The organism is Amycolatopsis sp. NPDC059027, assembly GCF_042739735.1.
Lineage (GTDB): Bacteria > Actinomycetota > Actinomycetes > Mycobacteriales > Pseudonocardiaceae > Amycolatopsis.
Genome location: NZ_JBHYIK010000015.1, coordinates 1 through 87,953, shown reverse-complemented (window position 1 = coordinate 87,953; position 87,953 = coordinate 1). Strand labels below are relative to the sequence as shown.

At 70.8% G+C, this 87,953-nt stretch carries 65 protein-coding genes; 49 read left to right on the top strand and 16 right to left on the bottom strand.

Annotated elements, in window-relative coordinates:
• Window positions 1-39: 39 nt before the first annotated feature.
• From ACFWY9_RS13015 to ACFWY9_RS12945, 15 genes are all read left to right on the top strand, one after another.
• Complete coding sequence (locus tag ACFWY9_RS13015) at window positions 40-321, top strand: hypothetical protein (protein WP_378338943.1); 282 nt, start codon at window positions 40-42, stop codon at window positions 319-321.
• Between the two features lie 21 nt (window positions 322-342).
• Window positions 343-3,009, top strand: a complete 2,667-nt coding sequence (locus tag ACFWY9_RS13010) for a BTAD domain-containing putative transcriptional regulator (protein ID WP_378338942.1) — start codon at window positions 343-345, stop codon at window positions 3,007-3,009.
• A 5-nt stretch (window positions 3,010-3,014) separates the two neighbouring features.
• Entirely contained in the window at window positions 3,015-3,683 is a 669-nt protein-coding gene (locus tag ACFWY9_RS13005; protein ID WP_378326155.1) for a hemerythrin domain-containing protein, read from the top strand.
• A gap of 180 nt (window positions 3,684-3,863) precedes the next feature.
• Window positions 3,864-4,181 (top strand): WXG100 family type VII secretion target, encoded by a 318-nt coding sequence (locus tag ACFWY9_RS13000; RefSeq protein WP_378326154.1) that lies wholly within the window; start codon window positions 3,864-3,866, stop codon window positions 4,179-4,181.
• A gap of 36 nt (window positions 4,182-4,217) precedes the next feature.
• Window positions 4,218-4,526: a WXG100 family type VII secretion target gene (locus tag ACFWY9_RS12995; protein WP_378326153.1), complete on the top strand. Its 309-nt coding sequence runs from the start codon at window positions 4,218-4,220 to the stop codon at window positions 4,524-4,526.
• Between the two features lie 3 nt (window positions 4,527-4,529).
• Window positions 4,530-5,087 (top strand): hypothetical protein, encoded by a 558-nt coding sequence (locus tag ACFWY9_RS12990; protein ID WP_378326152.1) that lies wholly within the window; start codon window positions 4,530-4,532, stop codon window positions 5,085-5,087.
• Between the two features lie 21 nt (window positions 5,088-5,108).
• Window positions 5,109-6,560, top strand: a complete 1,452-nt coding sequence (locus tag ACFWY9_RS12985; protein WP_378338941.1) for a hypothetical protein — start codon at window positions 5,109-5,111, stop codon at window positions 6,558-6,560.
• Between the two features lie 134 nt (window positions 6,561-6,694).
• Window positions 6,695-7,156 carry a YbaB/EbfC family nucleoid-associated protein gene (locus tag ACFWY9_RS12980; protein ID WP_378338940.1) on the top strand — a complete coding sequence of 154 codons (462 nt, stop codon included), beginning with the start codon at window positions 6,695-6,697 and terminating at the stop codon, window positions 7,154-7,156.
• Window positions 7,156-7,488: a WXG100 family type VII secretion target gene (locus ACFWY9_RS12975; protein ID WP_378338939.1), complete on the top strand. Its 333-nt coding sequence runs from the start codon at window positions 7,156-7,158 to the stop codon at window positions 7,486-7,488. Before ACFWY9_RS12980 ends, ACFWY9_RS12975 begins: the two co-directional genes overlap by 1 nt.
• Window positions 7,488-18,785, top strand: a complete 11,298-nt coding sequence (locus ACFWY9_RS12970; protein ID WP_378338938.1) for a putative nucleotidyltransferase substrate binding domain-containing protein — start codon at window positions 7,488-7,490, stop codon at window positions 18,783-18,785. Before ACFWY9_RS12975 ends, ACFWY9_RS12970 begins: the two co-directional genes overlap by 1 nt.
• 1 nt (window position 18,786) lies before the next feature.
• A complete protein-coding gene (gene mycP, locus ACFWY9_RS12965; protein WP_378338937.1) occupies window positions 18,787-20,079 on the top strand; it encodes a type VII secretion-associated serine protease mycosin in 1,293 nt (430 codons plus the stop codon).
• Window positions 20,076-24,023 carry a type VII secretion protein EccCa gene (eccCa, locus tag ACFWY9_RS12960; protein ID WP_378338936.1) on the top strand — a complete coding sequence of 1,316 codons (3,948 nt, stop codon included), beginning with the start codon at window positions 20,076-20,078 and terminating at the stop codon, window positions 24,021-24,023. The genes mycP and eccCa overlap by 4 nt, the downstream gene beginning before the upstream one ends.
• Window positions 24,020-25,399, top strand: coding sequence for a type VII secretion integral membrane protein EccD (gene eccD / locus ACFWY9_RS12955; RefSeq protein WP_378326142.1), 1,380 nt, complete (start codon window positions 24,020-24,022; stop codon window positions 25,397-25,399). The genes eccCa and eccD overlap by 4 nt, the downstream gene beginning before the upstream one ends.
• Before the next feature lies 1 nt (window position 25,400).
• On the top strand, window positions 25,401-26,828 hold the full coding sequence (gene eccB, locus ACFWY9_RS12950) for a type VII secretion protein EccB (protein ID WP_378338935.1): 1,428 nt from the start codon (window positions 25,401-25,403) through the stop codon (window positions 26,826-26,828).
• Complete coding sequence (locus tag ACFWY9_RS12945) at window positions 26,825-28,762, top strand: hypothetical protein (RefSeq protein WP_378338934.1); 1,938 nt, start codon at window positions 26,825-26,827, stop codon at window positions 28,760-28,762. The genes eccB and ACFWY9_RS12945 overlap by 4 nt, the downstream gene beginning before the upstream one ends.
• A gap of 155 nt (window positions 28,763-28,917) precedes the next feature.
• On the opposite strand, the gene ACFWY9_RS12940 is transcribed toward ACFWY9_RS12945, so the two are convergent.
• A complete protein-coding gene (locus ACFWY9_RS12940) occupies window positions 28,918-29,406 on the bottom strand; it encodes a hypothetical protein (protein WP_378338933.1) in 489 nt (162 codons plus the stop codon).
• Window positions 29,407-29,522: 116 nt separating this feature from the next.
• Window positions 29,523-30,338, bottom strand: a complete 816-nt coding sequence (locus ACFWY9_RS12935) for a class I SAM-dependent methyltransferase (RefSeq protein WP_378338932.1) — start codon at window positions 30,336-30,338, stop codon at window positions 29,523-29,525.
• Between the two features lie 157 nt (window positions 30,339-30,495).
• On the opposite strand from ACFWY9_RS12935, the gene ACFWY9_RS12930 reads away from it, so the two are divergent.
• From ACFWY9_RS12930 to ACFWY9_RS12920, 3 genes are read left to right on the top strand one after another with little or no spacing between them, the layout of a single operon-like run.
• A complete protein-coding gene (locus ACFWY9_RS12930) occupies window positions 30,496-31,248 on the top strand; it encodes an SDR family oxidoreductase (protein ID WP_378326137.1) in 753 nt (250 codons plus the stop codon).
• Window positions 31,245-32,030, top strand: a complete 786-nt coding sequence (locus ACFWY9_RS12925; RefSeq protein WP_378338931.1) for an SDR family oxidoreductase — start codon at window positions 31,245-31,247, stop codon at window positions 32,028-32,030. The genes ACFWY9_RS12930 and ACFWY9_RS12925 overlap by 4 nt, the downstream gene beginning before the upstream one ends.
• A complete protein-coding gene (locus ACFWY9_RS12920; RefSeq protein WP_378338930.1) occupies window positions 32,027-33,583 on the top strand; it encodes an acyl-CoA carboxylase subunit beta in 1,557 nt (518 codons plus the stop codon). The genes ACFWY9_RS12925 and ACFWY9_RS12920 overlap by 4 nt, the downstream gene beginning before the upstream one ends.
• Before the next feature lie 34 nt (window positions 33,584-33,617).
• Here ACFWY9_RS12920 and ACFWY9_RS12915 read toward each other — a convergent pair whose 3' ends face one another.
• The 5 genes from ACFWY9_RS12915 to ACFWY9_RS12895 all read right to left on the bottom strand — a co-directional run bounded on the left by ACFWY9_RS12915 (window position 33,618) and on the right by ACFWY9_RS12895 (window position 39,868).
• On the bottom strand, window positions 33,618-34,451 hold the full coding sequence (locus ACFWY9_RS12915; protein ID WP_378338929.1) for a helix-turn-helix transcriptional regulator: 834 nt from the start codon (window positions 34,449-34,451) through the stop codon (window positions 33,618-33,620).
• 210 nt (window positions 34,452-34,661) lie between these two features.
• Window positions 34,662-35,552 carry a helix-turn-helix transcriptional regulator gene (locus tag ACFWY9_RS12910; protein ID WP_378338928.1) on the bottom strand — a complete coding sequence of 297 codons (891 nt, stop codon included), beginning with the start codon at window positions 35,550-35,552 and terminating at the stop codon, window positions 34,662-34,664.
• A gap of 121 nt (window positions 35,553-35,673) precedes the next feature.
• Window positions 35,674-36,477, bottom strand: a complete 804-nt coding sequence (locus ACFWY9_RS12905) for an SDR family oxidoreductase (protein ID WP_378326132.1) — start codon at window positions 36,475-36,477, stop codon at window positions 35,674-35,676.
• Between the two features lie 157 nt (window positions 36,478-36,634).
• Entirely contained in the window at window positions 36,635-37,855 is a 1,221-nt protein-coding gene (locus ACFWY9_RS12900; RefSeq protein ID WP_378338956.1) for a DUF222 domain-containing protein, read from the bottom strand.
• A 744-nt stretch (window positions 37,856-38,599) separates the two neighbouring features.
• Window positions 38,600-39,868 carry an XRE family transcriptional regulator gene (locus ACFWY9_RS12895; RefSeq protein ID WP_378338927.1) on the bottom strand — a complete coding sequence of 423 codons (1,269 nt, stop codon included), beginning with the start codon at window positions 39,866-39,868 and terminating at the stop codon, window positions 38,600-38,602.
• Between the two features lie 369 nt (window positions 39,869-40,237).
• Here ACFWY9_RS12895 and ACFWY9_RS12890 point away from each other — a divergent pair, with 369 nt between their 5' ends.
• Window positions 40,238-41,068 carry a hypothetical protein gene (locus ACFWY9_RS12890; protein ID WP_378338926.1) on the top strand — a complete coding sequence of 277 codons (831 nt, stop codon included), beginning with the start codon at window positions 40,238-40,240 and terminating at the stop codon, window positions 41,066-41,068.
• 14 nt (window positions 41,069-41,082) lie between these two features.
• Here ACFWY9_RS12890 and ACFWY9_RS12885 read toward each other — a convergent pair whose 3' ends face one another.
• Window positions 41,083-43,857: a BTAD domain-containing putative transcriptional regulator gene (locus ACFWY9_RS12885; protein ID WP_378338925.1), complete on the bottom strand. Its 2,775-nt coding sequence runs from the start codon at window positions 43,855-43,857 to the stop codon at window positions 41,083-41,085.
• Between the two features lie 151 nt (window positions 43,858-44,008).
• Between ACFWY9_RS12885 and ACFWY9_RS12880 the strand changes: the two genes are divergently transcribed.
• The 24 genes from ACFWY9_RS12880 to ACFWY9_RS12765 all read left to right on the top strand — a co-directional run bounded on the left by ACFWY9_RS12880 (window position 44,009) and on the right by ACFWY9_RS12765 (window position 72,943).
• Window positions 44,009-45,790, top strand: a complete 1,782-nt coding sequence (locus ACFWY9_RS12880; RefSeq protein WP_378338924.1) for a BTAD domain-containing putative transcriptional regulator — start codon at window positions 44,009-44,011, stop codon at window positions 45,788-45,790.
• A gap of 656 nt (window positions 45,791-46,446) precedes the next feature.
• Window positions 46,447-47,751: a hydrolytic protein gene (locus ACFWY9_RS12875; RefSeq protein ID WP_378326126.1), complete on the top strand. Its 1,305-nt coding sequence runs from the start codon at window positions 46,447-46,449 to the stop codon at window positions 47,749-47,751.
• Window positions 47,752-47,835: 84 nt separating this feature from the next.
• Window positions 47,836-48,453: a response regulator transcription factor gene (locus ACFWY9_RS12870; RefSeq protein ID WP_378326125.1), complete on the top strand. Its 618-nt coding sequence runs from the start codon at window positions 47,836-47,838 to the stop codon at window positions 48,451-48,453.
• 107 nt (window positions 48,454-48,560) lie between these two features.
• Window positions 48,561-51,665 carry a hypothetical protein gene (locus tag ACFWY9_RS12865; RefSeq protein ID WP_378338923.1) on the top strand — a complete coding sequence of 1,035 codons (3,105 nt, stop codon included), beginning with the start codon at window positions 48,561-48,563 and terminating at the stop codon, window positions 51,663-51,665.
• A complete protein-coding gene (locus ACFWY9_RS12860) occupies window positions 51,662-52,336 on the top strand; it encodes a DUF4255 domain-containing protein (protein ID WP_378326121.1) in 675 nt (224 codons plus the stop codon). Before ACFWY9_RS12865 ends, ACFWY9_RS12860 begins: the two co-directional genes overlap by 4 nt.
• Window positions 52,333-54,336: an ATP-binding protein gene (locus tag ACFWY9_RS12855; protein WP_378326119.1), complete on the top strand. Its 2,004-nt coding sequence runs from the start codon at window positions 52,333-52,335 to the stop codon at window positions 54,334-54,336. The genes ACFWY9_RS12860 and ACFWY9_RS12855 overlap by 4 nt, the downstream gene beginning before the upstream one ends.
• Before the next feature lie 6 nt (window positions 54,337-54,342).
• The gene (locus ACFWY9_RS12850) at window positions 54,343-56,211 is read left to right on the top strand and encodes a DUF4157 domain-containing protein (RefSeq protein ID WP_378338922.1); all 1,869 of its coding nucleotides are present in this window, start codon (window positions 54,343-54,345) and stop codon (window positions 56,209-56,211) included.
• Window positions 56,212-56,242: 31 nt separating this feature from the next.
• Entirely contained in the window at window positions 56,243-57,763 is a 1,521-nt protein-coding gene (locus tag ACFWY9_RS12845; RefSeq protein WP_378338921.1) for a phage tail sheath family protein, read from the top strand.
• 21 nt (window positions 57,764-57,784) lie between these two features.
• On the top strand, window positions 57,785-58,222 hold the full coding sequence (locus ACFWY9_RS12840; RefSeq protein WP_378326116.1) for a phage tail protein: 438 nt from the start codon (window positions 57,785-57,787) through the stop codon (window positions 58,220-58,222).
• Between the two features lie 34 nt (window positions 58,223-58,256).
• Entirely contained in the window at window positions 58,257-58,712 is a 456-nt protein-coding gene (locus ACFWY9_RS12835; RefSeq protein WP_378326115.1) for a hypothetical protein, read from the top strand.
• On the top strand, window positions 58,709-58,867 hold the full coding sequence (locus ACFWY9_RS12830) for a DUF6760 family protein (protein WP_179956874.1): 159 nt from the start codon (window positions 58,709-58,711) through the stop codon (window positions 58,865-58,867). The genes ACFWY9_RS12835 and ACFWY9_RS12830 overlap by 4 nt, the downstream gene beginning before the upstream one ends.
• Window positions 58,868-59,345: 478 nt before the next feature.
• Window positions 59,346-61,319, top strand: coding sequence for a hypothetical protein (locus tag ACFWY9_RS12825; protein ID WP_378338920.1), 1,974 nt, complete (start codon window positions 59,346-59,348; stop codon window positions 61,317-61,319).
• A gap of 26 nt (window positions 61,320-61,345) precedes the next feature.
• Entirely contained in the window at window positions 61,346-61,771 is a 426-nt protein-coding gene (locus ACFWY9_RS12820; protein ID WP_378326111.1) for a phage tail protein, read from the top strand.
• 47 nt (window positions 61,772-61,818) lie between these two features.
• Window positions 61,819-62,526: a LysM peptidoglycan-binding domain-containing protein gene (locus ACFWY9_RS12815; RefSeq protein WP_378326109.1), complete on the top strand. Its 708-nt coding sequence runs from the start codon at window positions 61,819-61,821 to the stop codon at window positions 62,524-62,526.
• A 3-nt stretch (window positions 62,527-62,529) separates the two neighbouring features.
• Window positions 62,530-64,281 (top strand): VgrG-related protein, encoded by a 1,752-nt coding sequence (locus ACFWY9_RS12810; protein ID WP_378338919.1) that lies wholly within the window; start codon window positions 62,530-62,532, stop codon window positions 64,279-64,281.
• Between the two features lie 41 nt (window positions 64,282-64,322).
• Window positions 64,323-64,670: a PAAR domain-containing protein gene (locus tag ACFWY9_RS12805; protein WP_378326106.1), complete on the top strand. Its 348-nt coding sequence runs from the start codon at window positions 64,323-64,325 to the stop codon at window positions 64,668-64,670.
• Window positions 64,670-65,086 (top strand): GPW/gp25 family protein, encoded by a 417-nt coding sequence (locus ACFWY9_RS12800; RefSeq protein ID WP_378326105.1) that lies wholly within the window; start codon window positions 64,670-64,672, stop codon window positions 65,084-65,086. Before ACFWY9_RS12805 ends, ACFWY9_RS12800 begins: the two co-directional genes overlap by 1 nt.
• Window positions 65,083-67,032 carry a putative baseplate assembly protein gene (locus ACFWY9_RS12795; RefSeq protein WP_378338918.1) on the top strand — a complete coding sequence of 650 codons (1,950 nt, stop codon included), beginning with the start codon at window positions 65,083-65,085 and terminating at the stop codon, window positions 67,030-67,032. The genes ACFWY9_RS12800 and ACFWY9_RS12795 overlap by 4 nt, the downstream gene beginning before the upstream one ends.
• A complete protein-coding gene (locus tag ACFWY9_RS12790; protein ID WP_378338917.1) occupies window positions 67,032-67,559 on the top strand; it encodes a phage tail protein in 528 nt (175 codons plus the stop codon). The genes ACFWY9_RS12795 and ACFWY9_RS12790 overlap by 1 nt, the downstream gene beginning before the upstream one ends.
• The gene (locus tag ACFWY9_RS12785) at window positions 67,556-68,590 is read left to right on the top strand and encodes an NADase-type glycan-binding domain-containing protein (RefSeq protein WP_378338916.1); all 1,035 of its coding nucleotides are present in this window, start codon (window positions 67,556-67,558) and stop codon (window positions 68,588-68,590) included. The genes ACFWY9_RS12790 and ACFWY9_RS12785 overlap by 4 nt, the downstream gene beginning before the upstream one ends.
• A gap of 87 nt (window positions 68,591-68,677) precedes the next feature.
• Complete coding sequence (locus tag ACFWY9_RS12780; protein ID WP_378338915.1) at window positions 68,678-70,333, top strand: AMP-binding protein; 1,656 nt, start codon at window positions 68,678-68,680, stop codon at window positions 70,331-70,333.
• A gap of 5 nt (window positions 70,334-70,338) precedes the next feature.
• Window positions 70,339-71,310: a phosphotriesterase gene (locus ACFWY9_RS12775; protein WP_378326100.1), complete on the top strand. Its 972-nt coding sequence runs from the start codon at window positions 70,339-70,341 to the stop codon at window positions 71,308-71,310.
• 62 nt (window positions 71,311-71,372) lie between these two features.
• The gene (locus ACFWY9_RS12770; RefSeq protein WP_378326099.1) at window positions 71,373-72,011 is read left to right on the top strand and encodes a TetR/AcrR family transcriptional regulator; all 639 of its coding nucleotides are present in this window, start codon (window positions 71,373-71,375) and stop codon (window positions 72,009-72,011) included.
• Between the two features lie 86 nt (window positions 72,012-72,097).
• Entirely contained in the window at window positions 72,098-72,943 is an 846-nt protein-coding gene (locus ACFWY9_RS12765) for a helix-turn-helix domain-containing protein (RefSeq protein WP_378326098.1), read from the top strand.
• A gap of 174 nt (window positions 72,944-73,117) precedes the next feature.
• On the opposite strand, the gene ACFWY9_RS12760 is transcribed toward ACFWY9_RS12765, so the two are convergent.
• The 7 genes from ACFWY9_RS12760 to ACFWY9_RS12730 form a co-directional block, all read right to left on the bottom strand.
• The gene (locus ACFWY9_RS12760) at window positions 73,118-74,323 is read right to left on the bottom strand and encodes an acyl-CoA dehydrogenase family protein (protein ID WP_378338914.1); all 1,206 of its coding nucleotides are present in this window, start codon (window positions 74,321-74,323) and stop codon (window positions 73,118-73,120) included.
• Window positions 74,320-75,507 carry an acyl-CoA dehydrogenase family protein gene (locus tag ACFWY9_RS12755; RefSeq protein WP_378326096.1) on the bottom strand — a complete coding sequence of 396 codons (1,188 nt, stop codon included), beginning with the start codon at window positions 75,505-75,507 and terminating at the stop codon, window positions 74,320-74,322. Before ACFWY9_RS12755 ends, ACFWY9_RS12760 begins: the two co-directional genes overlap by 4 nt.
• Entirely contained in the window at window positions 75,504-76,724 is a 1,221-nt protein-coding gene (locus ACFWY9_RS12750) for an acyl-CoA dehydrogenase family protein (RefSeq protein WP_378326094.1), read from the bottom strand. Before ACFWY9_RS12750 ends, ACFWY9_RS12755 begins: the two co-directional genes overlap by 4 nt.
• A 1-nt stretch (window position 76,725) precedes the next feature.
• Complete coding sequence (locus tag ACFWY9_RS12745; RefSeq protein ID WP_378326093.1) at window positions 76,726-77,751, bottom strand: phosphotransferase family protein; 1,026 nt, start codon at window positions 77,749-77,751, stop codon at window positions 76,726-76,728.
• Between the two features lie 114 nt (window positions 77,752-77,865).
• Window positions 77,866-78,318 carry a MaoC family dehydratase gene (locus tag ACFWY9_RS12740; protein WP_378326091.1) on the bottom strand — a complete coding sequence of 151 codons (453 nt, stop codon included), beginning with the start codon at window positions 78,316-78,318 and terminating at the stop codon, window positions 77,866-77,868.
• Between the two features lie 13 nt (window positions 78,319-78,331).
• Window positions 78,332-79,093 (bottom strand): 3-oxoacyl-ACP reductase FabG, encoded by a 762-nt coding sequence (gene fabG / locus ACFWY9_RS12735; protein ID WP_378326089.1) that lies wholly within the window; start codon window positions 79,091-79,093, stop codon window positions 78,332-78,334.
• Between the two features lie 66 nt (window positions 79,094-79,159).
• Entirely contained in the window at window positions 79,160-80,146 is a 987-nt protein-coding gene (locus ACFWY9_RS12730; protein WP_378326088.1) for a LysR family transcriptional regulator, read from the bottom strand.
• Window positions 80,147-80,433: 287 nt separating this feature from the next.
• Between ACFWY9_RS12730 and ACFWY9_RS12725 the strand changes: the two genes are divergently transcribed.
• The 5 genes from ACFWY9_RS12725 to ACFWY9_RS12705 all read left to right on the top strand — a co-directional run bounded on the left by ACFWY9_RS12725 (window position 80,434) and on the right by ACFWY9_RS12705 (window position 84,345).
• Window positions 80,434-80,883, top strand: coding sequence for a DUF6294 family protein (locus ACFWY9_RS12725; RefSeq protein WP_378326087.1), 450 nt, complete (start codon window positions 80,434-80,436; stop codon window positions 80,881-80,883).
• 86 nt (window positions 80,884-80,969) lie between these two features.
• Window positions 80,970-81,416 (top strand): nuclear transport factor 2 family protein, encoded by a 447-nt coding sequence (locus ACFWY9_RS12720; protein ID WP_378326086.1) that lies wholly within the window; start codon window positions 80,970-80,972, stop codon window positions 81,414-81,416.
• Between the two features lie 642 nt (window positions 81,417-82,058).
• The gene (locus ACFWY9_RS12715) at window positions 82,059-82,478 is read left to right on the top strand and encodes a hypothetical protein (protein ID WP_378338913.1); all 420 of its coding nucleotides are present in this window, start codon (window positions 82,059-82,061) and stop codon (window positions 82,476-82,478) included.
• 66 nt (window positions 82,479-82,544) lie between these two features.
• Window positions 82,545-82,721 (top strand): CsbD family protein, encoded by a 177-nt coding sequence (locus tag ACFWY9_RS12710; RefSeq protein WP_378326084.1) that lies wholly within the window; start codon window positions 82,545-82,547, stop codon window positions 82,719-82,721.
• A gap of 46 nt (window positions 82,722-82,767) precedes the next feature.
• Entirely contained in the window at window positions 82,768-84,345 is a 1,578-nt protein-coding gene (locus tag ACFWY9_RS12705; RefSeq protein ID WP_378338912.1) for an FMN-binding glutamate synthase family protein, read from the top strand.
• A 219-nt stretch (window positions 84,346-84,564) separates the two neighbouring features.
• Here ACFWY9_RS12705 and ACFWY9_RS12700 read toward each other — a convergent pair whose 3' ends face one another.
• A complete protein-coding gene (locus ACFWY9_RS12700; RefSeq protein WP_378338911.1) occupies window positions 84,565-85,257 on the bottom strand; it encodes a DUF998 domain-containing protein in 693 nt (230 codons plus the stop codon).
• A 180-nt stretch (window positions 85,258-85,437) separates the two neighbouring features.
• On the opposite strand from ACFWY9_RS12700, the gene ACFWY9_RS12695 reads away from it, so the two are divergent.
• Window positions 85,438-87,897 carry a M14 family zinc carboxypeptidase gene (locus ACFWY9_RS12695; RefSeq protein WP_378326080.1) on the top strand — a complete coding sequence of 820 codons (2,460 nt, stop codon included), beginning with the start codon at window positions 85,438-85,440 and terminating at the stop codon, window positions 87,895-87,897.
• Window positions 87,898-87,953: the final 56 nt, after the last annotated feature.

Here is an 87,953-nt window from a genome sequence, read left to right as displayed (position 1 = left end):
TGATCGGGCGGGCGGGGGCCGCCCCCCCCGCGCGCGCGTGTGTGGGGGGGGGGGCGGGCCCGCGCGGCCGCGCCCCCCCCCCCCCCGGCGGAGGAGGTCGCGCTGCGAGACCTCCTCTGCTGGGCACTGGCGCACCGCACGGGCCACGGCCGCGGGGCGCTGCCCACCCGCGAGCTGGCGCTCGAACTCACCGGCGCGATCGGCGATCGGCCGGAGGAAGCGTGGGCGAAGTGCCACCAGGTGGCGAACCTGCTCCGGCTCGGGGTGCCCGAAGCCTTACGCCCGGACCGCGAACCGGCTGTCGTGGTGTCGGCGCGCTGAGTTTCGGGGGAGGGACTTCAGGTGTTCGAACGAGAAGACAGGCTTCGTTTTCACCTGCTCGGGCCGGTGAGCGCCCGAGCAGGCGATGAGCCGCTCAACGTGGGTTCCCCGCAGCAGCACGCCGTTCTCGCGATGTTGTTGCTGCGCGAGGGCCGGGCCGTCTCGATGGCCGAGCTGGTCGACGGTCTGTGGGGCGACGAACCGCCGCGGACCGGCCACCGCACGGTCCTGACCTACATTTCCCGGCTCCGGACCGTACTCGAACCGGGCCGGTGCGCGGGGGAAAGCGGGGACGTGCTGCCCTCGGTGCCGGGCGGGTACGCGCTGCGGGCCGGGGACATCGAGGTCGACTCCGTCCTGTTCGAACGGGAGGCGGCCGACAGGAGCGGCGGTGTCCGCGCGGTGCACGACCGGCTGGCCGGTGCGCTGGCGCGGTGGCGCGGCGGCGCGCTCGCCGGGGTACCCGGCCCCTGGGCACAGCGCGAACGAGACCGCTTGGAGGAAATGCGCACCACCGTGCGCGAGGCCCTGCTCGGCTACGCGCTCGAACTGGGGAGGCACGCCCAGTCGGTGCCGGAACTGCGGGCCATGGTCGCGGAGTTCCCGCTGCGCGAGCGCCTGAGCGAACTGCTCATGCTCGCCCTCTACCGCTGCGGGCGCCAGGCCGAGGCGCTGGCGGTCCACCGTGCCGCGCGACAGGCTCTGCGTACCGAACTCGGGGTCGAGCCCTCGGCCGCGCTCGCCGAGCTGCAGCGGCGGATCCTCGCCGCCGACCCGGAACTCTTGACGTCCACAGTGGACACCGAGGTCGGCGGCGGGATGGCCACACCGTCGGCCGTGCCCCTTGTCCGGCCGCTTCTCCAGCAGCTTCCCGCCGACATCGCCGACTTCACCGGCCGTGCCGCGACGGTCGGCGCGATCCGCGGTGTCCTGGCCGAGGGCAGCGCGGGCGAGGGTCACGCGGTCACGATGTGCACCATCAGTGGCACCGCGGGCGTGGGCAAGACCACCGTCGCCATCCACGTCGCGCACGCGCTGGGCGGAGCGTTCCCCGACGGGCGGCTCCACGTGGATCTGCGGACGGGCAGCACACCCGCCGAACCGGCCAGCGTGCTCGTGGACCTCCTGACGGCACTGGGCACACCGGCCGACCGGATCCCGCTCGGCCTCGCGGGGCGGGCGGCGCTCTACCGCAGTCTTCTCGCGGATCGGCGGGTGCTGCTCGTCCTCGACAACGCGCGGGACGCCGAGCAGATCCGCCCGCTGCTGCCGGGCACCGCGGGCTGCGCCGTCCTGGTGACCAGCCGTGCCCGCGATCTGGCACTCCCGGGCGCGCGCTGCTTCGATCTCGGCCTGCCACCCGAGTCCGAGGCGCTGGCGCTGCTCGCCGCGATCGTCGGCGCCGAACGCGTGGACGCCGAACCGGTGGCCGCGCGTTCCCTGGTGGCGGCCTGCGGGCGGCTCCCGCTCGCGGTGCGGATCGCGGCGTCCCGGCTCGCCGGCCGCCCCGGCCGCAGCATCGCCTCGCTCGACCAGCGGCTGCGCGACGAACGCGCCCGGCTCGACGAACTCCGCGTCGGCGATCTGGCTGTCGAGCCGGCTTTCCGCCTCGCCTACGAGGCACTGAGTCCCGATGCCGCCCGCGCGTTCAGGTTGCTCGCCCTCTCCGACGCGCCGGACGTCCCGCTACCGGTCGCGGCCGCCTTGCTGGACACGGACGAACGCACCGCGGAGACCCTCGCCGAGACGCTGGTGGACGCCGCGATGCTCGAGTCGCACGCACCGGGGCGTTATCGTTTCCACGATTTGCTGCGCTTGTACGCGCGCCACCGCGCCGAGCAGACGGAGAGTCTCGTGGAGCGGGAGGCGGCACTCGTGCGCGTCGCGGAGATGCTGATCGCCACCGTGTTGCGCGCTTCGCGCACCGTCGTACCCGGAGAGCCGCCGCGTGCGTGGCTGCGCCCGGTGCGGCACGCGGGCGTGGCTTTCGCGGGCACCGCGGAGGTACGGGCGTGGTTCGGTGCCGAGCACGCACTGCTGACCGCCACGATGGAACAGCTGCTGCCGTGCGGGACGGAGGCGCTGCGCACGGCCGTCGAGTTGCTCGGCGTCGTCGGCGTCAGCGGGCACTTCATGGGCCTGACCCACTACCTGGAGATCAGCAGGATCGCGGGCGACGCCGCCGAACGAGCCCGGACGCTGCGGGATCCGGAGTACCGGGCCAGGGCGCTGCACATCCGCGCCTGGCTCGCCTTCCTCGCGGCGCGGCACGACCTGGCGGAGGCCGATCTGCGCCTGGCGCTCGCCTGCGCCGACGAGGCGGACGACACGCAGCGCCGCCATATGGCGGGCAATCTGCTGGCCCTGGTGCTGTGGGCGACGGACCGGCCCGAGGAGGCCGAGCGCGCCATGCACAAGGCCGCGCGGTTCGCGGGTGACGACGAGAATCCGGACAGCCCGGCCGCCGTCGCCCGGTACGTCGCGCGCCTGTACACGGCGCTCAGCTCCCGGGAGCCCGACGTGACGATCATGACGCCGGTCATGCGCGCCGCGGACGCCACCGGGGAGAATCTGACCACTGTGGACGGTCTGCAGCGCCTGGGCACGCTTCTGCACAGCCCGGACCCGGGCCGGGGCGCACTGTTGATCGGCCGTCAATCTCGCGTTGAGCACCGCCACGCACGGTGAGCGGCATGACCAACAGCTCCGCCCCGACGACGACGGACACGACGTCCGCGCTGCCCGACCTCACCGGCATCCGCCTGAGCCATCGCGCCATCCTCGGCGACATCGCGCGCTTGGCCGCCCTGCTGTCCGGCGCCGACGCGAGGGCGATGCCGCTCACCCGCGCCGGCGCCGTCACCACTTACATCCACCAGTACAACGCCGCCGTGCGCCACCATCACCGCAACGAGGACGACCGGCTCTGGCCCGTGATCGCCGCGGCGGCGGGCCGGGCCGTCGACCTCGTCCCGTACATCGGCGAACACGAGGTGCTCGACCGGCTCCAGGACGCCGCCGACGTCACCGCCGCGCATTTCGCGGAGAACCCGGTCCGCCACGCGCCACGGCTCGCAGCGCTGCTGGTCGAACAGCGCGACCTGCTCATCGAGCACATCGACGCCGAGGAACAGCACCTGTTCCCGGTCATCCTGCGCCACGTGAGTGCCGCGCGGTACGCCTCGGCCGAAGCCGAGATCCGCAAGTCCACCCCGCCCGGACTCGTCTCCTGGATGCAGCCATGGCTGTGGCGGTACGCCACCGCCGACGAGCGCCGTCTGCTGCCGCCCGCCCCGGTCGTCGAACCGCTCCTGGCGGCCTACACCGCCGGTGAGACGCAGGTCTTCGGCCACGCCCGCTGATCTCCGCCGCCCGGCCTTTGCGGAATTCGGTGGAGCGCTGGTACGAGGCCGTTGATCCGACGTTGACCGGCCGCTTACCGCGCTGCGCCATCCTGATCGGCAGATTCGGCGTCTCGCCCTACGTCGACAAGAACTTGTGCGATTCCCGGGAATCCGGGATCTCGCGGAGAGGGGAACACCATGACGTCACCCACTTCGGTTTCCACACCGGCGATGCAGAAGGCGGCCGGTGAGTTCGAGGCCGCGTTGAGCACGTCCAACACCACGCAGAACACCATGCAGAACAACATCCAGCAGCTGAACGTGGCGTGGACCGGCGACGCCTCCGTCCGGTTCAAGAGCTCGATGAACGCCTGGTGCCACGAGTACCAGAACATCGTCAAGCAGCTCGGCACGATGCTGGAAGCCTTGCACGGCAACACGAAGTCCTATGTCAAGACCGAGCAGAGCGCGGTCGACATGGCGGGCAGCGCGATGCCCGGCCTGCCCGGCCTGTAGTCAGACATCGAGCACCGAACAGGGAGAACCATCGACATGGCGCAGTACACCATCGACTTCGGCCGCGTGCAGGGTGTCCTCGAGCAGATGGAGGGCGTCGACAAGCAGATCAAGACCATGCTCGGCACGCTGGAGAGCAACACCGAGAAGAGCCTTGCCGAATGGCAGAGCGAGGCGAAGGCCTCTTACCAGCAGTGCAAGGCGAAGTGGGACGCCTCCGCGGCGCAGATGCCCGTCCTGCTCGCGCAGGCCCGCCAGGCACTCGCCGAGATCATGACGAGCTACGGCAAGGCCGAAAACCAGGGCTCGGACATGTGGAACAGCCTCGGCGTCGGGAGGAAATAGGCCGTGACCGTTGAAGGCATCGCCATGGCCGAAGCCAACCGCAACGCCGCGGCGAACAAGGCCAAGGACGAGTTCGCGAAGGCCGGTCAGTACAACGGTTTCGGCGACCGGCCCGCGGATCACCAGCCGGAGGACGGCGGACCGCTGCCCGTCCCGCCGGTGTACAAGTCCGAGGGCGGCAAGGGCCAGGTCTCGGTGGACGACATGGCGCTCAAGCATTTCGGCCGGGCCATCGAACAGCTCCTGCCCACGATCAAGGAAGCACTGAAGGACATCCAGTCGATCGACATCAAGGCGGGCAATTTCCAGCATGGCCACAAAATCAGGGCGGTGGCCGTGGGGTCCGATGGTGAAGGCGGGCTGAAGAAGGAATACGTCACCACGCTGACCAGAATGGGCACCGCCTTCGAGAAGCTCGTTTCCGGCATCAACGAGCTGGCCACCAAGTACAAGACGACCGAGGAGCTCAACTCGAAGGGCGCCGGGGACGTCGCCCAGCTGATGCAGGCGTTCGGGCGAGGGATGCCCGGCGGGGGCGGCGCTCCCGCCGGCGGGGCCTAGAAACGAGATTGGCGCGAGAAAATGGTGCAGTCGAAGGACGTTCCCACCGGGGACGATTACGGCTCCTGGACATGGAAACAGATCAAGGCGGCGGTCAACGGCGGTTCCGAGGAACACGGTGGCGAGGCGGCCAGGACGGCGAACGCCAATCCCCAGTCCTTCTTCGACGCGGGGAACAAGTTCGCCAAGCTGGCACGGGTGTTCGAGCTGTGCCGGGACACCGTGCAGGTGCATGCGAAGGCCATCGCGGGCCCGGACGGCCCGTGGAAGGGCCCTGCCGCGGAGGGCTTCCGCAATGCCATGGACTACTACGGCAAGGTCTTCGGCGCCCACGTCGAGCGGGTGAACAAGCCCCCGTTCGGTGGAACCGCTTCGCTGCCCCGGTCCATTGTGGATGCCGGTAACAAGCTGAACGCCGCGCAGTACCAGCTCGAAGCGATCGACAGCTGGTACGCCGATCAGGCGGTCAAGCTCGGTGCGCCGAAGATGGAAAACGGGCTGATCCAGGTTTCCGCGAAGCCCGAGGTCGTCAAGATGCTCGACCAGGACATGCGGAAGGTGATCAAGGACCTGGCTGGGGAGTACTCGGTCAAGGTCCGGGACTTCGACGCCCCGGTGCCGAAGTCCCCCGACGAGATCAAGCCCCCGCCGGGAGGCGGCCCCGACGGGATCACCCCGCCCCAGTTTCCGCCGCCGGGTGGTGGCGGGAGCCCACAGAACTTCCCCGGTTTCGGCGGTGCCGGGCCCGGTGGCGAGCCGAGCCCGTTCCCAGGTGGTGACGGCTCGGGCGGGCCGATCCCGTATCCGGGCGCCACCGGTTCCGGCGGTCCCGGTCCGTATCCCGGTGGCGTGCCCGCCCCGCTGAGTCCCGGTGACCTCGGGCTCAAACCGGATCCGTACGACCCGGGCACCGGCCTCGCCGGTGCGGCCCCGGCCACCTATCCCGGCGGCGGAGTGACCACACCTCCCGGTGCCGGTCTCACGCCATACGTCCCCGGTGGCGGCGGGCCCGTCCCCGGCGGCGCCGGCCTGGTGCCCTATTCCGGCGGGCTGCCGGGCGGTCTGACGCCTTACGCGGGCGGGAAACCGGGTGGCGGGCTCGGCCCGAACCCCGGGGGCAAGCCGCCGGGCGGTGGCCTGTCGCCCTATCCCGGTGGCGGTGCCATGCCGCGCGGTGGCGCCGGTGGCGTCAAACCGTACGGCGCCGGAGGCGCGTCGCTGAGCGGCGGTGGTGTCAAGCCTTACGGCGTCGGAGCTTCCGGTGCCGGTGCTGCCGGTCAGGGCGGGATGACGGGGGCCGGTACCGGTAAGGGTGGCTCCGGCGTCGGCGGGATGCCGATGGGTGCCGGTGCGCCGGGCGCGGCCGGTCAGGGCGAACGGGAACGGGAACGGACCACCTGGCTGGTGGAGGACGAGGACGTGTGGGGCGCCAACCCGGACGCCCCACCGGGCGTGATCGGACGGCCCGGCTAGCGCCGACCGTTGAGTAACCCGCCGTTCCCCCGGCCCCGCACCCGCCGCGGGGACCGGTCCGGCGGGCCCATGGCTCCGCGCCGGACCGCCCCCCAGTCCGACGCGGAGCCTTCCCGTGCTCGCAAGGAGATTTCATGACCTCGTCCTATGACGAACGGATCGGCGATCTGCTCGCCGACTACCGGCGGCAGTGCGACCAGCTGTCCGAGACGCAGCGCAAGCTCAAGGAGATCTCGGTGACCGCCACCGCACCCGGCCGCGCGGTCGCGGTGACCGTCGGCGCGCAGGGCGAGATCAGCGATCTCAGCTTCCCCACCCCGGCGTACCGGCGGATGGCGCCCGCCGAGCTGGCCGCCGTCCTGCTCGCGACCATCGCCGACGCGCGGCAGCAGGCGACGGCGGAAATGGAAGCGCTGCTGAAACCGCACCTGCCCGAGGAGTTCCGGGACCTGGCCGACGGCGTACTGCCGGAGCACCCGCCGATGACCGAGGACGTGCGCGGGCTGGTCGAGGACGATCCGCGGTTCGTCCGTCCGCAAGAGACGGACAAGCGGGACGGGCGCGAGCAGGCCGACGGCGAAAAGCGGTGGTGGTGATGAGCCAACCGTTCGGCGTCGACACCGAGCGGCTGGGCAAGACCGCCGGCGACGCGGAAAACCTCGCCGCCCGGTTGGACCGGATCTACAACGCGCTGCACAACGCCACGGTTTCGGCAGGGAACTGCTGGGGCGCCGACGACACCGGCAAGGCATTCGAGAAGAACTACGACAAGAACAGCAAGGACGTGCTGACCGCGATGCGGGAAATGGGGGCGGTCGTGCGCAGCATGGGGGACGGGGTGAACACCATGGCCAAGGGCTTCCTGCGCACCGAGCGGAACGCCGTGGCGTCGGTGGAGCAGGCGACGAAACGGGCCAAGGGGGCCTGATGAGTCTGCAGATCCCGTCCGAGCTGACCTGGCTGGTGCAGATCGTCGGCGGTGACGCGTGGCCGGAGGGCGACGAGGACAAGCTCCGCGTTCTGGCCACCGCCTGGGAGGAGGCGTCCAGGGAACTCACCGCGGTACAGGGCGAGGTCGACTCGGTCACCGCCGCGGTGCTCAGCGCGTTGCAGGGCACCGCGTCCGAGGAGTTCCGGAAATTCACCCAGGCCTTCAAGGCACAGGTGCCCGACGTCGCGGTCACCGCGAAGCAACTCGGTGACCTGGCCAAGGAAACCGCGCTCCAGGTCGAATACGCCAAGTACATGATCGTCGGGACGCTGATCATGCTGGCGGTGCAGATCGCCTGGGCGCTCGCGAACGCGTTCTGGACCTTCGGCGCGTCCACCGCCACCATTCCCGCGATGCAGGCCGCGGCCCGGATCTCCGTGCAGGTCGTGCTGAAGAACCTGGTCATGGCGGTGCTGTTCGGCATCGTCTTCCAGGTCGGGATGGACGCGGCGATCCAGGGCATCCAGATGCTCAAGGGCGATCGCACGAAATGGGACACCGACCTGACCAAGGGCGCCGCGATCGCCGGCGCCATCGGCGGGGTGATCGGTTTCGGCCTCGGCGCGGCGGGGAAGCGGTTCGCGCCGAAGTTCTCCCATTCGATCGCGGGCGAGATGACGAAGGGCGGCCTGCACGAATGGCTGACCGAGCAGGTCAGCGGGGTCGTGCAGGGGAACTGGAACGGGCTCAACCCGGCCGCGGCGTCCGCGGGCGCGATCGAGGGCGCGGTCGACGGAATCGGTGGCAGGAAGAAGAAGGGCGGCGGCACACAGGCCGGTAAGAACAAGATCGCCAACGCGCATGTCGAAGGCATCGACAAACTGGACCTGTCGAAGATGCCGCCCATGACCGACTCGCCGGTGACCGAAACCGGCGGGAAGCCGGCCAGGGACCCCGGCACGCGGACGACGAGCGCGCAGCCGGATTCGACGCCGGCATCCCGGCAGTCCACATCGGACAGTGGCGGGAAGGTGGACACCACCACGCCGCCACCGGCCCAGGCACACCCGGTCACGCCGCCATCGACGGCACCGAAGCAGACCGAGCATCCGGTCTCCCCGAAGACCGAGCACCCGCCGTCGCCGCGCAAGACCACGCCCGAGCCACCGAAGTCCACGGAACCGGTCAAGCCCTCGGTGCCCGCCGAGCCTGGCAGGCCCGCGCAGCCGAAGCCGACGATCACGCAGCCCGAGACGCATCAGCAGGCCACCAAGGCCGAGCAGCAGCCGGTGCGGTCGCAGCCGAGCCACCAGCCCGCGCAGTCCCCGGTGACCACGCACACGCAGACCGAACCCGCCCCGCAGCCGGTCCGCACCCAGCACCCGGCACCCTCGCAGCCCGCGGCGAGCACACCGCCGCCAGTTACCACGACGGCCGCTTCGACCGCGCAGACCCCGGCCACCTCGCACCCCGCGTCGCTGCCCCAGCCCGCGACGACCACCCAGCCCACGACCCAGCCCGCCTCGCCGGGCACCGCGCACCAGAACACCCCTGACCCGCAGGGCATCCCGGCGTTGGACGGCCCGGTCAAAGCCGGTCCGCAGACCCTGCCGCACAGCTCGCACCTCGCCGCTTCCACACCCCCGTCCACGGTCACCCCGCCGCCGGCGCCCGCCGAACCGAAGCCCAGCCACCCGGCGCCGCAGCCGACTCCGGTACCGGTGCCCGCCAGCGCCCCGTCGTCACTCACTCCGTCCACATCGGACACACCAGCCCCGAGGTCGGTACCGCCGATGAGCCGCCCGGCCCCGCCGTCACCGCAGGAGACCGGCCACCGGTACCAGCCGACCGTGGCGGCCCACCCCGTCCCGTCGAGCCACACCCCGCCACCGGTACCCGCGCCGCCACCTCCGCCGCCCGCGCCTCCGTTGTCCCCGCCCACGCCACGGGTGACGGACCGGGCCCCGCGACCGCGCCCCGCTGTGCCCGGTGTCGAGACCGAGTGGCCGCGAAACCGGCAGCCGGAGTGGTATCAGGGGCTGCGGGACGGTGTCGCCAAGCGGTTGCCGGACCCGGCCGTTCCCGACCCGCTCACCGTGCACGCGACCCACGAGGGCGCGCACCCGGTCGATGTCGACCTGGCACCGGTGCGTGCGGGATTCCACGCCCTGTTCCAGGACTTGCGGAACAAGGGCATCCGGGTACCCGAGGTCCGGGTCTCCGCGGAGCGGGTAGTCCAGGTCGACAAGACCACCTTCGCGAAGCATTTCACCCTGGACATGGTGTTCGACCCGGACGGGAGCCATCCCGACCCGGTGCTGCGCGCGGAAATCCTCGCGCCGGACTTCATCCGGGAACTCGCCAGGCCGGATTCCGCGGCCCGGCGGCGCCTCGACCAGCTCGCCGAGCAGTTCGAGATCGCGGACCTGCTGGAGATCAGCGAGTCCAATCCCGCTCGGGCCACCTCGGGGCAGGTGCTGCTGAACACCGGCATGCTCGGCACGCTCACCCCGGTTCCGGCCCACCAGTCCGCGGCACTGCGGCATCTGCTCGCACACGAGTTCATGCACCTCCACGCACACGACCCCGGGCGCGCGTTCGCGGGCCACCCCGACGAGGGCGTCTACCGGCACGAGATCAATACCGACGAGGCGGTCACCGAGTTGCTCGCCAGGATGGTCACCGATGCCCTCGCGGACCGGGCCGGGACCAAGCCGGAGTACCTGCGCTTTCCCGAGACCTTCGCGCCGGCGCCCGGTGGCCTGCGGTATCAGCCGAACGTCACCGCGTTCGACCGGGCACTCGGCCGTGCGCCCGTGATCGAGGTGCTCGGCGGCTACTTCGGCCCTGCCGAGTCCACGCCACCGGTTGCCCGGCCGGTACCACCCAGGCCCCCGGTTTCCTTGCGTACCATGGCGTTCGCGTCGCCGGACGGCCGGTACCTTTTCGAAAAGATCAAGAAGACACCGGCGAACGAACGCGGTGACGCGGACACGCTGTGGGTGCGCCGGGGCGAGGTCCCACCGGCCTTCGCGGTGCCGACCGGCCGGGTCGGTGATCGCGACGGAAAGCGCTATGTCGAATATCAGACGGAACTGTTCGTCAACGACTGCCTGCACACCGCCGAAGAAATCCTCAACAACCAGCAGTATCCCTACGATCTGGCGCCAGGGCAGAAACAGCAGACGGTGCCGTTGCGAAGCCAGGTCGCCGGCACGGAACATCTGTTCGGCAACTCCTTCGAAGACAACCGGACGGTGGCACAGGACTACCTCGCACAGCACGGCGCCAACGCGAACGAGAAGGCGGCTCCGCAGGTCGGCCAGGCCTTCGTCATGGTGCCGACCAAGGACGCGCCGCACGACGACCGGGACCACGCTCCCTATCACGCCGCGGCGGTCGTCGCGGTCGGCGAGGGTTATGTGATCACGGCGGAGAGATTCGCCGACAATGTGGACGCGAAGGATCACGATCGGGGCCGCGGAAAGTTCCGGGTGTATCCCGTCGGCGCCGGGGGGAACGTGCCGGGTTACTCGATCGGGCGCGTGAACGAACCGGCCAAGACGTTTCACGAGTTCACCAAGGTGAATTTCGAGGGCAGGGAACCGATCACCATCGTGGTCGAGGCGGCCCCCGAGCCCGGTCCCCCGGCCAAGCGGCAGGCCACTGGCCCCGACCGGCAGGTCGTCCCGTTGCGCAACGACCCGGCTCTCGTCGTCTCCGCGCCGGAACTGCGCAGTGTCACCACGGTCCGGCGGGACGGGGAGCACCTGGTGATCGAGTTCGGCGGCAAGCCACCGAAGACGGTGCCCGCCACCGTCGACATCGCCGGTGTCACGGGGATCGTGATCCACGGGCAGGGCGGCGGAGGTTCGCTGGCGCTGCCGGTGACCACGAAGCAGGGCGAGTCGCGCAGGTGGGTGCCCCCTGCCGTCGCGGCCGAGGTGATCGACGAGGTCCTGCACCGGAACCAGGTGACGGGGCTGCCCATCGAGCTGCGGGTGCCGTCGACGGAACAGGCCTCGCGGTATTCGCTCGCCCAGGTGCTCGCCGACCGGAGGCAGCAGAACATCGCCGCGGGCGAGGTGGTATTCGAGGCAGGCAAGGACGGCGTGCCGCCGAGCCTGGACGCACAGGTGAAAGGCCAACTCGATCACCAGCCGCGGTACGGGACCAGGGGCAGGGCGGCTCCGGTCGCCGTCGACCCCACCGGGCACGCCCCCGCCACCGAAACCGCGGACTGGGCCCAGCCGAAGAATCCGCTGCCGCCGTCGAAATGGGAGTCGTTGCGGGACAAGGCCCCGGTCCGCACGGTCGACTACGAGGCGCGGGACATCCTCCGGTCCAGCGACCCGAAGCACCTGGAGTTCATCCCCGGCCTGGTCCGCTACGACGTGCGGCGGATGGAGGTCGAGCCGGGGCACTGGGTTCAGGAGTACACGCTCAAGGTGCACCTGAAGCCGGAGGACGGGATCTCGCCCCAGGCAATGGCGGACACGCGGGCGAAGGCGCTCGCCGGGGTGGACTCGGTGCTGAACAAGGGATATCGCCTGCCCTCGGGCGACCAGTTCCACGTCCGGGTCGAATTCACCGAGACCGGCGCGCACACCACGGTGAAACTGACCGGCACCGAGAACGCCAATCAGGTGGAGTGGGGCACCGCGACCCCGCAGAACGTGCTGGCGCACGAGATCGCGCATTACTTCGGCCTGCCGGACGAGTACCGGGATTCCGGGCCGTGGCAACGGATCTTCAACAGCGACGGGAAACCGTTGCCGGGCGGACGGAAACCGCTGAACTCGGTGGTCGAGGACGACGGGCTGATGGGCCAGCAGGTGTACTACGCGCCGACGCTGCTGCCGCGGCACCTGCGGCGGATCGAGCAGACGATGACCAGCCAGGTGCACCTGCCGGACGGGAGCCACGCGGTACTGACCGACCCGAGGTCCCCGGCGCAGACCCCGCTGGACCTGCCGAAGCACGGGTTCCGGCCCCCGGAGGAACCGCCGGGGCCCGTGCCGCCCGCTCGCCCGAACCAGAAGCAGCAGGTCCTCCTGGACCGCATGGAGCGGGGCCACACGTTCTCCAGCGGGGAGCGCGACGTCCTGCGGCGCATCGTCGACGGGCTCCCGGAGGAGATCGTCACTGACCCCGTGCGCGCCGACCGGATCGTCGCCGAGATTCCCGCGGTGGCCGGCGAGCTCGCCGGGAACCTGGCGTCGCTGCGGGAGACGGCGGCCCGGTGGCAGGCGCAGCGGGTGGCCCCCGCCGAGCTCACCGGCCTGATCGTCGCCCACGCGGACGAGATCGTGCACAACGCGCTGGCCACCGCCGTCCGGATCGCCGGGGCACCCGCGCACTCGTGGGCCGTGGTCGCCCTCGGTGGCTACGGCCGGAAGGAACTGGCGCCCGCGAGCGATCTCGATTTCGCGATCGTCGGTGACGTCGAGGACGACTCCCCCGGCCACCGCCGGCTGCAGGTGCTGCAGAACCTGACCTGCGATGTCATCAACCTGGCCCGGGCGCGGCTGAACGCGTCCCTGCCGCCCGGCACCGGGCCGGTGCTGTTCCAGGCCGACCCGATGTGGCTGCCGACGCACAAGTCGGCCCGTCCGGAGTGGCTGGCGGAGCACACGCTGGTCACCGCCGAGCCCGGCCTGCCGAACTTCGGCGTCGGATTCGACGCGAGGATGATCCCGGTCGACCTGCCCGGCGCGGACGCCTCGGTGTTCGGCCGGTTCCGAGAGCCGCACGAAAGGCTTCCGCCCGGCAGGGCGAAGCAAGCCCTCGGCGACCTCGTCCCGGCCGCGAAGTCCACAATGGACATCCAGGGCAGGTTCGACGTCAAGGAAACCCTGCTGCGCCCGCTCACCCTCGGCACCCGCTGGCTCGGCGCGAGCGAGGGCCAGCTCGGCCGGTCGAACACCGCCGACCGGCTGCGGACCCTCGGCGATCTCGGCGTGCTGAAGCGTGATCAGGTCACCGAACTGCGCACCGCCTTCGACACCGTGCAGGGGCTCCGCCAGAAACTGCATGCCCACTACGGCAGGGAAAACGACGAAGCCCGGCTTCCCGCGCCGCTGTCCAGCCGATTCTCCGCGCTGTTCGCCGGTGGTCCCGCCAAACCGGACCACGGCTACGTGCTCACCGAGACGGAAGCGAAGTCGGTCCTCGCCGCCCGCGACACGATCGCGCGGTACCTGGACTTCCTGGACGGATACCGCCTGAACGGGCACCGGCAGCCCGCCGCCCGCCCCGCGCCGCAGCAGACGGGTTACGCACTCAGCGAACGGCAGCACACCGAACTCGGCCGCCTCGGCCACCGGGAACAGTCGGTTCCGGCGGACGGGTGGTGTCTCTTCCACGCGCTCGCGGCGACCGCGGGCGAGCGGCTCGGTGGCGCGGGCTGGGAACAGATCCGGCTTGAGGTGGCCGACCGCGTGGAACACGCGACCGGCGCCGAAGCCGACCGCTACCGGCTGCTGCTCACCCCCACCGAGGGGCAGACCGCGGTGACACTGGCCGAGGCGGCGACGGTCATCCGGACCGATTCCGATTACTACACCACGACGGCCGGTGACCTCGCCGTGCAGGCCGTGGCCGACCGGTACGGGGTGCGGCTGTCGGTGGTCAACGAGGACGGTTCCGTCACCTCGGTCGGCGACGGTCACGAGGTGGTTCTCGTCCGCACCTTGAACGAGCGGAAGGCCGCCCACTTCTGGGCTACCGAGGCCTTGCCAGAACCGGTCACCGAAACACCACGGGAGCCGGTCGTCGAAAAGCCGACAGAACCGGTTGCCGAGACGTCGCCGGTGCCGGTCGTCGAAAAGCCGACAGAACCGGTCACCGAACCGCCAACGGAGCCGGTCACCGAGGCGCCGCGAACGGCCACCCCCGGCACACCGCCGGTCTACCTGAGCCGGGGCCTGCTCGGGACAGGCCAGGTAGAACAGGTTCTCGGCCACCCGGTGCGCGAACCGGACGCCATCGCCGCCGCACTGGTCGACGCGGTGACCGACAACTTGCCACTGGCCGTGGAAAAGCAGGCCCGCCAAGCGATCGTGGACCTGATCGAGCGGCACGGACCGGCCGGGGCGACACGCAGGCTCCTGGCCGGGGAACAACTCGTCGACGGGGACACCCCGGTACGGGCGCGCCTGCGGGTCACCGGAACCCGGGCCGCCCCGGTCGGTGCCGAAGTGCCGACGGCCGCCGCGACCAGCACCGTCAGCACGACCGGCACCACGACGTCGACCAGTACCGTCAGCCCGCTCTCCGCCGCGGTGGCCGTGACCTCGGCGGTGGCGGACGGGCATTTCCTCACCGTCAAGCCCACGCTGAAACCGGTCGACGAACGGACCCGACAGCAGGCCGTCACCCACACCGCCGAGACCACGCACACGGTCACCGCCACCGGGAAGACGGGCTTCGAGGTGGACGCCGTGCTCGACATCTCGGTCGGGGGCCGGACCCACACCACGGACCTTCCATCGGCGCTGCGAGTGCGTTATCCGGGCGAGGTCTCATCGGTGACCGCGGACCGTCAGGCCGTCATCGCCCCGGACGCGGTGCACCGCGTCTTCGGCGTGGTGGAGGACGCCGGCGGTCTCACCGCGATCCGGGACGCGCTGCTGGAGCGGCCCGGGGTCGTTCCCGGATCACCGCTGCACCGGGCGATCACCGGCGGGTTCTCCGTGGACACCCCGGCCACACACGGCAGGCACCTGCTCGGCGGAGTGCTCACCGCCACCGACGGCACCGCGGGCGTCGCCGTGCGGTCCACGCCCACGCATTTCCAGCGCGTCGAGACCTCCGACCTCACTCTGGAACAGAGCGCGAGCAGCACTCGCAAGGACAAGACGGCACAGGCCGGCGCCTTCGGCACGGAGGTCGGCGTGGCGCTTTCCTACGGCGCGCCCGGGGTGAAGATCCCGTCGGGAGAGGTGAAGATCGCTGCCACCGCGTCCGCCACCGCGGGCCCGTCCAGGAGTCTCACCACCGCGGCCACGATCGAAGGCGCGGCGAAGACCACGCTGAAGTACGACGGCGAAACCGTGCTGTACCGGGTGGACACCGAATACGCCGTCGAAGGCACCGGGCTGGACTACCGTGGAACCCATCGGGGCCAGGTCTACGTCCGGGTGCCGTCGTGGCAGGCCGCGGAATTCGAAGCCGCACTGCGCGGCGAAACCGCCTCCGCCGCGCTGAAGGCAGCGCCGCTCGACCCGCCCGCCGCGCCGGACGCGGGCACCGCGACCGCACTGTCCGCAGTGGACAGTGCGACGGGCCTGGAGCACGTCACCGGTAAGGCGACCGAGTTGCTCGACAAGTTCTTCGCGGGCCGGAAGACACAGCTCGACACTGTCAAGGCGCAGCTCGCCGAAACGCTGTCCGCGGCGAACCTGCGGGACTCCTATGAGCAGGTGCGCGAAGGGCTGCGGGTGCCGATCTCCGTCGCCGGGCGGAACCTGACCCTGACCGTCAAGGCCTACCTCGGCAAGGCCTCGACGGCCCGCCGGGTCGGCACCGTCGAGATCGCGAGCAGCACCGGCAGTACGGGATCGGTGGAGAGCAAGGACACCAAGAGCAGCAACCGGGGCGTCGGTCTGGAAGTCGCGGCCAGGATCGGGGTCGACCGCGACAAACCCGGCCTGCTCGCCGGGATCACCCTCGGTGGCGCGGCAAAATGGCAGGATGCCGACAGCTCCGCGACCTCGGCCGCGACGGGCTCGACGCACAAGCTCACCTACTCCGGACCGGGCGTGGCGGTGGACTACCCGGCCACGTTCGAGGTCGCGCTTTCCGAAGGGAACCGGGCCGAGGGCCAGTACGTGTCCGGCTCGGTCCGCATGGTGCTGCCCGAATCGGACTGCCTGCCCTCGACCTTCACCGCGATCCCCGCCGCGAAGAGCACGCTGTCCCCGACCGGCGCGATCAGCCTGCCACCGGGCAGTGCGCTGCCCGGACGGCTGGACCACGTGGACAAGGTGAACGCCGCTATCGCGCAGGCGCTCGCGGTGACCAGGAAGGGCGTCGGCGCGTGGCGCGGGCTGACCCCGCTCACGGTGCCGACGTCGGTGGCACACGCCCGGTTCGACCGGATGCTGAACGGCGGCCTCGACCTCCAGGTGCTCGCGCCGGGAGCGGTGCACCGCCGGACCGACGCCGTGCGGGTGGAACTGGAGCTGCGCCACCCGAAACTGGTCGGCGACGGTGAGGGCGTCACCTCGGAAACACAGCACACCTCGTCGGTGAGCACCGAGTCCGGGCACAGCAAGTCCTGGGGCGTCGAGGGTTACGCGCAGGCCGGAGCGGGTGCGGCCGCGGGCGTGCGCAAGGGCGTCGGCGGCGAAGAGGGCACCACGGACAGCGTCGGCGGGAAGAACACCTCGACGATCAAGCGTTCCGGAGCCCACCTGAAGTACCGGGCGGACGCGGTGTACTGGGTGACCGCGTACTCCTGGCAGGACGGTCCCGGTGCGGGCGGCCACCCGGCGACCCACCGCATCCCGGTCGTCTTGCCGGACGGCGTCGAGTACTGGATGCCGAAGGATCGCGCGGAAAAGGCGAACCTCCCGGTCGCAGAGCCATCGATGTCCACTGTGGACGACAAGCGCTGGTACCTCCCCGAGCACATCGGGAAGTCGCTCGGGAACGTCGCGGTGGACGAGGTGAGCCCGGCCACCCGGATCCTGCCCGAAGCACGACGGCTGCTGAACCGGTACGCGCCGGAGTTCGCCCCGCACTCGCAGGACACCGGGGCGCCGACCGGCGTGATTCCCGCACTACGCGCGGCCTTTTCCCCCAGTGACGTCAAGGCCGCGCTGCGCCGGGCGGCGACGTCCGGCCAGTCGGTGGTCGTGCACCGCTCCACCTGGCGGGGCCTTCGGCAGCTGGAGATCCGGGTCGCGGCCAGGCTGGACACCGCGAACGCGAGGTCGGCGGGGTCGGAGCGGATCGCCGTCGACAGCACGGCCGAGGGTTCGTCCGCGCACGCCACCTCGAAGACCACGAACTCGACCATCGCCGCCACCCTCGACGGGATGGCTCCGCAGGTGCGAGCCGACCCGGCTTCGGCGGTCAGCGGGGTGCCCGCGGGCGGCCTGCTCGCCGGCCGTCAGACCGGCGGCACTGACAGCACCGGCCACACGGTGAAGAACGCGGACAAGATCAAGGGCGGCAAGCAATCCGTCCGGTTCGAGGTGCCGGTCGAATACGTCGTGGAGATCTTCCGGGACGGCAACCGGGTGGACGGCACGACCCTGCGCGACGGCACGGCCTCGCTGCTGGTGCCCGAGGAACTCTGCCCCACCACCGAACCGGCCGGCACCGTGGCGAGTCACTCCGGCGCCGTCGACCTGCGCGGCGCGAAGGTGCTCGCGCAGGCGATGCCCGGCGGCCCCGAACTGGCCGCCGAACTGCGGCGCCTGATCACCGAGTCAGCGAACGAGGTCGCCTTCTTCCGAGCCGGCGACACCACGAAACTGGTGGCCGAGGGCAGGCACGGCGGCCAGAAGACGGCCGTGTTCACCGACGAGGACCTGCGGATCGGCAACTTCGGCCGGTTGCTCGACGGGATCGAGCAGACCGTCGTCGACAACGACCTGGCCACCACGACCGGCTACCGGTTCGGGATGCGGCTCGAGGTGGTTTCGCCGGAGCTGCTGGGCACGGTGGAGCTGACCACCGAGCAGGCCACGAAGATCGCGAACGAGACCGGTACCGCGCACCAGACCACCACGACGGGCACCTTCTCACTCGGCGGGACCGCGCAGGGCACCACTGGCCCCGGTACCACCGGCGGCACCCCCGGCACCGCCGCGACGACGAAGAAGAGCACGGCCGCGCAGACCACCGGCACCGGAAACCGGGAAGAAACCGTGACCCACGGAGGAACCTACTACCGGTACCGGGCGACCGCCCGCTACGACCTCTCGGTGGTGCGCGAGCAGGGCAACGTGCTCGACCGGCGGTTTGGCACCGGGACCAGGCACCGCACGGTGACCATGCCGGACGGGGTGTATCTCCTGGTGCCCCGGGCCGAGGCGGAACGACTGAAGCTACCCCTGCCCGGACAGCCTCCGGCGGCGCGCCCAGCCCCACCGGAAGCACCGGTCGATCGTGAACCGCCCCGGGAAACCGAAGACCTGGCGCGGCCATGGCACGCCCTGTCCACTGTGGACGCCTTGAAGCTCGCGGTGCACGCCAGCAGCGCGACGCACGAAGAAGAGGACGAGGACGACGTGCGGATCACCCCGCCGCCGTCGATCACGCGGCCCAAAGGCGGGGCGTGAAGTGCCGAGTTCCTTCCTCGCGCGCGCCGGCGCGCTGGCGGCCGCCCTGCTCCTGGGCACCGGGCCCGCCGCGCTGGCCGATCCCACAGTGCCGCCGCTGGAACAGGTCGCCGGCGGCGGAAAATGCGCGGCGCCGTCGAACACCCTGTTCTCCGGCACCCCGTGGCCACAGAAACGCCTTGCCCCGCAAAGGGTGTGGCCGCTCACCAAGGGGGAAGGCCAGCTCGTCGCGGTGGTCGACTCCGGGGTGGACGCGGTGCCGCAGTTCGCCGGGCACGTCCGCCCGGTGGTGAACATCGTCTCCCCGTCCGGCAAGGAGGCCGACTGCCTCGGGCACGGCACGTTCGTCGCGAGCCTGATCGCCGCGCAGCCACGGGAGGGCACCGGGTTCGCCGGAGTGGCTCCCGGCGCGACGATCCTGCCGCTGCGGCAGACCGATTCCGCGGGCGGCTCGGCCTCGGCCATGGCCAAGGCGATCGTGGAGGCGGTGGACGCGGGCGCCAGGGTCGTCAACATTTCGGCGACCACGTTCCATTCCAGCGAGGATCTAGAGACCGCGGTGCGCTACGCGAGCCAGCACGACGCGGTGATCGTGGCCTCGGCCGCCAACGAGGCCGAGAACGGCAACCCCACCGCCTATCCGGCCGCGTATCCGGACGTGATCGCGGTGAGCGCGATCGCCGCGGACGGTTCGCGCGGCAGGTTCTCCGAGACCGGGGACTTCGTGGATCTGGCCGCGCCCGGGGTGGACGTGGTCGGGCTGAGCGCCGCCGGGACCGGGCATGTGGTGGCCCAGGGCACCAGCTTCGCCAGCCCGTTCGTGGCCGGTGCCGCCGCGCTGGTCCGGGCCTACCACCCGAAGCTGACCGCCCAGCAGGTCAAGCACCGCCTCGAGGTCACCGCGGACCGGCCGGGGACGAACGTGCCCGATCCGCGGGTCGGCTGGGGTGTGGTCAACCCGTACGCGGCGGTCACCGCCGTACTGCCGGAGGAGTTCGCCGGAAAGTCCATTGTGGATGATCGGCAGGTGGTGGTGCCGCCACCGGCCCTGGTCGCGCCGGACGATCCGACCCGGCTGGTGGCGATGCTCTCCGCGGCCGGGGCGGTGCTGGTGATCGGGGTGGCCTGGGTACTGCGTGGCGCGGTGCCGCGCGGACGGCGCCGGGGCTGGCGTTCAGGAGGAAGTACTGTGCCGTTCGTTACTAATCCGACCACAGCCACGGCGGAAACGGCTCTATACAAGCAAACCGGCCGCGAACCGTCTCCGCCTACTTTTGATCGGATTAGTAAGTGAGCACGATCGTCATCAGCCGTCCGCCGCGCCAGGCGGGTCCGCCGCCCCCACACGGTGAACTGGAGCTGCAGGAACCCCCGGCCCTGCCCGAGGTGCAGGGCGCCGACATGTCCTCGGTGATGACGTACCTGCCGATGGGCCTCGGTTCCGGGGCGACCGTGCTGATGTTCGCCAATCCGGGCACCGGCGGGGGAATGTACGTGGCGTCCGGGCTGATGGCGGTGTCCACGGTCGGCATGATGTTCGGGCAGCTCGGCCGGGCGTCCGGCGAGCGCAAGCGGAAGCTCAAGGGTGAGCGGCGGGACTACCTGCGCTACCTCGGCCAGGTCCGCAAGCAGGTCCGCGGGGCGCTGAACCAGCAGCGCGCCGCGGTGGACTGGGACAACCCCGCTCCGGCGCGGCTGTGGACCATCGCGTCCGGCCCCCGGCTGTGGGAACGCAGGCCGAACCACGAGGATTTCGCCGAGGTGCGGATCGGCACCGGCACCCAGCGCGCGCTGCTTCGGCTCGTCCCCGCGCAGACCAAACCGGTCGAAGACCTGGAACCGTTGTGCGCCGGTGCGTTGCGGCGGTTCATCGCGGCCTACTCCACGGTGTCCGATGTGGCCAGCGCACTGCACCTGCGCGGCTACTCCGGGCTCGAGCTGACCGGGGACCCGGACGCGACGTACGAGCTGGCCAGGGCAATGGTGGCGCAGCTGGTCACCTTCCACGCCCCGGAGGACCTCAGGGTCGCGGTACTCGCCTGCCGGGACCGGATCGGTACCTGGCAATGGACGAAATGGTTGCCGCACAATGAAAGCGGCCACGAAACCGACGCGGCGGGGCCGGCCAGGCTGTTCGCCACCGAGCACGACGAACTGCTCGCCAGGCTCGGGCCCGCGTTCGGCGGGCGGCCCGCGTTCGCACCGGACGCGCCCCTCGGCCGCGGCGAACCGTACACCGTGGTCGTCTGCGACGGCGTGACGCTGCCGGAGTACTCGCCACTGGCGGCGGGCGGGCTGCGCAACGTGCTGCTGCTCGACGTCGGTGGCGGCAGCGGCCACGAGAGCCCGCATCGGCTCGGCCTCACCGTGAGCGCCGACCGGATCGACCGCACCGGCGCGGATTCCGCGCCGCCGCTGGCCACCCCCGACCGGCTGGGACTGGCCCGCTGCGAATCGCTGGCCAGGATGGTGTCGCCGCTGCGGACCGCCGGCACGGCCGACGCGGACGAACCACTGGCCGCCGATTTCGACCTCGCCCGGCTGCTCGGCATCCGTGACGTACGGAGCTACCCGGTGCACGAGCTGTGGCGGCCGCGCGCGGAACTGCCCGCCCAGCTGCGGGTGCCGATCGGGCTCGGCGCGGACGGTTCGGTGATCGAGCTGGATATCAAGGAGTCCGCGCAGGGCGGGATGGGGCCGCACGGCGTGCTCATCGGCGCGACCGGTTCCGGGAAGAGCGAGCTGCTGCGCACCCTTGTGGTCGGGCTGGCCGCGACGCATTCCTCCGAGGTGCTCAACCTCGTCCTGGTCGACTTCAAGGGTGGTGCGACCTTCATGGGGATGGAGGAACTGCCGCACACCTCGGCGGTGATCACCAACCTCGCCGACGAGCTGCCGCTGGTCGACCGGATGCAGGACGCGTTGCACGGCGAGCTGATGCGGCGCCAGGAACTCCTTCGCCAGGCCGGCTACAGCTCGCGGTTGGACTACGAGAAGGCCCGCGCGCAGGGCGCGCCGCTGAGCCCGTTCCCGACCCTGTTCCTCGTCTGCGACGAGTTCAGCGAGCTGCTGGCGACCAAACCGGAGTTCATGGACCTGTTCGTGATGATCGGGCGGCTCGGCCGCAGCCTCGGGGTGCACCTGCTGCTCGCGTCCCAGCGGCTGGACGAGGGCCGCATTCACGCGCTGGAAGGCCATCTGTCCTACCGGATCGCGCTGCGGACCTTCTCCGCGATGGAAAGCCGCAGCGTGATCGGGGTGGCCGATGCCTACGAACTGCCGTCGGGCCCCGGCCACGGATATCTGAAGAAGGACACCACCACGCTGGTGCGGTTCAAGGCCGGTTACGTGTCCGGCCCGATCGCGGCGACCGGGGAACAGGATGCGCCGGTGCGGGCGGCACCCGCCGGGCGGGAGGTGGTCGGTTTCGGCCCGCTGTTCCAGCCGTCGCGCGAGCCGGCACGGTCCGAGCCGGAGCGGTCCGCCGCGCCCGGCGAAGACACCGAGTCGGGGACCGTGATGGAGGCGATGCTGGAACGGCTGCTCGGCCAGGGGCCACCGGCCCGGCAGGTCTGGCTGCCGCCGCTGGCCGAGGCGCCCGGCCTGGACGTCCTGCTGCCCGGGGTGGTGCCCGATCCGGGCCGCGGTTTGTCCACTGTGGACAAACCGGGTGGCGGGGCGCTGCGGGTGCCGGTCGGCGTGGTGGACCGTCCGTTCGAACAGCGCCGCGATCTGCTGCTGGCCGATCTCGGCGGGGCCGCCGGGCATGTCGGCGTGGTGGGCGCGCCGCAGACCGGTAAGAGCACGATGCTGCGTACTCTGCTGCTCGCCCTCGCGCTCACCTACACCCCGGCGGAAGTGCAGTTCTACTGCCTCGACTTCGGTGGTGGCACGATGGGCGCGGTGTCCGGGCTGCCGCACACCGGTTCGGTGGCCGCGCGGCTGGACTCCGACCGGGTCAACCGGACCGTCGCCGAGCTGACCGGGCTGCTGGAATGGCGTGAGGCGACGTTCGCCGAACTGGGCGTGGAATCGATGGCCGCCTACCGCGGGCTCCGCCGGGACGGGGAGGTGGACGATCCCTACGGCGACGTGTTCCTGGTGGTCGACGGGTGGGCCACGGTCCGGCAGGACTTCGAGGACCTGGAGCCGGTGATCTCCGAACTCGCCTCGCGGGGGCTCGGCTTCGGCATCCACGTCGTGGTCGCGGCCACGCGCTGGTCGGAGATCCGGCCGTGGCTGCGCGACCTGCTCGGCACCCGGTACGAACTGCGGCTGGGAGATCCGCTGGAATCCGAGATCGGCAGCCGCGCGGCGGCCGGGGTCCCGGCACAGCCCGGTCGCGGGCTGACGTCCGACGGCAGGCACTTCCTCGGTGCGCTGCCGCGGCTCGACGGCGGTGGAGCGGCGGAGGACCTCGGTACCGCGACCAAGAACCTGGTCGAGGAGATCGCCGGGTTCTGGCCGGGCGAGGACGCGCCACCGGTGCGGTTGCTGCCGTCGCGGCTTCCCGTCGAGCGGCTTCCCGCCGCCGAAGGGGATTTCCGGCTCGCGCTCGGGCTGGACGAGGAGCGGCTGCGGCCGGTCTGGCACGATTTCGCCCAGGCGCCGCATCTGATGGTGTTCGGGGACGGCGAGACCGGCAAGACCAACCTGCTCCGGCTGGTGGCCAGGGGAGTGCTGGAGCGCTACGCCCCGGACGAAGCGAAGATCCTGCTCGCCGATCCGCGACGGCAGCTGTTTCCGTTGGTACCGGAGGAATACCGGGTCGGCTACTCGGTGGCCACCGGGACATTGGCCGAGCTGGCCGCCAACGCGGCGGTGTCGATGCGCCGCCGGTTGCCGGGGCCGGAGATCACCCCGGACCGATTGCGGCTGCGGGACTGGTGGAGCGGGCCGCGGCTGTTCGTGCTGGTGGACGACTACGACCTGCTGACCCCCGGGATCGGCGGTCCGCTCGAGCCACTGGCGGAGCTGCTGGCCCAGGGCGCGGACATCGGGATGCACCTGGTGATCGCGCGCAGCAGCTCCGGCGCGATGCGGGCGATGATGGACCCGCTGCTGCGCCGGATGTGGGAACTCGGCTGCCCCGGTCTGTTGCTGTCCTATCCGCGCGAAGAGGGCAAGTTCCTCGGCGAGGCCGCGCCGAGGCAACTGCCGCCCGGTCGCGCGCAGCTGGTCACCCGCCGCGGCGTCCGGCTCGTCCAAAGTGGATTCGTAGAGGGGAATGTCCGTTGAGTGATCTGTGCCGGTTGACCGTGCTGGCCCCGGCAGGCCGCGCCGATTTCGCGGTGCCGGTGCGTACCCCGGTCTTCGACCTGCTGCCGCTGCTGAGCCGCCGCGCGGATCCGGACCGCACGCAGGCCGCGGCAGGGCGCGGCCACTGGGTACTGCAACGGCTCGGCGAGGAACCGCTCGACGAGGGAGGCACGCCGGAATCGCTGGGCCTGCGCGACGGGGAGGTGCTCTACCTTCGCCCGCGCGAGGCGCCGATGCCGCCGATCGACTTCGACGACGTGGTCGACGGGGTGGGCACCGCGATCCGGCAACGCGGTGACCGCTGGCGCCCGGACCTGACCCGGCGGCTGTTCCTGGTGCTCGGCGGCGGGGCGCTGGCCGTCGTGCCGGCCGCGATCGGGCTGTTCGGCGGTATGGAGTGGATCCGGTCCCTCGCCGCCGGGGTGTTCGCCGTGCTGTTGCTCGGGTTTTCCGCCGTCACCTCGCGTTCGTGGGGCGACGGTGTGCTCGGCGCGGTGCTCGGCGTCGCGGCGATCCCGATGGCGCTGGTGGCGGGCCTGCTGCTGCCCGCGGCCGTCGCGGGTGGCGCCGAGCCGCTCGGCGGTACGGGCGCGCTGGCAGGAGGAGCGCTGGCGACCGCGGCCGGGGTGATCGCGCTGTTCGCCGTCGGCGTCGCGCCCGCGGTCTTCCTCGGCGCGGTGCTGCCCTGCGCCGCGGCGGCGGTCGGCGGCCTGCTGGTGCTATGCACGGATCTGACCGGAGCGCAGGCGGCCGCGCTGGTCGCCGGGGTCGCCTATCTCGCCGGGGTGGCCGCGCCCTCGCTGTCCGCCCGGATGGTCCGGATCCGGCTTCCCCAGCTGCCGACCGGCGCCGCGGATCTGAGCTCCGACACCGACCCGGTGCCGGAACGCGTCGCGCTGGCCAGGGCGGCCAAGGCGGATCGGTTCCTGTCCGCGATCTTCGTGGCGATCTCGGTGATCTGTGCCGGGAGTTTCGCGCTGCTCGCGTTCGACCGCGGCTGGGCCGCGCAGGTCTTCGTGGCCGTGGTGTCGCTCGGGCTGCTGCTGCGTTCCCGGGTGCTGGTGAGCGCGTGGCAGCGGAGCGCCGCGGTAGCCGGTGGGGCGGCAGGCCTGGCGCTGCAGGCGATCGCGCTCGCCGGTGCGCTCGACCCGGTCGCGCGTGTCGGCGCCCTGGCCGGTCTCGTCCTCGCGGCCGGGTTGCTTTTCCTCGGCGCGGCAAGGCTTCCCGGCCACAGGCTGCTGCCGTACTGGGGCCGGGCCGCGGACCTCGGCGAGACGCTGTTCGCGATCGCCGTGGTGCCGATGATGCTCGCGGTGCTGGACGTCTACTCCTTCTTCCGCTCCTTGGCAGGCTGACATGCAGAACAAGCGAGACCAGTTGCACGCCCACCTTTTCGGTGTCGGCAGGCTGGTGTCGGCGCTGGTGACCGGCGAACTGGACGCGTCGGAGACACCGATGCGGCGGGCGAGCGTGGGCACGGTGATCGGGGTGCTGATCGCGCTGGTGGCCGCGGCCGCGTTCTGGGTCATCGGCCTGATCGCGGGCGGTGGCGACAGCGGATGGCGCAAACCCGGATCGATCATCGTGGAGAAGGAGACCGGCAGCCGGTACCTGTTTCTGGACGGGACCTTGCGGCCGGTGCTGAACTACGCCTCCGCCCGGCTGGCCGCGGGCGGCGGGAACGCCGAAGTGCGCACCGTGTCGAAGTCCTCTTTGGACGGTGTGCCGCACGGCCTGCCGATCGGCATCCCGAACGCGCCGGACGCGCTGCCGGACCCGAAGCGCCTGAACACCGAACCCTGGATGGTGTGCGCCGCCACGGTCGGTGCCGTCGACGGTCCGCAACGGCCGGGTGTCGCGGTCTCGGTCGGCGCGGCGTGGCAGTTCACGCCGGTGCCCGAGGACCGGGCGATACCGGTGGCCACCCCGGACGGGGCGATCGTCCTGGTGTGGCACGGACAGCGGATGCGGATCGAGGACAGGGCCCTGCTGATCACGTTCGGCTTCGGCGGTTTCGAACCGTTGCCGGTGAGCACCGCGTGGCTCAACGCGCTCCCGGCCGGGCCCGGCCTCGCGCCTCCTCCGCTGCCGGAGCGCGGGCAGCCCGGCCAGTCGCTGGCCGGACGATCCACCAAGGCCGGTCAGCTGTTCGAGGTGCAGGTCGCGGGCGGCACCGGGACCTACTACCTGATGCGCGCGGACGGGCTGGTCCCGATCTCGCGCACCGAACTCGCGTTGTTCCTCGCCGATCCGGCCACCGGCGGTGCCTACGACCAGGGCGAGGTGCGGGCGATCCCGCTGACCGCGGCCGCGGCGGCCGCCGCGCCGAAATCGAGGACCACGGTGGTCACCGGGCTGCCGAAGGAACCCCCTCGGCCTGCCGACGGCGCGGACGGCCGATCGGTGTGCGTGCGCCTGGGATTCTCCGCCGGTATCGGCGCGACCGGTTCGCTGGTCACGGTCGCGGCCGACCAGCTCCGGGTGACCGGTCCGCGCCCGCGCGGCGACCACGACGACGATCGGGTGGCCGACCAGGTCCGGGTGCCGGGAGGTTCCGGCACGCTGGTCATCGGGCAGCCTGCGCCGGGCGTGGAGAACGGCACCAAGTTCCTGATCACCGACGTCGGCGTGAAGTTCCCGCTGCCGGGCGACGAGGTGGCCGCGGCACTCGGTTACGGTGACGCCAAACCGGTCCCGGTGCCCTCCGCCGTGCTCGCCTTCCTGCCGACCGGGAACGCGCTCGACCCGCAGGCGGCCAGGACCCAGCGGAGCGGCCCGGCATGAGGATCAGCTCGCCGCACGCGGGCACCGGGCTGATGTGCCGCCCGATCGGCGCCGCGCTCTTGGTGCATCCGCAGGAAGGACCGGCGGGGACGGCGGTCGAACTGGCCAGGACGCTGCCGCCGGAACCAGGGCACACGGTGGTCGTCGTCGACCCGCCCGAGCCCGGCGGCCCGGCGCTGGTCGAAGAGCTCGCCGCGCTGGTACCGGACCGCGGGCCGCTGCGGCTGGTGCTGTCGCGTGCCGGTTCCGGCGGGCCGGGATCGCTCGCGCACGCGCTGGCCGAACGCAAGCAGACCGAGGTGATCGCGCCGGACGGGGTGGTGCACCCGGTGCCGGGTGGGTTCGCCTTCGTCGCGGATGGTGCGGGCTGGCTGCGGTTCCGGCCCGGTGCTCCGCCGCGGCCGGCCGGGCTCCGCTATCCGGTGCCCGCTTGGGAACCGGGCACCCCGCTGCGGCGGCTGGCCCCTGGCCCCGGTCTGGTGGTCGAACCGATCCCGGCCGGGTTGTGGCTGCGGCCCGAGTCCCACCCCGATCCGGCGCCGGTGTTCGACCTGCCGTGCCAGGCCGAGATGCTGACCGTGGTGCTCGAACCGTCGGTGCCGGTGCCGGAGGTCTGCCGGTTGCTCGCCGCACTCCCGGCGTCGGCCCGCACGCGGGTGCGGCTGATGCCGCACGGCACCCATGAGCGTGCCGGGGAACCGGTCGGCCAGCTGGTCGCGGACGCGTTCGGTGCGTCGCTCACCGTCCACACCGGACTGATCGAGTGGGCGTTCGCCACCGTGCTCAGCTACTGGCCGCGCAGGGTCCCGATGCCCGCGGTGCCCAAGGTGGTGCGGTACCGCGCGCCGCTGCCCGGCCTCGCCGAGCCGCATCCCGGGGTTTTCCGGCTCACCGACGACATCATCGTCGAGACCGTCCAATCCGGACTGTGGGTGCGCGGTGGCACCGAACCGATGAACGGCGGCGAGATCAGGGCGGTGCCGCTGGACCCACACCGGCTGCGGGTCACCGTCGGCGAACCCGGCACGCCTCCGTCTCGAACGCTCGCCGACGCGGCGGCCGGACTCGTCGAGCGGCTCGAACCGGCCGCGCGGCAGGCCGCCCAGCTGATCTTCGCCGAAGCCCCGTTGGAGGAAGAAGAGCCGGTCACACAATGGATGCGGGTGGAAACGGAACCCACGGCGGAAACTCCGGAGGTTCCCGGCGACGACCGGATCGCCCCGGACCACCGCAGCGGACCGGCGGAACACGAATGGCTGCGCCGGACCCTGGGCAGCCGGTTCGACAGTTACGCCAGCGCGGTGTCCCGGCTGCTCGCGCAGCGGCCAGGGCTGCGTGGGGAGGAGGAGACTGCGAGCTTCTCGGAAGCGGTGATCACCGACCTGGTCGCGGTCCGTGCCTACGCGGAAGGCGCTTCGCAGAGCTTCGATCAGGCGTTGCGTACGGGAACTCTCGGCGCGTTCCGGCCCTATGCCGGGTGCATCGTGTCCGGTCTCCGGCGCCTGCCCACCCACCGCGGCCCGGTGCTGACCTCGGCCACTTTGGACGACGCACAGTGGGCGCGGTACCGCGTCGGGGAGGTGCTGACCGAACGTGGCCTGCTCCACGCGCTGGCCACGCCGTTCGTCGAGCTGCCCGGCGCGGTGGAGTTCTTCGTCCTGGCGCTGACCGCGCGGCGCACCGGGTTCCTGACCGGCGGCGAGGGTCCCGAGCAGCAGCGCGTCATCTTCCCGCCGGACACCCGTTTCAAGGTGCTCGCGGTGACCGAAGGGCGGGTGCTGCTGCGCGAGGTCACCGGCGCGGACGGTGGCCGGGACCAGACCGCGCTGGACAGACTGACCGAGGTCGCGGCGAACCGGGACACGGTCGCCCCACGTCGCCGCCAGGAACTCGAAACCCCGGCCCGTTTCGACCATCCGCTCGGGCTGACCTGACCATGGGCCACTCGGCGTGCCGTCGCCGCCAGGGCTCGACCTGCCGACGAAGCCGCCGGACGGCGGCGGGATCCGGCGGTCGTTCACCCCCGCTGGTCGGAATCGACGGCACCCGGACGACGGACCGGTTCGAGCACCGGCCCTGACAGGCCCGGCTACCGCCGCTGTTTGACGGCCTGGAAGTACGCGCTCGCCGCGGGTGCGAAGAGCAGGCAGGTGCAGAGGAAGGAGAACGCGACGGTCAGCCAGCCGCCGAGATCCTGTCCGCCGTTCACCTGCCCCGCGAGGGCGAGCACGAACACCACGACCAGCACGACGCGGGTCCAGCCCCGGCCCTCGCGCACGTTGAGCGCGATCAGCAGCGTGAGCAGCCCGATCACCAGGAACACGACCGCGACCAGGCCGATCGCCGTGGCGGCCACGCCCGCCGACACCGCCCCGTCGGTCGCGCGCGCCACCGCGTCCGCGGCCGACATCCCGATGATCGTCAGGAGCGCGGTGCCCAGCGCGAAGCCGGCCTGGAGCAGCAGCAGCCAGAACGACACCTTGACCTGCGGGGGAGGCACCAGGGTCCGGTGTTCGGCAGGGGGTTCCGCGGTGTGCGGGGAGAAGTCGGGAAGTTCGGGCGTGGTCGTTCCAGGCATCGCGGTGCGTTCCCCTCGAGTCCGTAGGTGAACGGGACCGTAGGAGCGCGCGATCAACAGGCGTTCAATCACCGATAAGCGCCCGGTCCGCGGGGAACGTCGATCAGCTCGGTGCGTCAGAACCGGAACCGCACGATGCGGCTGGACCGTTTCATGCCCGGCAACAGGTTCATGAGGCGGTACAGGCGGCGCACGTTCGCGGGCGCCTTGGCCATCAGGACCGGCGAGTCGTTCATCGGCGCCTCGTCGACGTATTCGAGCCGGGGGTGCCAATCGGCCAGTGCTGCCGGATCGGCGAAGCCGCAGTGGAACCGGGTGCCGTATCTGCGCAGGGTGGGATCCCATTTCGAGGTGCGCCACGCCCAGACCGACACCGTGTCGAACTGCAGCTGGCCGGTGGGAAAGGCGTCGACGACGCCGGTCAGCAGTCGCCGGACGTCGGTCTCGGACAGGTAGGGCACCAACCCCTCGGCGATCATCAGCACCGGCCTGCCGTGGGGGACGCGGTCCAGCCAGGTCAGGTCGGTGACGCTGGAGCCGATCAGCGTGTAGTGCTCTCGCGGTGGCAGGAACTGGTGCCGCAGTTCGATGATGGCGGGGTAGTCCAGGTCGTACCAGTCGACGGTGGCGGGCGGGTCGATCCGGTACACCCGGGCGTCGAGGCCGCAACCCAGATGCAGCACGACCGCGCCGGGATGATCGGCGAGGAAGCTCCGGGCCCAGTCGTCGTGGGCCTTGGCGCGTACCACGGCGGCGAGGCCCAGCTGGCTCGTGCCGAATCCGCGCTTGTCGTAGCCGGGGTCGAGCCGGCGCATCGCCTGCTCGGCGTATTCGTCGCCGAGGATCGGGTCCGGCAGCCGGTTGTCCAGTGCTTTGGCCCGGAGGACCGGGCTGAGCGTCTTCTGCACTCCGACGAGGTCGGCGTCTTCCACGTCGGCGATTTTACGCCCGGTGTGGCCGACGTCTCAGTGGGCGGTGTCGATACCGACCGGACGGTATGTCACGCTGAGGCGGGCGGCGGCCGCCGTTAGGATCGGCCGGGCGCAAGCCTCCGCTTGGCCATCCGGGCAGATGAGGAGACACACCGCAGTGAACTCGTTCAAGGATCGCGTCGCGATCGTCACCGGGGCCAGCCGGGGCATCGGACTGGGTATCGCGAAAGAGCTGGTCGAGCGCGGGGCGAAGGTGTGCATCACGGCGCGCAAGCCCGAGCCGCTGGCCGACGCCGTCGCCGAGCTGGGCGGCCAGGACGTCGCCCTCGCGGTACCCGGCAAGGCCGACGACACCGCCCACCAGGACGAGGCGATCGCCAAGACGATCGAGACGTTCGGGCGGCTGGACATGCTGGTCAACAACACCGGGATCAACCCGGTCTACGGTCCGATGCTCGACGCCGAGCCGGAGGCCGCGGCCAAGATCCTCGGCGTCAACGTGCTCGCGCCGCTGTCCTGGATCAAGCGTGCCCGCGACGCGTGGATGGGCGAGCACGGCGGCTCGGTGGTCAACGTCGCCTCGATCGGCGGCCTGCGCGCGTCGCCGGGTATCGGCCTCTACGGCGTCAGCAAGGCCGCGCTGATCCGCCTCACCATGGAACTCGGCGTCGAGCTGGGGCCGGACATCCGCGTCAACGCCGTGGCCCCGGCCGTGGTGAAGACGAAGTTCGCCACCGCGCTCTACGAAGGCCGTGAGGAGGAGGTCGCGGCGGCCTACCCGCTGAAGCGGCTCGGCGTGCCGTCGGACGTCGCCGGCGCGGTCGCGTTCCTGCTGTCGGAGGACGCGGGCTGGATCACCGGCCAGACCCTGGTGCTCGACGGCGGCATCACGCTCGGCGGTGGCCTGTGAGCTTCTCCGGCGCGGGTGTCGTCATCACCGGCGGCGGAGGCGGCATCGGCGCCGCGCTGGCCCGGCGGTTCGCCGCCGAGGGCGCGCGAGTCGTCGTGGCCGACCTCAACGCCGGCGCGGCCGAGGACGTCGCCAAGGAGGTGGGCGGCACCGCGTTCGTCGGCGATGTCGCGACCGAGGACGGCGTCACCCGGCTGATCGCGAGCGCCCGCGAAACCCTCGGCGAGATCGACGTCTACTGCGCGAATGCCGGGATCGCGCCGCACGGCGGCGAGGACACTCCCGAGGACGTGTGGGCACGGGCCTGGGACGTCAACGTGATGGCGCATGTGCGGGCGGCGAAATTGCTGATGCCGCCGTGGCTGGAGCGCGGCAAAGGGCATTTCATCGCGACGGTGTCCGCGGCCGGGCTGCTCACGATTCTCGGCTCGGCGCCGTACGCGGTGAGCAAGCACGGCGCGCTCGCGTTCGCGGAATGGTTGTCGGCGACGTACCGGCATCGCGGCCTGAAGGTGCAGGCGGTGTGCCCGCAGGGCGTGCGCACGGCGATGCTGGAGGACACCGGCCCGGCGGGCGACCTCATCATGGGTGCGTCCGCGATCGAACCGGTTCAGGTGGCCGACGCGTTGTTCCAGGCCATCGAGGAGGACCGTTTCCTGGTGCTGCCGCATCCGGAGGTCGCCGGCTACTACGCCGCGCGCGCGACGCAGCCGGACCGCTGGCTCGGCGGGATGAACAAGCTGCAGCGCAAGATCGAACAGGCACTCGGCGAGTCCCCGTGACAGGGGAGTGGCAGCCCGAAGTCGACGAGATCGCGCGGCGCAGGGCCCTTGCGGAGCGGATGGGCGGCCCGGACAAGGTCGCCCGTCAGCACGAGGCCGGACGGCTCACCGTGCGCGAGCGGATCGCCGCGCTCGTCGACCCGGGCAGCTTCGACGAGATCGGCGCGCTCGCCGGGACCGGGCACTACGACGATTCCGGCTCGCTGAAGGACTTCACCCCCGCCAACTTCGTCCACGGCACCGCGCGGATCGACGGCAGGCGAGTGTGCGTCGGCGGTGACGACTTCACCGTGCGCGGGGGAGCGGGCGACGCCGGGATCGCGGAGAAGCAGATCCACGCCGAGCGGCTGGCCAACGAGCTGCGCGTGCCGATGGTGCGGCTGATCGAGGGCACCGGCGGCGGTGGCAGCGTGAAAACCTTGGAGCAGAACGGGTTCACGTATGTCCCGGTGAACCCGGGGTGGGATCTGGTGGTGGACAACCTCTCCACCGTCCCCGTGGTCTCGGCGTGTCTGGGCCCGGTCGCCGGGCTCGGCGCCGCGCGGGCGGTGATGTCCCATCTGTGCGTGCTCGTCGAAGGCGCCGGGCAGCTGTTCGTCGCCGGTCCGCCCGTGGTGCGGCACGCCACCGGCGAGGATCTGTCCAAAGAGGAGCTGGGCGGAGCCGCGGTACATCGCCGGAGTGGCGCGATCGACCGGATCGTCGGCAGCGAAGCCGAAGCTTTCACCGTGCTGAAGCAGTTCCTGAGCTACCTTCCCTCCTCTGTGGACTCGCTGCCTCCGGTGTCCACAACGGACGATGACGTCGACCGCCGCGAGGAGTCGTTGCTGTCGCTGGTGCCGCGCAACCGCCGGCACCCGTACCGCCTGCGTCCCCTGCTGGAAGCGGTGTTCGACGCCGGTTCGGTGTTCGACTACAGCGTCTCCGGTGGCTCGGCCTTCGCCGGACTGGCCCGTTTGGACGGTCATCCCGTCGGCGTCCTGGCCACCGACCCCTTCCGCGGCGCCACCCTCACCCCCGAAGGCGCGGACGTGGTGACCCGCTTCGTCGACCTGTGCGAGACGTTCCACCTGCCGCTGGTGAGCCTGACCGATCAGGCGGGCATGGTGATCGGCCTCGCCGGTGAACGCGCCGGCGCGATCCGGCACGGCGCCCGCGCGGTGACCGCCGTCTACCAGTCGCACGTACCGACGGCGGAAGTCATCGTGCGGCGCGTGTTCGGCGTCGGCGGCGCGGGCATGACCAACCGTCACCGTTTCGTCCGCCGCTGGGCTTGGCCTTCGGGGGACTGGGGCTCACTGCCCGTCGAAGGTGGTCTCGAAGCGGCCTACCGCTCCGAGTTGGAAGCCTCGTCCGATCCGACCGCCCTGCGCGAAGAGATCCGGACCCGCCTGGACGCGGTGCGCTCCCCGTTCCGCACCGCCGAACGCTTCGGCGTCGAAGACGTCATCGATCCCCGGGAGACCCGGCCGCGCCTGTGCGAATGGGTCCGCGACGCCTACGCCGTCCTGCCTCGCCTACTGGGCCGCCCCTCCTTCGGCATGCGGCCCTGAGAGAACGCGGCGCGAGCTTCGGATAGTTGTTACCTCACCGCGTGCGTAACCGGTCCAGCGCCGCCTGGCTCTCCTCGTCGGCGGCGCGGTAGATCACCAACCGCTGGTCCGGATCTTGAAGCGGCATGAGCACTTCGAAATCCAGTGCGAGCGCACCGGCGTCGGGATGCCGCACCTCCTTGCGCCCCCGCCCGTTGACCTTGACGTCCCGCTCGGCCCACAATCGCGCGAATTCCTCGTCGTGGGCCATGAATTCGGCGATGAGGTCGGTCAGCGCCTGATCCTCCGGATGCGCGGCCCACGCGGCGCGCAGATGGGCGATGCCTTCTCGCACGACGCGTTCGCGGTCGACGTAGAACTCCCGCATCTCCGGGTGCCTCAGGCACAGCCACATCGCATTGCGCTGCTGTGGCGGCAGGGTGTCGAAATCCACGAGCAGCCTCGTCATTTCGCCGTTCCAGGCCAGGATGTCGTAGCGGTGGTTCAGCACCATGGCGGGCAGCGGCGACAGGTCGGCGACCAACCGGGTCAGCTGCGGCGCAGCGACGGCGGCGGGCTTGTCGGTGCCGCGGGGGCGCTGCCGGGTCAGGCCGAAGAGGTAGGCGCGTTCGCCGGGGGCCAGGCGCAGCGCGGTGGCCAGCGCCTCCACCACGTCCGCCGAGGGCCGCAGCCCTCGGCCCTGTTCCAGCCGCACGATGTAGTCGATGCTGACCCCGGCCAGCTCGGCGACCTCTTCACGGCGCAAACCCGGGGTCCGCCGGGACTGCCGGTGCGACGGGAGGCCGAAATCCCGGGGGTCCAGGCTTTCGCGCCGGGTCCGCAGGAACGCGGCCAGCTCCTGTGTCGTGTCCACGGTGCGGGTCGTCATGATCTGTCCAACAGCCAGGGTGGGTCTGGTGTTCCCAGGAAGTTCCTTCCCTCATCTCCTGCACGAGCATCGCTGCTGACGCGCGGACGGGCGCGGAGCACAGGTACCGGTCGAGGTCCACCTTGACATCGACAACTACACCGCGGCTCGGCGTGGTTCCTCGACCGGCTGTGAACCGGGTGGCCGCGCCTTGGCGTGCTGGTGGGAATATCAGCTGAGTGCTTGAATCTCGGTCGCCAGCCTCTCCTGACCGGCTGCCCACGACGCCAATAGGGCCAGGCCGTCCGCGGCCGCCGTGCCGGCGGGTGCGGTGTAGACGATCAGGAGCAGGCCGGGATCGGCAGGCAGATCCATCGACTCGACGTCCAGGTCGAGCTGGCCCACTACCGGATGGTGCACACGCTTGCGTCCGGACCGGTGGAGCCGAACGTCCTGAGACGCCCACCGCCGCCGAAACAGCTCACTGCGTGTCGACAACTCACCGACCAGAGCGATCAGCTCCTCGTCGTGCGGATTGCGGCCGGCTTCCATGCGTAGCTTCGCGGCCACATCACCGGCGATTCGGTCATAGTCGACGAAGAACGTTTCTGCCGCCTCGGGATCCAAATACACGAACCGCGCGGTGTTCGCCGGCCGCCGCGGGTCGGCCAGCACCGGTGAATACAGCGCACGAGCAAGGTGATTCATGGCCAGCACGTCATAACGGCCGTTGCAAATCCACGCCGGCGCATCGGTGATGGCGTCGAGCACCCGCTCAAGTGCCGGACGCACCGTCACGGCGGGTCGCGGGCGGCGTGAACCGCCGGGCGTCCTGGACTGCCGCGCAAGGTGGAACAGGTGATCGCGCTCGGCCTCGTCAAGGTGCAAGGCGGAGGCCAACGCGTCGAGCACCCCGTCGGAGGCGCCGGCGAGGCTGCCGCGCTCCATACGCACGTAGTAGTCGACCGATACCCCTGCCAGGAGAGCTACCTCTTCGCGACGCAGACCTTTGACCCGGCGGTTGCCGCCGTAGGCGGGCAGTCCGGCCCGCTCGGGCGTGATCCGCGCGCGACGCGAGCTCAGGAATTCCTTGATCTCGGTGCGCAGGTCGATCGTGGCCACCCCCTGACCCTAGGCCCTGTACGCGGGCGAAGGGAGGTTCTGCTGGTACCCCCATGGCTACGCACCGTCTCACACGTGGCAGGCGCCCAGCGGCGTAGCGGGAAAAGGCCTGCGTCGACGCCTAGGTACCTGATGCGGTCGTGGCGGTGCCACCGTCGACCGGGATAACGGCGCCCGTCAGGTAGGACCCGGCCCGGCTGGCGAGGAAGACGGCGGTGCCTGCCATGTCGTCGTCGCGGCCGAGCCGGCGCAGAGGGGCCTTCGCCGCGATCGTGTCGCCGATGGCATCGATCGTGGCCGCCATCATCTGCGACGGGAACACTCCTGGGGCTACCGCGTTCACCGTGACGTGCTGTGGGCCCAGTTCCCTGGCAAGCACCCTGGTGAGTTGATGGAGTGCCGCTTTGCTGCTGGCGTAGGAGTAGTTGGGCGCCTCGGCGACGTGGATGGCGGCGATACTGCCGATGTTGATGATCCGCGCGGGATCATCGGCGGTGCCCGCCCTGCGCAGTGCCGGCAGCAGCGCCTGCACCAGCCAGAACGGCGACTTGAGGTTGAGGTCGATCACCGCGTCCCAGGCCTCGGCCGGGAACGTCTCCAGCGGCTCGCGCCACATCGCTCCCGCGTTGTTGACGAGGATGTCCAGGCGTTCCGAGCCGGCCTTGACAAGATCGGCGAGGCGCTGGCACTCGTCGTACCTGGACAGGTCGGCGGGGAATGCTTGAACGTCGCCGAATTCGGACAGCAGACGCTGCGCCTCCGCGCACGCGTCTGCCTTGCGTGAGCTGACAACGACGCGGGCGCCCGCCTGCAGAAGGCCGCGCGCTATCATCATCCCGATGCCCCTGGTGCCGCCAGTGACAAGTGCGTACTTCCCACTCAGATCGAAAAGGTCTGCGTGAGTGGTGAACTGGTTGTCCGCCATTGGTCTTCGTCCGTTCTGTCATGGAAGCCGGCTCAACCAGATTGACAGGCGTCCTGGACGCCAGGGAGACCCTGGCGATACAGGTACTGTGAGAGCCACCCTTGCCTGGTGCGCCGGCTCACGCCGCCACAATCCCCATTCGTTTGACAGATCCGTATTAGCCGAGAACGGGGCGATGGAGGATGTTTCTTCTGGGGCTGCGTAGCGGGTCCACGTAATCTGGCGGGATGAATTCGGGGAGTCCGTCTTCGGCGATGCGGACTGTCCAGTCGGCTTTGTGGAGGAGTCGGTGGTGGGCGCCGCAGAGCAGGACGAGATTCCGGAGGATGGTGAGTCCGCCGTGGGTCCACAGGGTTATGTGGTGGGCGTCGCAGTGTCGGGGCTTGCGGTGACAGCCGGGGAAGGCGCAGCCGCCGTCCCGGATGACCAGCGCTTTCCGTAGTGCTGGGGTGACGAGTCGTTTGGCTCTGCCGAGGTCGAGCGGTTCCCCTTTGGTGCCCAATACTGCCGGGATGACCTGGCAGTCGCAGGCGAGTATGCGGGCTTCGGTGGCGGTGATGGTGCTGACCATGTCCAGGCACGCGGTGCCCAGCTTCGACTTCAGGTCGTCCAGTGTGACCGTGACCAGGAGTTGGGCGCGGTCGCCCCCGGGCACGTCCGGAACATTCGCCAGTATCGCGATGGCTTCGCCGAAGGCTTCCCCGTACCGCTGGGACGGCGACCGCAGATCCGGCCACTTGTCTTCCCCGGCGGGCCGTGGTGTGGCGAGGGGGTCGAGGATGGTGCTGAGGCGGGTTCCGGTGATGGGGTCGAGTTGGCCGTCGATGTCGTACCAGCCGTCTTTCCGCTGCCGCAACCGTAACTCGGGCTTCCGCTTCGGCGGGTCCGGGTCTTTTGGTTCTTTCCCGTCCTGGTCCATCCGTGCCAGGATCTCGTCGGCGGCCTTGACCACTTCCTGTGGTGTGGCGTGGCGAGCGAGTTCGACGAGGATCTTCTCGGCGCTGCTTCTGTCCTCATTGGACACAAAAGCGGGGACCTTCTTGAGGAAGTGGAGGATCCGGTCGCTGTGGTGCGGGCCGATCTCACCGTCGAGTGCGGCGGCACGCGTTGCTGGTGCGGTGGCGGGGAGTTCGGTACCGTCGATGTTGCGGCCGGGGTTCAGTCCGTGGGCGCGGTCGAGGTATTTTTTGGCTTCACCCCGCGACATTCGTGCCATGTGCGCGAACCATGCCGCTGTCGACCCATACCCGTACAGCTCGGACACACCGCGTGTCTCGATCTCCATGAGGTACTGGCCAAGCTCGGCGTCCAAGCGCCACAGGGACTCCAGTCGGGTACGCACCTCGTCGGCGAGTTCACGACCGGATCGCCGCCACATGTCCTGCGGCGGTTCCAGGGTGGACAGGTTCTCGGACACGTCACCATCATACCGCAGCTGATAGAACATGTGTTCGACACGAACGAGTGAACTCGCTGAGGGTCGTGAACGGCTGACGTTGTCCCGGCGGAGATGGGAGGCGGACCGTTGGGCGGCTCCTTTGTTGATATATGGGAATTCTCCGGCGTCGGTGGGGGTTCTTGAGGTCGGCGAAGGGGGCTTGGACAGGCCATCGAGCGGTGAAGCGCGAGGGGCGGTGTGCGGCCGTAGCCTTCGCTGCCCGATCAGATTTCGGTTGCCTTCCCCGGGCTTCACCTGCACATCGCCGCAGTGGACCAGTGCGGAACTCGTCATGGACAAACGGCGTGCGAGCCGTGTTGCCGGCGGTGGATCTGCGCTCGGCGCAAGAAGCGGTCTTCCGGTTTCGTGGAGGCCGAGCCGGCCGGTAGCCGGGTGCCACCGCCGGGGACCTCGATCAGATCGCCGTACTGACCATCGGCGACCAGGTGCGTGGCATGAACGCCGTAACCGTCGGGGGACCGTCCCCAGTACGACGGCGCTCGCCGCGGCCCCGAAGAGGCTGACCGTACGGCGATCGCTCCGGTCCATGATCGTCGAATGCTTGTCCGCCCCGATGACCAGTGCTGTGCGGCTCGGATCTCGGCGTGCTGGTAGCCGCACCGACACCATCCACAGTGGACTCGGCAGGCTGCTCCGGCACGGGTGACCTCCCTCGGTCCACCCTCATCCTGGCGAGCCGAGCGTTCCTCTGATGCGTTCACGGAGGTCCCGTACCTCGTGGATTCCGTCGTGCCGTCCGGCGTTCCGGTCGAGGGCGCGCAGGAAGCTGCCGACGCGCTCGGAGCTGATCAGCTCGGCGCTGTCCACGGCGTCCGTGCCGACCAGCGCGGCTTCGACCGGGTCGCCGGTCGCCATCACCAAGGACGCGAACTGGAGTTCGGCCAGCACCCTGGCGCGCGGGTAGTGCGCGCCGAAACCGGTGCGGGCCACGGCGAACCGGGCGTCGTCGGTGAACCGGCCGAGCCCGTTGGCCTGCAACGTCGCCAGTGCCTCGCCGGTCTCCCCGGCGTGGTGGGCGGCGGTGTACAGATCCGCCCACAGGGTGTCCGCGTCGTCGTCCGGTGCCTGGTGGAACGCCTCATCGGCGGCACCGATCGCCCGAAGGGCCTCCTGCCCGCGCAGGTTCGCGGCGAGCGCCTTGGCGTGCGCGGCGTGCAGCATGGCCTGCCTGGCCGGAGACAGGCGGTCGGCGCGGACGAGGGCGTACTCGGCGACGGTGAGCGCCCGGTCGGGCTGGTCCGTCCACAAAGCCAGGCGTACCAGGCGAGCGAGGATCTTCGCCCGTCGGTGCCCGTCGCCCGCTTCCTCGGCGCAGGCGAGCGCGAACCGGAAGTAGCGATAGGACTCTTCGTGCGCCCCGCTGTCGAAGAGCTTGAAGGCGCAGGTACCCACGAGGTCCGCGAGTCCCCGGTACAGCCGGCCGCGCAGCCGCCCCGGGCAGTCCGCGCGGACCAGGCGGGTGGCCCAGCGTGCCTGCGCCAGCGCGCCTTCGAGCATCGACCAGCCGCCGTGCACCTGGTCCCAGCGGCCGAACAGCTCGGCGGCTCCTTCGACCTCCCGGAGGTGGCTGTCGCGGACCGTGCCGGGCACCGGACGCGGAACAGCGGCGGGGAACGCGCCGAGCCGTTCCGGGACACCCTCCGGCAGCGGTGCGGTGGCCCGCCGGGTGTTCCGGAACCCGAGCTGGGCGTCGGTGTCCGCGTTCAGCACTGCCCGGAACGCCGCCCGGTAGTGACCGCCGGGCCAGCGGATGACGCCTCGTTCGAGCTTGCCGACGTACCCGGCGTCGATCTCCGTCCGCAGCGCGCGGCTTTCCCACAGGTGGGCGTTGACCCGATCGGCCAGTTCCTGGCGGGACAGGCATTCGCCGGGGTGGTGCGGTGAGGGCGTGCGCTCCCTGGCCGCCCGCAGCCGGGTGTTGGGTGTTGTCACGATCAACCTCCCCGTCGACGGTGACACCATCACCCACGGTGAGGTACCCCGATCCCGATGTCAATCACGGCCACCGGCGGATGTCAAGGCCGCGCGGGAATCCTCCCCGGATCCTCCCGGCGTTCCGCCCCGCTCGGCGCCCTCCCGGCCTGGCGGGCGCCGGGGCAGGGTAGGGCTGGTCGGGGGACACCCCGTGACCCGGGGGCTGGGGGCGGTCGCGTGGGGCGGTGGGTTTCGCCGCCCCACGCGTGCCGGGCACCGCCTGCGAAGACCGTCACACTTCCGAACCGCGAGCCGTCGCAACCTGCACCCGCCCGCGACGTCCACAATAGGGACAGACTGGGACGAACGGGTGAGGGCGGGGACGGCTTGCGGGGTTGTGGTCTGAAGCTGGCGATTGCTTTCGGCGTCGTCGTGGTGGTGGTCGCGGCGATCGTCATCGGCGTCGCGCTCACGCGGGACACGGTCGCCACGCCGGGATGCACGGTGAGCAGGCCCGGCGACAACGGCGCCCAGTCGTCGTACACGTTCACCCCGGAGCAGATGGGGAACGCGGCGACGATCGCGGCCGTCGGCGTCAAGCTGGGGATGCCCGCGCACGCGGGGACGGTCGCGCTGGCCACGGCGTTGCAGGAGTCGAAGCTGCGCAACCTCGAGGGCGGTGACCGGGACTCGGTCGGGCTCTTCCAGCAGCGTCCGAGCCAGGGCTGGGGTACACCCGCTCAGCTGCGTGACCCGGTGTACGCGGCGACGGCGTTCTACAAGAAGCTCGCGAAGCTGCCGAACTGGGAAAACCTGCCGATCACCGAGGCGGCGCAGGCCGTCCAGCTCTCCGGCGTGCCCGAGGCCTACGCCCAGTGGGAACCGCAGTCACGGCTTATGGCGGCGGCGTTCAACGGCCAGTACCCGGCCGCGCTCACCTGCCGCAACCTCACCCTCGCCCCGCCCGCGGACCTCGCCGCGGTGGCGACCGGGGAACTCGGCACCGGCAGGCTGAGCGGGGCACACCCGGTGCCCGAGGGCTGGAAGATCGCGAGCTGGCTGGTCGGCCGCGCCGCCCAGCTCGGTGTCGACAAGGTGAGTTTCGCCGGGCAGACCTGGACCGCGGAGTCCGGCAGCTGGGCCCCGGATTCCGAGGCGGGGCAAGCGCTTTCGCTGCACCAGGCACCGGCCGCGCCGCCGAAGTCCGAGGCTCCGTAGGACGCGTGGCGGGCTCACCTCGCCTCGGAGCCGCCACAGCAGCCGAGCCGTTCGAGCCCGGCGTCGCGCTCGGAAGCGTGCCGACGCCGGACGCGGGCGGCACTGTGCCGGCTGGGGACACGCCGTGGTTTGTGCTGCTGGGCCTGGCCGAGTTCGGTCAGTGCCCGACGGCGTAGCTCCAGTGCGTAGCCCTTCAGCCGCGGGTGCTCGATGCGCCGGCTCGCGAGACTGCCTCGCTTCGCGTAGTTCATCGCCTCGGCGGGGCGGCCCGCGCGCAGGGAAAGCTCGGCCAGCCGTACCAGGGTGGCTGCCTCGCTCGCGGTGTTACCGAGCTCTCTGGCGAGGTGAAGGGATTCCCGGTGGACTTCGATCGCGTCGTCCGGTCTGCCCAGTTCGGCGAGCACGGTGCCGAGCTGGTGCAGGGCGGTCTGCGCGGCGAGCCCGACGGGTCCGGCAACCCGGCTGACCAGGACCGCCCGCTCGGCCGTGACCAGGCCGTCTTCGGGACTCCCGAGGCCGAGCAGGGCACGCGCGCGGTAGGCGAGCGCGTACAGTTCGCCCGGCCGATCGTCCAGCGCCCGGTAGGCGGCCGCTGCCTCGTCGAGTGTTTCGGCCGCTTCGGAGTGGCGACCGGTTTCCACAGCGAGGATCCCGGCCGCGAGAGTGCAGATGGCGATCAGCGGCCGATCATCGACCCGCTCGCTGAGCCGGAGCGCGCGCTGATACTCCTCTTCGGCCTCGTGCACGCGCCCGTTCCCCAGCGCCACCCTGCCGAGCACCAGGTGCGCCCGCGCGGCGGACGCCGGGTCCGCCGGTTCGTCCGCGCGCCGCGCGATCGTCAGGGCCGCCTGCCCGAATTCCGTGCTCGCGATGTCGCCACCGATGAGCAGGGAAACGACGAGCAGCAGATCGGCGGCGGGCAGCAATCGGCAATCGGGGTTCTCGGCGGCCCGGCGGGCGGTGGCGGCCAGCGCGGAACGACGGGCGGTCACCCAGTGATACGCGTCTTTCGCGTGGCTGAAGGACAATCCGGCCGCGGTACTGCGCGAGAGGCGGTCGGCGAGCACGCTTTCCGGTTCGATGTTCCGGTAGGCGTTACGGGCGGTCGCCAGTGCGAAATCGAAGAGCCGCTCCAGCGCCGCCGCTCGTTCGGTGGACCCGTCCTCCGCCTCGCTGCGCTGCCGGGCGCAGAGCTTCACCAGGTCGTGGAACCGATAGTGCCCGGCTTCCGGCTCATCCAGCAGACCACTGTCCACAAGGGACTGGGTGTAGCCGAGATCGAAGGTCGTTTCGACGGCGAGGCCTGCCACCCGCAGCTCGCGCAGCCGCCGCCGTTCGCCCGCCAGCCGCGCGGCGAGCGACTCGACGGTCCACGCCGGCCTGCTTGCCAGCCGTGCCCCGGCGATCCGGATCGCCAGCGGAAGGAAGCCGCAGGCGGCGGCGACTTCGAGCGCGGCGGGACGTTCGCCTGTCACCCGCCGCTCGCCCGCCACCCGGGCGAGCAGGGCCAGCGCCTCCTCGACGTCCAGGACGTCCAGGTGCACCGTGTGGAAGACCTGCCCCGCGAGCGGCGCCCGGCTGGTGACCAGCACCCCGCACCCGTCCCCGTCCGGCAGCAACGGCTCGATCTGCCCGACGTCCCTTGCGTTGTCCAGCAGCACCAGCACTTTTCGTTCGTCTACAATGGACTGAAACAGGGTGGACCGGTCGGCGGTGCTCGCCGGTATCCGCGCCCGCGGCACACCCAGCGCGTGCAGGAAATCGGCGAGCACCGCGGCCGGGGTGGCAGACCGGTGTTCGGTGCCCCCGAGATCGACGTACAGCTGCCCGCCGGGAAAGTGTGTCCGCACCGCGTGCGCCACATGCACGGCGAGCGTCGTCTTGCCGACTCCGCCGGTCCCGCTCAGCACGACAGGAGACCCGGAGACGAGCGCCGAGCGCACCGCCTCGGCCTGCCGGGCACGCCCGGTGAAATCGGTGATGTCGGCGGGCAGCTGTGCCGGTACCGAGAGCGATCCGGGCGGTCCGTCCGGTTCCGGCCCGGCGAGCAGCCGGGTGTGCAGCGCGCGGAGGTCTTCGCCGGGCTCGCAGCCCAGTTCGCGGTCCAGTACCCGCCGGAGATCGGCGTAGACGCCGAGCGCGTCCGCGCGCCTGCCGCCGTCGTGCAGTGCCCGCATCAGCAGGCCGTACCACCGCTCGCGCAACGGGTACCGGCGCACCAGTCCGGTCAGTTCCGCGACGGCTTCGGTGTGCCTGCCCAGTGCGAGGTCGACCTCCAGCCGGGTTTCCAGCGCGTTCAGCCGTTGCTCGGTCAGCCGTGCTCGCTGGGCTTGCGCGTACGGGCCGGGAATCCCGGCCAAGGGCTCGTCGCGCCACAGATCGAGCGCGGAGAGCAGGGCCGTCCTGGCCGCCGCCGGTTCGCCGGATGCCCGCGCGAGGTCCGCCTCGACGAGCTTTCGCGCGAAATCCCCGATATCGGTGCGGAGACCGGCGGCGAGCCGGTAGCCACCGCTGACCGAGACGACGACCCGGTCCCGTGAGTGACGGCCGAAGGCGGCGCGCAGCCGCGTGACGTAGGTCCGCAGCGCCGCCACCGCCTGGTTCGGTGGTGCCTCGCCCCACAGCCCGTCGACGAGTTCGCCGATCGACGCCGGCGCGCCGTCGCGCACGACCAGCATCGCGAGCACGGCGCGCTGCTGCGGGGAACCGAGCGGGATCTCGGACTTCCCCCGCCACGCCCGGAGCGGGCCGAGCACCTCGAAACGCGGCTCCTCGTCTGCCATCGCCATTTCACCAGCCTGCCGACTCCGGCGTGGCGGCGGCGCCCGACAATGGTGTGAATTATCCGACGACGAGGAAATGTATCTGGGGTTCTCGCGGTTCCACTTGTCGGTGAACGTCCGGAGGCTGGGGCCGCGGCGTTCGGGTGGGAGGAACTCCATGGGCGCCTGCGAACTCCGGTTCGCGGTCCTGGGCACGATGCGCGGCTGGTACCACGACCGGCCGCTGGACATCGGCCCGCCGAAGCGGCAAGCGGTGCTGGCCGCGTTGCTCCTCCGCGGTGGGAGGGCCGCGACAGCGTCGGAGCTGGTCGACGCCGTGTGGGGCGAGAAGGCGCCGTCACGGGCGCTGACCGCTTTGCGCACCTACGTCCTCGGACTGCGCGCGATGCTCGAACCGCATCGCCCGGCGAGGGCACCGGCGAAGGTACTGCTTTCGGTGGGCGGCGGCTATTCCCTGCCGTTGTCCGGGGACATGCTCGACGCCGATCGCGCGGAGGTCAGGTTCGTCGCGGCGGAGCGGGCGCGCCGGGCGGGTGAGTCGGCGAGGGCCCGCGACCTGCTCGATTCCGGGCTGGCGCTGTGGGCGGGCGATCCGCTCGCCGGCGTGCCGGGGCCCTACGCCACCCGGCAGCGCGCGCGGCTCGCGGAACGGCGGCTCGCGTTGCTCCAGACCCGGTTCGAACTCGATCTGGAACTGGGCCTGCACGCCCGGATCCTGCCCGAGCTGCGGGCACTCAGCCTGGAACAACCGTTGCGCGAAGGGTTGCGCGGACAGCTGATGACCGCGTTGTACCGCAGTGGCAACCTCGCAGAGGCACTGGCTGTCTACGCCGACACCCGGCAGACGCTGGTCAGGGAGCTCGGCGTCGAGCCGGGCCCGGAGCTGGTGGCGCTGCATCGGCGCATCCTCACCAGCGACCTCCCCGCTCCCGAGCCGCGGCGGGCGATCACCGTCCGGCGGCCCCGGCCCGCGCAGCTTCCCGCCGAGCTGCCCGATTTCACCGGTCGTGCCGGGATCGCCGCCCAGCTCGCCGAGCGGCTGGTCGCCGGTACCGGCACCGCGGTGGCGATCACCGCGATCTCCGGGATGGCCGGGGTCGGCAAAACGGCACTGGCCGTGCACGTCGCGCATCGCGTGCGGGCCCGGTTCCCGGACGGCCAGCTGCACGCCGATCTGGGGGCGGGTGAGCCTTCCCGGGTACTGCGCGATTTCCTGCTCGCGCTCGGGGTTCCCGCGGCCGAGGTCCCCTCGGCGCCGGGACAGCGGTCCGCGCTGCTGCGGACGACGCTCGCCGGCCGGCGGGTACTCATGGTGCTGGACAACGTCCGCGACGCCGAGCGGATCCGCCCGTTGCTGCCCGGCACGCCCGGCTGCGCGGTGCTGATCGCCGGGCGCACCCCGCTGACCACCCTGCCCGGCGTCACGACCTGCCGGCTCGAGGTGCCAGGACCGGGGGAATCGCTCGCCCTGTTCACCCGGATCGTCGGCAACCACCGGGTGGCGGCCGAGCGGGAGGCGGCGATGGCGCTGGTGGTGGACTGCGGCTGTTTGCCGCTCACCGTCAGGGAAGTGGCGGAACGGCTGGCACGAAACCCGCGTCGTCGGCTCGCCTCGGCCGTCGAACGGCTGCGCGAGACCCCGGACCTGGTCGTCTCCTGTACCGGATTCCGGCTGGGCTCCGAGCAACTGAGCGCGGAGCAGGCCAGGGCGTTGCGGCTGCTGGCCGCGTCCACGGGCGACCTCTCGTTGTCCGAGGTCGCCCGGATCCTGGAGCGGCCGGAAGACGTCGCCGAGGAACTGGCCGAATCGCTGGTCAATCTGACCCTGCTCACCTCGCCCGCCCCGGGCCGGTACGGATGCCAGTACGTGGTGCGCAGATTCGCGGCCGGGCTCGCCGACGGTCGGGATCGGTTGTGCGGTAAGGAAAGTCGCGACTGAAGCAGGTCTGGGCCATCGGCAGCTCCCCGGTGCGCGGTGGATGCACCCAGGGCGTCCCTCGGACTGGCCGCGCACCAGCCGACTCCATTCGTCCGATGTCGCGAACGCTCCGTTGCCGACGATGAACGTCCCGAACGGAGCGTTCGCGACACACGCCTCGGACCCACCGCATGCCGTGAAGGAGGCCTTCACAGCACCACCACACCCACTGAGAAAGCCTCATTGAGGTTTTCTCGGTAGTGGTCGGTTGCGTTCGATACGGGCGACAGCGGTTGCGGGCTTGCGTCCTGGTCGGCAGTGTCGCGGATGGGACATGGGGGACGTTCAACGCCGTCAATGTCCCATTCACGGCACTCCAGTGCTGGGCCCCTGTCCCGAACGCGTCGTTCAGGACGTTCACCGTCCCCAACGGGGCTTTCGAGACACCGGCACCACCGCAACCCCACCCCGCCAGCCACCGACGTCACCCGACCACCTCGGGAAAACACCCCCAGCGAAGCCACACTCCCGCCCCTTACCGAGAAAACCCCAATGTGGCGCTCGAAACCCGGAGGTCGCCGGTACCGGTCCGGCGGAGCCGCCGGGGAACCGGAAGGGGCCGCGATGATGCCCCGCAGTCCCTCGTACCGTGCCACCGCGGTGCTTACCGTGGTGCGGTGGTCACTTCAGCGAATCTCGCGTTGGGCGCGCCCGTCATCACCCCGGGGGAGACCGGCACCGTCACGGTGACGGTGTTCAACCGCACGGACATCGTCGAGGCCTACACCTTCGAAGTGCTCGGCGCGCTCGCGCAGTGGGCGGTCGTGGAACCGGAGCGGATTTCGCTGTATCCCGGTACTTCGGGCGACGTCGTGGTGTCGATCTCCCCGCCGCGGTCGCCGGAGGCGCCGGTGGGTCAGGTGCCGGTCGGTGTCCGGGTGCTGCCCGCCGAGCGTCCGGAAGACACCGTGGTGCTCGAGGAAACCGTGATCGTCGCACCGTACCTCGACGCCGGTGCCGAGCTGGTGCCGCAGGCGAAGGCGGGCAGGCGGAAGGCCCGTTACACGGTCCGGCTGGACAATCGCGGCAACGACTCGGCCGCGCTGGCGGTGGACGGGGTGGCCGGCAGCGACGAGCTCGCGCTGTTCACCCGCCCGGACCTGCTGACGCTGCCACCCGGTCAGTCCACCGAGTCGGAACTGACTGTCCGTGCGCACAAGCTGATGTGGTTCGGCAAACCGGTGACCAAACCGTTCCAGGTGCGGGTGAACCGCCGGGGCGAGGACGACACGGTCGTTCCCGAGGCACCGCCCGCGATCGTGCTGGACGGGACGTTCACCCAGCGTCCGGTGCTGCCGCGCTGGCTGCTGGCCCTGCTTGCCCTGCTCGGGCTGCTGCTGGCGCTGTGGTTCGGCCTGGTGCGGCCCGCGGTCAACTCGGCGGCGCGGCAGGCGGTGGACGACAAGACGAACCAGATCGCCGAGGCGGGCGGGTACACCCCGCCGGGCGGCAAACCCGGTGGCAACCAGCAGGGAAAACCCGGCGCCGGGCAGCAACAGGGCAAGGGCCAGGGCGGCGAGAACAATCCGGACGGCACCGATCCGGCAGGGGGCACCGGGGGGAACCGGCGGCAGTTCGACACGGCCATCGAGGTCCAGACCAGCCCGGGACAGACCGCGGCGAACGGCTACACCGTGCCGGAGCGCAAGGTGTTCCGGGTCACCGACATGCTGCTGTCGAACTTCCAGGGCGACGAGGGCCGCGTCACGATCAAGCTCGGGGACCGGACGATCGCGACGATCGCGCTGGAGACGTTCCGCAATCAGGACTACCACTGGGTGACCCCGGTCGACGTCGACGAGAAAGCCACCGCCTCGGTCACCGTGACCTGCACCAAGACCGGGGTACCGCCGAGCGGGCCACCCGCGGGCAACTGCGCCGAACTGGTTACGGTGAACGGATTCCTCGCCGACAAGGGCTGAGCCCCCGGCGTTTATCGATTCTTGATTCCCCCTGGTGATGCTGGATCGGCTCAACAGGGGAAAGAATCGAAGGGGAGCAGCCGAATGTCCCGAGTGACTGTCGCGGTATGCGCGGAAGACGTCGTTTCCCGGGCCGGAGTGACCGGCCTCCTGCGGCCGCGGGCCGAATTCGACCTAGTCGGGCAGGAACAGCCCGGCGAGGTCACCGTGGTGGTGATCGATCAGCTCGACGACGACGGCGAGCGAGCGTTGCGGGTACTGCATTCCACGCACTCCACGCGGATAGTGTTGCTGGTCCGGCAGATCGAGGCGCACCGGCTGACCGCGGCGATCGAATGCGGAGTGGCCGGGCTGATGCTGCGGGCCGAGGTGGGCGAGCATTCCCTGCCGCGCGCGGTTCTCGCCGCGGCGTCGGGAAAGGGCAGTATGTCCGGGGATCTGCTCAGCAGGCTGTTCGAGCAGGTGAGCCGGTTGCAACGGCAGGCCGATACCGGGCAGGCGGTGGGATTCTCCCATCTCACCACCCGCGAACAGGACGTGCTCCGGCTGGTCGCCGACGGATTCGACACGGCGGACATCGCGGCCAAACTGTCCTATTCCGAGCGCACGGTCAAGAAATGCCTTTACGAGCTCAATTGCCGGTTGCAGCTGAAGAACCGGGCACACGCCGTGGGATACGCGATGCGGCACGGGCTGATCTGAGGCGGTGCCCGAAAGGCTCCCGGTGTGCCCGGCAAAGGGGCCGCGACGGCACTGCGGCGGCCGGGACGGACGGGAAACGATAGCGAGGACACCTCGGGGAGGCATGAGTGAAACGGAGCTGGCACCCCAGGACATCGGTGCTGGGCGCGGTCCTGCTGAGCGTCGTCGCGGCGTGCGTGGTGCTCGTGGCCGTCCCGAAGGACCGGCCGGCCAGCGCGGACGAGGCACCGGGTGGCACCGACCGGGGCCGCATCGCGTTCGCGGGCACCCGGCACGTCAGTCTCGGCGCGGTCGCCGCGCCGGATCTGGGCGAAAAGGCGAAGACCACGCCGTTCTTCGGGACCGGACCGGCGCATCAGGACACCGAGGCCAGTGGCCGCGACGGGCAGCTGGTGTTCACCAGCCCGCGCGACGAGCCGAAGCCGCAGGTGTATCTGCGGGCCGCCGACGGCAGGGTGCGACGGCTGACGACCGGCCTCGACACCAGCCATCCCGTGCTGTCACCGGACGGCAGGACCGTCGCGTTCGCCTCGGCCGAAGGGACCCGGCACACCCTGTGGACGGTCGGCGCCGACGGCACGGGCCTGCGCGAGCTGACCAGCAGCCCGATCGCCGACGAGCAGTGGCCGTCGTGGTCCCCGGACGGCGGCAGGCTGGCGTTCAGCAGCAACCGGGAACCCGTGCGGGGCCGCCAGATCTACGCACTGGACCTGGTTTCGGGCGCGGTGACGCGGATCAGCGACGAACGCGCGGGCGACGCGATCCAGCCGTCCTGGAATCCGGTGCACGGCGACGTCATCGCCTACGTCGGTGACAACGACCGGGACGCGGGCACCACCGAGGACCAGAAAGCACACGTGATCAACGTCGACGGCACCGGCGACCGGCTGCTGGTCGGCGGCGGTCACGACGACTGGCAGAGCCGCCAGCCCTCGTGGAAACCGGACGGGGAGTCGGTGCTTTTCCTCAGCCGGTACTGCCTGTGCGGAACGCCGAAGTTCGACCAGGTCTACGAGCAGCCCGCGCCCGGCGCGGGCCCGTCCGGCCCGCCGCGGCTGCTGCTCGCAGAGGACCGGCAGGTCAGCTTCCCCACCTGGCTCGCCGACCGGCTGGTGGTCACCCGGCTGACCGCCGACGACCGGGACACCGCGGACCTGCAGGACATCCGGCCGGACGGCGCCGACCCCAGGGACCTCGGCCACTCGGTACTGCGGGAGGACCCCGCTTCCGCCACCGACGGGACCAAGCTGTTCCATCCCGGTGACGGCTACGACCCGTGGATGGAACGCCAGTCCTATTCCCCGGATGGCCGATCGCTGGCCTTCACCCGGTTCGAGGGCCCGGCAGGCGGCCGGATCGAGCGGATCTGGCTGGCCGACGCCGACGGCGGGAACGCGCGGCCGATGCCACTGGCCGACCGCAAGCCGGGGGACTGGGAGTTCGACCCGGTATGGTCGCCGGACGGCACCAAGATCGCGTTGTCGCGGCGGTCGCCGGGCGGTGTCCCGCCGGACAAGGGCGGCCCGAGCCGGATCGTGGTCGCCGAGGTGGCCACCGGCACCGTGGTGCACCGGCTCACCCCGCCACCCGGCGCGGAAGGGCAGAACGACACCCAGCCCGCGTTCTCCGCGGACGGCCGGACGCTCGCGTTCAGCCGCGGGACCATCAGGATGGAGTCCGGAACCGAGATACGCCGCAACCGGATCTGGACCGCGGACACCGCGACCTTCGGCACCCAGCGCGATCTGTCCACTGTGGTGTGTGGCGGGAACTGCGACGTCGTCGACGACAGCGCGGTGTTCTCCCCGGACGGCCGCACCATCGTCTTCAACCGCGAGTTCGACGGGCTATTGCAATCCCATGTGGACGGTACGGGATGCCGGGTCCTGCTGCCGTCGGCCGGTGGTTCCTGCACCGGGCGGATCACCGCTCCGCCGACGGGGCCGTACCAGCCGCGGGACGCGACCTTCTCCCCGGACGGCCGGAAGCTCGTGCTCACCTCACGGGCGGCGGGCGCGGACGCGAGCCCGGAACACCTGCGGACGCTGGATCTCGCGAGCGGCAGGCTGGAGCAGCTCACGGCCGCGCTGCCGGGCAGGCAGAAGGAGCCGAGCTGGCAGCGCTCGGTCGACCTGCGGACCGAACTCACGAGCCCGCCACCGTCCACAGTAGTCGGTGCGCCCGCCCGGCTGACACTGACAGTGACCGATGACGGCCCCGCGCCGTCCCCGGGCACCACGCTGACCTTCGCTCCGCCGGGTGGCCTGCGGCTGACCGGGGTGACCGGCGAACGGGGTTCCTGCGCGCCCGCCGAACTCCGCTGCGACCTCGGGGTGCTGGAGCCGGGCAAGCCGGTGCGGATCACCGTCGAGGTCGTCGGCGACGCGCCCGGCGTCCGGGAGCTGTCCTGGTTCGTCTCCGGGCCGGTGCTCGACGCCGATCCAGGCAACAACTTCGCCTCCGCCCGGGTGTCTACAGTGGACAAACCGGCGCCGCCGACCACCCCGCCGCAGCCGCCACCGTCCACACCACCCGCCCCGCCGCCACTGCCGCTGCCACCACCGCCGTTGCCCGGCCCGAGCCTCGGCGTGAGCGTCGATCCGGATCCGTCCTATGTGGGCGGCCGGGCCGTCGCCACCTACCGGATCGGCAACTCCGGCGGGCAGCAGGCCACCGGGATACGGGTGTCGCTGGTGCTGCCGGCCGGGGTACCGGTGGTCGCGCTGCCGCCGGGCTGTCCCGGTGGCCAGTGCTTCGTCGGTGACCTGCCGCCCGGCGGGTCGGCACTGCTCCAGGTGGTGTTCGCGCCCGGCGCCGCGGTCGACACCCGGGTGGCCGGGGTGCTCACCAGCAGCGGCCAGGACGCCGATCTCGCCGACAACACCGCCACCGCCCGGTTGCGGGTGCTGCAGCCGAAGATCGTCGCCCTTCCGCCGATCGGGCCGCCCGGGTTCGTGACCTCGGTGCGTGGCACCGACTTCCCGCCCGGCGGCCCGGTCACCCTGAACTGGTCGCCCGGGATCACCGCCGTCGCGGCTCCGGCCGTGCCGCAGGGCGATGGCAGTTTCGCGGCCCAGTTGCTGATCCTGCCGAAGGATCAGCTCGGGCCGAGGACGATCACCGCGCGCGGTGCCGGGTTCTCGCCGGTGACCACGCCGTTCATGGTGGTCGCGCCGTCGGTGGGCCCGCCGAACTTCGTGGAGCGCCGATGATTCACGAGGTGGACGAGGCGCTACGCACGCTGATCACCGACGGCGCGTGGCTCGGCTCGCAGATCGAGGTGGTCTTCGAGGCACCGACGAAGGAGTGGGCGGCCCGCCGCAACGGGCCGACGATCAACGTGTTCCTCTACGACGTCCGCGAGGATCTGGCCCGGCGCAGTACCGGCCGGATGGAGGAACACGACGAGCGCGGTGAACTGCGTGGCTGGCGCCCGCCGCCACGCTGGTACCACCTGGCCTATCTGGTCACCGCGTGGACCACGCGGCCGCAGGACGAGCACCGGCTGCTTTCCGCGCTGCTGGCCCGCTTCGGGGCGACCGAGCAGCTGCCCCGCCGTACGCTCGCCGGGTCGCTGGCCGACACCGGGCTGACCCTGCCCTTGCAGGCCGCCCGGCCGCTCGGCGAGGGCCGGTCGCTGTCGGAGCTGTGGTCCGCGCTGGGCGGCGAACTCAAACCGTCGATCGATCTGCTGGTCACCGCGCCGCAACTCGGCGAGCTCACGCCGGTCGGCCCGTCCGTCACCGACGGGCTCGTCCTGAGCGTGGAGGAGGAACGGCGGCGGTTGCGCTATCCGGAACCCGCGACGACCGGGCCGCACGGCGACGTCCCCGAGTTCGGCGCGCAGCGGACCAGGACACGCCGAAGGACGGGTGAGTCGTGACCGCGCCGCTCGCCGCCGGGCTCGCCGCGATCGAACTGCGGGTCCGTCGTGCGGTGGCCGCCCGGCGCGCGGCCGATCCCGATCCGGACGATCCGCACCGCGGGCTCTACCTCACCCCGGAGGCGGTCCAGGCCATTCTCGACGATCCCGTGCGAGTGCCCGCCCCGGACCTGGCCGGTGATGAGCCGCTGCTCCCGGAGTTCGCGGCCGCGTTCGGGCTCACCGCGCTGGACGTCGCGATCCTGCTGATCGCGCTGGCACCCGACCTCGACGCCCGGTTCGAGCGGCTGTACGGCTATCTCAACGACGACGTCACCCGGCGCAGGCCCACCATCGGCCTGGCACTGGAACTGTGCGGGGTACCACCCTTCTCACCCGCCGGACGCGCCAGGTTCGCCGCGGGGGAACCGTTGCGCGCCAACGGCTTACTGCTCGTGGAGGAGCTGGAACGGCCAGTGCTGTCGCGGACCGTCCGTGTCCCGGACCGGGTGACCGCGCACCTGCTCGGGGATCCGGCGCCGGATCCCGTCCTGCGGGGCGTCGCCACGGTCGCCACCGGGCAGGCGGCCGCCGGGCGGGCGGACCGCGTGGCGCGGGCTCTCCGCGCGGGCGTGCGGCTGCTGTACCTGCGGCAGGACGGCGGTTCCGGCGCGGAACTGGCCGAGGCCGCGCTGGCCGAGACCGGCCGCGGCGCCGTGCTGGCGGACCTGCCGGCGCTGATCGAGACGGACGGCCCCGCGGCGGTGGTGACCGCGCTGGGCAGGGAAGCGGGCCTGCGTGGTGCCGGGGTGGTGGCGGGCCCGGCCGAGGCGCTCGCGGACCCGCGCTGGCGTGGGGTGCTGCGCGGGCTGACCGGGTTGTCCTCCCGGGCCCCCGTGCTGCTCTACGGCGACCGGCCGTGGCATCCGGACTGGCCCGGCACCGTCCCGCTGCGGCTGACCGCCGAACGAGTGGTGGGCACGGATCGGGCGCGGCTCTGGCGGGACACGGTGCGTGGAACCGGTTTCCCGGTGTCCGAATTGGACAGTGCGACGGTGGAAGCGGCGCTCGCCCCCTACACGCTCGGCCCGGCCCAGCTCGTCGAATCGGCCCGCGCGGCGGCCGGTTTCGCACTGCTCGACGGCGGCGGGGTCACCACGGCGCACCTGCGGGCCGGCGTACGGGCGCAGAACGGTGCCGGGCTGGCCAGGCTGGCGCGGCGCGTCGAACCGGCCGTCGGCTGGGCGGATCTGGTACTGCCCGGCGAACAGCTGGACCAGTTGCGCGAGCTGGTGCTGCGGGCGCGGCACCGGGAGCGGGTGCTCGGCGCGTGGCGGATGCGGCCCGGCGGTGGGCGCGGCACCGGTGTGCTGGCGCTGTTCGCCGGCGAATCGGGGACCGGCAAGACGATGTCCGCCGAGGTGGTGGCCGCCGAGCTGGGCCTCGACCTGTACGTCGTGGACCTGGCGACAGTGGTGGACAAGTACATCGGCGAAACCGAGAAGAACCTCGACCGGATCTTCACCGAGGCGGCCGGGGTGAACGGGCTGCTGCTGTTCGACGAGGCCGACGCGTTGTTCGGGAAACGCACCGAGGTCAAGGACTCACACGACCGCAACGCCAATCTGGAATCGGCGTTCCTGTTGCAGCGCATGGAATCCTTCGACGGTATCGCGGTGCTCACCACGAACCTCCGGTCGAACCTCGACGAGGCGTTCACCCGCAGGCTGGACGTGCTGGTCGATTTCCCGGTGCCCGGCGCCGATCAACGGCTCGCGCTGTGGGACCGCTGCCTGGGACCCGAGCTGCCGCGTGCGTCCGATGTGGACCTCGCGTTCTGCGCGAAGTCGTTCGAGCTGGCGGGTGGTTCGATCCGCGCCTGCGCGGTGACCGCGGCCTACCTGGCGGCCGAGGCGGGCAGGCCGGTGTCGATGGCCGATCTGATCGCCGCGATCCGGCGTGAGTACCGCAAGCTCGGACGGCTGCTGCTGGACAGCGAATTCGGCGACTGGCTGGAGTGATGACCGATGAGGGAAAAGGACCGGCAGGACGAAGCGGCAACAGCCGCGCAGCGGTTCTCGGCACCTGAGCGTGCGGAAGCCGGGGTTTCCCCGGACCACGCCCGGTTGCTGGAACTGCAGCGGATCGCCGGGAACGCGGCCGTCGTGCAGCGGTTCGCCGGGCACGCGGACGGCCTCGACGTGCAGCGCTCGGCGGTGCACGAGGCGCTGTCCGGATCGGGCAGGCCGCTGGCCGACGGTGTCCGGTCGGAGATGGAATCGCGGCTGGGCGCGAACTTCTCCGACGTCCGGGTGCACACCGACTCGACCGCCCACGAGGCCGCCGAGTCGGTTCAGGCGCACGCGTTCACCACGGGTTCGCACATCGTCTTCCAGCGCGGGCGCTACGACACGGACTCGCACGCGGGCAAGAAGATGCTGGCCCACGAGCTGACCCACGTCGTGCAGCAGCGCTCCGGCCCGGTTTCCGGTACCGACACCGGAGACGGCGTGAAGGTCTCCGATCCGTCGGACCGCTTCGAACGCGCCGCCGAGGCCAACGCGGAGCGGGTCATGCACTCGCCGGTACCGGGTGGTGACCACGGCCACGCGCACGCGGCGCAACGTTCGGCGGAGCATGCGGTCGTCCAGCGGGTGGTGGAGGAAGGCGCGCTCGGCGTGGCCGCCAACGCCCCCGGAGGCCCTTCCCTGCAAGTGACCTTCACGACGCCCGGGGAATGGGAAGAATTCTGCGGCAAAGTGCTCGGACAGTACCCGAGAATCAGGGAAGACTCGCGTATTCGATTCGACGACGCGGAGCGCAGGATCGAAACATACTACGACCGGGTGACGCTCTTCGAACTGTATCCCTACGTCGTGGCGCTCCTGCGAGGCCCGATCGGGCAACAGCTCGCGGGCATGGAAGGCGTCGACCAGCTCGCGAACCCGATCGACGAGTTCGGGAAAGGGACACCGGACACGGCCCGGTACTGGGAAATACAGGAGGGCAGGGTCGCGGCACTGGCCGAGGCGGCGGCGACGGAGGCGGAGAAGTTCGCCGGGCGGGCCGAGGACTACCGCGACGTCGGCACGCAGGACGAGTTCCAGGACTTGCTGGCGGAGGAAGCCGCACTGGTCATCGGCGAGAACCACAAAGAGGCGACGGCGTGGAACTTCGTGGTGGAGAACCTGCGTCGAGGAGGCGAGAGCAAGATCAAGACGGTCTACGTCGAGACCATCCGGCAGGACGGCCATCAGGCACTGGTCGACGAGTACCTTGCCTCCGGTCCTGGCGAGGAGATGCCGCCCGCGTTGCAGGCCTTCCTCGGAATGTACCGGGCCGAAAACCACCACGACGGGATGTCGGACCTCCTGATCGCGGCCAAACGTCATGGCGCACGGGTCCAGGGAGTCGGTGCGTTGCCCGCGAGCATGCAGCGAACGCGGGACTACAACCAGTCCGGGAACAAATGGGCGCCGCACAAGCGCGCCGCCATGATGAACGTCTATGCCCGGTATGTCGTGGAAAAGGATCAGGAGCGCTCGCCGGGAAAGTATGTGGTCGTCGTCGGCCACGCGCATGTCGGCGAGCATGTTTTCGCCGGGGACAAGGGGGAACTGGCCAACGAACCCGAAGCGAACAAGGCGATTCCGGACACGGTGCCCGGGGTGATGCAGTACCTGGGCATTCCGGCGGTGCGGCTACCGGTGCCGCCGGTGACCGACGAGCGTCAGCCGGGGCTGGTGACCGTGGCGCCTCCCAGCGAACCGGAGACCGAGGACCACAGCGAGGTACAGCGGGGCGAAGCGCGAGGGGGTCGAAGGCGCATCGAACGTGCCCTCGATTGGGTTCGCAGGCACTCGCGCCGTCGAGGGCGAAACAGCGAAAGTGGATAGTGGCTGATCTTGGCACAGAGGAGGAGCGAGCATGCCGACCTATCTCTCCCCAGGCGTCTACGTGGAGGAGGTTCAGGGTGGGGCCCGGCCCATCGAGGGCGTCGGCACCGCCGTCGCCGCGTTCGTCGGGTTCGCCGAGCGGGGACCCTTCCACGAGCCGACGCTGGTGACCAGCTGGAACGCTTACGTGGCAACGTTCGGCGGGTTCGTCGCCGAGACTTTCCTGGCACAGGCCGTCTACGGCTACTTCGCCAACGGCGGTGGCGCGGCATACGTGGTCCGGGTCGGGAACGCCTCGGCCGACGCCGGTGCCCCGCCCGCCGCGGCTCCGGCCGCGGTGGGCGGGCTCCAGGTCGCGGCACTTCCCGGCGCCGGTGGTGACATCGCCGTGGAAATCGCCGACGCCGAGGGCGAGAACCCGCCGGAGGACCGGTTCCGGCTCTTGGTGCGCCAGGGCGGCAAGGTGGTGGAGACCTTCGACGTGTCCACCAGGAAGAACGTCAAGAACTACGTGGTGACCCAGATCCGGGAGCGCTCGAAGCTGGTCACCGCGAGCGAGGCGCAGGGCGGCGCGCTGACCCGCCCGGAAAACCAGAGCGTGACACTGCCCGCTCCGGCTCCGGCGCCCGACGTCCCGGCCCGGGTCACCGCCGACGAGTACGTGGGCGATCTGGACCGGCGCACCGGTCTCGGCGGGCTGGAAGCCATCGACGAGATCACCATGGTCGCGATCCCGGACCTGATGAGCGCGTTCCACAAAGGACTGATCGACGCCGAGGGCGTCAAGGCGGTGCAGCTGGCGATCGTCTCGCACTGCGAGCAGATGGGCGACCGGGTGGCGGTGCTGGACACCCCGCCGGGGCTGACCGCGCAGCGGGTGCGGAAGTGGCGCCAGGAGGAGGCCGGGTACGACTCGAAGTTCGCCGCGCTCTACTACCCGTGGATCAAGGTGTTCGACCCGGCGACCGGGAAGAACGTCGTCGTCCCGCCGAGCGGGCACGTCGCCGGGGTGTGGGCGCGCAGCGACGCCGAGCGCGGGGTGCACAAGGCGCCGGCCAACGAGGTCATCCGGGGCGCGATCGATCTGCAGACCGGGCTCACCAAGGGGGAGCAGGACCTGCTCAACCCGATCGGCGTCAACTGTGTCCGGGCCTTCCCCGGCCGCGGGATCCGGATCTGGGGCGCCCGCACGCTGTCCTCGGACCCGGCCTGGCGCTACCTCAACGTGCGGCGGCTGTTCAACTACCTGGAGGAGTCCATCCTGCTGGGCACCCAGTGGGTGGTCTTCGAACCGAACGACGACCGGCTCTGGTCCAGCATCCGCCGCAACATCACCGGTTTCCTCACCGAGGAATGGCGGCGCGGCGCGCTGTTCGGCCGGACCGCGGCCGAGGCGTTCTACGTCAAGTGCGACGCCGACACCAACCCCGCGGAATCGATCGACGCCGGCCAGGTGGTGTGCGAAATCGGTGTCGCACCGGTGAAACCGGCCGAGTTCGTCATCTTCCGGCTGTCCCAGTTCTCCGACAGCACCAGCCTGGTCAGCGAATAATCCCCAGAAAGGCACGCAAAGATGGCGCAGGGAGACGCACTCTCCACCCACATCTTCGGGCTGCAGCTCGGCGGCTACGAGGTCGAGTCCATCCAGGAGGTCAGCGGGCTGACCGTCGAGGAGGACGTGGTGGAGGTGAAACAGGTCGTCGACGGCAAACTGGTGATCCGCAAGCAGCCGGGCGCCCGCAAGGGCGGTGAGGTGACGATCACCCGGGGGCTCGACCAGAGCAGCGAGTTCACCAAGTGGATCACCGAGACGCTGAACAACGGCGCGGTCGAAGCGGCGCGGCAGAACATCACCATCGAGATCAAACAGGCGGACGGCTCGACCGTGCGGCGGATGCAGCTCATGCAGGGCTGGGCGAGCAAATGGGAAGGCCCCTCGTTCAAGGCGGGCGAGTCCAGCGCGGCGCTGGAAAAGGTGACCATCACGTTCGAGGAGATCTCCGTCGAATGAGCGATGCTTGCGAGCGAACCATGGATGTCATCGCATGAGGCGCAGGACAGTCAGCGCGCCCACCGCGTCGGCCGAGGAGGCGGGGCCGCCGGTGGAGGAGCCCGCCTCGCGGCGGGAGGATCTGCGCACCGAGTTCGAGTTCGAGCTCCCGCGTGGCTATGTCGACGCGGACGGTGTCACGCACCGGTCCGGGGCGATGCGCCTGGCCACCGCGCGGGACGAGCTGCGGCCGCTGATCGACCTGCGGGTCAAGGAGAATCCCGCGTACCTGAGCGTGGTGCTGCTCAGCCAGGTGATCACCCGGCTGGGCTCGGTCACCGACATCCATGCCGGGCTGGTCGAGCAGATGTTCGCCTCGGACATCGCGTTCCTGCAGGATTTCTACCGCCGGATCAACAGTGAGGGCCACACCAGGGCGGCGGTGAGCTGCCCGTCGTGCGGTTCGGCCTTCGAGGTGGACATCGCCGGTGATCGCCTGGGGGAATCGTGACGTACGCGCCCGACCGGCTCCACCAGGAGGTCGCGTACGTCGCGTACCACTTCCACTGGTCCCGCGACGAGATCCTGGACCTGGAACACCACGAACGGATCCGCTGGGTGGAGCAGATCGCCGGGATCAACACCCGGATCAACGAGGGTGGGTGAGTGCGGAGTGGGTCTGCTGGACCGGTTCCGCCGCCGCCGCGTCCCGGCGACGGCGGGGGAGGCAGCGGTGGCGCCGCCACTGGTGCCGGACGGCGGATGGCGGGCGGCCCGCCCGATGACGCCGACCGTGCGGCGCGTGGCCACGGTGTCGGACCCGCTCGGCTTCCGTGCCAGGCTCGCCGCCTGGCAGAATCCTTCCTTCCGCACCGACATGGGACACGCGGTCAGCACGTCCGCCCCGTCCGGCGTCGCGAAAGGCCTGATCCGCCCCCTGCTGCCCGCCCCCAGCACCACCCCACCGGTCGTACACCGCGTCCCCGCCGCCCCAGACACGCGAGTTCTCCATCCAGACACGCGAGTTGCGCGTCCAGACACGCGAGTTCCGCGTTCCGGCACCCCAAGTCCCCCGTTCGCGATGCCGATCGAGACACCGGCCGATCCGCTTTCGAACGATGGCGGCCTGCGAGCGGAGCCTGCCGTGGTCCGTCCCGCTCCGGCGGCGCGAACGCTCACGGTGGCGCGGGTCGCGCTGCCCGTCCGGCGGGTCCGTGCGGTGCCGTCCGCCGAGCCCGCACCAGGACGGGGTGTCGATCGGCCCGGCCTTCCGCCGGCGGACGCGGCTCCGGATCGTCCGGTGCTGGGGGAAACCCCGGAACAGCCTGGTGAACCGGACGTCGCTCTTCAGCGGGTCCACACGGACGCCTCGCCGCTACCGGTGATCCCGGCGCCGGAGGTCCGGAAGCCCGGACTCGGCGCGCCGATGAGCGAGCTGCCGGTGACCGCGCAGCGGACCACTCCGGAGCCACGACACTCCACTTCGGACACTGGACGGTCCGGAAATCCCGGTCAGGCAAGGCAACCGGTCGGACTGGGTGAGCCATTGCATGCGCTACCGCCGACCGCGAAGACGCTCGGGCCGGACGTGCCCCCGTCGCCGTCCGGCGCGGTCCCCGGGGTGGTGGCGCCGCTGGTGTCCGAGGCCGGGGTGGCACAGCGCATCGCGGAGGCGACGGAGGTCGCGAAATCCCGAAGGTCCACTTCGGACACCGAGCGCCCGGAAAACGACGGTCGTGCGCGACCTTCGGCGATACTGGGCGAACCGTTGCCCGCGTTGCCGCCGACCGCACAGGCGATGGACAGCGGGGCGGCGGCGCCAAAGTTCGCCCCGGTTTCCGGGATGGCACCGCCGATTTCCGAAGGCGGACTGGTTCAGCGCATCGCGGCTTCCGAGACCAGGGGCGGGAAACCCCACACGGACCATCATGCGGGGCCGGAGTTGCCGGTGGTTTCGGCACGGGACGACGCCGACGCTCCGGCGACGGCGGGTCTCGCGCCACCTTCGCCCGGCGCGCGGCCGGTTCCGGGGCTCGTCGGAGAGACACCGTTGGCGCCGGAAATCGGGGCGATTCACCGGATCGCGGACCCCGAGCGGACGGGCCCGGTCACTCATCGCCCCGCGGAGCCTGTACTGCCGGTGGTTTCGACACCCGAACAGCCGCTGCTTTCCGAGGCGCCGATCCAGCGGTTCGCCGAATCCGCCCGGACCGGCGAAGCCAACCGGATCGGCGAAGCCACCAAGGACGGAGAAGCCACCAAGGACGGAGAAGCCGCGCCGACATCGGCGAGTCCGGTAGGGGAGCCCCCGCTGGTGGTCGCCCGGCCGGGGGAACCCGCGTGGGAGGCCGAACGCCCGATCGTCCGGGAGCTGCTCGCCGATCGCCCGCTGACGCGGTCGATGGCCGAACCCGCGCCGGCGCCGGAGTCCACAGTGGACCACACCGTCGTCGCCCCGGTTCGCTGGGTGCGCTCCGGCACACAGCCAGGAAGTCCACCGGTCCAGCGCGCGACGGCCGGACCCGCGGCCCCGCGGCGCCCGGCGGCACCTCGTCCGGCACAGCGAGGCCCGGCACAGCCTGGCCCGGCACAGCCCAGCCCGGCACAGCCCGGCCCGGCCTCGCCCCGCCCGGCGATCGCGCCCAACTGGCCGTCCCGGCACGGCGTGGTGTTGTCGGAGACGCCGGTCCAGCGGGCACCGGCGGGCACTGCCCCGGCCGTCGTCGCGCCGGTCCGTCCGCCCGCGGCCCCCGGCGCCCCGGTCGTTCCGGCGCGCTGGGTACCCGAATTACCCATCGCGGCCCCGGCGTCAACGGCGGCCACGATCCAGCGGGATGCCGATCCGTCGCGGCTTTCCGTTGTCACTTCGGGGTTTTCCGCCACGACCAGTTCCCCCGAGGAGCCGGACACGCCGCCGGGAACCCCGATCGACACACCGCCCGGGACACCGGTGGGTGAGGCCACCGAGAACACCGACGGCGAACCGCCCAAGGCCGCCGAGCATCTCGGCATCGAGGAACTGGCCCGGCGCCTCGCCGAACCGGTGAGCAGGTTGCTGCGCGCCGAACTGCGGACGGGCCGGGAACGTGCGGGCAGGCTGCACACCCGGCGGCGCTGAACGGATGACGAGGAAGGAGGTGCCGCATGTCCACTGACGTGTTCGCCAGCACGGTTTTCTTCCGGCTGACGATCGGCGGGGACGATCTCGGGGCGTTCAACAGCTGTTCCGGGCTCGGCGCCGAAGTGGAGATGGAACAGTTCCAGGAGGGCGGGAACAACGGGTTCGTCTGGCAGCTGCCGAGCCGGATCCGCTGGTCCAACATCACGCTGACGCGCCCGGTCACCGCGGACACCGCGAAGGTGACCCGCTGGCTCACCACGATCGTGCAGCGGGTGGAACGCAAGAACGGCGAGATCGTCGCGCTGCGCCCGGACCGTACACCGATCGCGCGCTGGAACGTGCTCGGGATCGTGCCGGTGCGCTGGAGCGGCCCGGACTTCGACCCGGCCCGCTCCGAGGCCGCGGTGGAGCGGCTGGAGATCGCGCACCACGGCCTGCAGCCCGGCTGAACCAGCGATCGCCTCGCGCCACTGACCACAAGGAGAGGAGGACGACCATGACCGCACCGGCCGGTGCGAACCTGGTCCGCGCGGAACTGCTGATCATGCAGCCGCCCGCCAAGGTCGGCGCGAAACCGGGAGGCACGATCGCGCGCGTCAAGTTCCAGTTCAACCCGAACCAGCTCACCCTGACCAAGCGCACCGAATGGCGGCGGAAGCCGTCCCGGATGGCGGACCAGGCCGCGGTGCCCGAGTTCGTCGGCAGCGCGCCCCGCACCCTGTCCGTGGAGATCTTCCTGGACGCCACCGCGAAACACGACGACTCGGTGGAGCAGGGCGTGCAGACGATCCTGCTCGCCTGCGTGCCCACCACCCAGAGCCTCGGCAGGAAACGCCCGGCCAGTCCCTGGGTGCGTTTCGAATGGGGGCGGTCGAAAACCGTGTCGTTCAACGGGATCGTCAAGAGCGTCTCGGTCACCTACTCACTGTTCGATGTGGACGGGAGCCCGCTGCGTGCCCGGTGCTCGCTGACCATCGACGAGGCGGGTGGCGGGACGCCGGGCCAGAACCCCACCTCCGGCGCGATCGAGGCCCGGCGCGGGCACCGGGTGGTCGCGGGCGACACGCTGGCGCAGCTGGCCTGGCGCGAGTACGGCGACGCGACCGCGTGGCGGATCATCGCCGAGGCCAACGGGCTGGACGATCCGATGCGGCTGCGGCCGGGAACCGAGCTGCTGATCCCGGCCACGGACACGGCGGGCTGAACCGTGCGCGCGTACGCCCTCGAACCCGTTGTCGGCACTCCCGGCCCGCTGGCGCCGGTCTGGGCCGAACAGCTCGTCCAGTGCATTGTGGACGACGCGGTGAACCTGCCCGCGGTCGCGGTGCTGACCTTCCGGGATCCCGATCACGACCTGCTCGCCGACACCGGCATCACCATCGGCTCCCCGCTGACGGTCTCGGTGACCACGGTCGCGGACAACACCCAGCTGCCGTTGTTCGCCGGGGAGATCATCGGGCTGGAGACCGAATCCGACGAGACCGGCACGTTCACCGTGCTGCGCGCGGCCGATCGCGCGCACCGGCTGATGCGGCGCCGCCGGGTGCTCGCGTTCCGGAACATGACCGCGGCCGACATCGTGCGCCAGATCGCCAAGAACGCCGGGCTCGGCGTCGGGAAGGTGCGCGCGCCCGGCCCGGCCTACCAGCAGATCTCCCAGGCGAACATGACCGACTGGGAGTTCCTCCGCCTGCTCGCCGCCGAACACGGCGCCGTGGTCAGGGTCGACGACGAGGGCCGCCTCGACTTCACCGAGCCCGACCCGGCCGCGAAGGCGCCGTCACCCCGGTTCTCGGCGAGGCTGAATCACCAGGTGCTGCAATACGGGGAGAACCTGTTTTCGGTGCGGGTCGGGCTGTCCACCGCCGAACAGGTGGACACCGTGACGGTCCGCGGCTGGGACGTCACCACGAAACGGCCGCTGGTGAAGCGGACCAGGGCGGCCACCTCCAAGACGGTGCAGGCCGGGATGTCCTCGGGACAGTCGAGCGCGCGGTTCGGCGGGGCGGGCGAACTGCTGGTCACCGACGGCGCGTACCGGACACAGTCCGAAGTGGACACCGCTTCGGCCGCGCAGGCCACCGCGGCGGCGGCCGGATTCGGCGAGGTCGAGGCGGTCTGCGAGGGCAACCCGCATCTGCGTGCCGGGGTGCCCGTCGCGCTGGGCAACCTCGGCCCGAGCTTTTCCGGGCGCTACACGGCCACCGCCAGCCGTCACGTTTTCGAGCCGGGCAACGGATATCGCACCACGGTGACGGTCAGCGGCGCCGAGGACCGGTCGCTGGCGGGGCTCGCCGTGGCGGGGCCGCCGGACCCGCCGCGGATTCCCGGCCTGGCGATCGGCAAGGTCACCGAGGTCCAGCGGCGACCGGCGAACGGGCCGGGCATGGTGAAACTGTGTTTCCCGTGGCTGGACGACGAATACGTCACCGACTGGGTCCGCACCGTGCAGTTCGGCGGTGTCGGTGGCGGGGGTGTGGTCTGCCCGGACGTCAACGACGAGGTCCTGGTCGGTTTCGAGCAGGGCCTGCTGGACAAGCCGTACGTGCTCGGCGGGCTCTACAACGGCGTGGACCTCCCGTCGCCGCACGACGGCCCGCTGGTGGACCGGGCCAGCGGCAAGGTCAACCGCCGGTCGTTCGGGACCCGCGGTGGCGACCGGGTCGAACTGCTGGACACCCAGGGCGGGCCGCGCGGGGTGAAGCTGCGCACCGGGGACGGGAAACTCGAGGTCGACCTCGACCGGCAGGGCACCAAGATCGTGGTGCGCAGCGACGGCAGCGTGCAGATCGAGGCCGGCAAGTACGTCCAGATCACCGGAACCGGGGTGGAGATCGACGCCGGCGCGGGGCATCTGGCGTTGCGCGGGAAATCGGTGTCGATCAACGGCAGCACCGGGGTGCGCGTCAACGGCGGCACCGAGGCAACGGTCAGGGCAGGCGTCATCCGCCTCAACTGACCACACCGTCCACAATGATCGTCCACAAAGGAGAGAGAGCGATGCCACCCGCAGCCAGGATCACGGACGCGACCAGCCACGTCGACGCGGGGGCGAAGCTGGGCTTGGCGGCCGGGCCGCCGACGGGCGCACTCCAGGGCGCCGGAGTGCCGGCCGTGCTCATCGAGGGGAGGCCGGCGGCGGTCGTCGGCCCCGGCACGATGAACGGGTGCAACGTCCCGCCCCAGCACCGGCTCCTGGGACCCGCCAACGTCGTCGTGCCGGGGCCGGAGGTCGCGACCAGGCGTGTGCTCGTCGGTGGCCGCCCGCTCGCCGCGGTGGGCGACAAAACCGCTTGCAAGGCCGTCATCAGCAGCGGGGCGCGGACCGTATTGATCGGGGGCAGGTGATGAGCGACCGGTTCATCGGCCGGGGGTGGGCGTTCCCGCTCCGGGCCGACGCCACCGGCGGCATCGCGACCGTGACCGGCGAGCAGGAGATCGAGGAGTCGATCCGGCTGATCCTCGGCACCGCGCCCGGCGAGCGGCCGATGCGCCCGGAGTTCGGCTGCGGGGTGCACGAGCACGTGTTCGCGCCGAGCGACGGCGCCACCGCGGGGCGGATCGCCTACGAGGTGCGGATCGCGCTGGAACGGTGGGAGCCGCGGATCGAGCTCGACGACGTCGCGGTCGCCTACGACGCGGTGGACAGCGGGATCCTTTACATCGACATCCGTTACCGGATCCGGGAAAGCAACAATCCACGCAACCTCGTCTTCCCCTTCTACGTCATCCCAGCCCACGACGAGCCGAGCGAGCTTTCATGACCCTGCCTGCCCCCAATCTGGACGACCGGCGGTTCCAGCAGCTGGTCGACGAGGCGAAGCGTTACGTGCAGCGGCGCAGTCCGGAGTGGACGGACCACAACGTGTCCGATCCCGGGGTCACCCTCATCGAAACCTTCGCGCACATGGTCGATCAGCTGATCTACCGGCTCAACCGCGTCCCCGAGCGCAACTACCTGGCGTTCCTCGAACTGCTCGGGGTGCGGTTGTTCCCGCCGGCGGCCGCGCGCGCCGACGTCACCTTCTGGCTGTCCGCGCCGCAGCCGGAGCCGGTGGTGCTGCGGGCGGGCACCGAGGTGACCACGACGCGCAGCGAGACCGAGGAGGCGGTTTCCTTCGCGACCGTGGACGATCTGGTCGTGGTGCCCTGCGCGCTGGAGAAATTGGTGACCGGCGCGGCCGGTGGGTCCCCGGCCGACCGGACCGACGACCTGCTCTCGGGCCAGGACGTGGCCTGCTTCGCGACGTCTCCCGCGGTGGGGGACACCATGGTGCTCGGGCTGTCGGCCGCGGTGCCCCGCTGCGTGGTGGTGATCCGGCTGGACAGCAAGGTCGAGGGCATCGGCGTGGATCCCCGCCAGCCACCGCTGGTCTGGGAGGCGTGGGACGGCGGTGGCTGGGCACCGTGCGAAGTGGACTCCGACGGCACCGGCGGGCTGAACCGGCCGGGCGACGTCGTGCTGCACATGCCCGCCTCGCACACCGCGTCGGTGATCGCGGGGGCGCGGGCGGGCTGGCTGCGCTGCCGGGTGGTGGAACCCGCGGCGGGGCAGCCCTTCTACTCCGAGTCGCCGACGGTCAGCGCGGCCGAGGTGTTCACCATCGGCGGCACGATCGTCGCCGAACACGCGGAGACCGTCCTCGGCGAGGTCATCGGCGAATCCGAAGGCGTTGCGGGACAACGCTTCCCGGTCAGCAGACCACCGGTGCTGACCGATGGCGCCCCGGTGGTGGTGGAGGTATCCGAAGGAGACGGCTGGCAGGAATGGTCCACTGTGGACCATTTCGGGGCGTCCTCGGCCACCGACCGGCACGTGGTGCTGGACGCCACCGGCGGCGAATTCGCCTTCGGGCCCGCGGTGCGTGAGCCGGACGGCACGATCCGGTACTACGGCGCGGTGCCGCCGAAGGGCGCGGTGCTCCGGGTCCGGCGTTACCGGACCGGCGGTGGCCGGGCGGGCAATGTCGCGCGCCGGGCGATTTCGGTGCTGCGCAGCTCGGTGCCCTACGTCGCGCGGGTGGAGAACCGGGAGGCGGCGAGCGGCGGCGTCGACGGCGAGACGGTCGAAGCGGCCAAACTGCGCGGGCCGCTGGCGTTGCGCACCCAGGAACGCGCGGTCACGGTGGATGATTTCGAGCTGATCGCGCGCGGCGCCGCGCCCGCGGCGGCCAGGGTCCGGTGCGTGCCCGCCGCGGACGCCGGCCCCGGCGGACCGGCGGTGCGGGTGCTCGTCGTCCCTGACGCGACCGCCGACGTCGGTGACGAACTGCGGCTCGAACAGCTGATCCCGCCCAGGGAAATGCTCGCCGCGGTCGCCGGGAGCCTCGACGAACGCAGGCTGGTCGGCACCCGGGTGCTTGTCGAACCGCCGTACTACCAGGGCCTGACGGTGGTGGCGCGGTTGCGCGCGTCCGGTTCGGCCGACCAGGCCCGGCGGTCGGCGCTGGACGCGCTGTACCGGTACCTCAACCCGGTGCGGGGCGGGCCGGACGGGACGGGCTGGCCGTTCGGGCGGCCGGTGCAGTTCGGCGAGGTCCACGCCGTGCTCGCCGCGGCGCCCGGAGTGTCCGTTGTGGACGAACTGCGGATGTTCCCCGCGGACCCGATCACCGGCAGGCGCGGGGAACCGGTGAACGTGCTGGAGATCTCCCGCACCGCGCTGATCTTCTCCTACCAGCACCAGGTCACCGTCACGGAGGGCGCCTGATGCGTGCTTCGGTGCCCGGCCTGCCCAGCCGGTACCCGCTCGGGGAACAACTGCCCGGGCTGTACGCCGGTGATCGGCTCGCGCAGCACTTCACGGCCGGACTGGACGAGGTGCTGGCGCCGGTGCTGTCGGTACTGGACAACCTCCACGCCTATTTCGACCCCGCGCTGGCCCCAGTGGATTTCCTGCCGCTGCTCGGGTTCTGGGTGGCCGCCGACCGGCCGTCCGAGCGGGAACCGGTGGCTCGTGCGGTGGCGCGGCATCGGCGGCGGGGAACCAGGAGCGGGCTGGCCGAACGGCTGCGCTCGGAGTTCGGCGGCGAGGTCGACATCGCGGATCCGGGCGGGGTGAGCTGGTCGGAAACCGCGGGCTCGGCGCTGCCCGCGCTCGCCGCGCCGATGCTGTCGATCCGGTTGCGGGTACCGGATCCGGCTGCCGTCCGGCGGCACGACGTCGAGCATGTGGTCGCCGAATCCTGTCCGGCGCATGTGCCGTTCACCGTGGAAATCGGAGGGCTGTCAGCATGAACGCGGTCGGTGGGACGGTGCGGCGGTGCGAGGTGTGCGGGTCGCCGGTGACCGAGGGGGAGGCGTTCTGCGGGAACTGCGGGGCCTATCTGGACTGGAACAAGCCACCCGAACCGGCCGCGCCCGCGGTGGAACCCACCCCTGCCGCTCCCGCTCCGGTCGACGACCGGCAGCCGGACGTCGCGCAGCCAGGCGTCGCGCAGCCAGGTACCGAGCAGCCGCGGGCAGGGCAACCGGGCGTCGAGCAGCCGGGGGCCGTGCGACCGGGCAAACCGGTCGAGAAGCGCCCCGTCGTCCGCGCCCCGGGTGACGCCGAGGTCCCGGTCGGCCCGGACGACCGCCCGTGCCCGAACTGCGGTACCCCCAACGCGCCGGGCCGCCGGTTCTGCCGTCGCTGCGGCGCGGTCCTCGGAGAAACCGCGGTCGAGGTCCGGCGGATCCCGTGGTGGCGGCGCCTGCGCCTGCCACGATTCCGGGGCAGGCGGATCCGCTTCCCGGTCTTCCTGCTGGTGCTGGTGATCCTGGCGCTGCTGGTGGGCGCGGCGGTCCGCTACGGACCGGACGTCGTGACCGCGGTGAAGGACAAGACCACCACGCCGGTGGCCCTCACCCCCGAGACGCTCACCGCCTCCAGCGAGGCCGACGGGCATCCGGCGAAGCTGGCCATGGACGGGTTCACCAACAGGTTCTGGGCACCCGCGAAACCCGCGCCCGCGCAAGGGGAACATCTGGACGCGAAGTTCGGGCGCCCGTGCCGGCTGCTCGACGTCGTGGTGAACGACGGGGCGTCGGCCGAACGGGAGGTCTTCAACACCCAGGCCCGGCCGTCGGAACTCGAACTCATCGCGATCACCGAGGACGGGAGGCGGCAGAACACCACCCTGCGGCTGGCCGACCAGCCGGGGCCACAGCACACCGCGCTGGCGATCTCCGACGTGACCGGCATCCGGCTCACCATCGCCGGGGCCTATGGCGCCGGTCCCGGAAAGCTGGTCGCCCTCGGCGAGGTGGAATTCTTCGGCCGCTGCTGAATCACGCGAGATCGGCGGCTTGACGTCGTCGCGATCGGCTTCTAGCGTCGGCATACCGACTGGTCGGTGTCCAAAGGAGGTCACTGGGTGAGCTGGTACGAGGACAAGCCGTGGCTCGCGAGCTACGACGAACGGATGAAAGCCGCCGGGCCGGTCGAGGCGACCACGCTGCCGGAGACGTTCCGGCGGAGCGTCGAACGCGCACCGGGCAACACCGCCATCGCGTACTTCGACGCCGCACTGTCCTATCAGGACGTCGACGAGCTTTCCGACGGCATCGCAAGGCATCTGCGCGCGTCCGGTTTCGGGCACGGTGACCGGCTCGCGATCGTGCTGCAGAACATCCCGCAGTTCGTCCTCGCCCTGTTCGGCGCCTGGAAGGCGGGCGGCATCGTCGTCCCGGTCAATCCCATGTACCGCGCGGCCGAGCTGACCCACGTACTGACCGACGCACACGTGAAGGCGGTCGTGTGCTCGCAGGGCGCGTGGAACCGCTACCTCGCCGAGGTCGTCCCGGGCACCCCGGTGGAAATCGCGCTGACCACGAGCGAACTCGAATTCCAGACCCGCGACGATCCGCGCGTGCTCGGCAAGGTGAAGCGCGAGCCGACGCCCGGCGCCGACGACCTGCTGGCGGTCGCCCGCGCGAGCACCGGCCCGCGCCCGCCCGACCCCGGCTTCGCCCTCGACGACGTCGCGCTGATCAGCTACACCTCCGGCACGAGCGGCAAACCGAAGGGCGCGACCAACACCCACGGCAATATCGGCACGAACGCCGCGACGCTGCGTGTGTTCAGCGGGCTGCCCGAGGGTAAGACGCTGTTCGCGCTCGCGCCGCTGTTCCACATCACCGGCATGGTCTGCGAACTCGCGTCGGCGATCGACATCGCCGGAACGCTGTCGCTGGCCTACCGGTTCGAACCCGGCGTCGTGCTTGACGCGTTCCTGGAACACAAGCCGGTTTACACGGTCGGCCCGTCGACGGCGTACATGGCGCTGATGGCGCATCCCGGCGTCACCCGTGAGCATTTCGCGTCGTTCCGGCTGCTCTATTCCGGCGGCGCCGCGCTGCCGCCCGCGATCGTCGAGGAATTCCGGGAGAAGTTCGGGCACTACATCCACAACGGTTACGGCCTCACCGAGACGACCGCGGGCTGCGTCACCGTGCCAGGCTCCCTCGAAGCGCCGATCGACCCGGAGTCGGGGACGATCTCGATCGGCCTGCCCGTGCCGGGCGCACTCGTGCGCATCCTCGACGACGAGTACCGCGAGCTGCCGTTCGGGCAGGCGGGGGAGATCGCGGTCGAAGGCCCGATGGTCGTGTCCGGGTACTGGAACCAGCCCGAAGCGACGGAAACCGCGCTGCCCGGTGGAATGCTGCTGACCGGCGACATCGGGTTCATGGACGAACGCGGCTGGGTCTACGTCGTGGACCGCAAGAAGGACATGATCAACGCCTCCGGGTTCAAGGTGTGGCCCCGCGAGGTCGAGGACGTCCTCTACACGCATCCCGCCGTGCGCGAAGCCGCCGTCGTCGGCGTGCCGGACGCCTATCGCGGGGAAAGCGTGAAGGCCTACGTCAGCGCGACACCCGGGGTGACCGCCGATCCGCGGGAACTCGTGGCCTACTGCAAGGAACGGCTCGCGGCGTTCAAATACCCGCGGACGATCGAAGTACTCGGCGAACTGCCGAAAACCGTGAGCGGCAAGATCCTCCGCCGCGAACTGCGGGCGAGGGGGTAGCGCCGATGGCCGTCGTCGAGACCGTGCGCGGGCCGGTGGACGCTGGTGCGCTGGGCCGGGTGCTCATGCACGAGCACCTGTTCGTGCTGAGCCCCGAATTCATGGCGAACTACCCCGAGCACGGCGGTTTCCACGAAGAGGAACACGTTGCCGAAGCGATCCGGCGGCTTCGGGAACTGAAAGCGGCGGGGATCGACACGATCGTGGATCCCACCGTCATCGGACTGGGCCGCTACATCCCGCGCGTACAACGCGTGGCCGCCGAGGTCGACCTCTCGATCGTGGTCGCGACCGGGCTCTACACCTACAACGACGTCCCGCACTACCTGCGCCTCCGCGGGCCGGGGACGATGTTCGACGGGGACGAACCGCTCGTCGGGATGTTCACCGGGGACATCAGGAACGGCATCGCGGACACCGGTGTCAAGGCGGGAATCCTCAAATGCGCCACCGACGAGCCCGGCCTGACGCCGGGCGTGGAACGGGTCCTGCGCGCGGTGGCCATGGCACACCTCGAAACCGGGGTGCCGATCATGACCCACACGCACGCGGGGACCCGGCGTGGCCTGGACCAGCAGGACGTCTTCGCGTCCGAGGGCGTCGATCTGCGCCGGGTGCTGATCGGCCATTCCGGCGACAGTACGGATCTGGACTACCTGAAGGCGCTCGCCGATCGCGGGTCGCTGCTCGGCATGGACCGCTTCGGGCTCGACCAGCTGCTGTCCTTCGAAGAACGGGTCGCGACCGTCGCGGCGATGTGCGCACACGGCTACGCGAGCAGCATGGTGCTCTCGCACGACGCGTCCTGCTACATCGACTGGGTCGACTACGACAAGATCCCGTCGCTGGCGCCGAACTGGCATTTCCTGCACATCGTCAAGGACGTCCTGCCCGCGTTGCGCGAGCGTGGCGTGCCGGAGGAGGACATCACCACGATGCTGGTCGACACCCCGAGGCGCTTCCTCGGCGGTGGGTGACCGGGCGGGGGACCGACCAGCCGGTATGCTGATCGTCCCAGTACCACGAAGGGGGTCGGGCCGTGACCAGAGCGACTGCCCGCAAAACGGGCGACGCGGCCGGAACACCGGGCGAAGACCAGGCCGCGGTGCCCCGGCGGCTGCTCCAGCACGCCACGAAACTGTTCGCCAAGAAGGGCTTCGACCGCACGTCGGTGCAGGAGATCGTCGAGGCGGCCGGCGTCACCAAGGGGGCGATGTACCACTACTTCGGCTCCAAGGACGACCTGCTCTACGAGATCTACGCCCGCGTGCTGCGCGAGCAGACGAAACAGCTCGAAGGCGTCGCCTCCAGCGACGCGCCCCTGCGTGAACGCCTGGCCGCCGCCGCTTCGGACGTCGTCGTGAGCAGCATCGACAACCTGGACGACAACACGATCTTCCTGCAGTCGATGCACCAGCTCAGCGCCGAGAAACAGAAGGCGGTGCGGGCCGAGCGGCGCAAGTACCACGAGCGGTTCCGCTCGATGATCGAGGAGGGACAGGCGTCCGGCGAGTTCCGCTCGGACAAGCCCGCCGACGTGATCGTCGACTTCTTCTTCGGCTCGGTGCACCACCTCGGTTCGTGGTACCGGCGCGGCGGTTCGCTGTCGGCCCGGCAGATCGGCGACCACTACGCCGACCTCCTCCTCGACGCCATCCGGCCGCCCGGTCGTTCCTGAACGGGCCCCGGTGCCGGGCCGGGGTGTGTACGAGTCGTAACTCCGTGGCCCGATCAGGGAATAGACGGTGTTCGTACGCTTACCGCATGGAACCGAAGACCGCTTCCCCGTGCGCCAGGGCCCTGTCCGCGGCCCTGCGCGGCGTCCGCCTGGACCTCGAGGTCGCACCGGACCGGCTGGCGGCCATGCTCGGCATCGCGCCGTCGGCACTGGCCGCCTGGGAACGGGGAACCGAGGTGCCGAGCCCGGAACAGGTCGTGCGGCTGCTCGGCGCGCTCGAGGTCACCGGCCGGCGCTACGAACAGACCCTGCGGCTGGCGCGGCACGCGGGGGAGACCGACTGGCTGGCGACCCTGGCCGGACGGCTGCCGCTGGCACAGCGGACCGCGCTCGGCTACGAGCGGGCCGCGGAGCGGGTCACCGCGTGGTCGCTGATGGTCCTGCCGGAACTGCTCCAGACCGCCGAATACGCCCGCGAACTGTGGACCAAGACCGTGATCGGCCCGGAGGAGATCGACACCCGGCTCGTGCTCAGCCTCGGCAGGCAGGAGGTCCTCACCCGGCCCGACCCGGTGAAACTGCTCGCCCTCATCAGCGAACACGCCCTCGAAATCCGCGTCGGCGACGCCGAGGCGATGACGCGGCAGTGCGACCACCTGCTGGCGCTGAGCGAACTCGACAACGTCGTGCTACGGATCGTGCCCACCGGGACCGGTTTCCACGGGGGCATGCACGGGAACTACGTGCGGTACGAGTTCGACGGGTTCTCCCCGGCGATCTTCCTGGAAAACCATTTCGTGCGGACGTTCATGCACGATTCCGAAGGCGTCCGGCTCTACCAGGATCTGTCCCGGCAGCTGCTCGCGAATTCGTTGTCCGAAAAGGAATCCCGCGTGCGGCTCCAAGAGCTGAAGGGGACTTTCCGTGCGTGAGACGAGCTGAAGGGGGGGGGGGTGGGGTGGGCTGGGGTGTGGAAGGGAGAGGGTCGGAGACCCGCGGGGGGCGCCGCGCGGAGCGCACACCTCCTTTGTCGGTTTATTTCGGTGTTGTGTCACGGCGTCTGGGGATCTGCCACACCCGTCTCTGCCCCCAACCCCCCATTCAGCTCACGCGGGCAGGTCGACCAGCTGGGCGAGCCGGGCCCGGTGCCGGGCGGGGGTGCCGAGCGCGAGTTCGTCGGCCTTGGCGCGCTTGAGGTACAGATGCGCCGGGTGTTCCCACGTCATGCCGATCCCGCCGTGTAGCTGGACGGCCTCCTCGACCGCGTGCACCGCGATCGGGGCGCCCGAGGCCTGGGCGACGGCGACCGCGACCGGGACGTCCTCGCTGCCGGTGGCGAGCGCGTCGGCCGCGTAGCGCGCGGCGGCCCTGGCGTTCACCAGATCGGTGTACAGATCGGCCAGCCGGTGTTTCAGCGACTGGAAGGAACCCACCGGACGGCCGAACTGGTAACGCGTCTTGAGGTACTCCGCGGTCTCCGTCAGCGCCCATTCGGTGATGCCGAGCTGTTCCGACGCGAGCAGTCCCGCCGCCGTGGTCAGCGCGTACGTCAACGCCGCCGGAGCGTGGGCGTCGGAAGCCACGACCCGCGCGGGCGCGTTGTCCAGGACGACGTCGGCGACGCGCCGCGTCAGATCCAGCGACACCAGCTCCGTCACCGAAACACCCGAGGACGCCGCTTCGACCGCGTAGAGCCCCGGTCCGTCCGGCCCGATGGCCGGGACCACGAGCAGTTCCGCGGCCGACGCGTCCGCCACCTTGCCGACCCGGCCGCTCAGCGACCCGTCGGCGTTCACCGTGACGGCGGAAGGGAATTCCGCGTCCGGGGCGGTGGTCAGCGGCACGGCCAGCGCACCGATCAGGTCACCGGCCGCGAGGCGGGGGAGCAGCTCGGCGACCACGGCGTCCGTCGTGTCCGCGCCGAGCAGCGCCGACGTCGCGAGCACGACACTGCCCAGGAACGGCACCGGTGCCACCGACCGGCCGAGTTCCTCCAGCACCACCGCGACCTCCCGCGCCGACGCACCGTGCCCGCCCAGTTCCTCCGGTACCGCGAGCCCGGCGGCGCCGAGGTCCGCGGCGAGGGTGCGCCACAGCTTCAGGTCGTACGGTTCGGCCGTCTCGGCCCGCTTCAGCACCGCCGCCGGGGACGCCTGGTCGGTGAGCAGATCCCGCACGCTCGCCCGCAGGTCCTCCTCGACCTCGGAATAGAGCAGATCCGGCTCTGCTGATGCGGTAGTAAGTACCTCGTCGGGCTCTGCTGATGCGCTCTCGGCGGTAGTAAGTACCTCGGGCTCGCGCGCCTCGCTCATCGGGGAAGGTCCTTCCAGGCGACGTCCTTGTCCACACGCGGTTCCGACGGCATGCCGAGGACACGTTCGGAGATGATGTTGCGCAGCACCTCCGAGGTGCCGCCCTCGATCGAGTTGCCCTTCGCCCGCAGATAGCGGTATCCGGGGCTGCGGCGGGTGAAGTCGACCGACTCCGAACGCCGGAACGTCCAGTCGTCGTAGGTCAGTCCGTCCTCGCCGAGCAGTTCGATCTCCAGCCCGGACACCGCCTGGTTCAGCTCGGAGAACGCGACCTTCATCGCCGAACCCTCCGGCCCCGGCGCCCCCGAGGCGAGCTGCTGCCGCAGCCGGGTCCCGGCCAGCCGCAGCGTTTCCGCCTCCACCCACAGCTTCACCAGCCGGTCCTGAAGCTCCGGCGTGCGCAGTTCGGGACGTTCCCGCCAGGTCTTCACGACCGGGGCGATCATCCCGCCCTCACGCGGATACACCGTGCCGCCGATCGCGACCCGCTCGTTCATCAGCGTGGTCTGCGCGACCTTCCAGCCCTCGCCGACGGCGCCGATCCGCTGCGCGTCCGGGATCCGCACCTGGGTGAGGAAAACCTCGTTGAACTCCGCCTCGCCGGTGATCTGGCGCAGCGGCCGGACCTCGACGCCCGGCGCGGTCATGTCGCACAGGAAGTACGTCATGCCCTGGTGCTTCGGGATGTCCGGGTCGGTGCGGGTGACCAGGATGGCCCAGCGTGCCATATGCGCGCCGGAGGTCCACACCTTCTGGCCCGTCACGACCCAGTCGTCGCCGTCCCGCACCGCCCTGGTACCCAGCGCCGCGAGATCGGATCCCGCGCCCGGCTCGCTGAACAGCTGGCACCAGATCTCCTCGCCGGTCCACAGTGGACGGAGGTAGCGGGAGCGCTGGTCCGGCGTGCCGAAGGCGAGGATGGTCGGCGCGGCCATGCCGAGCCCGATGACGTTCTTGCGCGGGTCGTTGTCCGGCGCGCCCGCCGCGGCGAACTCTTCGTCCACAACGGACTGCAGTGCCCGCGCCGCGCCGAGCCCGCCGAGGCCCTCGGGGAAGTGGACCCAGGCGAGCCCGGCGTCGAACCGCGCCCGCAGGAACTCCAGCCGTTCCATGGTCGAAAAGTCATGTGCGGCAAGGAAATCCGCGACCCGCCCGCGCAGGTTGTCAGCGGTGATCGTGCTCATCGAGCCTCCGTCCGGTACTTCTTCAGCTCACGCCGCGCCAGCGAGCGCTTGTGCACCTCGTCCGGGCCGTCGGCCAGCCGCAGCGTGCGCACCCCGGCCCACATCTCGGCGAGCCCGAAGTCCTGGCTGACCCCGCCCGCGCCGTGTGCCTGGATCGCCTTGTCGACGATCCACTCGACGGTGATCGGCGTGGAGATCTTGATCGCCTGGATCTCGGTGTGCGCGCCCTGGTTGCCCACGGTGTCCATCAGCCACGCGGTCTTGAGCACCAGCAGCCGCTGCTGCTCGATGCGCACCCGCGACTCGGCGATCCAGTCCTGCACCACGCCCTGCTCGGCGATCGGCTTGCCGAACGCCTCCCGCGACATCGTGCGGCGGCACATCATCTCCAGCGCGCGCTCGGCCATCCCGATCGCCCGCATGCAGTGGTGGATCCGGCCGGGGCCGAGCCGTGCCTGCGCGATGGCGAACCCGGCGCCCTCCGCGGCGATCAGGTTCTCGGCGGGCACGCGGACGTCGTCGAACAGGACCTCGGCGTGGCCGCCGTGATCGCCGTCGGTGTAGCCGAACACGTGCATACCGCGCTTGATCGTCAGGCCCGGCGTGTCACGCGGGACCAGGATCATGCTCTGCTGCTGATGCGGGGCGGCGTCCGGATCGGTCTTGCCCATCACGATGAAGATCCTGCAGTTCGGGTTCATCGCGCCGGAGATGTACCATTTGCGGCCGTTGATGACGTACTCGTCGCCATCGCGGCGGATGCTGGTGGAGATGTTGCGCGCGTCCGAGGAGGCGACGTCGGGCTCGGTCATCGCGAACGCCGACCGGATCTCGCCCTCCAGCAACGGTTCCAGCCACTGCTTCTTCTGCTCGTCCGAGCCGAACATGGAGAGCACCTCCATGTTCCCGGTGTCCGGCGCGGCGCAGTTCAGCGCGGTGGGCGCCAGCCGGATGCTGCGGCCGGTGATCTCCGCGAGCGGGGCGTACTGGAGGTTCGTCAGGCCCGCGCCATGGTCGCCGGGGAGGAAGAAGTTCCACAGGCCGCGTTCCCTGGCGGCCTTCTTGAGGTCCTCGACGATCGGGGCGGTGGCCCAGGGGTCGGTGGCGGCCGCGAGCTGCTCTTCGAAGACCGGCTCGGCGGGGTAGATGTGCGAGTCCATGAAGTCGAGGAGCTTGCCGCGCAGTTCCTCGGTCTTGGCGTCAAAGGCGAAATCCACGCTACTTCTCCTCTTTGAGAATCTCGTTGCCGTGCGTGATCAGCGGAACGACGGCGCCGCCGACGTTCTCGAATCCCGCTCCGACGGTCTTGCCCTGGCTGAACCGGAAGTAGATGCCTTCGAGGATCACCGCCAGTTTGAAGAACGCGAACCCGACGTACCAGTTGAGCGCGGACACGTCCCGCCCGGACCGCTCGGCGTACCGCGCGACCACCTCGTCCGAGGTCGGATACCCGGGTGCCGCGCTCGCGGTGGACACGAACCGCGCCGACGCCTTGTCCCGCTCGGCGTAGGCCACCAGCAGCGCGAGGTCGGTCAGCGGGTCGCCGAGGGTGGACATCTCCCAGTCCAGCACGGCGGTGATGCGGTCCTCGCCGTCGACCAGCACGTTGTCCAGCCGGTAGTCGCCGTGGATGATCGACGGCTTCCCCGACGCGGGCAGCGATGCCGCCAGCCGGTCGTGCAGCAGGTCGAAGCCTTCGAGATCCCGGCTGCGGGAGCCGTCCAGCTGCTTCTTCCACCGCCGCAGCTGCCGCTCCAGAAACCCTTCCGGGCGCCCGAAATCGCCGAGCCCGACCGGCTCCGGGTCGACCGCGTGCAGGTCGACGAGCGTGTCGACCAGCGCGTCGGCGATCTTCCGCGTGCGCTCGGGTCCGAGCGCGGTCAGTTCGGCCTCGGACCGGTACGGCGTGCCCTCGACGAACTCCATGACGTAGAACCGCGCGCCGAGCACGTCGGGGTCCTCGCACAGCAGCACCGTTTCCGGCACCGGGACGGCGGTGCCGTGCAGGCCCGAGATCACCCGGAACTCGCGGGCCATGTCGTGCGCGGTGGGCAGCACGTGGCCGAGCGGCGGGCGGCGGACCACCCAGCGCGACCGGCCGTCGCTCACCACGTAGGTGAGGTTCGACCGGCCGCCCGCGACGACGTCGGCGCCCAGCTCCCCGGTGACCAGCCCCGGCCGGTGCTCGTCCAGGTGGGCACGCAGCGCGCCCAGGTCAAGACCCGGTGGGTCGGTCCGGCTCATCCGGTCTCCTCGTTGCTCGGTGGTCGACGTCCGCCGTCAGGGTACCGACCAGTCGGTATGTCGTACAGTGCTGGTCGGAAACCCCGCCCCGGCCTGGGCTTTCACGGCCGGGTTTCAGGCGATGAGCCGCGCGACCATTTCGGCGACGCACGCGGGCTTCGGCTCGCCGTCGATCTCGATGGTCCACCGCACCACGCCCTGCTTGCCACCGGGCACGTCGGTGACCTCGACCAGCTCGGCCCCGGCCCGGATCTTCGCGCCGACCTTGACCGGCTGGGGGAACCGCACCTTGTTGAGGCCGTAGTTGATGCCCATCCTGATCCCGTGGACCCGGTAGATCTTGCCGACGAAACCCGAGATCAGCGACAGGGTCAGGAAGCCGTGCGCGATCGTCGTGCCGAACGGGCCCGCGGCGGCCTTCTCGGCGTCCACGTGGATCCACTGGTGATCGTCGGTGGCGTCGGCGAACAGGTCCACCCGCTCCTGGGTGATCGTCAGCCAGTCGCTGTACCCGAGGTGCTCGCCGACCGCCCCGGCGAACTCGTCGAGGGAAGAGAACTCGCGCATCGTCGTTCCTCCCTCAGTCCGTCGGGCCGCCGGCCACGTAGACGACCTGCCCGGAGATGAACCCGGCGCCGTCGCTGACCAGGAACGAGGCGAGGTTCGCGATGTCGTCCGGGGTACCCACCCGCTGCACGGGGATCTGCGACGCGGCCGCGGCCTTGAAGTCCTCGAAGGACATGCCGAGCCGTTCCGCGGTCGCGGCGGTCATGTCGGTGGCGATGAACCCGGGGGCGATCGCGTTCGCGGTCACGCCGAACTTGCCCAGCTCGATAGCCAGTGTCTTGGTGAAGCCCTGCATCCCCGCCTTGGCCGCGGAGTAGTTGACCTGGCCGCGGTTGCCCAGCGCCGACGTGCTCGACAGGTTGACGATGCGGCCCCACTTCTCCTGCGTCTGGTACTTCTGCACCGCGCGGGTCATCAGGAACGAGCCGCGCAGGTGCACGTTCAGCACCGAGTCCCAGTCCTGCTCGGTCATCTTGAACAGCAGGTTGTCCCGGGTGATGCCGGCGTTGTTGATCAGCACGGTCGGCGCGCCGAGCTCCTCGGCGACCCGGGTGACGGCGGCGTCGACCTGTTCGGCGTCGCTGACGTCGAGCGTGACACCGACGGCCTTGCCGCCGCCGGCGACGATCGCCTCGGCGCCCGCCTTGACCCCGGCCTCGTCGAGGTCGAGCAGGCCGACGGCGAACCCGTCGGCGGCCAGGCGCTTGGCGACCGCGGCGCCGATGCCGCGGCCTGCGCCCGTCACGATGGCGACACGGGAGGGGGACTCGCTCACGGGTGAACTCCTCGTCGTTGAGAAAGCGGGGGCTGCTGATCCTCAACATAACCGATGAATAAGCGCTCAGTCACCCGGTGTGCCCCAGGATTCGACCTCTTGCCTGCCGGCGGTGTCCGGGGGGCGAAAACCGGCGGGCGGGGCACCGGGCTGGTGCGCGACGGTGGCGGCGATGTGGCAGAACGCCCGGACGAGGGGCCGATGGTCGCCGCGACGGCGTGCGACGACAGCCTTGCTGGCGCCGCCTTCCAGGAGGTCGATGAACAGCAGCGGGGTGCCCGGCAGCGGGTGGTGCCGGCGCGCGACGTCCGCGCAGGTGGCGACCACGTCCGGATGCTGCAACAGGGTGTAGGCGACTTCCAGGACCGACCACGCCTCGGTGAGGAAGAGCGGGGGCGGCTCGCCGTTGCGGTATTCGTTGAGCTGCCAGTAGTCGTTGACCTCCGGCGCGGTGCCGGCGGGGTTGGCGGACAGGATGGGCAGTGGCAGTACCTCTTCGATGGTCACGCTGCTCGTTCTGGCGAGCCGATGGTGCTCGTGGACGACCAGCACGCGGCGTTCCTCGTACAGCACGGTCCAGGCGTGTCGTTGCGGGTGCAGCGGCAGCCGGGTGAACGCCACGTCCACCTCGTCCTCGAGCAGCGCGGAATACGCCCGGCCGACCGGGAGTTCCGCGCGGAAGTTCAGCCGGACGTCCGGAAACGCCTTCGCGAACGCGGACAGGATCGGCTGGGTCACCGCGCCGGCGGCGCCGTAGATCATGCCCACCCGCAGCGAGCCACTGGCGCCACCGGCCAGGTCGCGGGCGACGAGCAGGCCGTCGGCCACCGCCGCCATCGCGCGGCGGGCCGGTTCGAGCATGGCGTGGCCCGCGGGCGTGAGCCGGACCCCGCCGGGCAGGCGCTCGAACAGGGGACCGCCGACATCCCGTTCCAGGGCACGGATCTGCTGGCTCAGCCCGGGCTGGCTGACGTGCAGCCGGGCGGCCGCGCGGGTGAAACCGCCCTCCTCGGCGACGGCCAGGAAGTAACGCAGGCGACGCAACTCCACCACGACCACCCTCCGCACCACCGCGCCGGCCGGCGTGTCGAGTCTAGCGCCCGGGTCGCGCGCATAACGTCGACCTATCGGCCGATTGTGATTGCGACTTGGACGAAGCGACCCGGCCGCGAGGATACTGAAACCCGGACCGCTCCGGTGCGAATTCGCGGAGCGGAGCCGTGGAAAGGGGGTGCTTTCCCGAACGGCTTTTCCCGAAGTTCTGGAACGCGATTTCGGGACCGGTTTCCCCGGTTCCCCCGAATTCGGCACAGGTTCGGCAACCTCTGGCGGAGAAAAACATGATGACCAAATCACGTCGGGTACTGACCGTCGTGGCGGCACTCGTGCTCGCGGGCAGTGGCGTCGTCGCCGCGCCGGCATCGGCCACCACGCAGACGCCGGCGACCGTACAAGCCGTTTGCGCGAACAACGACTGGTGTTCGTTCAGCTGGGGACGCATCACGGTGGGGGACTGCGCCATGGAGCGCGCGAAATGGACCCTCAGACGGGACGGCAGCGCGTCCTTCGAGGCGGCGATAGTCAGCAGTGACACCAATGACGCGTGGCTGATGTGGGTGGACACCCTGGATGATTCCAGCATCATCCTGGCTCCGGTGCATCATGGCGGTGACACCAAATTCGTCGAAGGCACCATCAAGAACCAGTGGCACTGGTGGTTCGCCAGCGGGAACTTCAACGCGGGGATCTTCGACCGGATCAACAGCATGCGCATGCGAAGCCACTGCTGACTTTTGCCCTGGCCCGGGTTCCCGGCACGCGGTCTCCGCGCTGGGTAGAGTGATCACGTCCCCGTCGCGGTGTTCCAGGAGGCCAGGTGCTCGACATTCAGGAGATTTCCGACCGGCTGGAGATCCAGGATCTGCTGGTGGCCTACGCGACCGCGATCGACACCCGGGATTTCGGCGCGCTGGACCGGATTTTCACCGACGACGCGCGGATCGACTACACGGCGTTCGGCGGCATCGAGGGCGACCGTGCCGAGGTCAAGGAATGGCTCGCGCGGAGCCTGGCGATGCTGCCCGCGTTCCAGCATCTGATCGCCAACCCGGACATCCGCGTCGATGGCGACCGGGCGACGGGCCGGGTGATGTGCCTGAACCCGCTCGCGCTGCCGGTCGGGGACGGCGATCCGCGGATCGCGCTGCTGGGCATGTGGTACCTCGACGAGTACGTCCGCACCCCGGAGGGCTGGCGGATCTCCCGCCGCAGCGAGGAACGCAGCTGGGCACAGGGCTTGGGCGGCGTCTCGAACGCGTCCTAGGAGACGGTGATTCGCCGCGACGAGGGCGTCCTTCGGTGCGCGTCGGGCCGATGTGACCGCGAACGAGAGTTCTGTGCGAGGATGACGGTCATGACGACCAGAAAGGGCAATGCCGCGTAGGCGCCCCGCGCGACTGCGCGCCGATTCTCCGATCCGGCGCGGACAAGGACAACCGCCGATCCGGCAGGTGTCCCGGGTTTCCGCCTCGACGCGACAAGCGATCGTGGTTCTGGAGCGTGCCCGGCTGCGGCCCGGCGCGATCGCCGAAGCACTCGCGGGCTGGGCCCGGTTCGTGCGCGGTCCGGTACGCGCACTCGACGATTACACGCCCGAAGACTGCACGTGTCCTGGCTGCCGATGGGACGACCCGGTGGTGCGGCGGGAAGCACTGCGGTTGGCACTGTTCGCGTTGCCCGCCAAGGCCTCGCGCGAGTTACGCGCCCTCGTCGAGCCGCTCGACGAGGTCTATCTGTCCCGTTCGATCCCCCAGCCGGAGATGGCGTACCTCCGCACTCTGCTGACGGAAAAACCGCTGGGGGATCATTTCCGGCCGTGGGCGGCGGACACGTTCACGTGCGCGCTCGATCTCGTGGGTACCGGCTGGCTGCTCGCCGTGCTGGGGACAGCCGCGGGGAGAGGCGGTTGTACGCCTCCTACCTCACCCCGGCCCTGCGCGACATGCTCGCCGCCCTGCTCTTGCTCACCACCGGCGAGCGGAGCGTACGGGTGTCCTGGGACGGCGAGCCGATCGAGTACCGCTGGCTGAACACCACCGATCCCAGCGGTCACGCGCACGTACGTGTCCTGGCGGTCGACTGGGCGCGCCCACTCGGATTGCCGGGCAACGACGGGCACGAGCTCCTGGCCGCGGACCTGCCGCTACACGAGCTCGTCCGCACGGTGGCCGGCGCGGCACGGGCGCTGCTCACCCGGTTCGGCGAGGACGAGTACGCCGAACGCTGGGCGCGCGGCCCCTTCCCCGCCGATGAGCTGCTCGCCCTCGAACGGTGGTTGCGCGGATCACTCGACCGGGCGCGGAACGGAGGTGTAGCCATCCGGTGACGGGGTAATCGGGGCGCGAGGTCAGCCCGCGGCCGCGTCGGCCGCGGTGATGGGAAAGGAGCCTCGATGAACGACAAGATGGAGAACAAGGGCGAGGAGCTCAAGGGCAAGGCCAAGGAGGCGCTCGGCAACGCCACCGGCAACGAGCAGTGGCAGGGCGAGGGCAAGGCGGAGCAGGCCAAGGGCGCGGTCAAGCAGGCCGCGGAAAAGGCCAAGGACGCCATCAAGGGCCTGAAGGACTGACCGGCCGCGGCGTGCGGCCGTACCCGCGCTCGGTTAGGTTCGGTGCGTGCGTTTCGCCCTTGTCCTCGGACTGACCGCGGCGGCGGTCACGGCCGCGTTGGCGGCGGCGCTGGTTTCGCCGTGGTGGTGCTTCGCGGCCGTGCCGCTGGCCGCGCTGACCGCGGTCGGCTGGTACGACCTGACGCAGCGGCGGCACGCGGTGCTGCGCAACTATCCGCTGCTCGGTCATCTCCGGTATCTGCTGGAGGCGATCCGGCCGGAGGTCCAGCAGTATTTCGTCGAGCGCAACACCGACGGCAGGCCGTTCGACCGTGACGTGCGCAGCATCGTCTACGAACGGGCGAAGGCCACCGAGGACGAATCGCCGTTCGGCACCGAGCGCGACGTCTACGCCTACGGGTACGAGTCGTTCGCGCATTCGATGACTCCCGTCGAACCCGCCCCGGAGCCACCCCGGGTGCGGATCGGCGGCCCCGCCTGCCGGAAGCCCTACGACATGGCGTTGCTCAACGTTTCCGCGATGAGCTTCGGATCGCTGTCCTCGCACGCGATCCTGGCGCTCAACGCCGGCGCGGCGAAAGGCGGTTTCGCCCATGACACCGGCGAAGGCGGGCTTTCCGAGTATCACCTCCGGCCCGGCGGTGACCTGGTGTGGGAGATCGGCACCGGGTACTTCGGCTGCCGCACGCGCGACGGGGGCTTCGACGCCGCCGAGTTCGCCGACAAGTCCGCTGTGGACAGTGTGCGTTGCGTGTCGCTGAAACTGTCCCAGGGCGCCAAACCCGGCATCGGGGGAGTCCTGCCCGGCGGCAAGGTCAACGCCGAAATCGCCAGGGTGCGGGAGGTTCCCCAGGGCAGGACCGTGGTTTCGCCGCCGTACCACCGGGTTTTCTCGACTCCGCGCGAGCTGGTGCTGTTCATCGCCAGGATGCGTGAGCTCGCGGGCGGGAAACCGGCGGGTTTCAAGCTCTGCGTGGGCTCGCGGAGGCAGTTCCTGGCGGTGTGCAAGGCGATGCTCGCCGAGGACGTCACCCCGGACTTCATCCTCGTCGACGGTGCCGAGGGCGGCACGGGCGCCGCGCCGCTCGAGTTCTCCGACCACATCGGGGCGCCGCTGACCGACGGGCTGATGACCGTCCACAACGCACTCGTGGGCGCCGGGCTGCGGGACCGGATCCGCATCGGCGCGGCGGGCAAGGTCGCCACCGGCGGCGACATCGTCAAGCGGCTCATCCAGGGCGCGGACTACACCAACGCCGCGCGCGCCATGATGTTCGCGGTCGGCTGCATCCAGTCGCAGCGGTGCCACACCAACCACTGCCCGGTCGGGGTCGCGACGCAGGACGCGCGCCGGGCGCGGGCGCTCGACGTCGGGGACAAGACGGAGCGGGTCTACCGCTTCCAGCGGGCGACCGTGCGGTCGGCCCAGCAGATCATGGCCTCGATGGGGGTGGCCGATCCCGCGCGGCTGAACACGCACCTGCTGCGCAAACGGCTCGACGCGACGACCGTGCGCTCCTACGCCGAGTTGTACGAATGGCTGGAGCCGGGTGTCCTCACCGCGGATCCGCCCGCCACCTGGGCGGAGGACTGGCACGCGGCGGATCCGGACACCTTCGGCTGACCCCACCGCGTCCGGCCCGGGTTTCGTTTTCCGCTCTGTCCGGCCGCTGACCAGGGACGACATGGTTTCGTCCGGGGTGCTGTGCGGCGGTCGGCGCGGGAACAGAATTGCGTTCCGGGCAGGCCGGCCCAGACCCCGCCGGCCTACTGCCCCCGGCGGAGTGGGCTCCGAGCGGGTCGCTGCCGGTGCTCGGGGTCCGCTCTGGAAGGGCGCACGGGCTCAGGTGCCGGTTCCGCCGGCCGCGACCTTCGACGGGTGCGTCGCGAGCGGGGTGACCAGGGGCGCAGGGGAACGGACGGGTGCCACCAGCGCGAGCAACGCCAGCAGCTCGGTCAGGGCCATCCCGCGTTCGACCAGCCCGAGCGGGATCAGCAGCCACCAGCGCGCGCCCGTTCCCGCCGCGACCGCGATCGCGCCGAGGATGATCCCGAACCAGCCGAGCGACGAGACGGCGAGCAGCCGCGCGAGCAGGCGGCGTCGCGGTGCGGCGGGGAAGGCGGCGCGGGCCGCGAAGAGCACCGCGAGTGGCAGGCACACGAAGGTCACGACGCTGGCGAACCGGTGCACAGTGCCGCTCGCGCTCGGCCCGATCGCCCAGTCGTTCTTGGGGAACGCCACGATCACCACGAGCCCGATCGTCCACAGTGTACCGAACACCGCCGTGGCCGCCGGGAGCGCGCCGCGCAGGCGGAGCGTGGCGAACCCGGCCACCGAGCCGAGCGCGATCAGGCCGACGGCGACGTCGAAGACCCACTTGGCCTCGCTCAGCGCGTACTCGCTGATGGTGCGCCGAGTCGCGCTGATCGCGTCGGTCGGCGGGACGAGCTGCAGCGTGAGGATCAGCGTCGCGCCGGCGGCCACCGCCACCAGGCAGGCGAGCCAGGTCATCGAGGAACGCCGCGTCAAGGTCATGATCCGACTCTAACGAGCCGAAGCTGAGACACCGGTGAACCGCGCACGCCCCCGACTTCCGGCGGTACCTCGCGCCGTTTCGCGCCGTTAGTGTCGATCGCCGCCGGCGCGTCCGAAGCGCCGGTTTCTCCTGGTAGGAGGTCATAAGCTGTGGGGAATTCACCAAGACGAAGACTAGTGATGCTGACGTCGGCGACCGTGCTCGCGGGTGCCGTCGTCGCGCTTCCGGCCGCCACCGCGCACGCCGCGGAGAACGTCGTCCGCGCCGACCGTTCGGTGCCGCGGTCCTGTTTCGCCGCGCCGGTGCCGAAGGGCACCGCCGGCACCGACCGCCGCGAACTGACATCCACCGTGGACGGTCTGATCCAGGCGAGGCTGGCGCCCTCGCCGGGCCCGGAAGGGGACTGGGACCTCGCGGTGTTCGACAAGGCGACGGGTGCCGTCGTGGCCGCCTCGGCGGCGCTGCGCACCCACGAACTCGCCGAGAGTTTCGTGAAGAAGGGCCAAGAACTCGTCGTGCAGGCCTGCCGCTACGGCGGGAACGCGCGGGAGGCGGTGCTGGGCGTCGACTTCCTCGCCCTCACCCCGCAGGGCACGCCGACGGGCACGGCGGCGGCACCGCAGCGCGCCGAGCTCGTCCGGGTCGAAACCCCGGCGAAGACGGACAAGGACAAGCTGCTGAGGCTCGGCCTCGACGTCACGGAGAAGGCCGACGCCACCGGCGTCGAGGTCGTCCTCGCCAACGACACGGACCGCAAGACCTTGGCGGACAGCGGGTTCAAGTCCAGTGTGATCCAGCCCGATCTGTCCGCGAAGTCGGTGCAGAACGCGAAAACCGACCGCGACTACGCGGCGAAGACACCCGGCTCGGCGCTCCCGTCGGGCCGCACGAGCTACCGGCACCTCTACGACTACGAGTACGAGATCAAGGAGCTGGCGCGCAAGAACCCCGCGCTCGTCTCGGCGTTCACCCTGCCGGAGCCGACCTGGGAAGGCCGCGACGTCGTCGGTATGGAGATCGCGACCGACGTGCGGAACCTCGCGGACGGCAAGCCGGTCGACTTCACCATGGGCGTGCACCACGCGCGGGAATGGCCCGCCGGTGAGCACGCGATGGAATGGGCGTACGAGCTGATCAACGGCTACCAGCGCGATCCGGCGATCCGCGGGCTGGTCGGCAGGACCCGGAACATCGTCGTCCCGATCATCAACCCGGACGGCTTCGAGATCTCCCGCGAGGCCGAGCCGAAGGGCGATTTCACCCGCTTCGACTACGAGATGAAGCGCAAGAACTGCAACGTCGCCGACTCGCCGAAGGAGTTCGCGACCGGCGTGTGCAAGGCGAACCCGGGCGGCCGCGAGCGCGGTACCGACCCGAACCGCAACTACGCCGGTTTCTGGGGCGGCAACGGCGCGTCGACGTTGTGGCGCAGTGACACCTTCCGTGGTGCGGGCCCGTTCTCCGAGCCGGAGACGCGGAACGTGCGCTCGATCGTGTCGAGCCGTCAGGTCACGAACCTGCTGACGCTGCACACCTACTCGAACCTCGTCCTGCGCGTGCCCGGCGTCGCCGACGTCCGTGCCCCGCTGGACGAACCCGCCTACAAGGCGCTCGGCGACCAGATGGCGTCACGCAATCAGTACAAGAGCGAACCGTCGTGGGCGTTGTACGACACCACCGGCAGCACCGAGGACTGGTCGTACTGGGCCACCGGTGGCTGGGGCTTCACGTTCGAAATCGGCGGGACCGAGTTCCACCCGCCCTACGCCGACGGTGTCGTCGCCGAGTACGCGGGCCTGAAGCCCGCGCCGGGCGCCGGGCACGGCGGCAACCGGCAGGCGTTCCTGGACATGCTGGCCAACACCGCCGACCCGGCGGCGCACTCGACGCTGATCGGCTCGGCGCCGCGGGGTTACCAGCTCAAGCTGCACAAGACGTTCCAGACGCCGACGTCGCCGGTCCTGCAGCCGGACGGTTCGACGAAGCCCCCGATCTACGTCACCGACAAGCTGGACTCGTCGCTGACCACGACCGGCGGCCGGTTCGCGTGGTCGGTCAACCCGTCGACGCGGCCCTACGTCGCGGGCCGCTACGGCCGTGACCCGCAGGGCCCGCCGCAGGCCGGATTCGCGGTGGCCAACCCGCCCGGCGTGCCCGCGGTGAACAAGAAGTACCCGGCCGATGCGACGTCGGAGAGCTTCACCTTCCACGTCGACGGCCTGCCGAAGGCCGACAACGGGAAGTTCAGCGTCGACGTGGCGTGGAAGAGCCCGAACACCGACTGGGACCTCTACGTCTACGACGCCGCGGGCAACCTCGTGACGTCGTCGGCGAACGGCGGGACCACGTCGGAGCACGCGGTGCTGTTCGACCCGCCCGCCGGGGACTACAAGGCGGTGCTGGTGAACTACGCGCAGGCGGACCCGGCCGTGGCCGACGACTGGACGGGCGGCGTCTCGTTCGCGTCGCCGGTTCCGCCGACGTACGGGCCGAAGGAGGCGTACCAGCTGACGTGTACCTCGCCGCGAGGGCAGCTCGTCGGCGTGGCGGACGTGTACGCCGACCGAGGCCAGACCGTCGACGTCGGTGAGGTCTGCACCCGTTCGGCGGCCGCGGCGAAGGAGCGCGGAGTCCGGTAACGGCTGTCCTTTGTGGATTGTGATGCCGTGAAGGGGGCCTTCACAGCGTTGAGCGC

Coding starts and splice junctions, on each gene's coding strand:
- ACFWY9_RS12915 (WP_378338929.1), bottom strand. CDS start 34,451: ATGACGACCCGCACCGTGGACACGACACAGGAGCTGGCCGCGTTCCTG.
- ACFWY9_RS12835 (WP_378326115.1), top strand. CDS start 58,257: ATGAGGCGCAGGACAGTCAGCGCGCCCACCGCGTCGGCCGAGGAGGCG.
- ACFWY9_RS12900 (WP_378338956.1), bottom strand. CDS start 37,855: ATGTGGCGGCGATCCGGTCGTGAACTCGCCGACGAGGTGCGTACCCGA.
- ACFWY9_RS12775 (WP_378326100.1), top strand. CDS start 70,339: ATGGCCGTCGTCGAGACCGTGCGCGGGCCGGTGGACGCTGGTGCGCTG.
- ACFWY9_RS12740 (WP_378326091.1), bottom strand. CDS start 78,318: ATGCGCGAGTTCTCTTCCCTCGACGAGTTCGCCGGGGCGGTCGGCGAG.
- ACFWY9_RS12760 (WP_378338914.1), bottom strand. CDS start 74,323: ATGAGCGAGGCGCGCGAGCCCGAGGTACTTACTACCGCCGAGAGCGCA.
- ACFWY9_RS12975 (WP_378338939.1), top strand. CDS start 7,156: ATGAGCCAACCGTTCGGCGTCGACACCGAGCGGCTGGGCAAGACCGCC.
- ACFWY9_RS12725 (WP_378326087.1), top strand. CDS start 80,434: ATGATGACCAAATCACGTCGGGTACTGACCGTCGTGGCGGCACTCGTG.
- ACFWY9_RS12885 (WP_378338925.1), bottom strand. CDS start 43,857: ATGGCGATGGCAGACGAGGAGCCGCGTTTCGAGGTGCTCGGCCCGCTC.
- ACFWY9_RS12880 (WP_378338924.1), top strand. CDS start 44,009: ATGGGCGCCTGCGAACTCCGGTTCGCGGTCCTGGGCACGATGCGCGGC.
- ACFWY9_RS12985 (WP_378338941.1), top strand. CDS start 5,109: ATGGTGCAGTCGAAGGACGTTCCCACCGGGGACGATTACGGCTCCTGG.
- eccB (WP_378338935.1), top strand. CDS start 25,401: ATGCAGAACAAGCGAGACCAGTTGCACGCCCACCTTTTCGGTGTCGGC.
- ACFWY9_RS12710 (WP_378326084.1), top strand. CDS start 82,545: ATGAACGACAAGATGGAGAACAAGGGCGAGGAGCTCAAGGGCAAGGCC.
- ACFWY9_RS12785 (WP_378338916.1), top strand. CDS start 67,556: ATGAACGCGGTCGGTGGGACGGTGCGGCGGTGCGAGGTGTGCGGGTCG.
- ACFWY9_RS12765 (WP_378326098.1), top strand. CDS start 72,098: ATGGAACCGAAGACCGCTTCCCCGTGCGCCAGGGCCCTGTCCGCGGCC.
- ACFWY9_RS12700 (WP_378338911.1), bottom strand. CDS start 85,257: ATGACCTTGACGCGGCGTTCCTCGATGACCTGGCTCGCCTGCCTGGTG.
- ACFWY9_RS13005 (WP_378326155.1), top strand. CDS start 3,015: ATGACCAACAGCTCCGCCCCGACGACGACGGACACGACGTCCGCGCTG.
- ACFWY9_RS12995 (WP_378326153.1), top strand. CDS start 4,218: ATGGCGCAGTACACCATCGACTTCGGCCGCGTGCAGGGTGTCCTCGAG.
- ACFWY9_RS13000 (WP_378326154.1), top strand. CDS start 3,864: ATGACGTCACCCACTTCGGTTTCCACACCGGCGATGCAGAAGGCGGCC.
- ACFWY9_RS12940 (WP_378338933.1), bottom strand. CDS start 29,406: ATGCCTGGAACGACCACGCCCGAACTTCCCGACTTCTCCCCGCACACC.
- ACFWY9_RS12870 (WP_378326125.1), top strand. CDS start 47,836: ATGTCCCGAGTGACTGTCGCGGTATGCGCGGAAGACGTCGTTTCCCGG.
- ACFWY9_RS12755 (WP_378326096.1), bottom strand. CDS start 75,507: ATGAGCACGATCACCGCTGACAACCTGCGCGGGCGGGTCGCGGATTTC.
- ACFWY9_RS12805 (WP_378326106.1), top strand. CDS start 64,323: ATGCCACCCGCAGCCAGGATCACGGACGCGACCAGCCACGTCGACGCG.
- ACFWY9_RS12845 (WP_378338921.1), top strand. CDS start 56,243: ATGCCGACCTATCTCTCCCCAGGCGTCTACGTGGAGGAGGTTCAGGGT.
- ACFWY9_RS12945 (WP_378338934.1), top strand. CDS start 26,825: ATGAGGATCAGCTCGCCGCACGCGGGCACCGGGCTGATGTGCCGCCCG.
- ACFWY9_RS12790 (WP_378338917.1), top strand. CDS start 67,032: ATGCGTGCTTCGGTGCCCGGCCTGCCCAGCCGGTACCCGCTCGGGGAA.
- ACFWY9_RS12850 (WP_378338922.1), top strand. CDS start 54,343: ATGAGGGAAAAGGACCGGCAGGACGAAGCGGCAACAGCCGCGCAGCGG.
- ACFWY9_RS12795 (WP_378338918.1), top strand. CDS start 65,083: ATGACCCTGCCTGCCCCCAATCTGGACGACCGGCGGTTCCAGCAGCTG.
- ACFWY9_RS12800 (WP_378326105.1), top strand. CDS start 64,670: ATGAGCGACCGGTTCATCGGCCGGGGGTGGGCGTTCCCGCTCCGGGCC.
- ACFWY9_RS12860 (WP_378326121.1), top strand. CDS start 51,662: ATGATTCACGAGGTGGACGAGGCGCTACGCACGCTGATCACCGACGGC.
- ACFWY9_RS12970 (WP_378338938.1), top strand. CDS start 7,488: ATGAGTCTGCAGATCCCGTCCGAGCTGACCTGGCTGGTGCAGATCGTC.
- ACFWY9_RS12745 (WP_378326093.1), bottom strand. CDS start 77,751: ATGAGCCGGACCGACCCACCGGGTCTTGACCTGGGCGCGCTGCGTGCC.
- ACFWY9_RS12815 (WP_378326109.1), top strand. CDS start 61,819: ATGACCGCACCGGCCGGTGCGAACCTGGTCCGCGCGGAACTGCTGATC.
- ACFWY9_RS12695 (WP_378326080.1), top strand. CDS start 85,438: ATGCTGACGTCGGCGACCGTGCTCGCGGGTGCCGTCGTCGCGCTTCCG.
- ACFWY9_RS12980 (WP_378338940.1), top strand. CDS start 6,695: ATGACCTCGTCCTATGACGAACGGATCGGCGATCTGCTCGCCGACTAC.
- ACFWY9_RS12840 (WP_378326116.1), top strand. CDS start 57,785: ATGGCGCAGGGAGACGCACTCTCCACCCACATCTTCGGGCTGCAGCTC.
- ACFWY9_RS12820 (WP_378326111.1), top strand. CDS start 61,346: ATGTCCACTGACGTGTTCGCCAGCACGGTTTTCTTCCGGCTGACGATC.
- ACFWY9_RS12905 (WP_378326132.1), bottom strand. CDS start 36,477: ATGGCGGACAACCAGTTCACCACTCACGCAGACCTTTTCGATCTGAGT.